We start from the raw sequence: 113,102 nt of genomic DNA on the forward strand, positions 1-113,102 counted from the left end.
GGCGGGTTGGTACCCACCCACGGGGCAGCCGTGCCGTCATTGGCAATCACGGTGATACTGGACCCATGTTGCAAAAGCCCCAGGACCCGCGTACCGCGGGCTACGTGAACGGCCGCTTTGGCTGATCGACCTCGCCAGGGGTTCGGGACCCTGGAGCTGGTGCTCGTGGGCGTCGCGCTGTGCGTGATGGTCGCCCTCGGGATCTTCGCCGCGTCCGCGATCACCCAGAGCGCGTCGTCCGGCGGCACGCCGACGCCTGCGGCCTCGCCGGCGGCGCTCGCGCTCGAGCCGGTGAAGCCGGACGCCGTGGCGCCCGCACCGGTCGCGGCCGGGGATCAGGTGGCCCAGCAGTGGGTGCGTGACCTCTCCACCCGCACCGGGATCAGCGAGACCGCGATGCGGGCGTACGCCTCGGCGGTCCTGCGGATCGGCCAGGAGCAGCCCGCCTGCCGGCTGGGGTGGTCGACGCTGGCTGCGATCGGAGGGATCGAGTCGGGGCACGGCACCGAGGGTGGCGCCTACCTGCTGCCGGACGGCCGGACGTCCCAGCCGATCCTCGGCCCCGCGCTCGACGGCACCAACGGCTTCGCGGCGATTCGTTCCACCGCGGAGTCGGTGCCGTGGCACGGCGACCTCGCGTGGGACCACGCGGTCGGCCCGATGCAGTTCATCCCGTCGACGTGGGAGCGCTGGGAGTCCGACGGCAACAAGGACGGCGTCAACGACCCGAGCAACATCTTCGACGCCGCCTACGCGGCCGGGCGGTACCTGTGCACCACGGGCGACCTCAGCACCGGCACGGGCTGGTCGCAGGCGGTCTTCTCCTACAACCACTCCGAGGACTACGTGCGCAGCGTCCTGGCCTTCGCCAACGACTACGCGACCCGAGGTCAGCGCGAGTAGGTGCCGTGGATGATCGCGCGGCCGAGGGTCTTGAACGCCAGGTTGAAGCTGACCACCGCGGGGGACGCCGAGGAGTCGACGCCGAGCGTCTTCTCGCCGACGGCGTGCACCACGAAGAAGTAGCGGTGGACCTGGTCGCCCGGCGGGGGAGCGGCACCGGTGAAGTCCAGTCCACCCATGTCGTTGGCGACGTGGAACGCGCCGCCCGGCAGGCTTTCGTCCGAGGCGCCGGCCCCGGCGGCCAGCTCGGTGACGTCGGCCGGGATGTCGACGGCGACCCAGTGCCAGAAGCCGGACGGCGTCGGGGCGTCGGGGTCGAAGCACGTCACGACATATGACTGGGTGCCCTCGGGAGCACCGTTCCACGACAGCTGGGGCGAGGTGTTGCCCTTGTCGCCCACCTGGTCGTCCTTGAGCGGAGCGCCGTCGGTGACGTCGTCGCTGGTGACGGTGAAGCCGGCGACAGCGGGGAGCAGCGAGTACGGATCGGGTGTGACGGGTCGGTCCAGAGTCATGGGCCCTACGCTAGCGGCGTGGCTCAGATCGTACGACTCGACGGCATCGAGGATCCGCGGCTTCGCGACTACACCGATCTGCGGGACGTCCAGCTGCGGCTGCGGCTGGAGTCCGAGCGCGGGTTGTTCCTCGCCGAGGGCGAGAAGGTCGTGCGGCGCGCGGTGGAGTCCGGGCACCGCCCCCGGTCGTTCCTGATGTCGCCACGCTGGCTGGACGGTCTGGCCGACATCCTCGACACCACGGACGCCCCGTGCTTCGTGCTGGACGATGCGGCGATCGAGCGGCTGACCGGCTTCCACGTGCACCGTGGCGCGCTGGCCGCGCTGGAGCGCCCCGACCTGCCCACGCCCCAGCAGGTGCTGGCGGACGCCCGCCGCGTCGTCGTGGTCGAGGACCTGGCCGATCACACCAACGTCGGTGCGATCTTCCGCAGCGTCGCGGCGCTGGGCTTCGACGCGGTGCTGCTGTCGCCGCGGTGCGCCGATCCGCTGTACCGGCGGGCGATCAAGGTGTCGATGGGATCGGTCTTCTGGCTGCCGTACTCGCGGGTCGACGACTGGTACTCCGCTCCGGACCTGCTGCGCGAGGCCGGGTACACGACCTACGCCATGACGCTGGCCGAGGACTCCGTGCCGATCGACCAGGTGCCGCACGACGTCGAGCGTCTGGCCGTGATCGTCGGGTCAGAGGGGCACGGGCTGAGCGCTCACTGGGAGCAGGCGGCCGATCGGCGCATCACGATCCCGATGGCGGCCGAGATCGACTCGCTCAACGTGGCGTCGTCGGTGGCGGTGGCGTGCTGGGAGCTGCGGCGTCGTTAGTCGTGCCTCCGCTGATCTGCGCCGAGACGCCCAGGATCGCGCTGAGGTAGGTGGCGGTCGTGGCACGGTCCGGCGTGTACGGCAGCGGGCTCGCGCAGTCGTTGCGCTGCCTGAGCAGATCGTCGAGGGCGGGCTTGTCGGCGGCCGGGACCAGCTCGTGCTTGACCAGGATGCGGATCAGCTCGCTGCCGTGGACGAGCCGCATGAGCTCGTCGACGCCCAGCGACGCGCGACGCGGGGAGATCCGCAGCGCGGAGAAGTCGTCGTCGGCCAGCTGCGCGAAAGCCAGGGCCACGAAGCTGTTCCACGCTGCCACGTGCGCCGGGCGGGGGAGCTCGGCGGCCAGGCAGCGGCGGGCCTGCTCGAACTCGTCGACCGCCCGCTGCATCAGGTCGCTGACGTCGTGCAGGACCTCGCGCCGGGACCGGACCGGGGCCGCAGCCGGCGCCGGTGCGGTCAGCGAGATGCCGGCACGCTCGCACAGCGCGGTGAAGGTCGCCACGACGGCAGCGGCGTCCGCTTCGCCGTCGGTGTCGTCGGCACGAGCCAGCAGGTCCGTCTGCGGGACGGGGCCGGCGTCGGTCAGCTCGACCAGGGGCGCGTAGGCCTCCCGCACGATCTGCTGCAGGGTGTCGGCCGGCTGCTCGGCGTCACGGTAGGCGATCCAGGCGTCGGTGGGGCGCCCGTCGGCATCGATCAGCCCGAGGCCCTCGAGGAAGACCACGGCCTCGTCGGCGGCCGACGGGGTGAACCCGTTGGCCACCAGGTGGGTCGCCACGAGCGTGCCCGGTGTCGTCGACTTCAGCACGAGGTCGAGGAGGCGAGACATGTCCTTGACGTCGTGGACGTACGGCAGTGCAGCCATCGGTGTGCCTCCGCTTTTCCCTGTCGCATCACGATATCGGCCGCGGGGTCATCCCCGCGCGCCGTCCAGCCCTTGCCTGCTGGAACTAGTCCTCGTCGACGAGGATCGTGACCGGCCAGTCGGCGGGGTAGTGGTCCGCCAGCTCGGCGTGCTGCTTGTTGAGCTTCTTGCGTGCGCGCTCGGGGACGCGGTCGCCGAACACCGTGCCGAACAGGTGATCGGTCTCGTGCTGCAGGCACCGGGCGAGCAGGCCGGTCCCGACGAACTCGACCGGTTCGCCGTTCTCGTCGAAGCCGGTGACACGCGCGTAGTCGGGGCGGGCGCACTCGGTGAAGGCGCCGGGGAGGGACAGGCAGCCCTCGTCGGCCTCCTCCAGATGACGGTCCTTGCCCTCGGGAAGCGTCAGGACGGGATTGCAGACGACGCCGGTGACCTGGACGTCATCGTCATCGGGGCAGTCGAAGACGAAGACCTTCAGGTCGACGCCGACCTGGTTGGCCGCCAGCCCGACTCCGCGGGCGGCGTACATCGTGGCGACCATGTCGGCCACCAGCGTGCGCAGCTCGTCGTCGAACTCCGTGACGTCACGCAGCTCGTGGTGCATCACGGGGGTGCCCCACCGCGTGATGGGGCGGACGGAGCCGTCGCCCGGAAGGGGGCGGGACTGTGAAGCGGTGGTGGGCACGCCGGATCTCCTCGGTTCAGAATCGGTTCAAGGTTATCGACCGGGTCGGCGGCGCGTTGCCCTGGTGTCCGCGAACACCGAGGATTAGCATGGTCGGAGGGTGCAACTCTCAGTTACACTCGTTGTCGGGTCGGCGTCGACCCATCCGGACCTAGGAGATCCTGTGGCCACTCGTCGCGATCCCATGGGGATGGGGTTGGCTGTCCTCAACCGCATCGCCAGCTCATCGGCGTTGGACAGGCTCGGGCTGCGCAAGCCAGCCGAGCGCGCGGTCTACGAGGGCGCGAAGGGCGGTTTCCGGGTCGCGGGCGCCACCAGCCGCGCGTTCCGGTCCGTGGCCGGCGGCGGCAGCCCGCAACGCCTCGCGCGCACGGCCGACAGCGGCGTGTTCGACCTGGAGCCCACCGAGGACCAGGCGATGATCGTCGGCGTCGTCAAGGAGTTCGCCGCAGAGGTGCTGCGTCCCGGTGCCGCGGAGGCGGAGGCGTCCAATGACACCCCCAAGGAGGTGCTGGCCCAGACCGGCGAGTTCGGCCTCACCCTGCTCAACATCCCCGAGAGCCTCGGCGGGCTGTCGGAGGACCGTTCGGCGGTCACCGGGGCTCTCGTCGCCGAGGCGCTCGCCGAGGGCGACATGGGGCAGGCCGTCGCGTGCCTGGCGCCGGCCGCGGTCGCGACGGCGATCTCGCTGTGGGGCTCGGCAGCCCAGCAGCAGACCTACCTGCCGGCGTTCGGGGGCGATGACGTGCCGCCGTCGGCCTTGGCCATCGCCGAGCCGCGCGTCCTGTTCGATCCCTTCGAGCTGCACACCACTGCGGTCGGCAACGCCGACGGCTATGTGCTCAACGGGGTCAAGTCCGGCGTCGTCCGTGGCCACGAGGCCGAGTTGTTCGTCGTGGCCGTCGACCTGCAGGGACGAGGACCCACCCTGGTGCTGGTCGAGTCCAGCACCCCCGGAGTCGCAATCGAGGCCGACCCCAGCATGGGTCTGCGGGCCGCCGGGCTGACCCGGCTGGTCCTGCAGGACGTCCAGGTGCGCGCCGACGCGATCCTTGGTGAGGGCGCCGCCGACGACTACCGCGAGTGCATCCGCCTCTCGCGCCTGGCGTGGGCGAGCCTGGCCCTGGGCACCGGTCGCGCCGTGCTCGACTACGTGTCGGACTACGTCAAGACGCGTTCGGCCTTCGGCGAGCCCATCGCCCACCGCCAGGCCGTCGCGTTCATGGTCGCCAACATCGCGATCGAGCTGGAGGGCATGCGCCTGGTGACCCTCAAGGCCGCATCACGTGCCGAGCAGGGGCTCGACTTCTCCCGCGAGGTCGCCCTCGCACGCCGGCTGGCAGGGGAGTACGGGATGAAGATCGGCACCGACGGAGTCCAGCTGCTCGGTGGCCACGGCTTCGTCAAGGAGCACCCGGTGGAACGGTGGTACCGCGATCTGCGGGCCGTCGGCCTGATGGAAGGAGCAGTCCTCATCTGAGGGCGGACATCCCATGATCAACCTCGAGACTCCTCGCAAGTTCCGCCCGTTCGTCAAGCAGGCCCACCAGGTCGCCCAGGAGTTCCTGCGCGCCAACTCGCGCAAGTACGACCTCGCCGAGCATGCCTACCCCCAGGAGCTGGACCTGCTCGCCTCGCTCGTCGACGGGATGGCCGACTCCGGCCAGGGACAGGGTGCTGGTGCCGCGGGTGTCCGCCGCAAGGACGATGACGCCGGCTCCGGCAAGATCCGCAACGGCACCAACATGGCGTCGGTGCTGTCGGTCATCGAGATGTGCTGGGCCGATGTGGGCCTGCTGCTGTCGATGCCGCGTCAAGGGCTCGGCAACTCCGCGATCGCCTCGGTCGCCAACGACGAGCAGCTCGAGCGCTTCAAGGGCACCTGGGCGGCCATGGCGATCACCGAGCCGAGCTTCGGCTCGGACTCCGCGGCGATCACCACGACGGCGGTCAAGGACGGCGACGCGTACGTCCTGAACGGGGAGAAGATCTTCGTGACCTCCGGCGAGCGCGCCGACTCGGTCGTCGTGTGGGCGACCTTGGACAAGTCGCTCGGCCGGGCGGCGATCAAGTCCTTCCTGGTGCCCAAGAGCCTGCCCGGCATCCGGGTGGAGCGACTCGAGCACAAGCTGGGCATCCGCTCGTCCGACACCGCCGTGATCGTGCTCGACAACTGCCGGGTGCCCGCGGAGAACCTGCTGGGCAACCCCGAGATCGACACCAAACAGGGCTTCGCCGGCGCGATGGCGACGTTCGACAACACGCGGCCGCTGGTCGCCGGCATGGCAGTCGGCTGCGCCCGCGCGGCGCTGGAGGACACCCGCAGGCTGCTCGAGGAGGCCGGTGTGGTCATCGACTACGACCGTCCCGCCCAGGCGCAGTCCTATGCCGCGGCGACGTTCATCACGATGGAGGCCGACTGGGAGGCAGCGCTGCTGCTGACGCTCGAGGCGGCCTGGCTGGCCGACAACCGCCGGCCGAACTCGATGCAGGCGTCGATGGCCAAGGCGAAGGCCGGCCGGGTCGGCAACGAGATCACCCTGCGCTGCGTCGAGCTGGCCGGGACCCTCGGGTACAGCGAGCACGAGCTCGTCGAGAAGTGGTCGCGGGACTCCAAGATCCTGGACATCTTCGAGGGGACGCAGCAGATCCAGCAGCTCATCGTGGCGCGCCGTCTGCTCGATCTGACCTCGTCCGAGCTGCGCTGAGACCGGGCGGCTCGGGCCGTTCTATAAGATCCACCCATGACGAATCAACTCCCGGCCGGCGTCGACGTGGATTTCGAGCTGACCAGGTTCGTCCGGCGGGTACGCAGCCGGTCCTTGCGCAACCTCGCCACCATCCACCCCAAGCTCGACTACGGGACGTTCACCTTCCTGCTGGCGATCGTTGACGCCGAGGACGGGATCCGCGGCTCGGAGCTCGCCGACCAGATCGGCGTCCACAAGTCGACCGCCAGCCGTGCGGTCGCCACGTTGGAACGCCTCGGCCTGGTCTCCCGCGTCCCCGATCCGGACGACGGACGGGCCCAGCTGCTCGTCGCCCAGCCCGTCGCGCACGAGCGGGTGGGGGAGTACCGCCGATCCAGCCACGAGATCCTGCAGTCGCTGGTCGACGACTGGTCACCCGACGAGATCGCCTCCTTCGCGCGGAGCCTGTCCCGGCTCAACGAACGGGCGGAGAAGGAGCTCTGAGGATCTACCACCTCGCGCTGGCCGGCGCGTGGCGCGAAGCCCTGAGGACTGGGACGTACACGGCGTCCACCCTCGGACTCGACCTCGCCGACGTGGGCTTCATCCACTGCGCGCAGGCCCAGCAGCTCGCCGGGGTGCACGAGCGGTTCTACGCGGATGTGGCCGACCAGCTGCTGCTGCTCGAGATCGACACCGACCGCCTGACTGTCCCGTGGCGGCTCGACGACGTCCCGGGCCAGCCCGACCCGTTCCCGCACGTCTACGGCCCGCTGGACGTCGCCGCCGTCGTGTCCGCCGAGCCGTTCAGAGGGTCAGCATCGTCTTGATGGCCGTGCGCTCGTCCATCGCCCGGTAGCCGTCGGCGACCCGGTCGAGCGGCAGCGTCAGGTCGAAGACGCTGCCCGGGGTGATCGTGCCGGCCAGCACATCGGGCAGCAGCTGCTCGATGTAGTGGCGGACCGGCGCGACGCCACCGGCCAGGCCGATGTTGCGGCCGAACATCGCCGGGACGTTGATCTGCACGTCGTGCGGGACGCCGACATAGCCGATGCGGCCACCGGGACGTGCGGAGAACATCGCCTGCTTCATGCTGTCGCCCGTGCCGACGCACTCCAGGACGAAGTCGGCGCCGATGCCGTCGAGGATCTCGCGCACGGCGGCGGCCCCCTCCGTGCCCCGCTCGGCGACGATCTCGTCGGCGCCGAACTGTCGGGCGAGGCGCTGACGGTCCTCGTGGCGGGACATCGCGACGATGCGGGCGGCGCCGAGCCGCTTCGCCGCCAGGACCGCACTGAGACCGACTGCGCCGTCACCCACGACGGCCACGGTGCTGCCCGGGGTGACACCGGCCGATACGGCGGCGTGGTGCCCGGTCGGGAAGACGTCCGAGAGGGTCAGCAGCTGGGCCACCATCTCCTGGCTCGGCTGGGAGGGAGTGGCCACCAGGGTGCCGTCGGCCCAGGGGACCCGGACCAGCTCACCCTGGCCGCCGTCGACGGCGTGCCCCTGCTTGTCGTCGCGGCCCCAGATGCCGCCGTTGACGCAGGACGTGTGCACGCCGCGCTCGCAGAGCAGGCAGGTGTTGTCGGAGAACGTGAACGGGGCGATGACGAAGTCGCCCGGCGTCAGGGTCGAGACGCTGCTGCCGACCTGCTCGACGATGCCGACGAACTCGTGGCCGATGCGGACGGGCTCGTCGACCGGGTTGATGCCCCGGTAGGGCCAGAGATCGGAACCGCAGATGCAGGAGGCGACGACGCGCACGACGGCGTCGGTGTCGAGCTGCAGCTGGGGAGCGTCGACCTCGTCGAGGCGGATGTCACGGGACGTGTGGAGGACGGTGGCACGCATCTGGCCATTCTCGCAGTGGGACCGTGTGGAAGGATCGAGGACATGACTGACAAGCCTGAAATCGACTTCATCGAGGGCCCCGCGCCCACCGAGCTCACGATCACCGACCTCATCGTCGGCGATGGCCCCGAGGCCGTCCCCGGCGGACTCGTCGACGTCCACTACGTCGGCGTCGAGTTCGACACCGGCGAGCAGTTCGACTCCTCCTGGGACCGCGGCCAGTCGGCCAAGTTCCCGCTGCCGCAGCTGATCGCCGCATGGCAGCAGGGCATCCCGGGCATGAAGGTCGGCGGTCGCCGCCAGCTCATCTGCCCGCCGGAGCTCGCGTACGGCCCGGCCGGCGGCGGACACCGCCTCTCGGGCAAGACGCTCGTCTTCGTGATCGACCTGCTCGGCGTCTGACCCACCGCCTCCCGGGGCGCCGCGGTTTACCACGGTCCCTCCGCAAACGTCGTCCGCCCAAGGGAGATTTCCCCGGGGCGGACGACGTTTGCGTTGGGCGGACGCCCGCCGGCGACGGTTTGCCGAGGGACCGTGGTAAACCGTCGCGGACGGGCGGAGAGGCTAGAGCGCGTCGACCAGGGCCGTGACGCGCTTGACCGAGACCGGGAAGGCCGTGCGCAGGTTCTGGGCCAGCAGGCTCAGGCGCAGCTCCTCCAGCGCCCACCGGACGTGCTGGACGTCCGGCGAGAGCCTCGCCCACACGCTCAGGTCGGCGGTCCGCGCATGGAACCGGGCCTCCAGGTCCTGTGCCGCGAGCAGATCGTCGGTCAGCGGCGCGTCCAGGCGGCGGCGGGCAGCCTGCAGGTACAGCGGCAGGCGGCGCAGCTGGTCGACGCCCGCATCGCGGATGAACCCGGGGTAGATCAGCCACGACAGCTGCACCCGGACGTCCTCGCCGGCCTCCGTGCTGGGCAGGGGAGTCAGCTCACCGAGCGCCCGCAGGGTCGCCAGGACGCTCTGGACGGCTCGCTCGGTCTCGTCGTAGGCCTCGGCGCGCACGGTGTCGTGCAGGAGCGAGAAGGTGACCTCGTCCCACACCGGTCCGCCGTGACGAACGACCAGGGCCTCCAGCGCGGCCAGCCAGCACTCCTCGATGACCGCCGCGGCGTCCTTGTGCGGGCCCGTGGACAGCAGCAGCTTGGCGTGCAGGTCCAGGGACCGGCCGAGCTGCGTCACGGGCGTGGCCAGTGAGAACGAGAGCAGGCGTGCCTGCCCCTTGATCATCGCGACCTTCTGCTCGACCGCGCTGTCCAGGATCCGCAGCGCCACCGAGGTGCCCTCGTCCACCAGCGCCGGGTAGCCGGTGACCTGTCCGGCGGTGATCGCCGGCTCGATCGTCCCGACGTCCCAGCTGCGCAGCCCGGCGCGCTCCTCCTGGCGCGCGACCTTCGTCAGGTCGGCGCGGATGTGGCTGGACAGCTCGGCGCGCAGCGCGGCGAGGTCCTTGCCGCGCGCGAGCTCCGTGGTGCCGTCCATGACACGGAACGTCACCCGAAGGTGCGGCGGCAGCGAGTCGAAGTCGAAGTCCGACGGCGACACGACGGTTCCGTTGAGCAGACGCATCTGGCGCGCGAGCTCCTCGCTGAGGTCGGACGCATCAGGGTCCATCGCCTCGACCAGGCGCGGGGCGAACTGGCTGGCGGGGACGAACTCGCGCCGCAGGCGCTTGGGCAGCGACCGGATGAGCTCGGTGACCAGCTCGACGCGGTGGCCCGGGACGTGCCAGTCGAAGGCGCGGTCGTCGACCGTCATGAGCCGGTCGACCGGGAGGTCGACGGTCACGCCGTCGTCCTGCATGCCCGGCTCGAAGGCGTACGTCAGCGGATACGACTCGCCGTCGGAGTGCCACTCACGGGGGAACTCCTCCTCGGCGCCGTCGGTGTCGTTGCTGAGCATCGCGGGGTCGAAGGTCAGCAGGTCGGGCTGGTCGCGCTGGGCCTTCTTCCACCACGAGTCGAAGTGGCGGGTCGAGACGACGTCAGCGGGGATGCGCTGGTCGTAGAACGCGTACAGCGTCTCGTCGTCGACCCGCAGGTCGCGCCGGCGCAGCCGCTCCTCGAGCTCCTCGACGCCGGCGATCATCTTCTGGTTCGCGGCGAAGAACTTGTGGTGCGTGCGCCACTCGCCCTGGACGAGCGCGTGCCGGATGAACAGATCGCGCGACGTGATCGGGTCGATGCGGCCGAACTGCACCAGGCGGTCGGCGATCAGCGGGATGCCGAACAGCAGCACCTTCTCGCGCGCCATGACGGCACCGCGGCGGGTCGACCAGTGCGGCTCGCTGTAGACGTGGTTGACGAGGTGCTCGCCGGCGGCCTCGACCCACTCGGGCTGGATCTTGGCGGCGGTCCGTCCCCACAGCCGGCTGGTCTCGACCAGCTCACCGACCATGACCATGCGAGGCGGCTTCTTGGCCAGCGCGGAGCCGGGGAAGATCATGAACTTGGCCTGCCGCGCGCCGAGGTACTCCCGCCCGTCGGCGTCCTTGAGCCCGATGTGCGACAGCAGGCCCGACAGCAGCGCCTGGTGGATGCGGTCGGGGTCCGCGCCGATCGCGCCGGGCTTGAGACCCATGTCCTTGGCGGTGCGGCGCAGCTGGGAGTGGACGTCCTGCCACTCGCGGATGCGCAGCCAGTGCAGGAACTCGTCACGGCACAGTCGCCGGAACGCCGAGCTGGACAGCTCGTCGCGCATCTCGCGGATGTACTTCCACAACGTCAGGTACGACAGGAAGTCCGACGTCGGGTCGCGGAACCGGCGATGCTTCTCGTCGGCGGCCTGCTGGTGCTCCAGCGGTCGCTCACGGGGGTCCTGGATCGACATCGCGGACACGATGACCAGGACGTCGGCCAGGCAGCCGAGCTTGTCGGCGGCCAGCAGCATCCGGGCGAGCCGTGGATCGGTCGGCAGCGTCGACATGCGCCGGCCGATCTTGGTCAGCCTGTTGCCGCCCGCCGTCGACGTGTCGAGCGCGTTGAGCTCGTACAGCAGGTTCATGCCGTCGCTGACCGCGCGGGAGTCCGGCGGGTCGAGGAATGGGAAGTCCTTGATGCTGCCCAGGTCGAGCGAGGCCATCTGCAGCAGGACCGAGGCCAGGTTGGTGCGCTGGATCTCCGGGTCGGTGAACTCCGGGCGGCTGTCGTGGTCCTCCTCGGAGTACAGCCGGATGCAGATGCCGTCCGCGACGCGACCACACCGGCCGGCGCGCTGGGCGGCGCTGGCCTGGGAGATCGGCTCGATGGGCAGACGCTGGACCTTCAGGCGCTGGCTGAACCGGGAGATGCGGGCGAAGCCCGGGTCGATGACGTACCGGATGCCCGGCACCGTCAAGGACGTCTCGGCGACGTTGGTGGCCAGGACGATGCGGCGTCCCGGGTGGCTGCTGAAGATCTTCTGCTGGTCGGCGGCCGCGAGGCGTCCGTACAGCGGCAGGATCTCGGTGCGCGGGTACTTCTGGCCGGCGAGGAACTCCGCCGCGTCGCGGATCTCACGCTCGCCGGACAGGAAGACCAGGATGTCGCCCTCGCTGGGCAGCTCGGCCACGGCCTCGGCGATGGCCTCGAGCTCGTTGTCGGCATCGGACTCCAGGAGCGGTCGGTACCGGATCTCGACGGGGAACGTGCGGCCGCTGACCTCGATGACGGGGGCGTCGAACATCTCCGCGAAACGCTCGACGTCGATCGTCGCGGAGGTGATGACGACCTTGAGGTCGGGACGCCGGGGGAGCAGCTGCTTGAGGTAGCCCAGCAGGAAGTCGATCGACAGTGACCGCTCGTGGGCCTCGTCGATGATGATCGTGTCGTAGCGCGACAGGCGCCGGTCGCGCTGCAGCTCGGCCAGCAGCAGACCGTCGGTGACCAGGCGGATCGCGGTGGCCTCGCTGGTCTGGTCGTCGAAGCGCACGGCGTAGCCGACTTCCGCGCCGAGGTCGACCTCGCACTCGTCGGCGATGCGTTTGGCGACCGAGCGTGCGGCGATGCGACGGGGTTGGGTGTGGGCGATCGCGCGACGTCCCAGCTCGTAGGCGATCTTCGGCAGCTGGGTGGTCTTGCCGGATCCGGTCTCGCCGGCCACGACGACGACCTGGTGGTCGCGCATGGCGGCGGCGATGTCGTCGTGCCGGTCCGTGATCGGGAGGGCACTGTCAAAGGCGATCTTCACTTCAGGCCAAGACTATCGGCGAGCAGCAAGTAGCCGACGAAGGCCACGATGTCGATCAGTGCGTGGGCGATGACCAGCGGCATGACCCGGCCCGTCCGGTGGAACCAGTAGCCGAACACCAGGCCCATGACGAAGTTGCCGATGCCGGGGCCGATGCCTTGGTAGAGGTGGTAGCTGCCGCGCAGCGCCGCCGCCGCGACGATCGCCGCCGTCGTGCCCCAGCGCAGCTGGCGCAGGCGGGTCATCAGGTAGCCGATGACCACGACCTCCTCCAGCACGGCGTTCTTGATCGCCGCGAGGATGAGCATCGCGCCGGTCCACCAGTAGGTCAGGTCGGGTGCCGGGATGATCTCGGTCGTGATGCCCAGGGCGCGGCCCAGGAAGTAGAAGCCGAGGCCGGGGATGCCGATCAGCGCGGCGAGCGCGGTGCCCGAGGCGAGATCGAACCAGGGCCGCGTGGCGTCCAGGCCGAGCCGCCGGGTCACCCGTTCCTTGACCGGGTCCAGCGACAGCAGGTACAGGACCAGAGCGACTGGCACCAAGGCGAAGCCGATGCCCAGCACCTGGTAGATGAAGTCGAAGACCTCACGGTTGTCCTGCGTGGAGTTCAGCGAGGCGGTCTGGTCGCGCAGGCCGCCCGGCAGCGTGGCCTTGCGGATCAGGTTGACCAGTGCGTAGACCCCGGATGCGCCGAGGGACAGGCCGATGACGATCCAGATCTCGATCTTCAGCCGGCGATCGGACACGGTCAGAGGTCGTTCGTGCTGAACGTGTCGCAGCCGTTGATGGTGCCGCCGTCGTAGCCGGCCATGAACCACTTGCGGCGGGACTCGCTGGACCCGTGCGTCCAGGTCTCCTGGTTGACGCGTCCGCCGCCCAGCTCCTTCTGGATGTGGTCGTCGCCCACTGCCGACGCCGCCGACAGGGCCGAGTCGATGTCCTGCTGGGTCAACGGCTTGAGCAAGGTGTTGCCCTCGGCGTCCTGGGTCGTGGAGGCGTGGTGCGCCCACACGCCGGCCAGGCAGTCGGCCATCAGCTCGATGCGTACGCCGCCGCTGGTCGGGCCGGTCCGGCCGTCCTGGCCCTTCGCGAGCAGGCCGAGGATGTTCTCGACGTGGTGCCCGTATTCGTGGGCGACGACGTACTCCTGCGCGAGCGCGCCGTCGTCGGCGCCGTACTTCGAGCTCAGCTCGTCGAAGAAGCTCGCGTCGATGTAGACCCGCTCGTCGCTGGGGCAGTAGAACGGGCCGGTCTGGTTGGACGCCGTCCCGCAGGGCGACTGCGTCGCGCCGGAGTAGATGACGGTCTTGGCGGCGCGGTACTGACGGCTCACATCGGCCGGCAGGGCGTCGTTCCAGTAGTCCTGGACGCTGTTGACGGTGCCGATGATGCGGCAGGTGTCGTCCCGGTTGGCGTCGGCGCCGGTCTTGCACTGGTCGAAGGACGTGGCCGACTCGGTGCCGCCGGTCTGCACCTGGCTGGTGTCGTACGGGTTGGCGGTGCTGCCGCCGAGGATCGACGGGTCCACGCCCAGGAACACCGCGACCAGCGTGATGACGAGGCCGCCGATGCCGCCGCCGATCGCGAGCCCCCCGCGGGAGCCGCCACCGGTCACCTGGCTGGTGTCCAGCCGGGACCCTTCGTTGAAGCTCATCGACCTGCCCCGCTGCGTGCGCTCATGACGAGTCATCCTACGCAGCGCCGCATGCAGCGCATCAGCACGAAAGCGCCGTTAGGGTCGTCGTGTGACCTCGACGAACGCCGGTACCAGCTTCGCCATGCCCGATGCCCTGTCGGCGGGTGATGCCGCGCGACTGCGCGGGTTGCGCCGCATGCGGGCGCTGGCGCTCTCGCTCCTGATCCTGGCGGCGATCATCTACGTGCTGACCCGTGAGCACGACACCGGGTGGCTCGGGTACGTCAACGCCGGGTCGGAGGCCGCCATGGTCGGCGCGATCGCCGACTGGTTCGCGGTGACGGCGCTGTTCCGGCATCCGCTGGGCCTGCCCATCCCGCACACCGCGATCATCCCCAACCGCAAGGAGACGCTGGGCGAGAGCCTGCAGGAGTTCGTCGCGGACAACTTCTTGAAGGAGGACGTGATCCGCGAGCGCATCGCGTCCGCGGGTGTCAGCCGGCGTGCTGGGGAGTGGGTCGTCAACCGGCACCATGCCGACCGCCTGGTCGCCGAGGGATCGCGGATCCTCGCCGACGCCCTGGGGCACGTACGCGAGAGCGATGTCGCCGCGGTCATCCAGGAGGCGCTGATCCCACGGCTGCAGGACGAGGAGCTCAGCCCCGTCGTCGGTCAGCTGCTGGAGGAGGTGCTGCGCGACGACGCGCACCGCGGCCTGGTGGACCTCGCGGTCGACGAGCTGAGCCGCTGGCTGTCCCACAACGAGGCCGAGGTCGCCGCGCTCATCGAGAACCGCGCGCCGTCGTGGACACCCCAGTGGGTGGACAAGCGGGTCGCCACGTGGGTGCACGAGCAGGTCGTGGAGTGGGTCGCGGACATCGGCCGCACCCCCGACCACAGCGCCCGTCTGGCGCTCGACAGCTGGCTGCGCGACCTGGCCGACGACCTGCAGCACGATCCGGACACGATGGAGCGTTTCGAGCGGCTCAAGGTGCGGATGCTGTCGCAGTCGCGCATCACCACGACGTCCGTGCACCTGTGGGAGGCGCTGCGCCGGGCGCTGATCGGGTCGCTGGGCGACGAGAGCGGTCTGCTGCGTACCCGGGCCACCGAGGAGCTCGAACGCCTCGGGCACCGCCTGATCGAGGACGAGACGCTCAGCGCCCGCGTCGACCAGTCGATCTCGAACATCGCCGCCTACGCGGTCAACAACTACGGCAGCGAGGTCGCCACGATCATCTCGGCGACGGTCAACCGGTGGGACGGCAAGGAGACCGCGGATCGCATCGAGCTGCACGTCGGGCGAGACCTGCAGTTCATCCGCATCAACGGCACGGTCGTCGGTGGTCTGGCCGGCATCGTCATCCACGCGATCTCGACCGTTCTGTAAGACGCGCACTTGGTCCCTTGCGCGGGGCCTGATGCCGGGCGTAGAACTGACCGAAGGTTCTTCCTTCGGGAAGACGGGGACGGTTTCAGGATCAGGCCCATGGCCGGCGGCGCGAGCCAATGGGAGCCTCCGGTGATGCGGCAGGTGGGCCTGGCGAAGGACCGCACCCGAGCGAGCACATCACGCTCGGTCACAGGGAGGCCCCGGGAATCTAGGTCCCGGGGCCTCGCCTGCATTGTCCCGCATCGCCCCGGTGTGACAAGAGGGAACATGGACATCGCCGCGCTGCAATCGCAACGATCTCCGCTCAGGGTTGATGGGTCGTGGCCCACCGGTGGAGCCCGGTGTTCGGACACCGGGGAGACCTTTGCTAAAGTTCAGTGCTGCACCGCGCTTGATCAGAGCGCATGTCCGGGTGGCGGAATGGTAGACGCGCTAGCTTGAGGTGCTAGTGCCCTGTTAGGGGCGTGGGGGTTCAAGTCCCCCCTCGGACACGGAACATATTCAGAGGGTGGTTCTCCGGTAATTCGGGGTGCCACCCTCTTTCCGGTCCAATGCTGCCCTGGCTTTGACGGATGCCGAAGGGCCCAAGTTCGTGTCGCTCGCTCCTGAGATCTCGGCCGTCGTATGCCAGTGGGAATCGCTCCGCGCTCCGAACCCGCGCAAATGAAATGATGAAGAGAATCTGGGTGGTCCCGTCCGCTGCGACGTGCTCGTACTTTTTGGGCGATGAACACGTGCATCGGCACGATTGGTTCATGCGCTTGGGTACGGGACCAGACGTGCTCGTCGTCGGCTGCGCGACGGTGCGTTAGCTCCCAGCCCAAACTTGGGTTTTCGGGGTCGAGTAGCGGCCTGGCACGTTCGCACATGCCCCACGGGTAGTAGTCGGGGTATTTGTCATTGCGGAGGATGGCCTCGATAGGTGTGGGTGATGGGTTTGGCCAGTCGTCTCACTGCACGCTGTCGTCGTGTGTCTCGGTGAGGGCCAGGAGTTCCTCGCGTACTCGCGCCAGATGGTCAGCAGTCAGGTAGGCGCAGTTCATCGCGGCGACCAGACCTTCGGCCGCATACCGGATGGCTAAAGCCCGTCCGATGGGTAGGCCGTCGGCTTCGAACGCGGCTGTCCAGGCTTGGGCATCTGCGGCCTGCGCCGCATTGTGGGAGGCAGTGGCAATGTGGGTTCCCAGTACTGCATACAGGCCAGTGGGACTAGCGGCGTGAGTCAGGTATTCGCTGTCTCCGGTGAAGGCGCGCACGTAGGCGCGGGTGAACTTGCCGGGGCGGTTCTCAGTGATGTCGATCTGGGCTCGCACCTCTTCCCACGTGCGCATCACGGTGTGCTCGAACACCGCTTCGATCAGGATGTCCCGGGTCCTGAAGTGGTGCAGCAAGCCGCTCTTGGTGACTCCTGCGAGGGTGGCGATCTCGGCGAGGCTGACGCCAGCGCCTTGTTGTTCGATCGCCTGCTCGGCGGCTTCGAGGATCATCCGGCGAGTACGCTCGCGGTCACGCACCAACGTTCGCTCGGGCTGGGTCATTGGACACCTCCTTGACTGGGTGTGAGGGAATCACGCGCCACGCGACAACCGCTGCCACGAGCAGCAGGGCGGCTGCGACGAATGACGTTGACTGCATGGCCGAGGCGAACGCGTCCTGCGCGGCGGTGATGGCTGCACCGTTTTCGACGGCGGCTATGGCCGAGGCCAGTGAGTCGTCGAGTGCCTCGGCGTCGGTCGAACTCAGGCCGTCGGGTAGTTCAAGTCGCGATCGGTACATCGCCATCTGGATGGATCCCAGGACAGCGATGCCCAGCGCCCCGCCGAGTTCAAAGGCCGTCTCGGCTACGGCGGCCGCAGCACCGGAGCGCTCCTTTGGCACGGCACTGACCACCGCGTCTGTCGACAGAGTCATCGCGATGCCGATGCCGAGACCGACGACGGCCAACGAGACACCCAGCCCCCAGAATGACGCCCACAGTGTGGTTGCGCCGATACCGGCCAGGCCGAGTGCGCCTAGGCCGAGTCCGATCCCTATGGAGCGGCCGGCGCCGAATCGGGCGGCCATGAACCCGATCACGGCAATCACGGCCATCGAGGCGAGGGTCGCCGGAAGTTCAAAGAGTCCGGCCTTCAGCGGGCCGAGGCCGCGCACCATCTGTAGGTATTGGGAGAAGAAGAACAGTAGGCCGAGGAAAGCGAAGATCGACAAGGCGTTGGCGGCTACTGCACCGGAGAAGGCAGGGACCCGGAACAGTGAGATGTCCAGCAGCGGAGTGGTGAGGGTCTTTTGGCGGCGCGCGAACGCCCATCCAGCTACGAGGCCGACGACTGCGGCGAGCACGACCGTGGAGTCGAGTCCGTTGCCGATCCAGTGTTTGATGGCGTACACGGCCGGCACGATCGTCATGATCGAGAGAACGGAAGACAATAGATCGATCCGTTGATTATCGGCGCCGCGGGACTCGGGCAGCAGGAACCATCCGGCGATCAATACCAGGGCCATGATTGGCACGTTGATCAGGAACACTGAACCCCACCAGAAGCGCTCCAGCAGTAGCCCACCCACCAAGGGGCCGAGGGCAGCGCCTGCTGTGGCGCCTACTGACCACAGGGCGATCGCACGGGTCCGCTGAGCGGGGTCCGTGAAGAGATTGCGGATGACCGACAGGGTGGAGGGCATCAGTGTGGCTCCTGCGACGCCGAGCAGGGCGCGGGCTGCAATCAACGTTTCGGCGTTGTGTGCAAAGGCAGCCAAGATCGATGCGGTACCGAAGGCTGCGCTACCGATCAGCAGGAGGCGCTTGCGGCCGATTCGGTCGGCGACGTTGCCCATCGTGATCAGCAGTCCTGCGAGCACGAATGCGTAGATGTCGCCGATCCACAGCACCTGGTTTGCCGTGGGGGACAGGTCCTCGATCAGTGATGGGACGGCCAGGTAGAGCACCGTGCCGTCGATGGCGAGCAGCATGACTACAAGGACAAGTACTCCGAGCGCCAGCCATTCGCGGGGGCCAGCCAGACGGGGGGCGGATTGCTGACTACTCATGGGCGAGACATTAACAGACCAGATGGCTTGTAAAGCCAACCGTCTGGTCTTTATTCGAGATCAGAACCCCTCACTTTGGCGTCCCTAGGACCCGACGGACGATCCCCGAGGCGCGGGCCGTGATGCTCTTTGAAGCGCTCTGCTGCATGCCCACGCGGATCCATCGTGTGCCAGTCGTTCTCACCGTCCATGCCCCTGGTGGTTATGGGTGGCGGGCCCCAAGCGCAACGGCTTCAGCGGGCGGAGAGTCGTCGGGCCGGGTGGCAACCATCAGACCGATGCGACCTCGTTGAACGGGTCGGTCGTGCTGGTTGACGAGCACGAGTGACCGGTCCAAGATCCCCGCGTCTCCACGGCTGGTCAGACGGGTGCCGATGATCTCCAGCTCGCAGCGGACGGTATCGCCGGCCACGATCGGGGCCACGAAGCGCCAATCGTCGACGCCGAGCAGCGCAATCGAGCACGTCTCGAAGATGCCCAAGCGAGAGAGCAGACCCAGGGCCACAGATGTCCCGAGGATCCCGTGCGCGATCGGCACGCCGAATCGGCCGCTGGCGGCGTGGACGGCATCTGTGTGGACGGGGTTGGTGTCCCAGCTCCACGCAGCGAAGCTACCGATGTCGGCCTCGGTGATGGTGCGACCCTGCGTGATGAATCGTTGCCCCACTTCGAAGTCTTCGAACCACCATGGTCGTGTCATGTGAGAACTCCTGGTTGATGCGCTGGGTGACATGGATTGCTGATTGACATGGGCGAACGTGGATCCCAGTGTCCGCCGATTGGCGGGAACGGTCCGCCGTCATGCGGGTAGAGGTGGAGGCCGCCTGAGTGAAGCATGAGATGGCGCGCTGGTGATGCGAGGACTGCGTGTATCCATCTCACGAACAAGGATCATGCGATGACTGGGCTGACCGAGACCGTTGAAACCACGCACGGAAGGATCCAGGGGACGTTCGAAAGCAACGGCGTGCGGGTGTTTCGAGGGGTTCCCTACGGAGCAGACACCGGGGGTGCGAATCGCTTCTTGCCGCCGAAGAGCCCAGAGCCCTGGACCGGGGTGCGCGAGGCAACAACGTTCGGGCCGGCATGCCCAACGGACCCGAGCGCGGCTGCGGACGGTAGTCAGCTGGGTCTCGATCTGTTCAACGAGGCGGCCCAGGAAATCCTCGACGAGGACTGTCTCACCCTCAACGTGTGGACACCCAGTACAACAGACGACGCTCGTAGACCGGTCATGGTCTGGTTCCATGGAGGAGCGTTCGCGATCGGGAGCGGACACGACGCCCCCTATCACGGATATGCGATTGCCCGCCGCGATGATGCGGTCGTCGTCTCCATCACGCATCGGTTGAACATCTTCGGGCACCTTTACCTTGGTGACGCATTCGGCGATGAATATCGAAGCTCCGGTAACGTCGGGATGTTGGATCTGGCCGCGGGGCTTGCATGGGTCCGTGACAACATCGCGGCCTTCGGTGGCGACCCGCAAAACGTGACAATTTTCGGATCGTCGGGAGGCGGCGCCAAGATCGCGTTCTCCATGGCGATGCCGGCTTTCGACGGCCTGTACCGCAGGGCCATCATTCAAAGCGGCCACGACCTGTGGAAGCACAACAGTCCTGAAGCGGCGAAGGGGTTCTCCCAGCTCGTGCTGGACCAGTTGGGTATCGCCACGGGAGAAGCTCACAAGTTGCGAGAGCTGTCGACTGATGACCTCACCGCAGCCTGCACGGTGGCCGCCAGGGCGATGGTGAGAGACCCAGCTGCTGGCGCCACGCCGTCTGTGAATTGGGACTGGTTCTGTCCCGTCATTGATGGGGTCGACATTCCGCAGCATCCGCAAGCGGCTATCGCGTCGGGGTCGAGGAGCGACGTCGATCTGATGATCGGTAGTGCCAGGTTCGACCATTGGAACGGCCTGGCCGAAATCGATCACGGTCTGGGCCACCCGCGTACCTTCGGAACGATGACCGACGACGACTTGAGGGAGGCGCTTCGGCCCGCGATCGGAGAGTCGACGAACACGATCGTGGACGTTTACCGAGCAGAGAACCCGTTCGTGCCGGCCTCCATTCTCTACGCCACGATCGTCACCGACCGCGACTGGCGTGTGCCGTCCATCCGGCTGGCCGAGGCCAAGATCGCGGGCGGCGGTTCTGCCCCACGGGTCTACTTCGACAAGACCGCGCAGGTACCAGAGATCATCTTCGACAACTTGCCGCGGGTTGGTGCGGCGCCTGGCCTGCTGTCTCAGGTAGGGCCAGCCTGGGCAGGGTTCGTGCGGGCCGGAGATCCGAACCACGACGACATGCCGAACTGGCCGCGCTACTCGCTCGAAGACCGCTCGACGATGGTGCTCGATTTCGAAACGCTGGTGGAAGATGATCCGCACGGAACTGAGCGGACCGTCTGGATCGGGATTCGTTAGCGCGTTGGATGCCCTTGCCACCTCACCGTGTCGATGATGTGGCCAGGGCGAGCCGGTCATAGTGTTCGATCGACCGGCTTCACTGCCGGTCAATGATGGGAAGCACGAGCCTCGACGGATGCGACGGGCCGTGGAGCACCGAGTTGTCGGCAACGATGGCCTCCGCCGCGGACTCCGCGGCGATATGCCCTCCCGTGTTGGTGTTGCGGTCGTAGCGCGGGAAGTTGCTCCCAGCGATCTCCACACGAATCTGGTGACCAGGGAGAAACACGTTGCTGGTGCATCCGACCTCAACGGTGATCTCGTAGGTCTCGCCCGGAGTAGCCAGGGATGGGCTCTCCAACGAGTCTCGATAGCGCAAACGGAGCATGCCCTCCGTCAAGAGGATCGCCCTGCCATCGGGATATACGTCAACAAGCTTTGCGTGGAAGTCCGTGTCACGTGCTGACGTCTGGACGTGCAGGCGGATCTCGACCGCACCGGTCACCTCAATCGGGTCGTCCAGCGGACTCGTCGAATAGCACAGCACGTCGCCTCGCTGCTCGATCTCGGCCTGATTGGCCGGGCCGGTTGGCTGGTACTCCCCGGAGTGGAAAAGACTCCGGCCGCCCCGCGTCAGAACCGGATCTTGGGGATCGCAGACGAACATGTCGATCCCGTCTGCCGCAGGATCTGCGGAGGAGAGCTTTCCGTCGCCGTTGACCGAACGTGCCCCGGAGGTGCTGGACAGAAAATAGTCAACGTACTTCGTGTCAGGAAGGGGCCACGACAGCTCGTCGCGCCATTCGTTGATGCCCATCACGAACAACTTCACTGGCGCGACGCCATCCAGCGAATCCTTCTTCTCACGAAGCCAACGATCGTAGAAGGCGACGAATGTCGTCGAGAGATCCATCATTGAGGCGTCTCCCCGATGGGTGAATGAACGATCGGGATACCGGCCCTCTGTGTATCCGTGATGCCACGGACCAACGACGAGTCGGCTCCCGCCACGCACGTCTTCAGATGCTCCCGATTCCCTCAAGCGCTGGAAAGCGCCGAGGTCGACATTGCAGAACAGGTCGTACCATCCGGTGATGATCAGCGCGGGCACCTGGATCTGGTCGATGCGATCGGCAGCTCCGTGGTTTTGCCAGTAGTCGTCGCGAGCGGGATGATCGGCCCATGCTGCCCACCACGGCGACTCTTGGAAGGCGGGCGCGTCGCGCCAGGGCATGCTCTCAAGTGATTCCTTTGGTTCGGCCACCTCGGACACGAGGTTCTCGACTCGAGCCTCGAGTGCGGGCCGCTCTGCGTCTGGCGCGCTGGTCAAGCTCCGCGCCACTAGTGCCGCCGTCTGCGCTGCCGTCCACATGTGGGCGGTGTTCAACGAGAACCCTCCACCGGCGGAGTACCACCCACCTTTGTAGCGGTCTGCCGATGAGGTGACGGGCGCGATGGCGCGTAGTCCTTCGGCACCTTCGTACGCGGCGTCCCACTGGACGAATCCGTCAAACGAGCTGCCGAACATTCCGGTCGACCCGTCCGACCAGTCTTGACGAGTGACCCAATCGATGGTGTCCGGGCCGTCAGTCCGGTCGTTCAGCGATGGCACGAACTCGCCCTCGGAGTCGCCTGTTCCGCGGAGGTCTTGATGAATGACCGCATATCCGGCGTCCAGCAGCCGGAAGATAGAAGGCGTCAGCGGTTCAGAAAAGTTGATCAACAGTCGGCGGTCGTACGGCGTGCGGTGGATGAGGGTCGGAAATCGACCTTCTTCACGGGGCAACCACACCTCGGTGGCGAGGCGCACGCCGTCGCGCATGGGGACCTGTTCGGTCCAGCGGGGTGAAACGACCCGTTTGCCGTGTGCCATGTCCATCAAGCCGACCTTTCGTTGGCTGGAAACTGTGCTGATCGAGGCGATCTACTGGGGCGCGCGAAGCGCTGGGAACTGGTCGTCTCGCCACTCGAGTGCGCCAGCCCCCGCGGTCTCAGCCAATGTCTCCTCGCGCCCGCGAAGCTCAACCCGCCGAATCTTTCCGGAGATGGTCTTCGGCAGCTCGAAGAACTCGACGCGACGGACCCGCAGGTATGGCGGGAGCTTCTCACGCGCGTGCTTCAGGATCTCGAAGGCCGTCTGCTCATTCGGTTCGAAGCCGGCGGCCAGGGCGATGTACGCCTTGGGCACGGCGAGCCGGACGGCATCCGGTGCCGGGACAACTGCGGCCTCGGCGACGGCCGGGTGCTCGATCAGCACGCTCTCGAGTTCGAAGGGGCTGACCTTGTAGTCCGAGGACTTGAAGACGTCGTCGGTGCGGCCCACGTAGGTGATGTAGCCGTCCTCGTCCATAACTGCGATGTCGCCAGTGTGGTAGACGCCCCCCGCCATGGCAGCTGCATTGCGCTCGGGGTCGCCGAGGTAACCGGTCATCAGGGAGAGGGGGCGCCCTCCTGCATCTTCAAGGTCGAGGCAGATCTCTCCTTCTCGGCCCGCCTCGACCACTCGCTCGCCGGACGTCGGGTCGATCAGCACAACGGGAACTCCCGGCAGCGGCTGACCCATCGAACCCGGCTTCAGGACGGCGCCGGGCAGGTTGCCAATCGCCGCGGTCATCTCTGTCTGACCGAATCCATCGCGAAGTACGAGACCCCAAGCGCGCTGAACCTGCGAAATGACCTCTGGATTCAGCGGCTCGCCCGCGCCGATGATCTCGCGGAGCGCTGCGGGGCGGTCTCCGAGATCTGCACCGATCAGCATCCGCCACACGGTGGGCGGCGCGCAGAAGGTCGACACCTCACTGCCGCGTAGCTGGGCAACCAGCGCGGCTGCATCGAAGCGCTCGTAGTTGAAGATGAAGATCGTGGCCTCGGCGATCCACGGCGCAAAGAAGCACGACCATGCGTGCTTCGCCCAGCCGGGGGAGGAGATGTTCAGGTGGACGTCTCCCGGGCGAAGGCCGAGCCAGTACATCGTGGTCAGGTGACCGACCGGGTAGGAGATCTGGGTGTGCTCGACCAGCTTAGGACGGCTCGTAGTGCCTGAGGTGAAGTAGAGCAGCAGTCGATCATCTGGCGCCGTCCCGGGATGATCCAGCGGCATATCGTCAAAGACGTAGCTGTCGTGCAGATTCAGCCAACCGTCGCTTGCCCCGACCGCGATGCGAGTCAATGTGGCATTGGTGCCATCGAATTTCGCGATATCCGCGACGTTGCAGATGACGTGCTTCGCCTCGCCCCGCTCAACTCGGTCGACCAGCTCGCTCGTACCGGCGGCGGTCGTGGTCGGCATGATGACAGCGCCGAGCTTCATGACGGCCAACATCGATTCCCACAGCTCCACCTGATTGCCGAGCATCAGGATGACGGAGTCACCGCGGCGTACGCCGTGCACCGACAGCCACCGCGCCAGCGCATTGGACCGTCGCCGCATCTGATCGAATGAGACCTCCAGTCGTGACGAATCCTCCTCGACGATGATCAGGGCGGCCCGGTCGTTCCCCTCGGCAATGCGGTCGAACCAGTCGACGGCCCAGTTGAAGCGGGGACCGACGGACGGCCAGGCGAACTCGTCCGCAGCACGCTGGTGTTGGCCCGCCAGCTCGACCAGCTGGTCACGGGCAGCGCGATAGTTCTGAAAGTTGATCGACATGGCTCACAGTTTTGAGTGCTGCGTCACATCCAGGCACCCCCAAATGGGGGAATCTCGCTGATCGACGAGTAGACCAGCTGAGCGTGCTGCGTGGACGGCTGCGCCGCGGCTGCCAGCATTCAGCTTCTGCATAGCGGACCGCACATATGACTTGATCGTCTCGGGCCCGAGACCGAGTTCGGCGGCGATCATCACGTTGGTCGCGCCCGTACTGACGAGCTGGAGGGTCTGGAGCTCACGGGCCGAAAGAACCGCGGTGCGGGCCTGTGTCTTCGGATGCTGCACGGTGGCCAAGGAGTCGTAGACGCGAGAGAGTCGGCGATGCAACGTCGGGTCGGTAGTGGTCTGAAGAATGTCTGCCAGTTCGGAGAGTGCCTTCTGTAGATCTCGCTGTCCGCGAGGGGCTGCCGGTTGCGGACCGCTCTGTGCATCGCGTTCGAGCAGGGAGGCCACAGCCTGAGCGGCCCGGATGGAACGATCGCTGATCGAGTGGCCGTCACGCACGGCGCCGTAGATGACGGCTTCGACGGTGCCCTCGATGACGATGGGCACCGCCAGGATCGACGTGAGCTGCTCGATCCCGACCACGGTGGGGTCGAACTGGTGAGTGATGGTGTCGGCGGATGCGTAATCGCGGACGAGCTCGAGCTTCCGGGAGGCAAGAACGGCGCCCCCGAGGCCGTGCCCTTCAGGAACGATCAGCTGGCTCAGTGAGTGCCCGTAGGTTCCCATCAGTCGACCGATCGTGAGTTCGCGACGCCGTCCGCAGTCGCGCACGGTTCCGCCGAAGACTACGGGGAGGCCGCTTGCTTGACGCAGGCGCTGAAGGCGCTCGGGCAACAGGGATTCCACACGTCCTGCGGGCGTGTGTGCCTGGTGCATCGTGCGTTCCTCCATCGATTAGTCGTGACTCTTATCAACGGTGATTCCTCAGATCCGATCGCACCACCCGCCGGACGGCGGGCAGGTGCCGCCGCCAGGCGGGTAGAACCCTCTAGCCGGGGCCTGTTGCATAGGCAGGCGGGTTAGACGTGTGCAAGTAGCGTCCTCAAATCAGCAGGAAAGGCTTCCCATCATGATCAGGTTCGACGGACAAGTAGCGATCGTCACCGGAGCGGGACGAGGAATGGGGCGCGTGACAGCGATGTCCCTGGCCGCTCGCGGCGCCAAGGTGGTGGTGAACGATTTCGGCGGCGACTGGTCGGCCATCGGGGAAGGTACGTCTGAGGTCGCTGAAGCAGTGGCTGAGGAGATTCGCGCCAGTGGCGGCGAGGCCATCTCCGACGGGAACAGCGTCGGCACGGGGGATGCTGCGACCGCGATCGTCAACAAGGCGATCGAAACATGGGGCCGCGTGGACGTGCTCGTCAACAACGCCGGCGGAACTGTCGTCGGCGACGTCCACGAGTTCGAGGACGACGAGATCATGGGCGTCCTCGGGTCGAACTTGCTCGGTCCCTACATGTTGACCCGTCGTTGCTGGCCGCACTTTCAGTCGCAGAAGTACGGACGCGTCGTCAACGTTCTGTCCTCGGGCATGCTCGGTCAGGCACAGACCGTCCCTTACGCAGCCGGCAAGGCGGGTCTGTTCGGATTGACGACGGGCAGTGCCGTCGACGGACGCGACCACAACATCCTGGTGAACGGCATTCTCCCCTTTGGCCGCTCCCGTCTCACGGATGCCGATGATCCCGCCGCCGCTCGGTGGGCCGCCACCTACTTCAAGCCCGAGCTGGTGGCCGAGGCGACTACGTATCTCGCCAGCGGTACGAACACCGCGGTCACGGGGCAGTTCTTCAGCGTCGGGGCGGGGCGGGTCGCGAAGGTCGCCTTTTACAACGCAGAGGGCTTCCATCACCCAGAGCTGACTGCGGAGATCCTCGGGGAGAACATCGAAGCTGCGCAGGAGATGTCTGACGCGGTCATGGTGGAGTCCTCATGGGATGACAACAGGCGCTTTCTCACAGTTGCACCGTGGACAGGCGGTACGCAGAACGGCTGGGAACAGTCTGATGTCACGCGTGCGCGTCTCGAAGCGGAAACGGCAACCCAGTAGGCAATACGAGCGCGCCACCCGCCGTCCGGCGGGTTGCCGCCGCCGCTGGGCGGGTGGTTGATACACGCTCAAACCGAGACCCTTGAAGCACCGACACATCTCTAGACCGATCGGAAGACGCTGGTGGTCTCTCAGCTTCAACGGCACTTACCGGAACAGTCGTCGACGGCACCCGAGGAGCACGTTAGTTCTCCTCCTCCGCCTTTCGACATCGAATGTGCCGCGGCGCTCGAGGTGGTCCAGTCGCCGCACCTGTTTGCCGAGCCGCTGACGCTCGACAAGATCGCCCACGTCAGGCAACACGACGCCGACAGCCATCCGTCGAACACGGTGCTGGAATGTCAGGGTCGATATCGGATCCACGAGCAGCTGGCCCCCGGGGTGTCGAGCGACCCCGATGTTCCGATGCTCGTCTGTGAGCGCACCTCCAGTCCGGTGCCGACGCCAGTCATGTACTTCATTCACGGCGGAGGGATGATCGTCGGCACCCGGCGCTCGGAGCTGGATGTGATGATCGCCCTGGCAGATCAGGCAGGCGCGGCACTGGTGTCCGTCGAGTACCGGCTCGCGCCCGAGCATCCGGACCCCGCTCCGATCAACGACTGTTGGGCCGGGCTCCACTGGCTCGTCGACAACGCACATGAGTTCAACATCGACCCGGGTCGAATCGTTCTCTATGGTGCAAGTGCCGGCGGAGGTCTTGCCGCCGGGCTCGCCTTGATGTGCCGCGATCGTCAGGGTCCGGAGCTGATCGGGCAGATGCTCGTGTGCCCGATGCTGGACGAGGGCAACGACTCCACCTCGGCCATCCAGTTCTCGGGTCGTGGTGCCTGGTATCGCGAGACCAACGAGATGGCGTGGTCCGCACTGTTGGGAGATCGCCGACGGACCGCCAGCGTGTCGCACTATGCCTCGCCAGCCTACGCACAAGACCTGGCCGATCTACCGCCCGCGTTCATCGACGTCGGGTCGGCTGAAGTTTTCCGCGACGAGGCCGTCGCCTACGCATCTCGACTCTGGGCATCTGGAGGTCGCGCTGAGCTGCACGTATGGCCGGGTGGCTTCCACGGCTATGACTTCGTCGCACCCTCGGCGTCCATATCTCGGGCCACAGTGCACGCGCGAGTTGATTGGCTACATCGACTTCTCAGCCAGTTTTGACCAAGCAGACCTATCAGCACGAGCGACAGACGCTCGGGCACAGCACAGAAAGTGAGTGACACCATGGGAAAACTCGACGGCGCCGTCGCCATCATCACGGGTGGAGCCAGAGGTATGGGGGCGGAACACGTCCGTGGCCTGGTCGCTGAGGGCGCGAAGGTAGTCGTGGCGGACATCCTCGAGCAGGAGGGCCGCGACCTCGCGACGGAGATCGGCGCGAATGCGCTCTTCGTGAAGCTCGATGTGACGAGTGATGAATCGTGGCAGGCCGCAGTTCGTGAGGCGGAGGCACACTTCGGTCCGATCACGATCCTGATCAACAACGCCGGAATCGCCCAGGAAAAGCCGTGGCTCGAGACGACGACGGCCGAGTGGCAGCGCGTGATCGACATCAATCTCACCGGAGCATTCATCGGAATGCGTGAAGTCGTGCCGTCGATGCAGCGGTCGGGCGTCGACGCGGTCATCATCAATGTGTCTTCGGTATCCGGACTGCTCGGTGTCGCAGGGGAGCCAGCCTATGCCGCCTCCAAATGGGGTATGCGCGCCCTGACCAAGGTGGGGGCGCTCGAGTTCGCAGGGTCCGGCATCCGTGTGCTCTCGGTGCACCCAGGGTTCATCGAAACGCCTATGACCGCAGGCGCACCATCCGAGTACTACGACTCCCAACCCATACCCCGTATGGGCCAGTCGGCTGAGGTCACCTCGATGATCGTCTTCTTGGCTGCCGAAGCCACCTTCAGCACAGGCTCTGAGTTCGTTGTCGATGGCGGTGTCGCCCTCGGTGCCCGTTCGACGACGTAGTAGATCGACAGATGAGAGTGCTGATGATGGGACCACCCGGATCCGGGAAGGGGACCCAAGCCATTACGTTGGCCGAGGCGCTGGACGCGCCACACATCTCGACGGGAGATCTGTTTCGGGCGCATGTGCGAGATCAGACCGAACTGGGAAAGATCGTGCAGCTCCACCTCGACCAGGGGTCGTACGTACCGGATGAATTGACCAACGAGATGGTTCGCGAACGACTGGCGCGGCCAGACGCGCAGACCTCCTTCGTCCTGGATGGCTATCCCAGGACCGTCGAGCAGGTCGCCGAGCTCGATCATCTTCTGGCAGCAGATGGTGCCGGGCTGGACGTAGTCGTCGAGCTGACGGTGGATCGAGATGAACTTATCCAGCGTCTGTTGGCTCGAGCCAGGCTGAGTGGTCGTACCGACGACACGGCAGAGGTCATCGAGAGTCGGTTGAATCTCTACTCTCGCGAGACCGCGCCACTGATCGAGGTGTACGAGCAGCGGGATCTGTTGCGCAGGATCGACGGCGTCGGCGATATCGTCGAAATCTCGGGTCGGCTCCAAGCTGCGTTGCTCGAAGTCCACGTCAGCGCTGTGTAAACCAGGTATCCATCATGGGCAAGAAGGGGGTATGCCAGATGACGGATTTTACTCAGGAGTCCGACATACCTCGGCCTCCGTTCGATGCAGACTGCGAGTCTGCCCTCGAAGCCTTGAGCCTCTGGTTTCCCCAACCGTTGACGCTGGAAAGTCTTGCTTTGATGCGTCGCCAAATCGGCGACTGGACTTCGACCGACGCCGAGCTCGAACGGGGTGGGGCGTATCGGGTCGACGAGCTCGTCGCGCCTAGCTGGCATGGCGGACCCGATATGGGCGTCACGGTGTGCATGCCAACCGTTCGAACGGGTCCGGTGCCGGTGCTCTACAACATCCACGGCGGCGGCATGGTGATGGGGGACCGTCGGACCGGACTCGGCGTCACGCTCGACTTCGCGGCACCGGCCGGGCTGGCTGTGGTGTCGATCGAGTACCGGCTGGCACCAGAGCACCCGCATCCCATCCCTGTCGAGGACTGCTACGCAGGGCTGGAGTGGCTTGTAGCTCATGCGGATCAGCTTGGTGTGGATCCTGACAGGATCATCCTCTACGGGAGCAGCGCCGGCGGTGGCCTGGCCGCCGGTGTCGCGCTGATGAGCCGGGACAGGGGAGGCCCCCGACTGTTGGGTCAGGTTCTGTCGTGCCCCATGTTGGATCATCGAAACGACTCCAGCTCCAGCCAGCAGTTCGCGCGCCATGGAACGTGGACCCGCGCGTCGAATGAGATGGCGTGGACAGCGCTGCTAGGCGAAGGGCACCGCGACGTGGAGGCGTCGATATATGCGTCGCCTAGTCGAGCAGCTGACTTGGGCGGTCTTCCGCCGGCATTCATCGATGCGGGGTCCGCAGAAGTCTTCCGAGACGAGGCGACGGCGTTTGCCAGTCGCATCTGGGCGGCTGGCGGCAGCGCCGAACTGCACATCTGGGCGGGCGGATTCCACGGATTCGATGCGGACGTGCCGAATGCGCCGATTTCTCTGGACGCCGTCGACGCTCGTAATGCCTGGATCAGACGTCTGCTTCAAGCAGGGTGACCCGCGAGCTCGGCCTCAGGAAGCCACGCCTGGTGACAACGCCGGCCCACTCAAGGAACTGACCGACTGGTCGGCGGGCTGCTCTGCTGCCGCGTACGGGCCCAGCTGTCTAGCGTTGTGGAGAAGGCGCCGGACCATGAGGGCGGATGACAGTCGAAGGTGACCTGCCACTTCACGAAGCGACCAGCCCAACATCCTCTCCGCATGGGAGATGCGCTCCTGAAGCGTCGAGTGGTGGACCGTTAGTCCGGCAGCTGCTGCGCGGAGACTGCCGTGACACGCGAACGCTTCCAACGTTGCAAGCATCCACGGGGCCGTCGCGGCGGCAGCTTCGAGAGCGGCGATGTCTGGCATTGATGGGGGAGTGTCACCGATGGATCGGGCGAGCAGGATCAGGGAACCGAGCTCGTCGGCGTGAACCAGGCGAGGGCCGGGATCTGCCGCCGTGCCCTCCGCCGTGAAGCAGGCTGCCATCCGGGCTAGCTCGACGGTCTGTGGGAGATCGAGAGCCCTGACTGCTGGGCCGAAACCTCCACGTTGAGTGTCTCGGTCCGCTGGCCGCGGGTGCCAGCCGAGCGGCGCAGCAGCAGGGTGCATAACGTTCAGGTCATCGTCATAGGACGCAAAAACGTTGCACAGGGTCTCGGTGCCGATACCCAGCTGGTGGGCCGCTGCGGCTCGATCCTGCTGCGAGTACGTGGCGTCGAGCAAGACCTCGACGAGCGCCGGATCTTCGCGCTTCGGTCCCGTGCGACTACGCGTGCGATCCAAAACCGCACGTGCCGCGAGCGCACCTCTTTCCAGGACGATCATCTGCACCGGAGGTGCGGGCGTTGGTACGGCAAGCCACATCATGACGCCCTCAGTGACGGTCACTTTCAGCCAGTCGTCATCGGGCGATTCGTAGGGGACTCGAGCGCCGTCGGGCTGGATCAGAATCCGCGATCCACGCTCGACATCTTCCAGACCAGCGCGATGATTCGAGAGGGTCGCCGCGCCTCGCACAACGCTTTCGAGCCCCGCGCGGTTCTCGACCAAAGCGTCGAAGTAGGAAATGACGCGGAGTGCGGCGCCGGCATCGGGGTCTAACGCTTCGAGGCGGCCAGCGAGGATGAGCATCGCACCATCTTAGTGTGACCTCAGTCATGCTCCGGCCTTCGCCCCAACCTTTCCGACAGCCGATCGAGGAATTGTTCGACCCGAGAGCACTCCCCGCCGCGTGGCGGGTAAGTGCCGCCGTCGGGCGGGTACTCGCGTCCGGCTGTGACCCGGATCATAGCCATGGACAAGTGGCTGTAACCGGAAGTGGGGCGGGACGAAGCATGAGTGCCAAGGCAGACGAAGGCGAGCTGCGAATGCCCTCAGTGGCGCGTGGAAATGCCGAGGTCGGTCCGCCGCCGCCATTCGACGCAGAGTGCGTTTCGGCTCTGACGATGGTTCTGGAGATGTATCCCGAGCCCGCGACCGCCGAAAAGCTCCCGCGCATGCGGCAGGCAGCCACCGACAGCGATCCGACTGATGAATCGTTGGAGTGTGGGGGTGCGTTCCGGGTCGAGGAACTGTCGGCACCCGGTCTCAACGGCGCCCCGGACGTTCCGGTGCTGATCTGCACCCCAACTGCCGCAACTCACCGCACGGCCGCCATCTATTACGTGCACGGCGGCGGGATGGTGTGCGGAAATCTCCGCTCTGAGCTCGACTACATGATGGGCACCGCCGAGCGCGAGGGCCTAGCCATCGTCGCTGTCGGCTATCGGGTCGCACCCGAACACCCCGACCCGGCACCCGTGGAGGATTGCTACGCCGGGTTGCTGTGGTTGTTTGCGCAAGCCGAGCGCTTCAATATCGACGCGGAGCGCATCCTCATCGTAGGAATGAGTGCAGGCGGTGGACTTGCCGCCGGCGTGGCGTTGATGGCCCGCGACCGCAACGGTCCAAACCTGATCGGCCAGATGCTGCACAGCCCCATGCTGGACGAGCGTAATGACACCGTCTCGAGTCTTCAGTTCCAGGCTCACGGTTCCTGGACCCGCGAGTCGAACGAGTTCGGCTGGTCTGCTCTGCTCGGCGATCGGCGCCGAAGCGAGTACGTCTCTGCCTATGCGTCGCCGTCACGTGCGGAGACCCTTTCGGGTCTGCCGCCGACCTTCGTCGACGTCGGTTCCGCTGAGGTGTTCCGCGACGAGTCGGTGGACTACGCCAGCCGTCTCTGGGCTGCGGGAGGAATCGCGGAGCTGCACGTCTGGCCCGGCGGATACCACGGCTACGAAGCATTCGCTCCGACCGCAGCGATTTCGCGAGGAGCGCTGGGAGCGCGAAGTGAGTGGCTTCACCGACTTCTGAACTAGCAACCTGCCAGGTGCACATATTGCGCCTGACGTCGAGCAGTACAACCCATGCCCGGGGCACGGGCACTTTCAAGATGTGAAAAATCAGTTGGAGGAATGATGACCGCACAACAGGTTCCATCAGGGGCCGAAGCAAGTGCTGAAGCAAGCGTAGGAACGAAGTACGTGGTGATGACGGTGTCCGCCACGCTGGGCGTGCTTTCCGGGCTTCTATCGGTCATCCTCATCCCACTTCTGCCTGCCTTGCAGACCGAGTTCAAGCTGACGGCCAGCGAAGTCAGCTGGCTCTTCACGCTTCCCATCCTTGTTGCCGGCGGCTCGTCCCTCGTCGTTCCCCGATTGGCGGATCTCATCGGCGATCGCCGCGCGAACGTGGTGACGATGAGTTTCCTCACCGTCGGTTGCTTGATTGCTGGGTTGTTCAAGTCGTTCCCCATGCTCCTGGTCGCTATGTTCTTCATCGGCATCGGCTCGACGGTGTACTTCCTTGGTTTCGCGCTGCTGCGCAGGCATCTGCCGGGTGACAATGCCATCAGAACCGCCGCAGCGATCGTCACTATTGCGACTGGTACCGGCATGACCGCAGGACTCGTGCTTGGCGGTCTACTCACCGAGAAGGTCGACGTCTCGGTCAGCACCATGTACCTCATTCTCGGAGTGTGCGCGGCGCTTGCGACGGTGGCTGCCCACGTCGTGATCCCGCCCGACGAGGGCACGTCCGAGGGATCTCTCGGAATTGCGAGCGTTGCGCTCGGCGTCACCTGGATTGGTGCACTCCTGTTTGGGATGGCGCAAGGCCAGTCGTGGGGTTGGACGGATTGGCGCGTCCTTTCACTGGTCATCGGCGGTCTTGTTCTGGCCGTCATCTGGGTCAGGATCGAACGCCAGTCCGCAACGCCCATCTTCGATGTCGAGACTCTGCAGAACCCCGACATGCGCCGCGCGATGCTTGGTCTTCTCGGATTCGGGCTGGCGAACGTCCCGTTGATGCTCGTCACCCCCTACGTCGCACAGCTGCCCAAGGACATGGGCGGGCTGGGTTTGACCGCTCTGGGCACAGGGCTGCTGCTCGTCCCGTGGAGCATCGCGTACTTGATCGGCGGCGCAGCGGTTGGTCTCATCAAGGTCGGCCCCTATGCGCTGGCCGTGACTGGATTCATCGTCATGGCTCTCTCGTTCACCTCCATGGCTCTGTTTCATGGCTCCATCTGGCAACTGGTCACCGGAGTAGCTGTCTATGGTTTCGCGAGTGCTGTGGCTTCGGCTTCCTGCTACGCAATCGGTCAGGGCGCGGTGCCGGAGCGGCTTGCTGGAATGGCGACGACGATGCTCGGTACCACCCAGGTCGTCGCGAGCTCCATTGCGGGCCCGATCATCGGCGTAATTCTCGCGGCACGCGACGTGCCCGGGATTCCCGGAGTTCCGGCATCCAGCCAATTCACGATCGCGTACCTGATTGCAGCTGCGCTTTCTGTCGCCGCCGCGGTGGCCTGCATGAAGCGGAGCCCTGTCCGGCAGTCGGCCGGTCGCACCGTCTGATGCGTTGACCGGGTGGGTGTCGGCGGGTTTCGAACCCGCCCACACCCTCCCCGGTCCCTTCCTAAAAGCCGAGCAGAATGTGACTTAGGAGTTCGTATGAATAGCCACGGAACAAGGACGCTCGACGAGCCGAGCGCAGGCGCGAAGTTCCCGCCTCCGCCTCCGTTCGATGCGGAGTCCGCTGTCGTTCTCCCGGATGTCATCGAGGCATGGCCCCAGCCGATGGGGCCAGAGGGAATTCCCGCCTTGAGAGTCATGATGGAGAGCTTCGATGCGACGAATGAGATTCTCGAACGTAACGGTGACTACCGTGTCGAGGAGCGCCTTGCGCCCGGTCTGAATGGCGATCCAGACATCCCACTCATCCTTTGTATCCCGACAGCGGCCACCGGTCCCGTCCCGGTTCTCTACAACATGCATGGCGGTGGTCAGGTCTCAGGCACTCATCGGAATGGACTGAGCGCCTCACTTGATCTCGCTGCGCCGCACGGGCTTGCTGTCGTGTCGGTGGACTACCGTCTGGCGCCTGAACATCCTGACCCGGCACCAGTGAACGACTCGTATGCGGGCCTCCTGTGGTTGTCGAAGCATGCGGACGAATTCGGCCTCGACGCAGATCGAATCGTCGTGTTCGGCTCCAGTGGCGGGGGCGGTTTGGCCGCAGGAATTACCCTGATGAGCCGGGATCGTGGCGGACCGGTGATTCTGGCCCAGATGCTCCAGTGCCCCATGTTGGACGATCGGCTGTCGACGATATCCAGCCATCAGCTGACAGAAGCTGGCAACCTCACTCGCGGCTCGGTGGAGACCTGCTGGAACGCTCTCGTCGGTAGCGCGAGAGGTAGCGAGAACGTTTCGCCGTACGCCGCTCCCGCACGCGTTGCTGATCTCTCCGGTCTGCCACCCACATACATCGACGTCGGCTCGGCTGACCCTTTGCGCGATGAGTCGGTCGCCTACGCCAGCACGATCTGGCAATCGGGCGGTATCGCCGAGCTGCACGTGTGGCCCGGGATGTATCACGGATCTGAATTCGAGATACCGACGGCTGCGCTCTCAATTGCCGCGATCAATGCTCGCGAGAACTGGCTGCGCAGGATCCTGAATTGACCGCCAGGCACCGGACTGTCGCAGCGTCAAGCTGATATGAGTGGGCTACGGCAGCCTGTTGGGTATGGCTTGTGATTGTGTAGCCCTCAGACGTCCGCGCACGCGGCGGACGAGCTCGACGAGCTCGCCAATCGCGCTGAGGATCTCGGAGCTATGCCGGACGGGGCTCCTCGTCGCCGACGAGAAGTGTACGAGGATGTCAGCCTTCTCCACGGCGGTCTACGGCAAGTTGAACCCTATGATTAGTGACCGTGTCCCCCCTCGGACACCCAAGAAAAAGTGGCTCTGAACTGCGGAAACGCGGTCGGGGCCACTTTGCATTTTCCTCTGTCCGCCTCCTACGGCGAAGAGGGCTCGTTCCGCTCGGGCGCCGACATCACGAGCCCCGAGTTGCTGGCTCGAGTGAGCGGCTGTCGGCCAGTCTGGCTCGGGCCTGCTTGGCTACTCGTCGCCCTTGATAAAGCTGCAGTCGACTGATCCGGCGCGCTCTTCGGCGGCCACGATGATGCCGTCGCGGCGGATCTCGCACGAGATCACCGTGGTGCGGGTCGACGTCTTCACTCCGATTCCGATGACCGTCGCGTTCGACTCGAAAGTGATGGTGTCGCCCGAGTCCCACGCCGCGCTCATGCGATCGGCGCCTTTCCTGACGACCACGTTGACGGTTTCCGGCGAGTCGACCGTGAGCGTGTAGGTCGCGGACGGGGCCAGGGGTCCCGTGAGGAGGAGCACCGCGGCGATGGTGGCGGCGGGAGCGATCATGGCCAGCACGGACATCACGAATGCGATGACGCGGCCGGGGCGAGCGCCCGGGAATCCTCGCCCCCTGATCGCGAGAACGAGCGCGACCGCACCGAGTACCACGGGCACGATCAGCACGGCCATGCGCGACCAAGACAGGAGCATCCCCATCGCGAAAAACGCGAGAGCGGCAACCGAGAGCCGCACACTCGCCACACGCAGCCCCGACACCGCGAGCATTGGACCTTCGAGCATCGGCTTCCCCCGTTAGAGACGCGACGAGCATAGGCGAGTCATGCACATCGACCCGCGGGGGTCTCTGTCCTGTGGGCGACGAGCGGCCACAGCGTCCAGCTGCCCAACCAAGGGGCTGGGGCGATCAATGTGGCTGATCGGCTCAGCGCGGGCGATCGCGCGGCGGTGGACGGAATCGGGTCCGTCGACCTCATTGGCCCGGCCGATGAGGCGCTCGCCACGGCGGGCGCGGCGACCGCGATGCCAGAGATCTCACCGTCGCCTCCTGCAATTTCAGGGTCCCGTCCGAGGGGGCCAAGAGGGCACGTCGGGGTCAGTTCAAGGTTGAACGCGATGGCGGCAGGGGAGCGGTCGACACTCCGGACGTGCATGTCGGTGCTGATGTCCAGCCGGGCGCCACCGGGCGCCCGCCTGAACCACTGTTTCGTCAGGTTGGCGTCAAGCGCACGGGGTAATACTGCTCGAACGCGTGGTCCGGAGGCCCTTATGAAGACGATGTCCGATCGCGGCACAGCACGGGCAGCGTCGATCAGTTCCCCCAATGTGGTTTCTCCGTTCGGGGAGAGCCAGTCGCAGCGGAAGCCGCCTCGTGAGTTGCCGTCGGTGCATCTCTACACGCCGTCTGCTGACCCGTCCGGGATGGGCGTCCACATGCTCTGCTTGGCAGAGGAATACGCGCGGCAAGGGCGGCGTGTGACGCTGATGTACTGGGCCAATGCCAACGCGGAGCGCCTGTTTGCGCCAGCTGGGGAGAACGGTGTGCGGTTGGCTCGGATTCCGCATCCTCGTGATCCTCAGTTTGCTGCACGCATCGCCGATGACTTGCGTGACAACCCCAGCGACGTCTTTCATCTGCACGTAGGCACTGGGCGCGAGAACTGGGACGGTGCCCGGGCGGCCTCGTTGAGCGGAGTGCCGGCGATCGTGCAGACGCTTCATCTGCCGTGGTTGATCCGCGATCATCGCAAGCGCGGCGCCGTGCATGCTTCGCTTGAGCCGGTGGACCGCGTCATCACGGTCTCCCGCTGGCAGCGCGCCAGCTACGAGAAGATGGGCGTCGCTCCACAGCGCATGGTGACCGTGCCGAACGGCGTCCACCCCCGTACTTGGGCGCCGGGCCGGTCCGCTGCCCGCCGCGAGCTCGGCCTCGGTCCCGATCAGCCAGTGGTGATCACTGTGGGACGGCTTACGGTGATGAAGGGTCATCGCTATCTGGTCGACGCGGTGCCGCTCCTCCTGCGGCGCTTTCCTGACCTGGTCGTCGTGATCGTCGGAGAGGGCCACTTGCGCAGTGCTCTGGAGGAACAAGCCGAGCGGCTTGGGGTGGCTCACGCGGTGCGGTTCGTCGGACACCGGGCCGACGCGCGAGGTCTGCTGGACGCGGCCGACGTGTTCGTGCTGCCGTCGCGCCACGAAGGCATGCCCCTCGCCGCACTCGAGGCCATGGACGCGGGCCTGCCCGTCGTGGGGACACGGGTCATCGGCACGTCCGAAGCGGTGGCCGACGGCATCTCCGGACGCCTCGTCCCGCCCGGACGTCCGGCAGCTCTTGCCGTGGCCCTCGACGAGCTCCTCAGCGAGCCGGCGCTTCGTCGGCGGATGGCAGCAGCAGGTCGGCAGCGCTTTGAGGAACTGTTTACCGCGGATCGGATGGCACGGCGCACAGCCGAGGTGTACGACGACGTGCTTGCTCGCTCCGCGGCAGCGGTGGCCCGCTGATGCGCCGACTGCGCTTGGGATGTGTCGGCACGGGCTTCATCGCGGGCAAGCACCTCGCGGCGCTGTCGTCCTTCGAGGACGTCGACGTGGTGGCAGTCGCCGATAATGTCGAGGAGCGCGCAGCAGCGGCGGCCTCTGCCCACGATGCCCGGTGCTACACCGACGGTGTGGACCTGGTGGAGTCCGAGGATCTCGACGCCGTCTGGTTCTGTGTGCCACCCTTCGCGCACGGCCGCCTCGAGGAGGCGGCCGTGCGACATGAACTGCCCTTCTTCGTCGAGAAGCCGCTCGCTCACGATCTCATCACGGCCGAGCGCATCGCGGGCCTCGTCAAGAGCGCCGGCCTGCTCACGGCCGTCGGTTATCACTGGCGCTACCTCGACCTGGTGAAGAAGGTCCAAGCGTTCGTCCAGGACCGGCCGCCGCTGCTCCTCACTGGGCACTGGCTCGACAGCACTCCGCCCGTGCCTTGGTGGGTGCGCCGAGGTCAGTCGGGTGGTCAGCTGGTCGAGCAAACGACGCACGTGTTGGACCTGGCTCGTCTGCTGGTCGGCGAGGTGACCGATCTGCGAAGCGTGCACGTGCAGGCAACTGGAGTAGACGGCGGTCAGGACGGCGAAGAACTCGTCCCGCTCGCTTCGGCGATCTCGCTGCGCTTCGACTCCGGGGCGGTCGGAAGTGTGTCGTCCGCTCGGGTGCTGCCAGCGCGCCATCGCGTGGGGTTGCAGCTGGTGGGCGAGGGGTACGCCCTGGATCTCACCGAGCGAGCGATTGTCGACCACGAGCTGACTGTCACCACCGCGACCGGCACAGTGTCAGAGCGATGCGCTCAGGATCCGATCGCGGCCGAGGACCGTGCATTTCTCGACGCCGTGGCAGGTCGGGGTGACGATGTGCGCAGCTCGTACGCCGAGGCGTTGCGCACGCACTCGCTGGCCTGCGCGGCCGAACGACCGTCTGAGAACGAGGAGCCGAACGGTGCCTGAGCCCATCATGTGCCGATCGCTTGGCGTCGCAGGCCCGATGCAGCCTGGCCTCTTCGACCTGGAGGTCCCAGAGCTCGAGGACGGCGCAGTCCGCGTCGCCACCCGCTGGAGCGGCGTGTCGGCCGGCACCGAGTTGGCGTACGTCAAGGGCACCGATCCCGGTTTCACCTCCTTCCGCGATCAAGATCTCGGAGTCTTCGTGTCGGGTCGGGCCTCGCGTGCCTTCCCGGTGAGGGCCATGGGCTACATGGAGGTCGGCGAGGTAGTCGAGAGCAGGCGCGACGACATGGCCATCGGCATGCTCGTCGCTGCCGCATACGGTCACCGCTCCGAGCACGTGCTGACCACCTCCGACGTCGTCGTGCCCGTGCCGGACGACATCGACCCGCTGCTGGGCATCTACCTCGCACAGATGGGACCGATCTGCGCCAACGGCCTGCTGCACGTCGCTGCCGAGTTCGCCCCGGGTCAAGAGATCCGGCTGGGCGACGGCGTCCGCGGGCGCAACGTCCTCGTCACCGGTGCCGGTGTCGTCGGGCTGCTAAGCGCACTCCTGGCACAGCTGCACGGGGCTACCGACGTCGTCATCGCCGACCCCGATCCACAGCGCCTGGCCGTGGCCGAGAACCTCGGGCTCGAGACCATCGACACCACCACGACCGAGGTGTGGCACCGGTGCAAGGACCGTTGGCGTCACGGCCCCGGAGACCGGGGCGCCGACCTGGTGCTCCAATGCCGTGGAAAGAGTGTCGTGCTGCACGAGGCCCTGCAGTGCCTGCGACCCCAAGGCACCGTATTTGACCTGGCGTTCTACCAGGGCGGCGCACCAGACCTGCGACTCGGCGAAGAGTTCCACCACAACGGACTCACGATCCGCTGTGCCCAGATCGGGCGCGTGCCGCGCGGTCTCGCGGACGCTTGGGACCGTCAACGCCTCGCCGCCGAGACCGTGGCTCTCCTGCGCGCCCGTGGCGACAACATGCGTGCCCATCTCGTCACCGACGTCGTCCCCGTGCTCGAGGCGCCCGACGCCCTAGTCGCCCTGGCCCGCCGAGAACGGTCGACCACCCAGATGGTGCTTGACTTCAGTCTTCAGTCTTGAGTCTTGAGTGGAGACAGCCTCGCCGTGCCTGATGCGGTGAAAATTGGTGACCACAGTGTGCCTCTCAGGTGCCTTTTCGTCGCGCGAAGACCAGACCGGCGACCTCCACGGCTCCTGCCTGACGCAGCGCGCGCGCCATCTCGCGCAGCGTGAACCCTTCGGAGTACGCATCGTCGATGACCAGGACCCGCCTGCCCTCGACGCGGCTCGGATCGGGCACCTGGAGCGCGTCGCGCAACTCTCCTTCGGCGATCACGCGACGATCGTCGACACCGATGCCGAGAAATCGTCCGGTGGGTCGCACCTTCGCGATCAGGTCCGTCGCGAACGGCCAGCTCGGGTCGATCCGCTGGGCGGCATCCTGGATCAGCTGTAGGTAGTCCCACAAACGTCGGGCCTGCGGCCCGATGTACAGGGCGGTCGTGGTGAGATGGTCGAACCGCTCCAGTTCGGCACGACGATCTTGGAGGTAGTCCACCAGCATGCGGCCCAGCTGCTCCGCGAGCTCCTTTTCCTCGCCGTACTTGAAGCGGTAGATCAAGTCCCAGGTCTCATCAGCGCTCTCCGAGACCGTGTACAACCGCGAGAACGCTCGGTCGGGCAGGCGACACACCGTGTTAGGACACGCGCCGTCGACCAAAGCCTCACAACAGACCGTGCACAGGCCGTCGAGCGGCGCCTGCGGCTGACCGGAGCTCGTCACTCGCGCCACGCTACACAGTTCTGAAGATTCTACGATTCGATCTGCAGTGCTGCGACGGTGGCGTGCTCGTGAGTGTGGTGCACGCCCGGGTCGTTGGTGGATGTGAGCTGGTCACCCCCGGTGGGCTCGGGCGGCGAGGCGGGCCAGGTCGACGCGGTTCGCGGTGCCGGTCTTGTGCAGCAGATGAGAGATGTGCGAGCTGACGGTCTTCTCGCTGATCATCAGGTCTCGGGCTATCTCGCCGTACGTACGCCCCGCGACGACGTGGGCCAAGATCTCCCGCTCGCGGGTCGTGAGGCCAAGCAGGCTGGGAGTCTCGTGTGGCGGCGCCGGACCGTCGGTCGATCCCACCGCACCGGTGCGGATCCGCGCAGTCGTCGCGAGGGACTGCAGTTCACGCTGAAGGGGCACGGCGGCCAGGTCCTCGGCGAGCGACAGCCCGCGCCGAAGATGGGCCGCGGCGGCCGCGCGATGATGGCGATCGTGCAGCAGCAGTGACTCCGCCGCACGCACGTCCAGCGTGCTCTGATCAGCCCAGTGCAGATCGTCCACGGCCAGGACGACCGCACGGTCGCGGGCGAGATCGTCCAACCAGGTGTCGAAGACAATCGGAGCGTTCGCGGGGGAGTCGGCCGAATCCATGGCCGGTGGCATGGGGATGCCGTCGTGTCGTGCGTCCCGCAACGCGCTCCGGATGGCGAGGAAAGGTACCGACAACGACGCAAGCGGTAGGCACGCTCCCGCCAGGACGAGGACGGACGAGGTCGACGCCGCCTTCGAGCATGCCCGCTGCACCAGTGCGGTCTTGCCCACACCGGCATCACCGGCGATCAACAGTGTGCCCGCGCGGCCGGTGCCGGCCCGCTCGAGGAGCGCAGCAAGCACGGCCAGCTCCTCGGGACGACCCACAAGAGCGGGCTCGAACGCGTCGAGACGCGAGCCCATCGGACCAGTCTTGCACCGATATCACAGCGCAAGAAGCCGCATATCAGGGTTTTGTGGCCGATGTCTGAGGGTTTGTTCCCGATGTGGCGCAGGCCGATGCGGAGCCACCGTGAAGTCATGAACATCTTCATTCGAAAAGCGATCGTCCCCATCTCCGTCATCGTCGTCGCTACGGCAGGAACCCTGCCTGCGGCGGCGCGACCTGACGCCGGTGTCCCATTGCGAGCACCGGCCACGTCATCAGTGCAGGATTCCCTGCACTGTCCGCTCGAGCGAGTCGGTACCCAGTTCGTGCGCTGCGACAATCTCACCGGCGCCGGTGTGCCTGCGCACGAGTGGGTCCCGGAATACCGATCGGCCGCAAACGATGCCCCTTGAGCCCACCCCCCGTTCGTCGACGCGGCGCAGGCCCCGGGGCAGCTGCCCGTGAGTTGGGATGCCAATGGGCTCACGGGCTTGTTGATGACACTGGGCCCACGACAGCCGGGTCACGAGTGTTCGAGGAACCGCCGGTCATGACGTCCTTGGCCGCCTACGATGTGCAGGTGCCTGTCGTGAGAATCGCCGACATTGTCGGCAGGTTGGTGGATTCGAGCATCGCCCGGCCGGTTCGCAGGTGGGCTCCCGTTCGTGGAGACTTCGGTTTCGGTGAACGATGCTGAGGTTCTGGAACATCATCCGTCCCGGCAAGGATCGGCCGACTCGTTCCGCGCTCGCAATCGGCCTCGTGTTCGCCGTAGTGATCGGACTCACCTCATATTGGGACTTCCGGCAGTCGGCCGATGGCCCGCGGGAGATGGCCACAGTTGTCGAGCGGCAGAAGGTCGGGCCTTCGGGCTGCCCTTCTGGCGGCCGCGGCAGATATGACCCGAAATGGGATGTCACCTGGCGGTCCGAGACACCGCCGCCTGGTCTGCCTGCCGAGTTCACCGAAGCGGCAGTCTGCAACTCGAACGAGGTCGGCGAGAGGGTCGAGATCATCCGGGTGATCGAGGCAGGTCGAACCAAGGTCTACCAAGACGTTGTCCACTCAGGACGGGAGTCGATGGAGATCGCGCTCTTGACGTTCGTGTTCGTTGGGATCTTGTTCGGCCTACCCCTCTGCTGGCTCGCGTTCGGGGTGGCTCGATGGTGGCGAAAGTTCCGAACCGATCGCGTTCGGCCAGTTAGACAGCGGCTCGATGCCTAGGCGCCCCTCGTTCTCTTGTCGGTCGTAGTCGCCTCCGCCGTTCGCGGGTTGCTGCTGCCGCCTTTCCGTTAGGTTGTCACGGTGCCCAGCGCTGGAGTCGTTGCCCTCAACCATGTCGGCGTGAGCGTTGCCGATCTTGACCGCGCCCGGACGTTCTGGGTGGACGGCCTGGGGGCCGCCGACCACGGAAGCTTCGCCTGGCCCGTGGGGACGGGCCCGGCCGACGAGTCGCTCGCGACGAAGGACACGGCAGCTGCGGTGATGCTGCTGCGCACCGACACGGCGTTCCTCGAGCTCTTCGCCTTCAGCTCGCCGACACCTGCGGCCAGGCCGGCAGCGAGCCCGGGCGTGGCCGCGCTGGCCTGGGCGGTGCCGGACGTCGCGGCGGTCCGCGCGCAGCTGGGGCTCGGCGATGACGAACCGGTCCGTTGCCCCGATGGGACGCCGGTCGAGCTGCGCGCGGCGGACGGCGGCCCGACGGGCCTGATCGGGGTGACGGTCCGGGTGGATGACCCCGCGAATCACCCCCTGCCGACGGTTCCAGGCCCCGTGCCGGTGACCGTGGTCGGCGGCGCGGACGCGCAGGCCGCGCGCCCGGTCGACCTGGGCGTCAACCATCTGTGCCTGGATGTCGCCGGGATCGCCGAGGTGCGGTCCGGTCTCGACCGGGTGCGCTGGCACCACGACGTCACCGAGTCCAGCGGCGGCATCGCCGCGGTCTGCTACGGCACGACGTCCGACGGAGTGCTCGTCGAGCTCTTGGAGAGTCGCAGCCCGGACGCTTTCTTGGCACGCTGCCGTCTCACACACCCCGGTCCATGAACTAGATTCCCTCTTCAGGCTGGCGGTGGGGCGGTGTGCCGGATCAGGAAGTCGAGCTGGTCTGCGATGACGGTCTCGAACAGTGGGCCGACGTAGGGGTCGAAGTGGCCGCCGTCGTAGATCTTGACCGTGGAGTGCGGGATCCTGGCTGCTGCTGCCTCTGCGACAGGCCGGGGTGTGATCGCGTCGTGGGCGACGATCTGGACCAGGGCGGGGCATCGGACCCGGGCGGCCCAGCGCCCGGGCGAGTACGCGCCGATGCTCAGTGCGATGCGGGCCGCCACCGTCTGGGGGTAGGCGCCCTCGCTCAGGCCCGACTCGTGGAGCAGCCTCAGCATGCCGGGATGGGCGTCCGGCGTCGTCATCATCCCGGGACGTCCGGGAAGGTTGACGCTGTCGACGAGGACGGGGTCGCGGCCCAGCCAGGAACCCACCTGATCGCGCAGGGCGGGCACCGCGACCTTCAGTGCCGCCTTCAGACCGGTCGACCTGACCGCGGCGGGCCCGCTGACGTGGGGGACCTGCGCGATGATCGCGGCCAGTGGTTCGCCCTGTCCGGCGATCGTGATGACGTGGCCGCCGGCAAATGACGTCCCCCAGGCCACGACCTTCTGCGAGTCCACCCCATCCAGGGTGCGGGCGTAGTTCAGAGCGGCACGCCAGTCCTGGTGCTGCATCCGGACACTCAGCACCTGTCGTGGCTCGCCCTCGCTGTCACCGAAGCCGCGGTAGTCGAACACCACCACGACGAAGCCCGCTGCGGCGAACCGTTCGGCGTAGGCGTACAGCCGCAAGGCGCGCACCGCGCCGAATCCGTGCGCCATGACCACCACAGGTCGCCGGCCCGCGCAATCGGAGGTCGGGCGGTAGACGCGGGCGGCGCAGCGGGTGCCGTGGGCGTCGAACCACTCCTCGGAGAACGTGAACGTGCCGGTGGCTGCTTCGGCCATTGCCGACTCCTTCGGTCGTACGCGCCCAGCCATGGTTCTTGGACGTCGATCGAGAAGGTACTGGCTGTCTTGATCGACGTGCAAGATGGAGTGACGCATGCCTCGAAACCGACGACGCCGCCATCGAGGTCCTGGGACACGAGAACCTCCGGGATGGAGTGGGCCTTTCGGCAAGCCACCCCTCACCCGGAGGTTCTCCCTCACATCAAGCAGGTCGCGTCACCGACGTCCTGGCTGAGTACAACTGGGTGCGCTTCAGGGCACCAGAATGAGCCGGATGGGGTCGCCGACTTTGCGCTGGAGCTGGCTCACCGCCTCGGCCGCCTCCGCAAGCGGGATGTGGGCAGTGATGGACGGGGCGAGGTCGAGACGGCCCCCGGAGCTCAGTGCAATGAGCTGCTCAACGCTCCCGTCGCTGGATCCGTAGTGTCCCCGAAGCTGATTGCCCTTGACGCTGAATCCGATCCCATCAGGAACGGTGAGCGGATGGGGAGTTAGACCAACGAGCACCAGAACGCCGCTGAGGCCGAGCAGCGCCGCGGCCTGCTCGCGCACCGCGGGCACTCCGGCGAAGTCGAAGGCAAGATCCAGGCCACGGCCGCCAGTGGCGGCCCTCACCTCCTCGGCCACCGATGGGCTGCTCGGGTCGAGTGCCAGGTCTGCGCCGAACGACAAGGCCCGTTCGCGCGCGCTCGGCACGGGATCCAGGGCGATGATCGGGTATGCACCGGCCATCCGGCAGATCCGCACGCCATGCGCACCCAGCCCGCCGATGCCCCAGATACCGACCGCTTGGCCGGGCCGCAGCTGGCCAGTGTCAACGATCGCGGAGTAGGGGGTAGAGACTGCGTCAGGAATGATGGCGGCCTGGTCGAACGGAAGGTTGTCCGGAATTGCGATCAGGGTGTCAGCTCTGGCGATCGTGAACTCTGCCCAACCCCCGTCATAGTCAACCCCGCGAGTCCGCACCTCCGGGCATGGTTTCCGCTGCAAGCACGCGGGACACAGACCACATGCCTGCCCGGCCTGCAGCGCCACCCTTGTCCCGACGGTCCACCCGGTGACGCCCGGTCCGATCTCCTCGATCACCCCTGCCGTCTCGTGGCCCAGCGTCACCGCGTCGCTCTTGTTGAACGGTGGCGTCAGGCTGCCGTCGATCAGATGGATGTCGGACAGGCAGACGCCCGAAGCCTTCACTGCCACCAGCACTTCGCCGGGCCCGGGCCGGGGGACCGGCACCTCCTCGACGGCGAACCGCCGAGGGTTGAGGGTCAGCCTCCCGGCCAGCATCGTCCGTGGGCTCTCCTCGGGGGTGCTGATTGGCTCGTCGCGTTGTTCCATTGACATAGGAGCTCCTCCGTCCTTTCGGGTGACACGTCGGTGCCGCGGTTGCAGTGCCGACAGTGCATCGTGCTGTTCCACGGCCTCGGTGGATCCTCCTGATGTGAGGACGTGGTCACTCACTACGAAGGCCGAAGGCCTTGGGGATCTCGCCGGCAGCGTCATCGGGCACGGCGACCTCAGCGACGTCCCGGATCTCCGGGTGGGACAGACGCAGGGCCTCGAGCTCGACCGGCGCGACCTGGAGCCCATTCTACTTGCCGAGTTCCTTGAGCCAATCGGCGATGAACATCGTCCGTGCTCGTCGACCCGCGCGTCCCTTCACGTCAATGGCACGGGTATGAAGCTAGTGACATCCCCCCATGTGAGCCGGTGACGTGACCGAAAGATCTCGCAGGCCCGATCTGTTGTCATCTGGGGTGTGACTGCGGTCTGGTCAGGGCAGCGGAAAGTCCCTGAGATGGCGCCGGGAGGTGATGTCCAGCTTGCGGAAGATGTTCCGGAGGTGGGCGTCGATCGTGCGGGGGCTGAGGAACAGCTGCGCCGCCACCTCCCGTGAGGTCGCGCCGGTCGCCACGAGCCTGGCGATCTGCGCTTCCTGGGCGGTGAGGGCGTCGGTGGGCTGAGCGGTCCGCTTGCGGGGATGCTCGCCAGTGGCGCGCAGCTCGCGGGCAGCGCGCGCGGCGAATGCCTCCGCACCCATGGCGGACAGCAGGTCATGGGCGGTGCGGAGCTGTTCGCGGGCGTCCTGCCGTCGGCCCTGGCGGCGCAACCACTCGCCGTAGACAAGGTGCGCGCGGGCGAGATGGGTGGCCATCCGGCAGCGGCCAAGTCGTTCGATCGCCTCGCGGTAGTGGACCTCCGCGTCAGGACCAACGGTGGTCAGCGCCCGTGCGCGTGCGGCAAGCCCCAACCCGAACTCCGTCCCACTGGCGCGGGCCCGGGAGCTGAGCTCCTCCACCGCGCCGGCCGCCTGCTCCGGGTCACCGGCACGGGATGCCGCTTCGACGAGCTCGGGCACCGCACTGCTGGAGTGTGGGAAGTCATCGTGCTCCCACGGTGGCGTGGCCGAGGCGAGAGCTGCGGGGTAATTGCCCAATCCGTTGTGCAGGTAGGCCATGGAGACCTCACTCGAGCCGAGCGTCGTGCCCTCACCCCGCCGGGTCGCATCCGCCACGATCGCCACGCTGAGGGCCGTGGCCTCGGATTGCCGTCCGCGCCAGGCAGCCAGGATGAACCTGGCGTTCGGCAGCGGAGGAGCACCGGTCGCCCGCGAGATCTCGTCAACCTCCGAGAGGAGCTCGGCGGCACGTGAGAGCTCGCCGGTGAGCACCAGGACGACCGACATGGCATTCAGCGCAGCGGGAAGTGTGGACAGTGCCCCTGTCTCGCGGGCGTTCCGGACGGCGCCGCTGGCCAGGGTGAAGAACGACTCGTCGTCCCACAGCATCACCGAGACGTGGCACGCCAGCCACAGCCAGCGGCCGTTGTCCTCCTCAGGTGGGGCGTCGTCCTGGCACAGCGCCTCGAGTGCCAGCCGCAGCGTGGGAACGCTCGCCTCGTACCCGCGGGTGAACCGCGTGGTCAGTCCGTCCAGCAGCAGATCGACCGCCCGGGGCGGCGTCGGCGGGGGAGGCGCTTCCTGGGCTGCTGCTTCGGCCACCTCCCGCATTCCGCGGCCCCGAGAGAGGCGACCGGCGTGGAAGGACGCCTCGAACGCCTGCACGTAGGCCTCGCGCGCCAATGCCCCGTCCAGCGGACCCAGCGTCCTGGCGGCGTCGAGAAGCATCGTGGCCCCCTCGCTCCCGCGCGTGGAGTGGAACGCGATCTGGGCGCGGAGCAGCTCGAGCTTGGCGCATTGCAGGGCGTCCAGCGGCCCGGCCGCGGCGTTGGCCAACAGCTCCAGAGCGGCGTCGGAGGCGCCGGCGCCGTGGCTGGCGTACGCGGCTTCGAGCGTCCGCGTTGCCCGGGCGGAGGGATCGGGCGTCAGCTCCGCCGCGCGCTCCAGGAACGCGGCTGCTGCGGCCAGGCCGCCGCGCGCTCGGACCCGACCCGCCGAGCGCGCCAGCTCAGCGGCAGCCTCCTCGTCGGTTCCCAGCACGGATCTCGCCCGGTGCCACGCTCGCCGGTCAGGGTCCCGCTGGGCGTCGGTGGCGGCAGCCAGTGCGGCGTGGGCGCGACGCTGGTCCGGCGGTGTGGCCGCGTGGTAGACCGCCGAGCGGGCCAACGGATGGCGGAACCACACCCGATCGCCGATCTCCAGCAACCCGCTGGCCTCTGCGGGCGCAGCCGACTCGGGGCCGATGCCGAGCTCAGCCGCTGCGCGCCACAACAGCGCCGCCTCGCCGGTGGGCTCTGCTGCGGCGACCACCAGCAGCAGTCGGGTCTCGGCCGGCAGGTGGGCGGAACGACGGCGGAAGCTGTCCTCGATGCGGCTTGGCACGCTCGCCGCCTCCGGCACCTCGAATCCACCGGCCAGCAGCGCGGCAGACGCACCGCGAGGCAGCTCCAGGAGCGCCAAGGGGTTGCCGCGCGCCTCCGCGATGATCCGGTTGCAGACCCCTTCGTCCAACGGCGTGCCGACCGCGGTGGCCAGAAGCTGCCGTGCGTCGGAGTCACCGAGGCCGTCCAGCCTCATCTCGGGAAGGCCTGCGAGCGGATCGTCGCCCGCCACGGAGTCGCGCCGCGCGAACAGCAGAACCACCCGCTCGGCGGACACCCGCCGTGCCACGAACGCCAAGACCTGCGCAGACGCCTCGTCCAGCCACTGCACATCGTCGACCAGACACAGCACCGGCCCGTCCTCGGCGACCCCGGCCAGCAGGTGGAGAACGGCCAGACCCAGGAGGAGTCCTTCCGGCGCGGGGCCGCTGCGCTGCCCGAACGCCACGCCCAAGGCCGCTTGCTGGGGGACCGGCAGCTCGCCCGCGCGGTCCAGCAGCGGCGCACACAGCTGATGCAGGCCCGCGAACGCGAACTGCGTCTCCGCCTCAACTCCGACGGAGGTCTCCACCCGGAACCCACAGGAGGACGCGGCGTCGCGGGCATGTTCCAGGATCGCGCTCTTGCCGATGCCCGCCTCGCCGCGCACGACGAGCACCCCGCTGCACCCCGCTGCGCTCCGCTTGCGCGTCACTGAGCAGCCGCTCGATCGCCTCGCGCTCCGCAGGTCGACCTAACAGAGCCACCGGGCACGCTCCCGTCTCGTGACGTGCGGACTAGGCGATTATCACCTACGCGAGCCGCCTGCCGCTGCGTTTCGCCACAAGAAGGGGGTGGGCAACCGGCGACGAACCGAGGTTTTCACCGACGCGAGAGCGGGGCCACCTGGGCGAACCTGATGACACAGCACCGGGACCCGCCGGTGCGGAGGCAAGGAGCCCACCATGTCCGCCGATCACGTCATCGAGGTCGAACGTCTCAGCGTCACCTATGGGGACTTCGTCGCCGTTCGGGACCTGTCCTTCCATGTGAAGCGGGGTGAGCTCTACGCATTGCTCGGATCGAACGGAGCCGGCAAGACGTCCACCCTGGAGGTCGTCGAAGGTCACCGCCCGGTCACATCGGGCGCGGTGCGGGTGTTCGGGGAGAGCCCGCAGAACCGGAGCGCGGTACGTCCGCGCATGGGAATGATGCTGCAGGAGAGCGGGTTCGCTCGCGATCTGACGGTTCGGGACTCCGTCGGTCTGGTCGGCGCGCTGAGCGGAAGGCGCGACGACGTCGACCGGGCGCTCGGGTTGGCCGGCTTGACTCGCAAGCGGGACACCCGGGTCTCCCAGCTCTCCGGCGGCGAGAAGCGTCGCCTGGACTTCGCCACCGCCGTGTTCGGGGCGCCGGAGCTCATCATCCTGGACGAGCCCACGGCAGGCCTGGACATCCAGTCCCGGGATGCGCTCTGGGCCTCCGTGGACCAGCTTCGTGACAAGGGATCCACGGTCGTGCTGACCACCCACTACCTGGAGGAGGCGCAGCAGCGCGCCGACCGCGTCGGGCTCATGCACCGAGGCACCCTCCGGCGAGAGGGCACCGTCGAGGAGCTGACACAAACCCTGCCGTCGAAGATCAGCTTCGCGCTGGATCCGGGTGACCCCGAACCGCCGGTCGTCGGTGCCCGCAACGGTGCCTTCCACGTCGAGACCTTCGACCTGCAGGGTGACCTTCACCGACTCCTGGACTGGGCGCAGCGGGCCGGCGTGGAGCTGCAGCAGCTGGAAGCCGGACCAACCCGCCTCGACGACGTCTTCCGCACCCTCGACGCCGCCGCCTGAGCACTCCGACCCACGAAGGACCACCGCCATGATCGAGATTGCCCGTACCGAACTGATCCAGATCTTCCGCAACAGGCTGGTCCTGGTGACCGGATTGATCATCCCGGTCGCCTTCAGCGTGTACGTCGTCTACCAGCGTGAGACCTTCCTCGACCTGGGAAGCCTCGGCTACGTCGCGGCGATCATGATGTTCGTCGTGATGGCCCTCGGGCTCTACACCACCGCGGTGACCACGCTGGCCTCCCGCCGGCAGGACCTCTTTCTCAAGCGGCTGCGGTCCACCGCTGCGAGTGACGTGAACATCCTGGCCGGGCTCCTCGCCCCGCTGACGGTCGTGGCCCTCCTGCAGGTCGGCGCGATGCTGGCCGTGCTCGGCGTGGTCGCCACCAGCCCGGTTCACACCTGGCTGCTCGTGGTGGCCGTCCTGGCCACCACGTCGATGATGGTCGCTCTTGCGCTGGCCACCGCGGGGCTCACGAATTCGCCCGAGCACGCCCAGGTGACCACGCTGCCGGTCACTCTCGCGGTGATTGCGGTAGCGAGCTGGGTCGGGATCACCGGTACCGAGAACCTCGCCCAGCTCAAACGCCTGTTGCCGGGAGGATCGGCCACCGAGCTGGTCATCAATGCATGGGAGGGCGGTGTCCCTCTCGACCAGTCCCTGTTGCTCCTTATCCCGACCGTGGGCTGGGTCGCTGCCGCCGTCGCGCTGGCCACGCGGTTCTTCCAGTGGGAGCCACGCCGATGAGGCCGAGGCCGCTGCTGGGCGGGCGCTACGAGATGGGTGACGTCATCGGTCGTGGCGGGATGGCGGTGGTCCATGCGGGTCGCGACGTCCGCTCGGGCCGCCCGGTCGCGATCAAGATGCTCCACCGGCACCTCGCCAAGGACCCCCTGTTCCGATCCAGGTTCCGGCGCGAGGCGCAGACGATGGTCGGCCTGTGCCATCCCGCCATCGTCTGCATCTTCGACACGGGAACCGACGTGATCGAGGACGGCCCGCACGGAACCGTGCGCGTCCCGTTCATCGTCATGGAGCATGTCGACGGGCAGTCCCTGCGCGACGTGTTGCGACTCGGAGAGCTCACGCTGGCCAACGCGGTCCAGTATCAGCTCGGGGTGCTTTCGGCACTTGAGTTCAGCCACGGAGCCGGCGTCGTCCACTGCGACATCAAACCGGCCAACGTGATGATCACGTCCGAAGGGGCCGTCAAGCTCGTGGACTTCGGGATCGCGCGCGCCAGCGGTGACCTGTCATCGACGATCACCCAGGCACAGGCCGTGCTGGGAACGCCGTCGTACCTCTCACCGGAGCAGGCGCTCGGCGAGACGGCGGACATCAGCAGCGACATCTACTCCGCGGGCTGCCTGCTCTACGAGCTGCTGACCGGACGGCCTCCCTTCGTCGGTGACCCGATCTCGGTCGCCTACCAACACGTCCATGAGCAACCTGCGCCGGCCAGCACCGATGTCGGCCGGCTAGACGCCGTGCTCGCCACAGCTCTCGCCAAGTCCCGGACCGATCGGTTCCCGAGCGCGCGGGCCTTCAGCGAAGCCCTTGGGTCCGCGGCCGAAGGCATCGTCCGCGGACCACGCACCGCACCAGCCATGAGCGGCCACACCGAGGTGGCTGCAGCCGACTGCTGACCGACAGCAGATCAACGAGAGAGGAAACGATCATGGGACTCATCACTGTTGGAGACGAGAGCGGCACGCCGGTCGAGCTCTACTACGAGGACCAGGGCGGGGGACAACCCGTGGTCCTCATCCACGGCTACCCGCTGAGCGGGCACAGCTGGGAGCGCCAGACGCGCGCGCTGCTCTCTGCCGGATACCGCGTCATCACCTACGATCGTCGCGGCTTCGGCCAGTCCTCGAAGGTCGGCACCGGTTACGACTACGACACGTTCGCCGCAGACCTGGATGTCCTGCTGCGGACGCTCGACCTGAACGACGTCATCCTCGTCGGCTTCTCGATGGGTACCGGTGAGCTGGCCCGTTACGTCTCGACGTACGGGCCCGAGCGGGTGGCGCGGCTTGCCTTCCTCGCCTCGCTGGAGCCCTTCCTCCTCGGCGGTGACGACAACCCCGAGGGCGTGCCGCAGAAGGTCTTCGACGGGATCGAGGCCGCGGCGAAGGCTGACCGCTACGCCTGGTTCACCCAGTTCTTCTCCGACTTCTACAACCTCGACGAGAACCTCGGCACCCGGATCAGCCAGGATGCGGTGACCGCCAGCTGGAATGTCGCGATCTCCAGCGCTCCCGTCGCGGCCCACGCCGTCGTTCCGTCCTGGCTCGAGGACTTCCGGGCCGACATCGAGGCGGTCCGTGCGAGCGGCAAGCCGGTCTTGATCCTGCACGGCACCGCGGACAACATCCTGCCGATCGATGCGACGGCGCGTCGGTTCCGGCAGCTTCTCCCGGACGCCCGGTACCTCGAGATCGAGGGTGCGCCGCACGGGCTGCTCTGGACGCACGCCGGGGACGTGAACGACGCGCTGCTCTCCTTCTCGGCTGACCGATGAACGCCGTCGAGAACATCGTGACGGCCCACCTGGACACCTGGAACGCCACTGACCGAGCACAGCGGGCTCATCGATGCGCCGTGACCACCTCGACCATCCCAAGGACGCACGCATGACAGACATCCAGGTTCTCCCGGATCCGTCCCGCCTGCGCTACCAGGCGAGCATCGACGGTGAGGTCGCAGGCTTTGTCGAGTACATCCTGACCGATGAGCTGATCGTCTTCACCCACACCGAGGTCCACCCACGGTTCGAGGGCAGGGGCGTCGGCTCGGCGATCGCCCGGTTCGCGCTGGACGACGTCCGTGCCACCGGAAGTCGCAAGGTGATGCCCCTGTGCCCGTTCATCAAGGGCTGGATCGGTCGGCACCGCGAGTACGTGCCCATCGTGTACGGCGTCCCTGAGCCGGCGAAGGACAACAGATGATCACGACACTCAAGGACAAGCGCGGTGCGACCATGACGGTCGAGCTGGAGATCGACGACCCGGTCAGCTCGTACAGGGTGAGGCCAGAGGGCGAGCGGGCTGTGGGCCGCGCTGACTTCGTTGACCCGCCCGGGACCGGCCGTGATCGGATCTTCTTCCACACCGAGGTGGACGACGAGTTCGGTGGACGGGGTCTGGCGGGGTTGCTGGTCCGGGCGGCGCTCGACGACAGCATCCGCAGCAAGGTCACCGTCGTGCCGGTGTGTCCGGTCTTCGCGCGGTACCTGACGGCGCACGGCAGCGAGTTCACCGCGAGGGGCGGAGTGTTCCGCCGACCGACCCCTGCCGACATCGCCGTGGTCACCCGGGCCGTACGAGGCCAGGCATGACGGAGGAGGCCCGATGCGACCCATCATTCCGGACTACCTGACCGATGCGCTTGCTGATGTCGAGCCGGACGTCTCGGGAGAGCTGGCGGCATACATCCCCGAGCTCGCGGGAGCAGACCCTGATCGCCTCGGTGCCGTCTTCGCCACCCTGGACGGCACGATCTACGGCGCCGGTGACATCGACCACGAGTTCACGATCCAATCGATCTCCAAACCGTTCACGTACGCGCTGGCGCTGGCTGATCGCGGTTTCCACCCGGTGCTCGACAAGGTCGGCGTCGAGCCGTCGGGGGAGGCCTTCAACCAGATCTCCCTCGAACACGGGAGTGGGCGCCCGCTCAATCCGATGATCAACGCCGGCGCGATCACCGCGCACTCCCTGGCCGGCCCGCAAGGGCTGGATCCGGCGGGGCGGGTCGAGCGGGTGATCGACGGCTTGTCCGCGTTCGCCGGCCGACGGCTGGCGATCGACGAGGCGGTGTGTGCGTCCGAGATGGGGCACGCGCACCGCAACCTTGCCATCGCGCACATGCTCCGCAGCTACGACATCCTCACCGAGGACCCCACTGCCGTCGTCGAGGGGTACGTCCGTCAGTGCTCCGTGCTCGTCACCGCGCGGGACCTGGGCGTCATGGCCGCAACGCTTGCCAACGGCGGGGTGAATCCGCTGTCGGGTGAGCAGGTGATCCCTCGACCGGTCGTGCGTCAGGTGCTCAGCGTCATGGCCACCTGCGGAATGTACGACGCTGCGGGGGACTGGGCGACACACGTCGGCATTCCGGCGAAGAGCGGAGTGGCCGGCGGGCTCATCGGGGCGCTGCCCGGGCAGATCGGCATCGCCACGTTCTCACCACGGCTGGACGCGCACGGCAACAGCGTGCGGGGGGTGTCCTTGTTCGAGCAGTTCTCGTCCGATGCGGGCCTGCACGTGATGGAGGTGCCGGAGTCCGCGCCCTCGGTCGTGCGATCGAACCGCGTCGATGGCGACCGATCGGACGCTGTCCGGGTGATCCAGCTGCAAGGGGGAATCCGCTTTGCCGGCGCCGAACGAATCGTCCGTGAAGCTGCCGGCAACGTGTTCCCCGAGACCAAGGTGGCCCTGGATCTCAGGATGGTCTACTCGATCGACGACGTGGCACGACGCATGCTGCTCGAGGTCACGCGTCGGCTCACCCTGGACGGCCACGACGTCTACCTGGTGGACCCGGAATCGATCCTGCCGGATCCCGATCCCGGCGATGGTGGCCGAGTCACCGTTGTCGAGGACCTTCACCACGTTGTTCGCAACGTCCTCGCTACCTCGCAGGCCATGAGCGGTCCTGCCGAACGGAGAGTTCCGACATGAGCAACCTCGAGCAGCACCCCGATGAAGAGGTCATCATCACCGCGGTCGCGGATCGTCCTGAGATCCTCGAGCCGAGAGAGGTGCCTCTGGGTGGTCAGCGAGCGTTGATGGTCCGGCGCACCCTGCCGCAACGGGCACGCAGCCTCATCGGAGCCTGGTGCTTCGCCGACTCGTTCGGACCGACGCAGGCACCCGCCGCGCGGACCATGGACACCCGTCCGCATCCGCACACCGGGCTGCAGACGGTCAGCTGGCTCTACGCCGGCAAGCTCGAGCACCGCGACTCCGTGGGCAGCCTTGCCCACATCGTTCCCGGCCAGGTGAACCTGATGACGGCTGGGCGGGGCATCCAGCACTCGGAGGTCTCGACCGAGGACGCCCGCTCCCTGCACGGTGTGCAGCTGTGGGTCGCCCTGCCGGAGGCCAGCCGATGGACGGAACCACTGTTCGAGCACTACGTGCCGAGTCCGGTTCTGCATGGTGACGCCACAGTGCGCGTCTTCCTGGGCGAGCTCCTCGGACAGTCGGTTCCCTTGACGACGTTCAGTCCTCTCGTGGCGGCGCAGGTCGACGTGCCTGCTGGCGGCGAGGTGCGCCTCCCGGTCAACCCTGCCTTCGAGCACGGTCTGCTCGTTGACGCTGGTAGACCGGTGCTGAACGGGGTCGAGGCCGGTGCCGACCAGCTCTGCTACGTCCCGCCGGGGTCTGCAGAGCTCGTCGTTCGCGCTGGTGACGCCGCGGTGCGCGCGCTGCTCATCGGCGGGGAACCACTGGGCGAGCAGATCGTCATGTGGTGGAACTTCGTCGGCCGGAGTCACGACGAGATCGTCAGCTTCCGTCAGGAGTGGCAGTCCGAGGTCATCGGAGAGGCCGACCCGGAGGGCCGGTTCGGCGTCGTCAGTGGGTATGACGGTGACCCTCTGCCTGCACCCGTTCTTCCGAATGCACGGCTCCAGCCCCGTCACTGACAGGAGGTGTCATCGGCTCGGTCGAAGAACATCGGCACGGACGACGCCTCGGGGGTCAGGAACTGCATCCGCGACACGAGCGAGTCGGGGAGAGGCTCCGGAGGTACCGAGTAGCTGGTGCCATCGGCAGTGCTGCGCGCATACAGAGCGAAGCTCGACGAGCTGTCGGCGTTGAATCCGCCGTAGGTCTGCAGGGCTCGAGCGACCATCCTCTGAGCGGGCGTCAGGGCCAGCGCGGGGTCGTCGACGTCGATCGCCGGGTCGAGCCGCATACGGGTGCCCTCGGGAACACCGTCCAGCTCCGACCCGTCGGATCGCGTCCCCGGGTAGACGAACGTGGGCGCATTGTTCGGCATGGCGTACCGCAGGGCATGGTCGATGACACCTGCATCCATGTCTTGCGGGGTGATCATCCCGGCCAGGTATGACGTCTCACCACCCGAGTGGGCCGGGCCCGCGATGTGGTTGCCGGACCCGGTCGCGACGTTGTAGCTGGCCGACGCGATCGCTGTCATCGCGTCCCTGTCGAACGACTGGAACTCGTACAGGCAACCGGTCGCGTCGTCGATGATCGCGATGTGGCCGTCGGAGTCGGCGGTGGGCGACCACCACGACTGCCACGGGATCGTGAGGGACGTGCCGTTGTTGGTGATGGCGACATCGGTGGTCGGGGTGCCGGCGGGGGCGTTGTAGACCGTGGTCGTCCAGTCCGTCGAGTTCATCGAGACGCCGTCGACAGCAGCATCGAGCTGGGCGACCCACCCCGCGCTTCGCGGATCCACCGTCGCGGTGGCGGGCAACGGGGTGTTCCATATCGAGTCTGCCGCGAAGTAGTTGCCAGTCCCGGCGTTCGTGCCGAGCGACTCCCGGGCGGCCACGAATCCGTAGTTGGCGTCGCCCGTCGTGCTGAAGTAGGCCGCGCGGACGGTGTGGTGGCCTGCGGTCACGAATCTGGTGGACCGTTGCGTGGTCCACGACTCGGCCGTCCAGCTGTCGTCCACCAAGGTCCCGTCGAGCCAGGCACGGGCCCCGACATTGCCAAGCGTCGACGACAGTGCGTAGGTATCGGACGTCGGGAAGTTGATCGTCCCCTCGAAGTCGACGGAGAAGTTGTCCGCGTCGACGCCGGGTGCCGGCGAGCCGGTGAATGACCCGCCGGGAGCGTTCTCGCACCGCGTCAGCGCAGGGGCTCCTTCGAGCGAGGTGTTGTTGTAGTACCGCGCGCGGTACTGGTTGACACCGCACGCATCGGAGATCACGACAGAGTCGATGGAGACGCTGCGGTCGCAGGTCCGGTCGGCGAAGTCGTTGTCGTAGGTGAACGTCAGCTGGTGGCTGCCCGGTGTCGTGGTCGCGCCGACATTGAACTCGGTGAACTCGGTGGAGGTGACTTCGATCGCCCCCAGCGTCGTCCCGTCCAGCCGTGCGGTCAGGACCGGGGCGCCCTGGCAGAGCAACGCCCGCGCACGAACCGTGACCGAGGTCGTGGTCGTGGTCGTGACGGGCATCGCAAGGTCGCCCGGGCTCCACAGCATGATGCTTGCCCCGCTGGTCGCGGTCGGGTCCGCGAAGGTCATTCCGGCGCTGGCGGGCGAGGACGTCATGGCAGTCGAGGCGATCGCGGTGTCCACGGATGCCGAGGACGGCACCAGCATCGAGCCTGCGATCGTCGCTGTGGCCAGAGCGACGAGCATCGCGGTCCGGCGCCTGCGGACCACCCGACTGCGCAACGACATCTTTGACCCTCCCAGGCTGTGGGGAGAGCGTGACAGCGGGCGGCGGTGTTGTAAAGGAACCACCGACACGCAGCCGCCGGGCCCCGAGCCGGTGGTATGTCGTCCCGTTGTGAGGTACTGGGGTATGCGCATCTTCTTCACCGGCGGCAGCGGCAAGGCCGGCAAGCACGTGGTCGCCCACCTCGCCGAGCAGGGCCACCAGGTCACCAACATCGATCTCGTCGCCCTGGGTCACCCCGGGGTCGCCGATCTCCGCGTGGACCTCACCGACGCCGGTGAGACCTACTCGGCCCTCGCCGGGCTGGCGACCCTCGAGGAGCTGGACCTGCCCGAGAAGCCCACGTACGACGCGGTCGTGCACTTCGCGGCGGTGCCACGGATCGGGCTGACGTCGGACACCGCGACGTACGCGGCGAACGTCCTCAGCACCTACAACGTGCTGGAGGCCGCGACCCGGCTGGGAGTGAACAAGATCGTGTTCGCCTCCTCGGAGACGACGTACGGGATCTGCTTCGCCCAAGGCGACCGTCGTCCGGACTACGTGCCCATCGACGAGGAGCACCCCACGGTCCCGGAGGACGCCTACGCGATGTCGAAGGTCGCCGGGGAGGTCACGGCGCGGTCGTTCCAGGCACGCACCGGCACGGACATCTACGGCCTGCGGATCAACAACGTCATCGAGCCGCACGAGTACGCCGAGATCTTTCCGGCGTTCCTCCACGACCCGGCACTGCGACGGCGCAACGTGTTCGCCTACATCGACGCTCGCGACCTCGGGCAGATGGTGCAGCGATGCCTGGAGACGGACGGCCTGGGCTACGAGGTCTTCAACGTCGCCAACGCGGACATGTCCGTGGCCGCGACGACGGGGGAGATCCTCGACCGCTTCTACGACGGCGTGCCGGTGCGACGCGAGATGGGGCGGGACGAGACCTTCTACGCGATCGACAAGGCCCGCGACCTGCTGGGGTTCGAGCCGCATCACTCCTGGCGCGACGTGCTCGCCGACCCCGCCACGGTCGGCTGACCTCAGCGCTTCGGGCGGGGTATCGGACATGCATGAAGTTCACATCGACCCGACGTCCTTGGAACGGCTGGCGCGTCTGCTGGACCCGGAGCGTGCCGAACGCCTCGAGGGCAGCGCGGCCATTGCACGGCGCATCCTGGACGGACGGGTCGTGTGGAACGTGAGCGCAACGGCGTCCGGCGGCGGCGTCGCCGAGATGCTCACGACGCTGCTGGCGTACACGCGTGGAGCGGGCGTCGAGACCCGCTGGCTGGTCCTGGACGGGAATCCTGGATTCTTCCGGATCACCAAGCGGCTGCACAACGTCCTGCACGGTTTGCCCGGTGACGGTGGCCCGCTGGGCGACGCCGAGCGGGCCGAGTACGAGTCGGTCCTCGCCGACAATCTCCAGCCGCTGAGGTCGCTGGTGCGGGCCGGTGACATCGTGCTGCTGCACGACCCGCAGGCCGCCGGTCTCGCGGCGGGGCTTCGGGCGTTGGGTGCCCATGTCGTGTGGCGCTGTCACATCGGCCGCGACACACCGACCGAGCTCACCGACCTCGGCTGGAGCTTTCTGGAGCCCTATGTCGACGCTGCCCAGGCCACGATCTTCTCGCGCGAGGCCTACGCCCCTCCGTGGCTGGACCGGCGACGAGCACGGATCATCCCGCCGTCGCTCGACCCGTTCAGCACCAAGAACGTCGATCTGCCGCCGGCGGACGTCGATGCGGTGCTCCGCCACGCCGGCCTGGTGTCCCGTCCGGCTGCGCGCGGCAGCCTGGCCTTCGACCGGCGTGACGGCACCACCGGCACGGTGCGGGCTCACCGCCACCTGTTCGCGGCGGGCGACCAGGTGCCTGCCGACGCGCGTGTGGTGCTCCAGGTCAGCCGGTGGGACCGGCTCAAGGACATGGCGGGGGTGATGACCGCCTTCGCCGCCGGCCTCCCCGGGCTGCCGAGCGACGCGCACCTGATGTTGGTGGGTCCTGAGGCGTCTGGGGTCAGCGACGATCCCGAAGGGGCCGAGGTGCTCGCGGAGTGTGTCGCCCTCTGGACGAAGCAGCCGCTCGACGTTCGAGAACGTGTGCACCTGGTGGTGCTGCCGATGGATGACGTGGGCGAGAACGCACACCTCGTCAACGCGTTGCAGCGCCACGCCTCGGTCGTCGTGCAGAAGAGCCTCGTCGAGGGTTTCGGGCTCACGGTCACCGAGGCGATGTGGAAGAACCGTCCGGTGGTGGCGTCCGCCGTCGGGGGGATCCGCGACCAGATCGCCGACGGGGAGGATGGCCTGCTGCTGGCCGACCCGGGCGACCTGGGCGGCTTCGTGCATCTGATCGCGACGGTGCTGGACGACGATCACCTCGCTCAGCGCCTGGGTGAGGCCGCCGGCAGGACGGTGCGCGACCGGTATCTCGGCGACCGCAACCTCATCCAGTACGTGGACCTGTTCAGCGAGCTGCTGGGGGAGTAGGCGCCGCCCGTGACGGACCTGCGCCCTGACCGCCGGTCAGCGGGGGACGTGGCGGACGAGATCGAGCGCGAAACGGACGTACTGCGCGGCGACCTCCTCGGGCGTCGACGGGCCCGGCGTACGGAACCACTGGGCGAGCGCGGTGCACATCGTGACGACCGCACGCGCCGCCTCGTGGGGCAGGTCGGTCGCGAACTCGCCGGACAGCACGCCGGCCTCGACCTCGGCGTCCACCATCCGCTGCTGCTCGACCCTGGTCGCGGCCAGGCGACGGTGATTGGCGGGTCCGAGGCTGCGCATCTCTGATGCCCCGACGAACGCCAGCTCGCGGCGGTGCGTGTGATAGAGCGCGAGGCACTCCACCAGCAGGGCGAACCGCTCCGCCGGGGTCGACCCTTCGGCGCGTGCCGCCTCCGACCGGGAGAGCAGGTCGGACATCGTCAGGTCCAGCAGCGCCACGAGCATCTCCTGCTTGCTCGCGTGGTGGTGGTACAGCCCGGGCACGGAGAGCCCGGCACGCTCGGCGATCGTCCGCATCGAGGCCCCGTGATAGCCGAACTCGACGAACGCCGACAAGGCACCGGCGAGGGCCGGATCGAGCTGCAGGGGTGCGAACACCCTCCAGTCCGCCCGGGCAGCACCCGCAGAGGGCCTCGGTTGCTCGGAGACGTCCTCGGCGGTTGAGAAGATCCGGTGGACGGGCACGTCGAGCTCATCGGCGATGCGGGCGATGCGCTCGCTCGAGACGCCCGTCTTTCCGTTCTCGATCGCACTGAGGGTGGCCGGGCTGATCGCGAGGGCATCCGCCAGGCCCCGCAGCGTTCGCCCTCGTGACGCGCGGATCTCCCGGACGGCACGCCCCAAGGCCGTGCGATGCTCCTCGGACGGTGGACTCACGGCTGACAGATCCTCTGGTGCTGGGGGCGGCTGCGGAGCCGAGGCGATGTTCGGGATATCTGAACATAACAGGGTCCCGGGGTGGGTTCCACCATCAGTTGACACCACTGGTGACCTGGCGCAGTATGACTCGTGTCACATCAAAACCGAGTGTTCGTTCGGCCAGGAAGGTCGGCGCCGGCATCAGCCCGCTGCCCTGCCCGTCCGCTCACCGTCTGATCTGCGTCCAGGAGGACACATGACCGAATCGACCGTTCCCGCCCTCGGTGAGCTGCTCAAGGACGCGCCCTCCAACTGGGGCAAGTGGGGTGCGGACGACGAAGTCGGCGCCCTCAACTACCTGGGCCCCGAGCAGGCCATCGCGGCCGCTGGTCTGATCCGCTCCGGCAAGGTGTTCACCCTCCAGCGGCTGATCGGCGACCCGAAGGGCGATCCGGTGTGGCCCGGACGGACGCCGGCCGAGCGCACACAGATCCTCGACGAGTCGAGCTGGGACGGCGACGACGCGCCCGCGTTCCCCGGTGGGCTCCACTACGCCGACGACAAGATCAACGCCTTCCTGCAGGGATCGACCCAGTACGACGCCCTCGGCCACGTGTGGCACGACGGCCAGCTCTACAACGGCTACGACGCGCGCACGACCGTCGGCGGCCTCGACAAGGCCAGCGTCGAGCCGATCGCGCAGCGTGGCGTCGTCGGCCGCGCCGTGCTGCTGGACATGGCGCGTTTCCGCGGCAAGGACACCCTGGAGTCCGCCGAGACCTACACGCACGAGGACCTGATCGCCTGTGCCGAGGCGCAAGGTGTCGAGCTGCGCAAGCGCGACATCCTGCTGATCCGCACCAACTACCTGCAGCTGTTCTTCGACCTCGGCGACAAGTTCTACGAGGGCTTCTGCGAGCCGGGCCTCGTCTACAGCCCCGAGCTCGTCGAGTGGTTCCAGGAGATGGAGATTCCCAACCTGGTGACCGACACCATCGCCAACGAGGTCACCACGGACCCCAACAACGGTGTGGCGCTGGTGCTCCACAATGCCCTGATGCGCAACCTCGGCATCGCGTTCACGGAGATCGCCGACCTCGAGCAGCTCGCGGAGGACTGCGCAGCCGACGGCGTGTACGAGATGTTCTACGCCGCGGCGCCGCTCAAGGTCGCACTGGGCAGCGGCTCTCCGGTCAACCCGGTCGCCATCAAGTAGGGCCGCATGAGCGTCTACGACGAACGACCGTGGCTGGAGCTCTACGGTGACCAGCCGGCCGACATGGAGCCGGAGCACAGCGACGCCCTCACGATGTTCCGGGCGGGGCTGGAGGCCGACCCCGACGGCGACGCGATCCGCTACTTCGACGGGGTGATCACCCGGCGGGAGCTCGACACGGCCAGCGACGCGCTGGCCAGCGGGCTCCTCGCGCGCGGATTTGCCGAAGGCGACCGTCTCGCGGTGTATCTGCAGAACGTCCCGCAGTTCGTCACCTGCATGCTCGCCGCATGGAAGGCCGGCGGTGTCATGGTCTCGATCAACCCCATGAGCCGGACGCGTGAGCTCTCGTACCTGCTGAAGGACTCCGGCGCGACGGTGCTGGTCTGCCTCGAGACCCTGTACGACGAGGTCGCCCGTGACGTCGTCCCCGAGACGGACGTGAAGCTCGTGCTGACCACGAGCGAGCTCGAGCACCAGACCCGCAACGACGAACGGTTGTTCGCCGGTCTCGAACGTCAGCGGCACGAGGGCACGACCGATCTTGCGGGGCTCATCGACGAGCACAGGGGCCAGGTGCCGCCCGCGGTGACGCTGGCACCGGACGACGTGGCGTTCCTGACCTACACGTCCGGCACGACGGGTGTCCCGAAGGGCGCCATGAACACGCACCGCAATGTCGTGTTCACGGCGGCGATCTACCGCGACTGCGCGCGATTCGCCCCCGGTGGGTCAGTCTTCGGCATCGCCCCGTTGTTCCACATCACCGGCCTGATCGGGCACATCGCGGTGAGCTTCGCCGCACCGATGCCGCTCGTCCTGGCGTACCGCTTCGAGCCGGGCGTCGTGCTGGACGCGCTGCTGGAGCACCGGCCGACCTACACGATCGGCGCGATCACCGCGTTCAACGCCCTGTTCAATGCGCCCGACTTCACGCTGGACCACTTCGCGTCGTTCACGTCGATCTACTCCGGTGGTGCGGCGATCTCGCCCACGGCGGAGAAGGCGTTCCGCCAGGCCACGGGGCACCAGGTGCACAACGCCTACGGCCTGACCGAGACGACCAGCCCCATGACGCTCACCCCGTTCGGCGCCCCCTCGCCGGTGGACCCGACCTCCGGTGCGCTGTCGGTCGGCGTGCCGGTGCCGAGCACGATCGTCCGCATCCAGGACGACCAGGGCGTCGACCTGCCGCTCGGCGAGGTCGGCGAGATCGTCGCCGACGGGCCCCAGGTCGTCGCGGGCTACTGGGGCAAGCCCGAGGAGACTGCGGCCAACCTGCCCGGCGGTGCCCTGCGCAGCGGGGACGTAGGGTTCATGAACCCCGATGGCTGGGTGTTCATCGTGGATCGCAAGAAGGACATGATCAACGCCTCGGGCTACAAGGTGTGGCCGCGTGAGGTCGAGGACGTCCTGGCCGAGCACCCCGCCGTGCGCGAGTCGGCCGTCGTCGGTGTCCCCGACGAGAAGCGCGGCGAGACGGTCAAGGCGTTCGTGAGCCTGAAGGCCGGCACCTCGGTGACGACCGAGGAGCTCATCGCCCACTGCAAGGAGCGGATGGCCGCCTACAAGTACCCGCGGCAGGTCGTGATCATCGACGAGCTGCCCAAGACGGTCACCGGCAAGATCCTGCGTCGCGAGCTGCGCGACTGAGCCGCCGGTCGTCCGAGCCCCCCCCATCCCATCCGCTCGACGAAAGGGCTCGACCATGCGCGCTGCACTGCTCACCGACTACCGCCAGGACTTCTCGGTCGAGACCGTGCCCGACCCGCTCATCACCGATCCGAACGACGTCATCGTGCGGGTCGGGGCGGCCGGCTTCTGTCGCACCGACATCCACCTGTGGGACGGCCAGTTCGATGCCATGCAGAAGGGAGCCGGCGTCGACCTGCCCTTCGTCTGCGGCCACGAGTCGGCCGGCTGGGTCCAGGAGGTCGGTGCGGGCGTCACGCACGTCGCCGTCGGTGACGCCGTGCTGCTGCACCCCTTGGCGACCTGCGGCTACTGCAAGGCGTGTCGCGCGGGGGACGACATGCACTGCACGGCCGGCGTGTTCCCCGGTGTCCTGGCGCCGGGCGGGTTCGCCGAGTACGTCAAGACCAATGCCCGGGCGATCGTGCCCCTGACCGGCGGGCTCACCCCGGTGCAGGTCGCGCCGCTCGGCGACGCGGGGCTGACCGCGTACCGGGCGGTCCGCAAGGCGCTCCCGCTCGCGGTGCCCGGGACTCGTACTGTCGTGCTCGGCGCCGGCGGGCTGGGCCACATCGGCATCCAGGCGCTGCGCGCGCTGTCGCAGACCGAGATCATCGTGGTCGACCGCAACACCGAGGCCTTGGAGCACGCCAGGGGATGGGGCGCCGACCACCTGGTACTGGCCAAGGACGACCGCTCCCACGTCGCCGAGGTCCTGGAGCTGACGCACGGCGCGGGGGCAGAGGTCGTCATCGACTACGTCGGTGAGGGCGGCGCCCAGCAGGACGGTGTCGAGCTGCTCGGCGCCAACGGAGTCGACTTCCTCGTGGGATACGGGGGCACGCTCGAGGTGGAGATCCTCGGGCAGGCGCTGTTCCCCGAGACCAGCTTCGTGGGCAACATCTGCGGCAACTACAACGAGCTCGTCGAGCTCGTGGCGCTTGCCGCCCGTGGTGTCGTGAAGCTGACCACGACGACCTTCCCGCTCGAAGGCGTCAACGACGCCCTCCACGCCCTCGACGAGGGGCGACTCATCGGGCGCGGCATCCTGGTCCCGAACGAGAGCTGACGCCGGGGCGTCCTCAGATCGTCAAGTCGCCGACGGGGAGCACAGGCTCGCGGCCGAGCTCCGTCCGGGCGATCGAGCGGACGTGCACCTCGTCGGGCCCGTCGAACAGACGCATGGCGCGGTGCCATCCGTACATCGCGGCCAGCGGCGTGACATCGGTGACGCCGGCACCACCGTGCACCTGGATGGCGCGGTCGATGACGTTCGTGACGGCGCGGGGCACGGCGACCTTCGCCATCGCGACGAGGTCCTTGGCCGCCTTGTTCCCCTCGGTGTCGATGACATGGCTGGCCTGCAGGCAGATCAGGCGAGCTTGGTCCAGCTCGATCCGTGACTCGGCGATCTGCTGCTGCACGACCCCCTGCTCGGCCAACGGGCGCCCGAAGGCGACTCGCTCACTGGCGCGCTTGACCATCAGGGCGACCGCCCGCTCGCCGGCACCCAGGGCCCGCATGCAGTGGTGGATCCGCCCGGGGCCGAGGCGTGCCTGTGCGGCCGCGAAACCACCGCCCTCCTCGCCGATCACGTTGTCGACCGGCACACGGACCCCGTCGAAGCTCACGATGGCGTGGCCGTGCTGGTCGTGGTGCCCGAACACGGGGAGGTCGCGCTCGATGGTCACGCCGGGTGCGTCGGCCGGCACGATGACCATCGACTGCTGGCGGTGCTTCGCCGCGTCCGGATCGGTCTTGCCCATCACGATCAGCACCGAGCAGCGCGGGTCCATGGCGCCGGATGTCCACCACTTGCGCCCCGTGATGACGTAGTCGGTGCCATCGCGCACGATCCGGGTCGCGATGTTGGTGGCGTCGCTGCTGGCCACGGCCGGCTCGGTCATCGCGAACGCCGAGCGGATGTCCCCGGCGAGCAGGGGAGCCAGCCACCGGTCCTTCTGCTCCGGGGTGCCGAGCAGGTGCAGCAGCTCCATGTTGCCGGTGTCGGGCGCCTGGCAGTTGATCGCCTCGGGAGCCAGGTCGTTGCTCCAGCCCGACAGCTCGGCGATCGACGCGTACTCCAGCTGGGTCAGCCCCGACTCCGAGGGGAGGAACAGGTTCCACAGTCCCGCGGCCTTGGCCGTGCGCTTGAGCTCCTCGATGACGGGAGGCACCTCGTGGGAGCCGGGGTGCGCCCGTCGGTGCTCCGTGTACGTGGCCTCGGCCGGCAGCACGTGGTCGCGCATGAAGTCGATCATCCGGGCCCGCAGGTCGTCGGCCAGGGCGGACGCCCGGGGCAGGGAGTGGTCGGTGCGAGATGACGGCATGGTGCTCCTGAACTCGGCCGAGCGATCGCTCGGGTTTGGTTCTCACCCTGCCTGAGTGGTCGGTCATCCGCAAGGGACGGGCCCTGGCGGCTGGTCCGCGGCCGTCGGCCCTGACACCGGCAGCGCGGACGAGGCCAGCATCGCGACCTCTTCGCGTCGGAGGCCGGGCACCCGCCGCGTGCCGGCGTCGGGGATGCCCGCGTCCTGTGGCGTGACGAGCCCTCGGCGGGCCCGCAGGTACTCGCCCAAGGGGTTCGTCGTGGGGTCCATGGGCCCACCGTAGAACGTTCGAGGCCATGTGAGGAGGTCCTGTCGGGGCCAGGACCGCCAGGGCGCTGGTTGCTCCTGCACCACGTGCCTAGCGTCGTGTGTCCACGCGGCACTACCGAGAGGAACTTTCATGACCGTCACGCTGATCACCGGGGCCAACAAGGGCATCGGGCTGGAGACTGCGCGCCAGCTCGCGGCACTGGGGCACACCGTCTACGTCGGCGCACGCGACACCGAACGGGGGGAGAAGGCGGCCGCAGACATCGGGGCGCGGTTCGTGCAGCTCGACGTCACGGACGATGCGTCCGTCGCCGCCGCTGTGTCGAGGATCGAGGCGGAGGAGGGCCGGCTGGACGTCCTCGTCAACAATGCGGGGATCATCGGCACCGAGGTCGACGGCCCGACCGCACTGCGGGTGTTCGACACCAACGTCGTGGGCATCGTGCGCGTGACCGAAGCGGCCCTGCCGCTGCTGCGGGCGTCCGACCATGCCGTGGTCGTGATCGTGTCCAGCAGCATGGGGTCGTTCTGGGCCGTCACCAACCCGGACCGCCCGGAGTACTCCGTCGATTCCCCGCTGTATGCCGCGTCGAAATCGGCCGCGACCATGCTGACCGTGCAGTACGCCAAGTCCGAGCCGACGATCAAGTTCAACGCCCTGGAGCCCGGCTACACCGATACCGACCTGACCGCCGCGATGGGAGGCGGACGCCCCGTCGAGGTGAGCGCCAGGACCGTCGTCGAGCTGGCCACGATCGGCGCCGACGGACCGACCGGCACGCTTCGTGACGAGACCGGCATCCTGCCCTGGTGAGCCGTTCAGCGTGCCAGTACCCGGGACGTCCTGAGGAGGTCCTGTCGGACCCCCGGCTCGACAGGGCACTGGTCGCTCCCGCACCCCGTGCCTAACGTCATGAGGTGCCGGGGTCGTGAGATCTCGCGTCGTTCTCCTGCTTCCCGGAGGCTCCCATGACCGTTGTCCGACCGATCGGCGCACGATGACTCGTCCACCCGGTGCAGTGCTGCATCACATCGTCGACCACCCCCGCCGCGCCCTCGTCGTCCTGTTCGTGTTCGTGGTGGCGGCCGCTGCCATCGGCGGACCGGTCGCAGGAGCGCTCAGCTCCTCGGGAGGGTTCGCGCCCACCGACGCCGACTCCGTGCGGGCCACGCAACGTCTGGAGTCGGCGACAGGTCGCGCCCCCGCACCCGGCCTCGCCGTCCTCGTCGACGGTGCTGATGAGGGTCAGGTCGAGGACGTCAGCAGCCGCCTTGCAGATCTTGACGGCGTCGCCGAGGTGACCCCGGGCGGCGCCGCGAGGGACGGCTCCAGCCGGCTGGTCCTGGGCACGCTCGCGGCCGGAGCCGCGGACGAGGACGTGGCCAGGGAGGTGCTCGACGAGTTCGCGGACGACGAGGGGGTCACGGTCGGGGGGCGGGCGGTGGCAAATCTGCAGATCACCGAGTCCGTCGGCAAGGACCTGGGACGCGCCGAGCTGCTCGCCATGCCCCTGCTCGTGGTGCTGTCGTTGATCCTGTTCGGCGGACGCGCCGCACTGATCCCCGTAGTCGTGGGCACGACGACGGTGCTCGGCACGTTCCTGGCGCTCGCCGGTGTCAATCAGCTCTATGGCTTGAGCGTCTTCGCCCTCAACCTGGTCATCGGGCTCGGGCTGGGCCTCGCGATCGACTACACGCTGTTCCTCCTCGCCCGCTACCGCGAGGAGCTCGCCCTGCAGGGCCCGACGGTCGGGGCGATCCTTGTGACGATGCGGGTCGCCGGACGTACCGTCGCCTTCTCCGCAGCCACGGTCGCCACGGCTCTCGCGACGCTGACGGTGTTCCCGATGAACTTCCTCAAGTCGATGGGCATCGCCGGGGCGATCGTGGCGCTCGTCGCCGCCACGGCCTCGCTGCTCGTCACGCCGGTGTTCTTCAGCCTGATGGGAGCCCACCTGGCTCGGCGCTCACGGGGCGCCGCAGCGGCGGAGGGACGCTGGTACCGGTTCTCGCACGCCGTCATGCGGCGTCCTGGGCGCATCGCCGCAGCCACCGCCGTCGTGATGCTGGTGCTGGCCGCCCCCAGCCTGCGCGCCGAGTGGACACCGATCGACGAGACCGTCGTCCCGACCGACCAGAGCGCGCGAGTGGTGTCCGAGCGCCTCGGTGCGGAGTACGCGGACACCGGCACGACGCCCATCACGGTCGCGATCAGGGCCGACGGGCAACCCCAGGTGGCCCAGTACGCGAGCGCGGCCGCGGCCGTGCGCGGCGTCCAGGGTGTCGGCGAGCCGCTCCTGCTCGGGGACGGCACGTGGCAGGTGGACCTCCCGGTCGAGGGCCGACCTGCGGGGCCTGACGCCCAACGAGCGGTCGCCGACCTGCGCGCTCTCCAGGTCGACGGCGTCGACGCGCTGGTCACCGGGCCGGCCGCGGCCTTCGTCGACCAGCAGTCCGCCATCGGCGACACCCTGCCGCTGGCAGGTGGCCTCATGGTGCTGCTGACCCTCATCGTGCTGTGGCTGATGACCGGCTCGGTCGTCCTGCCGGTCAAGGCCGTCATCATGAACACCCTGACCGTCGGCGTGGCGCTCGGCGCGCTGACGTTCGTCTACCAGGACGGCCGCTTGACCGGCCTGCTCAACTACACCCCCAACGGCGGTGTCGAGCCGACCGACTTCCTCGTGGCCGCCGCCCTGGTGTTCGCGCTCTCGACCGACTACGGCGTGTTCCTGCTGGGCCGCATCAAGGAGGAGCGGGAGACCGGTCTGTCCGAGACCGAGGCGGTCGCGACCGGGCTGGCCAGGACCGGCGCCGTCGTCACTGCCGCCGCGTTGCTCCTCGCGGTGGCCATCGGCGCGTTCAGCACCAGCTCCATCTCCTTCATCCAGCAGATCGGCGTCGCCACCGCGGTCGGCGTCCTGGTGGACGCGTTCATCGTCCGATCGCTGCTCGTGCCGTCGTTGATGGGTCTGCTCGGAGCCTGGAACTGGTGGTCTCCGGCGTGGCTCCGCCGGATCCACGACCGCATCACGGGCCGCCAGGACGCACTCCCGGCCCGTCCGACTGAAGAAGGTGTCTCCTCATGAGCCAGCCGTCCGACGTGGACGGAGCCACGCGTTCTCGGACCGCACCGCGGCGCGCTTCGTCCCACCCGATAACCTCACCGGTGCCCACTTAACCTGTCGAGAGGTTCCTGTACTCATGGAGAATGTGTTCACCGCCGGCGGTCACGACGACCTGTCAGCCGCCCTGGTCGGTGTGGCACTGGCACTGATCGTGATCGGCGTCGCCACTGCCCTGTACCTGTTCAACCAGGGCAAGTCGCGCGCCGCGGGCGCGGTCGTCGCGGTCGCGTTCGCCGCCGCAGTGGCGTCGTTCATCTGCTCCACCGACGCGGTGCTGGTCGACTCCGATGAGCGGGTCGACGCCTTCGTGACCGAGGTCAACAACACGTACGGCCTGCCCCTGACGCACGCCGACGGTGAGGCCGCCTACCGTGCCTACCGGTCCGGCGACGGGACGTTCGAGGTCGACGTCCAGGGCACCGAGTACGTGCTGAAGGTCAAGGACAAGGGCGACAAGCTGGTCCTGCTGGTGCTCGGCGGCGAGCCGACCAACTGAGCTCGGTCACAACTGCTGCTGCGAGGGCGGGATCCCACGGGATCCCGCCCTCGTGCTGTCTCACAGTCCCCGAGAGGTTCGTGCACCGGGCTCGTGCGCCCTTGACGGGCGTGTCACCGGGACAGGAGAACCCTGATCGTGGATCATGGTGCGTCGGCCGGGGACGTGACCTGCAGGGGGAAGCTTGAGTCAGGGCTCGGGATCACGCACGCCGCGTGTCCTTCGGCTGCGTCCGCTCGTGCGACGGGCCGGACTGCCGGGCATCATCACCGGGGCGGTCTCCCTCCTGCTGATCATCGCGATGGTCGTTCTGATCGGGCGCGTCCTGCAGCCGCAGCTCGACGACCTGCGCACCGGCCAACGCGCCATGCGAGATGCGCACGACGCCATGCTCGACCAGGAGACGGGCGTGCGGGGGTACCTCGCCAGCGGCAACGTCGACCTCCTTGCGCCCTACACATCGGGCTTTCGGCGTAGCGCCGAGCTCGAGAAGGTGCTGGTGGCGTCCCTGAGCGAGCGACCCGATCTCGTCGATCGAGCCATGGATGTCATCACGGCTCAACACGCGTGGCAGAGCAGGTGGGCCGTTCCCGCGGTGGATCCGGGGAGCGGGGCCGTGGCCGGCCGGGGCGACGGACGACTGGGCGCCGCCGAGCTCTCGGACTACCTCCAACAGGGCAAGGAGCTGTTCGACGACTACCGTGCGGCCGACGTGGGGCTGCAGACCGCGGTCCGGGCGGACGTCGCGCGGGTGGAGCGCCGGATCGCCACGACCCTTCTGGCCGCCGGCGGCGTCCTGATGCTGCTCGGCGTCGTGTCGCTGGGCATGCTGGTCCGCCTGAGCCGCCGGCTGCAGCGCCTGGTCGTGGCGCCGGTGCTGGAGATGACCGAGGACGTCGACCGCGTGCGGCAGGGCCACCTCGACATCGAGGGGAGGTCCGTCCCGGAGGTCTTCGAGCTGGCGGGGCTGGCGGCGGGCGTCTCGGCGATGACCCATTCGCTCGCGGAGCGACACGCAGCGGCCGAGGCGCGCGAGCAGGAGCTGCGTGTCCGCAGCACACGGCTGGAGCACGTCCTCGAGCTCAGTCGCGACCTCACCGAGTCGCTCAGCCTGCGGTACACCACGATGCGGCTGGTCAAGTCGGTCTGCGAGCTGACGAAGGCCGACCAGGCCGAGCTGTGGCTGCGCGGCCAGGACGTCGAGGAGCTCGTGCTGATCGCTCGCTCCCACGAGGACGCTCCCGTGGAGGGCACGTCCCGGCGCGCGGGCCCCGCCGCCATCGAGATCGGCGTCGGAGCCATCGGCCGGGCCGCCCGGTACGGACGGGCGCTGCCGCTGGACGAGTCGGCGAACGCCGTGGACGACCAGACCAGGGAAGTCGCCATCCCGATGGTCGTCGGCGCCCGGGTGGTCGCAGTCATCGCGATCCGCTCGGCCTCCGGCCCCCTGGACCTGTCGCTGATCGACGGCCTGCTGCTGCAGGGCGCCTCGGCCATCCAGGCCGCGCAGCTGCATGCCGAGGTCGAGGAGATCTCGCACAAGGACGCGCTGACCGGCCTGGCCAACCGGCGACGGTTCGACACCGACCTGGCCGCCGAGGTGGAACGCGCGCACCGCTACGACCGGCCGCTCGTGCTGATCATGCTGGATCTTGACCATTTCAAACGCATCAACGACGTCTACGGCCACCAGCGCGGTGACGAGGTGCTGCAGGACGTCGCCGCGGTGCTGACGAGCGATCTGCGCGACATCGACACCGCCTACCGCTACGGCGGCGAGGAGCTCTGCGTGCTGATGCCCGAGTCCACCGCCGAACAGGGCGCGAAGGCCGCCGAACGCATCCGGGAGCGCATCGCGGGGCGATTCACCTGGGCGACGATGTCGCCGGTCACCATCTCGGCCGGCGTGGCGCAGCTGGGCACCGACAGCACGCCCGCCACCCTCGTCGGTGTGGCCGACCAGGCGCTCTACGCCGCCAAGCGCGGCGGTCGGGACCGGGTCGTCATCGCGGAGTGAGGGCCCCGCTCAGCCACGGGTGGCTGAGCGGGGCCCATGTCTGCATGATGCGCGCTGGATCAGCGCGAGCAGCGCGGCCGACTGATCTTGATGGTGTAGGTGGCGGTCGTGTCGGGCAGCGTGATCTTGGCCCGCGCGGTCAGCTTGCCCGAGTGCTTCTTGAGCGCCTTGCGCGAGGTGAATCGCACGAACGGGGCCGAGCTGTCGCGGCCCAGGAACTTGTTGCCGACCTTGAAGTCGGTCCGCACGACCGGGCCGCCCTTGGTCAGCACGCGCAGCCGCACCTTCGAGCCGCGGCACACGGCCTCACCACGCACGTCCTTGACGATGCGGGTGTTGCGCTCGGCTGCGGCCCGGCGCGCTGCCGCGGTGACGGTGGGGGCCACGGCCTGCATGCCCAACGCGGTGGGGTGGAACGGGATCGCGCCGTCAGCGCTGGCCGGCACGAGGCCCTCGATCCAGCGCTGGCCGGGAGCCGCGCACGCGGTGTGGTCCATGCTGCCGGGCGTCGCGCGCAGATCGGCGAAAGTGGCACCGGCCGCACGCGCCGAGTCGCGCAGGACATTGCTCATGTGGTCGACGAGGCCCTGGATGTAGTCGGCGTCGGATGACGTCAGGGGCTGGACCAGCGGGCAGCCGGCCGGCGGGATGTACAGGCCGTAGCCGACCACGACGACCGCGGCGCGGGGCGCCTTCTTCTTGATCGCGGCGAGGGCCGTGGCGAGCTCGGCGCGGGTCGCCTCGATCTTGTTGTGGACGGTCTGGCCGTCCCGCTCCTTGCACCCGGGGGCGACCACGCTGATGCACCCGCTGACGGTGCTGACGATGCCGACGTCGTTCGCGCCGATGGGTCCGACGGTCACCAGCGTCGTGTTCTTGTCGACCGCGTCGATCTGCGGCGGCTCGGAGCCCTGGGGCGTGGTGATGTTGTCGATCGTCGCGCTCGAGCAGGTGGCGTCGGTGAACTTGCGGGCACCGATCGCGGCGGCGGTCTGGGTGGCGAAGTTCTTCTCGCTGCGGAAGCAGGGGCTGCCGCCGGGACGCTGCGGCAGCAGGATCGGTCCGGCGGCGACCGAGTCACCCATCGCGACGTACCGCTCGCCCCCGGGGCCGTTGTCGTACACGTCGATGGCTGCATTCGCGGCGGTCGTCGTCATCGTCATCGTCATGGCCAGCGCCGTCACGGCGAGCCCAGCAGTCATCGGTCGTCTCATCGTCATCTCCCACATCCGCAGGTAACACCGTGTTACCTCCGGGTATGAAAGTCCACGAAGGGCCCGAAGTCAATGACTCGTAGTGAACCACGTCACATCGTGGTGCGTGGTGTGAGGCTGACGCCGAGCACCTGACCGATCTCGGCCAGGGTGAACCGCACCAGTTGCACCAGCGCCTGCCCTTCTCGATCACGGGATGAGGCCAGGTCGCGCGTGCCCCACGGGCCGTTCCTGCTTGGCGGGGCAGCGCTGGGACTGTTCGTCGGACAGCCTCTCTGGGACGAATACCTGCGGCTGTTCGGACTGACCTGACCCGATGAAAACCCCCGATCCGGGGTGATTCGTCTCATGCCCGCACGGGCCGAACTCCGAAAATCTCCCGCTCATGGGGTGACGGAACACACAGCTCAACGCCGTTTTTGCCTGCCATCGCAGGCTTCTGGCTTGAGTGACCGCATTAGTGTCGACTAGGTCAGTGTCAACCGATTGTTGCGGAGTTTCACGATCATCTCGAAAAACAGCCCCCGAAAGCACACCACGTTCACGGTGGCGACCGACAACGGGTCAGGTCACCGCACGTCGAAGTTCAGGCGCAACCTGCTGACGAAGGTCAGGCTCTCGCCCGCCATGTTGGGCGTCGTCGCGGTGACCGCCGCCGGCCTCGGTTCGCTCTCGACACATGATCCGGAGGTCGCGGGCGACACCCTGATCACGCAGGCCTATGAGGCCGCTCAGACGGAAGGCGTGCAGACCGCTGCACCGAGCACACCGACCGCATCGCCCGAGGCTTCGGTCGATGTGAGCCGCAGCTACGACCGCCCCCCGATGGAGGAGGCGACTGCTGAGCTGATCGAGCAGCGCACTGCCGCGCTCGAGGCGAAGGAGCAGGCCATCGCAGCACAAGCGGCGGCCGTCCAGCAGGAGCAGGAACGTCAGGCGCAGGAGCAGGCACGCCAGGCCCAGGAGCAGGCACGCCAGGCCCAGGCACGTCAGGAACGTCGGGCCAAGAGGGCCGAGCAGCGCCGCATCCGGCAGGCGGAGAAGCGTCGCAACGGGTGGGTCAAGCCCGTCTCGGGATACACGCTGACGGCCCGTTTCGGCCAGCAGAGCTCGCTGTGGTCCAGCGGCGCGCACACCGGGCTGGACTTCGCCGGGCCCTCGGGCTCAAAGCTCGTCTCCATGACGGCAGGAAGGGTCACGGCGGCCGGTTACGCAGGCGCCTATGGCAACCGCACGGTCATCACCATGGCCGACGGCACGGAGATCTGGTACTGCCACCAGAGCCGGATCGTGGCCAACGTGGGCGAGAAGGTCTCCCCGGGCGAGCTGATCGGTTACACCGGCTCGACCGGCAACGTCACCGGTCCGCACCTGCACCTGGAGGTCAGGCCGGGCGGCGGCGGACCCGTCGATCCCGCAGCGATGATGCGCAAGCACGGCATCAACCCCTGACGGGTCACCCGGGCGCGCAGGACGGTGCTCCCGCCCGCGCCCGGGCGGTCGTCACCGGCCCGATGGGTCGGCCGGTCCTGGGGAAGATCTGCCGGTGGCGGTCCGTGCGGGCCACGGCCCGTACGTCGGCCAGCACGCAGGTGCCGTCGTCGAACAGGAACTGCACCTCGGCGTGGGCTCCGGGCACGACCCCCTTGGGGAGGACGAACCCGCCGGCGTCGGACGCCGCCCCGACCCGTGCCCGCTGACCGGCGGGCACAGGCAGCGCCCACGGCGTCCCGTTCACGGCGAGCGGGGATCGATCCACCTGCACGAGGACACCCATGAGGGCAACCTCGACATCCGTGCGGTTCTCCACGGAGGCACCCAGCGCGGCTGAGCCGTCCCGGTTGACCACCAGCAGAGGGCTGGTCACCTGCACGGAGGGGTCGTCGACCGCCACGTCGACGGCCGAGCGGAGCGTGCCCGCGCGGGCGTCGACACGCGCCAGGTCGGCGGACGAGTCGCCCCCATCGACCAGGACGAGCCCGGCGGCGCCGACGAGCACGACGCCGACCACAGCAGCAAGGCCGAGCAGGATGTACTTCACGACCGCACCCACTTCGCAGGAGAGCTGGCAGCGTAGCGCCCGATGGCCGGCCTAGTGGTGGAAACCGGACCGCTGACCCTCGGTCGGCATCGGTCCCGTGAGGGCCTCAAGATACGTCACCTCCTCGCGCAGGTCGGCGAGGAATGCCGATGCGGTCTGGGGGTGCTCGACCATGTTCTTGTCGGCGGACTCGATGAACAGGCCGCCGGCGATGATCGGATTGAGCTCGACGCCCTTCGGCCCCTCACTGTCGTGTGCGGCTCGGCGTGTGTTCGTGACCATGGTCGCCCCTGTCGCTTGGTGCCCCGAGAACCTGGAACCCTCTCAGCCTATGAGCGGCGCGCTCACGGGTCGCGGGGCCGAAAGTCACCCATCACGTCGTTGCCGGGCTGGACGATGCCATAGCTGGACTCCGGAAAGGGATGCCATGCGCCGGCGAAGTCGCCCACGGGCTCGGACACCACGACGCGGGTCTCCTCGGACAGGCCGACGAACGCCGGGTTGTCGGGGTAGAGGAGGCGCAGGGTGGCCATCTCCGCGCTGACGTACAGCGTCCGGCTCTGGTGCTCGCTGGAGTAGCGGAACGACCACAGGCTCTCGCCGTCGGAGGTCGCCACGGTCATCTGCACGGGGTGCTCCACTCCGTGCCGGCGTCCGGTCGCCTCGACGAAGCCCACCATCCGTTCGACCGCCGTCACCGGATCGTCCGTGAGGCCGAAGGTCATCGCGAGGTGGAACATCACCTCGGAGTCGGTCGATCCCTCCATGGCGGGGTAGAGCGCCGGGTCGACGGCCAGGGTGAGGTCGCGCTTGAGCAGTGCGAAGTCGCGGATCGCCCCGTTGTGCATCCACAGCCAGCGGTCGTGCCGGAAGGGGTGGCAGTTGGTCTGCTGGACCGGTGAGCCGGTGCTGGCACGCAGGTGGGCGAAGAACAGGCCGGACGACGTCGACCGGGCGAGCTCGCGCAGGTTCTGGTCGTTCCACGCCGGTTCGATGCCGCGGAACAGGACCGGCACGTTGGGACCACGTGTGTCGGGCATGTCGCGCGTGGTCGTGTCCAGGCCGTACCAACCCACCCCGAAGCCGTCCCCGTTGGTGGCCTCGGCCCCCATCTGGGCGTGCAGGCTCTGGTCGATCAGGGAGGGCGATGGTCGGTAGAGCAGCTCTTCGAGCAGGATCGGACTACCTGAGTACGCCAGCCAACGACACATCATGTGCTCCTGTCATCCCGGGGCCGCCACCCGCAGTGTCACGCACATCGTCGTCGCACACACCGGACGAACGGCCCGTCAATCCTGCGCCCGGCCGAGCCTGGTGTGGGTTCGCAGCAACGACGCCACGACGACAGCGGTGAAGACGATGAGCGCGCTGACCACGGCACGGGCCGCCTGTCCCGTCGCGTGGACGTCCCCGAAGCCCACGGTGGCCATCGTGCTCACCGTGAAGTAGAGAGCGTCGATGCGCGTCCGGAGCCCGGAGATCTGCCCAGGGGCGAACAGCTCCATCAGGTAGAAGGTCATGGCGAACGCCACGACGACGAGCATCAGCATCATGGCCACTGCGCGGTCGCTGCGCCGCGTCGTGCCGTCACGCACGGCCCGGAGCTCGAGCACCATCATGTGGGCCAGCAGGATGAGCCCGGCGAACGTCAGGACCAGGCTGATCCCGATCACGGCGGGCGAGCTGTCCCACGTCACCGGCACGGCGAAGTAGACGAGCAGCAGGGCTACGGCCGTCCAACCTGGCCTGGCCCACGCCATCGCGTACCTCCTCTGGCGATCCGGAGACGCCGTGATGCCAGCGTACGTCCGGGTCGGAGGTCTCGGCGACGCCGACGACCGGGCGAAAGCGGCCCCGACTCTCGTAGAGTGCTGGCATGAGCACCAGCGGCGCCGCACCGATCACCGTCGGGGTCGACGACTCCCAGCACGCGGCCCTGGTCTTCGCCGCCGAGGAGGCCCGGATCCAGGGCTGCGCCGTGCGGGTGGTGCACGGCTTCATCGTGCCGCCGAGTCCACCGCAGGCCATGAGCGCGGCCTACGGCGTCGACATCGAGGGGTCATTTCGTGAGAGCGGTCGCGAGGTGCTGGCGGACGCCGTCCAGTACCTGACCTCCCGGTACGGGGACGTCACGGTCGAGCAGGTGCTCGAGCGCGGCCCGGCGTCGAGGGTCCTGATCGACGCCTCGGCGACATCACGACTCCTGGTGCTCGGCCAGGACGACGCGACACCGTGGTACTCCCGGCTGTTTCGCAGCCGGGTGTCGCGCGATCTGACCGTCGACGCGCTCTGCCCCGTGGTCGTGGTGCCCGACACCTGGAGCACCCGGACTCCCGCTGACGGAGTCACGCTGCTGCTCGACCAGCGATCCTCCGCGACGGGTGCGGTGCGGTTCGCGTTCGAGCACGCGTCCCGCCACGACGGCACGCTGCACGCCGTGCACGTGGGGGACACCGGCACCCGGGAAGGGCCAGACATGCGAACGCTGGTCGACTCCTGGTGCGCCAGGTACCCCGATGTGCAGGTGGCCACGAGCGTGGTCCCGGGTGCGCCGGACCCCTCGACGGTGACGTCGTTCGCGCGCACCGGGCTGCTGGTCCTCGGCCGTCCGCGCGAGCATCTCCTGCCCGGCCTGCCCGACAAGTCACTCGCCCGCGCGGTTCTCGAGCACGCCGGGTGCCCGGTGGCCGTCGTGCCGGACGACCACGACGTCTGAGGCCTGCCCATCGTCGGGATGCCCGTCCGTCCGGGAGCCGCTACGGTTCGGGGCACCGTACCGACCGTCGAGGGGACAACAACACCGTGCGTCGAGCTGTGCTGAGCGGGACTGTCGTGTTCATGATGCTGGCGTCGGCCGCATGCGGTGGTGACGACTCGTCGCCTGCGGGGAAGCTGACACCGACGCAGCCCTCGGCGTCGCCAGCCCCGGACGAGTTCGACCCGGATGACGTGGCGGGCATCGTCGGGGATACACCCACCGATGTCCGGTGGGACGTGCCGCAGGTTCCGGCGTCGTGGAAGTCGCTGCCGGTCGGCGCCGGTGAGCGACAGTGGCAGGTGGGAAGCGCCTGCGTCGTCACCTTGTCCCAGCCGGCCGGCCTGGGCACGGCGACCGAACCGACCCAGGACCAGGTGCTCGAGGAGTACGCCCGGCGCGTGGGCCAGGCCATCGGCCAGAAGCTCGACGTCACTGCCCGCACCAGCTCCATGTTCCCCTTGCGCACTGGCAACAGCGCGGTCACCGCGACGACGAAGGTGTCCCACGCGACGCTCACCGGTGGCGACGGTGTCGGTGGTGAGGTCTACGCCTATCGCAGTGGCGACTTCGCGCTCACGCTGACCACCGTCTGCGGCAAGGGTGCTTTCGACGAGACGAATGCATCCGCATTCCAGCCGTTCATCAGCGGGCTCGGCGTGGAGGCCGACTACTGAGCCGATCGGGACCGGGCCTCTGCCAGGCCGTGAAGGAGCTCGCGGTCGCTCACCAGCATCTCGGCCACGTCACGCAGGTGCTGATCGGACTCCTGGGAGAAACGTCTCAGCACCGAGAATGCATGATCGGCGTCGAGGCTGAATCGTCCCATGATCAGTCCCTGCGCCTGGCCGATGAGCGTGCGTGTCTCCAAGGCCTGCCGCAGCCCGCGCTCCCGGGTGGCGGCGGCGCCCATCACCGCTGCACTCTGGTCCGCCAAGATGCTTGCGAGCTCGGCATCCTCCGCCGAGAAGGCGTTCGGCGCCGAGCTGTACAGGTTGAGCGAACCGATCCGCGGACCGAGGCCGTGGAGCTCGGCAGACAGGATGCTCTTGAGCCCGAGCTGGGCGACGGCCGGCCCCCACCGAGGCCACCGTTCGTCCTCGCCGACCAGGCCCGACATCACGACGCGGGCGTGCCGCGTGGTGTCGACGCAGGGCCCCTCCTCGAGCTCGTACTGCATCAGGTCCGCGTCAACCACCATCGGATCGGTCGCGCCGATGGTCTCCAGACGTCCCCCGGCCTTGAGCAGGGTGATCGCGCCGGACCCGGCGCCCAGCGTCTCGACCGCGTACACGATGAGCTGCTCAGCGGTGTCGTCGAAGTCCTCGGCGGCGGTGAGTGCTGTGGCGAACTCCGCAAAACTGTCGGTGAAGTTGTTCATCCAGGCCTCCGGGCCGTGCGCGGGGGGCGCGGTTCCAGCACGCCGTTCCAGCCGATACTAGGTCATAAATCGCGTTGACGATCGGACCAATGTCCCGCCCCAGGTCCCAGCCGCCTGCCCAACACGCCGGCCCGCGGTGCCACCCACGGGTGCATCCCCGGCCCGGCCGTGGGGCGGCCCGAGGCGCCCGCGGCGCCTGTGGGTCAGGCCGGCGCCGACAGGCGGTCGGCGCCCGATGGGAGACGCTCGTCGGGGCATGCGGCCAGGACCCGCCGCATCGCATCGCGCTCGGCGGCTGTCACCCACAGCCGGTACTCGGCCTTGATCGCGACCTGACGGGCGACGTAGGCGCAGCGTGAGGACTTCAGCGGCGGGAGCCAGGTCGCGGCGTCCCCATCGCTCTTGGCCGAGTTGGTGGTCTCGTCGGTCGCCACCAGCTCGAGGAAGTCGTTGGCGAACTGCTCGCGGCGATCCGCGGTCCACTGCTGCGCGCCCTTCTGCCACGCATCGCTCAGCGCGACGACATGGTCGATCGGCACCTGGCGTGACGTGACGCTTCCGCGGGTGAAGGCGACGCTGCGTCCCGAGTACGGAGACACCAGGACGCCGCTCTGGACGACGCAGTCGCGGGTGCCCGGCTTGAGCGAGATGGCGGACAGGTCCCGGCGCAGGACGTCATTGCGCTGGTCGCAGCCGTTGCGGTCCAGATCGCGCCACGGCCGGCCGAACTGCTCGCGGGAGTACCCCGTCCTCGGTGCCCGGCCCTTCACCGCCAGCTGCGCGAGGGCCTCGGAGGCGAGGGCACCGGTCCCCGGTGCGCCGGCCACGTCCGGGGCTGAGGTCGCCGGCAGGTCCGACGGAGCCGCCTGCGACGCGTCCTCGCGGTCGATCCAGGAGTACCAGCCGAGGATGACCGCGGCGAGGACGACCGCCAGGAGGGCGACCGGTCGGGGAGTGCGTGGCATGGCTTCTTTCGGGGGTCGACGCGGGCGGTCGGCCAGTCTGGCACGGCCGCGTCCGGCGGCGGCACCTGGCTCGCGGGCGCCCGGTGTTGGCGTCGGTCACTACAGGATCTCGCCGGTCTCCTCCCATGACCGGGAGCCACACTTCGCCGATCGTGCATCCGGCAACGGGTTCGGGGCCGAAGTAGTGGTGATGGCCGGACTCGCCGGCCAACCTGGGAGGAAGTCTCATGAAACGAGCTCTGGCAGTGGCCGCGGTCGCACTGATGACCGCTACAGGTCTGGTCGCCACGACCACGACATCGGCCTCGGCGCACGGCACCCATCACTCGCGCTCCCACTCGAGTGACCACCGCTCGCACTCGGGGGCGGGGTACACGAAGGTCGTGGTCGCTCCCGCGGTCTACAACCTGGTCACCTCGGCCGGCATCACACCTGCCCCGCTCGCCGGTGCCACCGCGGCCCCCTTCAAGGGCACGCTCGCGGCCCGGTTCCCGATCACCGCGTACCGGCTGCGCGGGCTGCAGATCCGGCACAGTGGCGGGATCAGCCTGACCGCGGGGGCCGCCACGATCTCGCTGTCCAACTTCAACATCGACCTGGGACGGGGCCGGGTCAGTGGTGTCGTCGCCGGCTCGCCCGGGGACGTCGGTCGGGTCGACCTGTTCAAGATCAGGGGAACCGACCGCGCCGACCTCGGACTGGTCCGGCTGACCCTGACCAGCACGGCTGCCGGCGCGCTGAACGCCACCTTCGGCGTCAACGCGTTCGCCGAGAACGCGACGTTCGGGTACGCCACACCGCGGCCGTTCGCACGGCGCTAGCGGCCGAGGGGTCGTAGGGCCCCTGGAAGGTGACGAAGGGCCGTCGTCGGGACGCGTCATGCCAAGCAGGCTGGATGGCCGACGCGACTTCTGCGAAGGAGACGACGATGGACGACGGAGTCACCTCCACCCCGACGACGGCCCAGCGCCTCGGAGCCGAGGCGCTGGGCACGTTCTGGCTCGTGCTCGGCGGGTGCGGCACGGCGGTGCTGGCCGGTGACGAGGTCGGTGCCCTGGGCATCGCCTTCGCCTTCGGCCTGGCCGTGCTCACCGGTGCATACGCCTTCGGTCCGGTGTCCGGCGGACACTTCAACCCGGCGGTGTCGGTCGGCTTGGCGACGGCCGGCAGGTTCTCGTGGCGGGACGTGCCCGGATATGCAGCCGCGCAGGTGGTCGGCGCCAGCGTCGCCGGAGTACTGCTCCTGGTGATCGCCGAGGGCCAGCCGGGCTTCGACGCCGTGGAGAGCGGCTTCGCATCCAATGGCTACGGCGACCGCTCGCCGGGTGGTTACGGGCTCGGTGCGGTGCTGCTGACCGAGGTGTTGCTGACCGCATTCTTCCTGTTCGTGATCCTCGGGGTCTCGGCACGACGGGCCGCCGTGGGATTCTCCGGCCTCGCGATCGGGTTGGCGCTGACCCTCATCCACCTGATCAGCATCCCGGTCAGCAACACCTCGGTGAACCCGGCCCGCTCGCTGGGCGTCGCGTGGTTCGCCGGCGCCGATGCGCTGGCGCAGGTCTGGTTGTTCATCGTGGCGCCCCTGGTCGGTGCGGCCATCGCCGGCGCGGCCCACGCCACCTTGCTGGGCGACGAGCCGGAATGAGGGGCACAGTAGGCACGTGCCGCCCTCCGAGAAGCTGTCCTGGTTCCTGACTGCGGCGGAGCGCGGCAACCCCCGCACCCGCATCGACGCGGATCACCCGGGTGACCAGGCGTGGACCACGGGCAACGTCGTCCGTCCTCTCGTGCACGGCCGGACCTACTTCGCCGAGCTGTTCGAGCGCATCGAGGCGACCCGCGCGGGGGACCTCATCTACTTCACCGACTGGCAGGGCGATGCCGACGAACGGCTCACCGGCGAGCCCGGCAGCGAGGTCGTCGAGGTGCTGGGGCGAGCGGACGAGCGGGGCGTGGACGTGCGCGGCCTGGTGTGGCGATCACATTCCGAGGCGCTCGGATTCTCCTCCGGCGAGAACCGCCGACTCGGCAAGGAGCTGCAGGACCGCGGGGCCGAGGCCCTGCTGGACATGCGCGTGCGGATGGGTGGCTCGCACCACCAGAAGATGGTGGTCATCCGGCACCGCGACGACGCCAGCCGCGACATCGCGTACGTCGGCGGCATCGACCTGTGCCACTCGCGCCGCGACGACGCCGACCACGCAGGTGATCCCCAGGCGCTGCAGCTGGCCGCCGAGTACGGCTCGACCCCACCGTGGCACGACCTCCAGGCCGCGATCTCCGGGCCCGCGGTCCGCGACGTCGAGACGGTGTTCCGCGAGCGCTGGCAGGACCCGACGCCGCTGAGCCGCAGCCCGATCAACCTGCTCGCGGACGTGGTGCGGCGCCTCGACCGCAGCCCCGATCCGCTGCCCGAGCAGCAGCCCGCCCCGCCGGCGGTGGAGGGTGGCACCCATGCCGTCCAGCTGCTGAGGACGTACCCCGACCTGCGCCTGGGCCGGGACTACGACTTCGCCCACGGCGGTGAGCGCAGTGTCGCCCGCGGCTACAGCAAGGCCATCGGAAACGCCCGCCGCCTGGTCTACGTCGAGGACCAGTACCTGTGGGGCACCCGCATCGGTGACGTGTTCACCCGCGCCCTGCACGACAACCCGGACCTGCACGTCATCGTCGTCGTGCCGATGCACCCCGACAAGGAGGGGTTCAACCGGACCGCACAGCTGCTCGGCCGGCGCCGGGCGATGCTCGAGATGTTGGGAGCCGCCCCCGACCGGGTCGCCGTCTACGGCATCGAGAACCATGCGGGGACTCCGGTGTACGTCCACGCCAAGACCTGCATCGTCGACGACACGTGGGCCACGATCGGCTCGGACAACTTCAACCGGCGCTCGTGGACGCACGACTCCGAGCTGTCCGCCGCCGTCGTCGACCTGGCCGAGGAGGGATCGTTCGCGCAGTACCTGCGCCTGACGCTGGCCGCCGAGCACCTCGACCGCGACGACGTGCGCGACTGCGCCGATCCGTCGGTCATGTTCGAGACGTACGCGCGTGTCGCAGCCGATCTCGACCGCTGGCACGCGAGCGGACGAGTGGGCGTCCGGCCGGCCGGACGTCTCCGCCGCCTGGAGCCGCCCCGGCTCGGTCCGGTCCAGCGTCTCCTCGCGGCGATCCCGTACCGGGTGGTGCACGATCCTGACGGACGGCCGCGGCCCATCCGCGGCACCGATCGGTTCTGACGGGGCGCGACGGGTTCTCACAAACGTCCGCGACACCCTCGCGCGGCGGCTGCATCGTCCCGCCGGGTGTGATTCACTCCACAGACACGCGTCGTGCGCGTCCCGGACGCCTTGGGACGCCATCGTGTGCCCGTCCCACCCCGGGGACGAGAACGGGAGAATGCAGTGAAGCGAACTGTCCGAAGCGCCGCCCTCATCATCTCCGCCGTGGCGGTCAGCCTCGGTGCTGCCGCCTGCGGCGGACCGCCGGACAAGGACTCCGGCAGCGACACCAAGGCGTCCAGCGCGACGTCGGCGAAGGACCTCGGCGGCATGGACGCGCTGGTCAAGGCCGCCAAGAAGGAGGGCCAGCTCAACGTCATCGCCCTGCCGCCCACCTGGGCCAACTACGGCAAGATCATCGACGCGTTCGAGGACAAGTACGACATCAAGATCAACTCCGCGCAGCCCGATGCGGCCAGCCAGGACGAGATCAACGCCGCCAACACGCTCAAGGGCACCAAGCGCGCCCCCGACGTGTTCGACCTGGGCCAGTCCGTCGCCCTGGCCAACACCTCGATGTTCGCGCCCTACAAGGTGGCGACGTTCGACTCGATCCCCGAGGAGTTCAAGGACCCCGACGGCACCTGGGTCAACGACTACGGCGGATTCATGTCGATCGGCTTCGACACCACGAAGGTTCCCGAGGTCACGGGTATCGACGACCTGCTCGGCTCGGAGTTCAAGGGCAAGGTCGCGCTCAACGGTGACCCGACGCAGGCCGGCGCCGCCTTCAGCGGGGTCGTGATGGCGTCGATCGCCAACGGCGGATCGGCCGACGACATCGCCCCGGGTGTCAGCTACTTCGAGAAGCTCAAGAAGGCCGGCAACTTCCTGCCGGTCGACCCGACCCCGGCCACGATCGAGTCGGGGCAGACGCCCGTCGTGATCGACTGGGACTACACGAATGCCGCCGAGACGGCCAAGCTGCCGTCCTGGAAGGTCGTCGTGCCCGAGGGCGCGGCCGTCGGCGGCTACTACTACCAGGCGATCAACAAGGACGCCCCCCACCCGGCGGCCGCCCGCCTGTGGCAGGAGTTCCTGTACTCCGACGAGGGACAGAACCTCTACCTGGGCGGTGGCGCACGCCCCGTGCGTGCCGATGCGATGAAGGCCGACGGCACCCTGGACGAGGCGCTCTACGCCAAGCTGCCCGAGGTGCAGGGCGACCCGGTCCTGCTGACCGAGGAGCAGACCAAGACGGCGGCCGACTACCTCTCGAAGAACTGGTCCAAGGTTGCCGGCTGATCGATCGACGGTGAGCCGAAGAGTCCGGCGCCTGGCCCCCGCACTGGGCCTGGTGCCGTTCTTCGGCTACCTGACGATCTTCCTGCTGATCCCCACGGGGGCCGTCGTGGTCGGGGCGTTCGTCGAGCAGGACCGGGCCAGCCTGTCCAACATCCGCGCTCTCGGCGACGAGGTCGTGCTGCGCACGCTGTGGCACAGCGTCGTGCTGTCGGCCGAGAGCGCCGTCGTCGGGGCGGTGCTGGGCGGCCTGTTGGCCTATGCGGTGGTCACCGGCCGGCCCGATGGCCTGCTGCGCCGATCGGTGACCAGCGCCTGCGGGGTGCTGGCCCAGTTCGGCGGCGTCACGCTCGCCTTCGCCTTCATCGCGACCCTCGGCTTCTCCGGCGTCGTCACCGAGGCCGGACGCGATCTGCTGGGCATCGACCTGTTCGGCAGCGGCTGGTTGTTCGGGCTCAAGGGCCTGACGCTGGTCTACACCTACTTCCAGATCCCCCTGATGGTGATCGTCTTCCTGCCCTCGCTGGACGGCATGCGCGTCCAGTGGCGTGAGGCGGCCGAGAGCCTGGGCGCGTCGACGTGGCAGTTCTGGCGGTACATCGCCGGGCCGCTGCTGCTGCCCGCCTTCCTCGGCTCGACGCTGCTGCTGTTCGCCAACGCCTTCGCGGCCTACGCCACGGCAGCGGCGCTGGTCAGCCAGGGAAGCCCGATCCTGCCGCTGCTGATCCGCAACGCCCTGACCAGCGAGATCGTGCTGGGCCAGAGCCACCTGGCCTTCGCGCTGGCACTCGACATGATCGTCGTGGTCGTCATCGTGATGACGCTGTACGCCTTGCTCCTGCGCCGGACGTCGAGGTGGCTGCGATGAGCACCGCACGCGTCCGCGCCCGCCGGCGGCTGCAGGCGTTCCGCATCGCCGTCTTCGCGGTGCTGGGCCTGTTCTTCCTGATCCCGCTCGGTTCGATGGCGGCCTACAGCGTGCGGGTGCCCGGCGGCGGCCGGACGCTGGAGTTCTGGAAGCAGCTGGGCCAGGACCCCGACCTGCGCAGCGCGATCGTGACCTCGCTCGAGCTCGCATTCCTCACCGTCGTGCTGATGCTGGTGCTGCTGGTCCCGACGATGATCTGGGTGCGGCTGCGGGTGCCACAGATGTCGCGGATCGTGGAGTTCCTGTGCCTGCTGCCCCTGACGATTCCCGCGATCGTGCTGGTCGTCGGGCTCAAGGGCGTCTACGCGTGGGTGACCTACTTCTTCGGCGACACCAGCCTGACGCTGACCTTCGCCTATGTCGTGCTGGTGCTGCCGTACGCGTACCGGGCCATCGACGCCGGGCTCGCCTCGATCGACGTGGTCACCTTGTCCGAGGCCGCCCGCAGCCTGGGGGCGAGCTGGTTCACCGTGATCACCCGCGTCATCGTGCCCAACATCGGCGCGGCGCTGCTGTCCGCGGCCTTCGTGTCGGTGGCCCTCGTGCTGGGCGAGTTCACGCTGGCGTCACTGCTGAACTACACGAATCTGCAGGTGGTCATCAACCTGCTGGGCAAGAGCGACAGCCAGACGTCCGTGGCGGCCTCGCTGGCCTCGCTGGTGTTCGCCTTCCTGCTGCTGATCGCGTTGTCGTTCGTCGGACGTCGCCGCGGCGCGCGCCGCGCGAGCCGCGATCTCGTGCCGGCGCCGCAACCATCCATGACGCAACCATCCAAGAAACGGGGCTGACCCATGACCGCGACGACAGAGGCTGCACGGGCGGGCCTGGAGATCCGGTTGGAGGACCTGCGCCGAAGCTTCGGGGGCGTGACAGCGCTGGACGGAATGTCCCTGTCCCTGGCGCCCGGCGAGCTGGTCGCGCTGCTGGGACCGTCCGGCTGCGGAAAGACCACGGCCCTGCGGATCGTGGCCGGGCTCGACGAGCCCGATGCGGGCCGGGTCGTCGTGGGTGACCGCGACGTCACGGACGTCCCCGCCAGCAAGCGCGACATGGGCATGGTGTTCCAGGCCTACAGCCTGTTCCCGCACATGACGGCGCAGCAGAACGTGGAGTTCGGGCTCAAGCTGCGTGGCCACGACGGCCGCAGGCGGCGGGCCCGCGCCACCGAGGTGCTGGAGCTCGTCGGCCTGTCGGCCCACAAGGACAAGTACGCCAGCCAGATGTCCGGCGGGCAGCAGCAGCGTGTCGCGCTGGCCCGTGCCCTGGCGATCGAGCCGTCGGTCCTGCTGCTGGACGAGCCGCTGTCGGCGCTGGACGCCAAGGTGCGCGCCCAGCTGCGGGACGAGATCCGCCGGGTCCAGCTGGAGGTCGGCACCACGACGTTGTTCGTGACCCACGACCAGGAGGAGGCCCTGGCGATCGCCGATCGGGTCGGGGTCATGAACCAGGGCCGGCTCGAGCAGCTGGATGCGCCCGAGGTCCTCTACTCACGACCCGCCAGCGCATTCGTGGCGTCCTTCGTGGGCCTGATGAACCGGGTCCCGTGCCAGGTGCGCGACGGACGGGCCGAGGTGCTGGGCCGGCGGGTGAGCACCCTCGCCGGCTCGATCGACAGCGGCAGCGGTGTCGCGCTGGTCCGGCCGGAGCAGCTGACGATCATCGACCAGCCGGGCGGCAGCCCGGGCGCCGTCGTGCACCTGAGCTTCCTCGGCTCGTACTCGCGCATCACGGTCCGACGTCCCGACGGGACCGAGCTGCTCGTGCAGGTTCCGGCATCGACCGCTCCGACGCTGCGGGTGGGCAGCACCGTCTCGGTGAGCCTGCTGGCCACGGACGTGCTGGTGTCCGCCGCCGATGTCTGACGACGTCGGCGACCCGCCCGCGACCTCTGCGAGCCTAGGGAGCATGGTCCTCGCGCTAGGGGTCGCTCTCCTCTGAGAGCCGGGTCGCGGTCCCGCATACGTTCGAGGTCCTGCTCACTGCACAGGGGGATCAACGATGTCTGTGGCGCGTGGTGGCGACATGGGGCCTCAGGGAACTGCGCTGAGCTGCATGGTGTCGGCTGCACCGGCCGGACCCGGACTGGATGCCCTCCTTGACGGCAAGCTCTCAGTGCCCGGACGTCGTCCCGGCCTCGTGACCCGGGCGGCGCTGGCGGACACGGCGTGGGACACCGAGGCAGCCACTGTCGGCGTCACCGCGCCGGCAGGCTACGGGAAGTCGACGCTGTTGATCGAACGGGCCCACGTCGAGCGTCGGAAGGTCGGGTGGATCTCGCTCGACGCGATCGACGACCATCCGAGCACGCTGCTCTTCTTGCTCGCGTCGGCATTCGAGCGAGCGGTTCCGGGGCAGAGCGGTCTCGCCGCCGCCATCAGCGGCATGGGCGCCGCCACGCTGCGGTGTGGCGCCCCGCGTCTCGCGGCGGCGTTCCGACAGGCCCCGGCCCCGTTCGTCCTCCTGATCGATGACCTGCACGAGGTCACGTCGTCCGACTGCCATGACGTCTTGGGTGACGTGCTGGGAGCGGTACCTCCGGGCTGTCAGGTGGTGACGGCCAGCCGGCACGAGCAACCGCATCTTGCTCGCCTGCGCGTGGCAGGAGGCGTGGTCGAGCTCGCAGCCCGGGATCTCACCCTCGACGCGGCTGCGGCCGTGCGGATCTTCGCCACGGCCGGGGTCGCGATCGATCTGCCCCGCGCACATGAGGTGGTCGAACGGACCGAGGGCTGGCCGGCAGGGCTTCAGCTGGCGGCTCTCGTCGCGGGTGAGGAGGAGGACGGTGCGCCGGGTGTGACCGGGACGGACCGCTACGTCTCGGACTACTTGGAGCGCGAGGTCTTCCGGCGGCTCGAGCCGGCCGAGCAACGATTCCTACGCCGCACCGCCGTTCTCGACGAGCTGCACGGCCCGCTGTGCGATGTCGTCCTGGGGGAGCCGGACACCCAGGACCGCCTGCGAAACCTAGAGGCGGCGAGTGCCTTCCTCGTGCCGTTGGACCGGCGCAGGGAGTGGTACCGCTGCCACACCCTCTTCCGTGAGTTCCTGCTCGGTGAGCTTCGTCGGCACGAACCTGCGCTGATCGAGAAGCTGAACCTGCGGGCTGCGGACTGGTTCGAGTCCCACGACGCACCGGCTGCGGCGGTGGAGCACCTCCTGGCCACACACGAGCAGCGCAGGTGCACCGAGCTGGTCACCGAGCTCGTGCAGTCCGAGTACGGGAGTGGACACGCATCGACAGTCCAACGGTGGATGAAGACGCTCGGCGACTCCGCGATCGAGGCGTACCCGCCACTGGCGGTCCTGGCGGGGTGGGTCGCTGCGTGGGAGGGCGGGACCGTCGAGGCGCTGCGGTGGGCGGCGGTGGCGGACGACGCCTTCGATTCCTTGGCGAGGACCGACCGGAGGGCGTCCTTCGCAGCCTCCCGATCGGTGCTGCGGGCCATGATGTGTGCCGGGGGTCACGAACAGATGGTGGCCGACGCCGAGCTCGCCACAGGGGACGAGGAGTGGGGAGCGTGGCGCCCATCCGCCCTCTGCGTCCTCGCGGAGGCCCGCCTGCTCGCCGGCGAGCAGGCTCGAGCCGAGATGCTGTTCGAGGACGCGTCGCGGGTCGGGCTCGCGATGGGCGACTCGGTCCCGGTCGCCCTCAGCGAGTCGGGCCTGGCCCTCATCGCGATGGATGATGGTCGCTGGGACGAGGCATCCGCGCACGTCGAGCTTGCGCTGAGCACGATCGAACAGCACCACCTGAATGACTGTGCGATCAGTCTGATGCCCTGTGCGGTCGCGGCTCGACTCGCCGTGCACCGGGGGGACCTGACGCAGGCCGACCTCCAGATCGCGCGCGGCATGAGGGTCAGGTCGGCGTCCACGTTCGTGTTCCCGTGCCTCGCGACGAGGGGTCGACTCCAGCTCGCCCGGGCGTGCTGGACCCGCGGTGACCACGAGGGCGCCAGGGTTCTTCTGCGGGAGATCGACGATGTCCTCCGACGCCGTCCGGGGCTGGGAACGCTGGTCGGGGAGATCGCCGCGTTCCGTGAGATGACGACGTCGGCGACGCCCGGGGCCGCGCCCCGTGGGGCGGCTCTGACCCCGGCCGAGCTGCGCGTCCTTCCGTATCTCCAGACTCATTTGCGGATCGCCGACATCGCTCAACGCCTCCACGTGTCTCGTAACACCGTCGCGACCGAGGTCTCAGCGGTGTATCGCAAGCTCGGCGTCACCTCGCGAGGCGAGGCAGTCAGTCAGGCGACGCTGCTGGGCCTGTTGGGAGGGTGACCCCCGGCGGCCACATCGACAGTGGGTCGGTCAGCCTCGACCGACCCACTGTCGATGTGCTCCCATCAGTGGTGGAAGGCGGTTCCCTCCTCGGCCGTCAGCGACTCCTTGGGTCCGTGCTTGTCGAGCATCGCCAGCGACCGGCGGTAGTCATCGAGCAGCAGCGAGGCCATGTCCCGGCTGAAGTCGTGACGCACCAGGATGCGCTGGATGGCCAGGTCCTCCCGATCGGGGGGCAACGTGTAGGCGGGAACCTGCCAACCGCGAGTGCGTAGCCGATCGGCCAGGTCGAACAGGTTGAATCCGTGGTCGATGCCCTCCTTGAGCTTCCAGGTGAGTCCCGGGATGCCGCCGCGGCCGTCGTAGATCATCTCGAACGGACCCATCTGGGCGATCTCGTCGGCGAGGTACCGCGCCGTCTCGTAACCCGCTTGGTGGATCTTGCGGTAGCCCTCACGGCCCAGCCGCAGGAAGTTGTAGTACTGCGCGACGATCTGCCCGCCGGGGCGCGAGAAGTTCAGCGCGAACACGGCCATGTCGCCGCCGAGATAGTTGACGTGGAAGACCAGGTCGTCCGGCAGCTCCTTGGCATCTCGCCACACGACCCACCCCACGCCCAGCGGCGCCAGGCCGAACTTGTGCCCCGAGGCGTTGATCGACTTCACGCGCGGCAGGCGGAAGTCCCAGACCAGGTCCGGCTCGACGAAGGGGGCGATGAATCCGCCGCTTGCCCCGTCGACATGCATCGGGACGTCGAGGCCGGTGTCCTCCTGGAGCTTGTCCAGCGCCGCTGCGACGTCTGCCACGGGCTCGTACTGGCAGGTGAACGTGACACCCAGCGTCGGGACGACGCCGATCGTGTTCTCGTCGACGCGCTTGAGCACTTCCTCGGGGTTCATGAGCAGACGGTCTCCCTCCATCGGGATCTCGCGGTGCTCGATGTCCCAGTAGCGGGTGAACTTGTGCCAGCAGATCTGGACCGGGCCGGTGACCAGATTGGGCCGGTCGGTGGACTTGCCCTCGGCACGTCGGCGCTCGCGCCACTTCCACAACAGGGCCATCCCGCCGAGCATCGCCGCCTCGCTCGACCCGGTGGTGGAGGTGCCCATCGTGTCTTCTGCTTCGGGGCTGTTCCAGAGGTCGGCAAGCATGTGTACGCACCGGGCCTCGAGCTCGGCGGTCTGGGGATATTCGTCCTTGTCGATCATGTTCTTGTCGACCGACAATGCCATCAGCTCGTCGATCTCGGGCTCGACCCACGTCTGGCAGAACGTCGCCAGGTTCTGGCGCGAGTTCCCGTCGAGCATCAGCTCATCGTGCACGACCTGATAGACGTGCCGCGCCACGTGCTCGTCCGCGGGGAACCGGTACTTGGGCATCGGGACCGACAGGTCAGTCGAGGCGAAGACATCGTCCTCAAGAGCTCCGCGGATCGAATTCTTGTTGTGCAGCATGGATGTTGCTCCTCGAGTCAGCGCATGGATGCGCGGTTGGTTGGGTGCGGTGGCGGTTGGTGCTCGTCTGGCTATGAGGTCGGGATGGTGTCGTCCGTTTCCAGCTCACCGAGCACGTTGCGCAGCGAGCCGGCCTTGTCCGGGCAGTAGGTGGCGACCACCGCGATGTCATAGGCGACGACGCTGGGGTCGAGCCTGACTCGGCGCAGGTTTAGGGAGTTGCTGCCGAACTGGGACAGCGACAACTTGTGCTGAAGCTCGTCCACGTTCTTGCAGCTCACCCCGCCGTCGGTGCCGTAGAGAGCCGTGGCGGTTTCCTGGTCGACCGGGGGGAGCTCGAGCCGGGCAAGCTTGGCGTTGAGCTCGTCGGCGAGCCGTTCGGCTCGGGCGCTGCCGGGGTCGCTCGCTGTCCCCGCAGGCGTGCACGCGGAGAGCCCGATACCCAGTGCCGCCGCCACCATCACCGTGCGCAGCCAGGTCATATGAGTGGGAGCTGATCGTTTGGCGGTCATCGGACTCACGCCTCCTGTGACGGGTTGTCGGAATGGGTGGTGTCCGGGGAGGAGGCGATCTTCCACTCCGGTTTGCGCAGCTTGTACAAGACGAATGGCCAGATGCCGAGCAGGACGATGCCGACCACCAGGATCAGGATGTACAAGCCCTGGGGAGTCGAGTCCGAGTTCCCGGAGGGTTCGACGAAGCCGAGGAGGAAGGCGGCGGCGCTGCCGAGGAAGCCGACCCACCCGACCACCGGCATCGCCGGTGTACGGAAACCGCGAGGTACGTCGGGGTGGGTGCGCCGCAGCTTCATGGCGGCCAAGAACATGACCATGTACATCAGCAGGTAGAGCTGCACGGCCATCGCGGTCAGGATCCAGAAGACCGACTGCACGGAAGGCAGGATCGCGAACAGCACAGCCATCACGGTCACGATCAGGCCCTGGACCATCATGATCGGGACCTGCATGCCTCGGCTGTTGGTGCCCTGCAGTCGGGGCGGGAGATAGCCCTCCTTGCCGACCATGAGGAGTCCACGGCTCGGGCCGGGGATCCAGTTGACCACGGAGGCGAGGATCCCGATGACGATCAACAGGGCCATCACCGTGGTTGCCCAGGAAATCCCGAGATGACCGAAGAAGACGTCGAACGCCTGGAGCACGCCCTGGGTCAGGTTGATGCTGGATCCCGGCACCGCCACGGAGATGGCGAGCGTGGGCAGGATGAAGACGAACAGGATGAGGACGACCGACAGGACGATCGCCTTCGGGAACTCGGCGCTGGGCTTGCGCATCTCCGTCACGTGCACGGCGTTCATCTCCATGCCGGCGTACGAGAGGAAGTTGCTGACGATGAGCACGATGCTGGCGAGGCCCGTGAACTTGGGGAACCAGTTCGCGTCATCGACCGACTGCAGGTGCGAGGTGCCGCCGTCCTGCCAGAAGATGACCGCGAAGATGATGAGCGCCGCGGCGGGCACGATCGTCCCGGCCAGGAATCCCCAGGTGCTGACCTTCGCGAAGGTGTCGACCCCGCGGGTCGCGATCAGGGTCGAGAACCAGTACACGACGAGGATGACCAGACCCGTGAAGAGGCCGGAGTTGGCGAGCTTCGGGTCGAACACGTACGCGAGTGCGGAGGCGAAGAACGCCAGCTGCGCCGGATACCACGCGACGTTCTGCATCCACTGCTGCCAGATGGCGAAGAATCCGAGCCTGTCGCCGAAGGCCTCCTTCACCCAGACGAAGACGCCGCCCTTCCAGCCACTGGCCAGCTCGGCTGCCACGAGGGCGACCGGCACCATGAACAAGATGGCGGGCAGGACGTACAGGAAGATCGATGCCCAGCCATAGGGGGCCATGGCGGGCAGCCCACGCACGCTTGCCACTGCCGTGGCGATGAGAACCGCCATCGAGGTCCAGCTGATGAACGTGCGGCCTGATGCAGATCTGTCAGAAGCAGGGGGATGAGCGTCTTTGCGCGTAGCCATCTCGGTACCTTCCGCTGGGGGGCCTTGGCTAACGACGCTATGGGCCTCGCGGCCGGCGCTCATCACTCACAACGGGTGATCCCTCCGGCCGGGCGTCGACCCTGGCGGGGAAAAGGACCGACGGATCATGAAGCAGGGGGACCTTCGGCTCCGCCAGAGGTGCCGTTGTTCCCTCCGAGCCCGTCCCAGGTGTCTGAGGATGCGACGTCACTGAAGGACGTTCACCGCCCGGGCGATGACACAGGTACGGACGCCCGCTGATCGGTAGGGTGGCCTGAAGGCGAGGAGACGGCAATGACAGTTCTGGTCACCGGCGGTGCACGATCGGGCAAGTCTCTGCACGCCGAGTCCCTGCTGGTCGCCGAGCCCCACGTCACCTACATCGCGCCGAGGCCCACCATCGAGCTCGACGACGAGCGGGCCGCGCAGGCCGCCGTCCAGCAGGCGCGACGGCCGTCGCACTGGACCACGCTCGAGTCCGCGGATCTCGCGAGCGCCGTCCGACAGGCCGAGGGCGCCGTGCTGATCGACTGCCTCGCGAGCTGGCTGGGCGCGACGCTCAGCGAGCTGGACGGGTGGGAGAGCCTGCGTGAGGACTGGGAACCGGTGCTGTTCGAGCGACTCGACGACGCACTCGCGGCCATCGCACAGCACCACGCTCCAGTGGTCGTGGTGACCAACGAGGCCGGGATGGGCGTGGTGCCCGATCAGCGGGCCGGTCGGCTGTTCCGGGACCTGCTGGGCGCCGTCAACCAGCACGTCGCCGCGGAGTGCGACGAGGTGGCGCTGGTCGTGGCCGGACGGGTCCTCTCGCTGTGACGCCTGGACGTCAGCGGTCGATCATCTTCTGCATGGCCTCGGGATAGCGATCGCCCTGCACCTGCACGGAGCGCGATGCCACGTCGAGCTCCGTGAGATCGTCGGGCGTCAGCTCGACCTCGGTCGCGGCCAGGTTCTCGTCCAGTCGCGACAGCCGCCTGGTGCCGGGAATCGGGACGATCCAGGGCTGCTGCGCCAACAGCCAGGCCAGGGCGATCTGGCCGGTCGTGACGCCCTTGCGCTCCGCGACGGCCGTGATGCGCTCGACCAGGGCGAGATTGGCCTTGAGCGCCTTCGCCTCGAACCGCGGCAGGCCGGCGCGGATGTCGCCCTCGCCGAAGGTGGTGGTGGCGTCGACCTGGCCGGTCAGGAACCCTCGGCCGAGCGGGCTGAACGGCATGAAACCGATGCCGAGCTCGGCCAGCACCGGGAGGATCCGGTCCTCGGGCTCGCGCCAGAACAGGGAGTACTCGCTCTGCAGCGCCGTGACCGGTTGGACGGCATGCGCCCGGCGGATGTTGTCGACGCCCGCCTCGGACAGCCCGAAGTGGCGGACCTTGCCGGCAGTGATGAGCTCGCTGACCGTCCCGGCGACGTCCTCGATGGGAACGGCCGGATCGACCCGGTGCTGGTACAGCAGGTCGATCGTGTCGACCCTGAGGCGTCGAAGGGAGCCCTCGACGGCGGCCCGGATGCTCTCAGGCCGGCTGCTCACCGCCGTCTGCCTGCCGTCGGCGTCGAAGGAGAAGCCGAACTTCGTGGCGATCGCGACCCGGTCGCGCACCGGCGCGAGGGCCTCGCCGACCAGCTCCTCGTTGTGGAACGGGCCGTAGACCTCGGCGGTGTCGAACAGGGTGACGCCACGGTCGACCGCAGCCCGGAGGAAGGTGATCATCTCGTCGCGGGGCGGACGGGGGCCGAAGCTCTGGCTCATGCCCATGCAGCCCAGGCCGAGCGCCGAGACCTGCAAGCCGTTGGTGGTTCCCAGGGTGCGCGTGTGCATGATCCGAGTGTGGCAGAGACCACGGGTGCGGCGGGGGTGTTGCCCAGCGGCCAGGCGCGTGGGGCAGGATCAGCGGCATGTACGTCAAGATCTGTGGCCTGCGGGAAGCCGTGCACGTCGACGTCGCGGTCGACGCAGGGGCGAGCGCCGTGGGTGTCGTGATGAACCGCACCAGCTCGCGCCGCGCCACCGACGACGAGGCCGCCGCGGTGGTCGACGCCGCCGGAGGTCGGGTGGACACGGTGCTGGTGGTCAATGACATGCCCGCTGCGGACGCCGCTGTGACCGCCCGACGGCTCGGCTTCGACATCCTGCAGCTGCACGGCTCGGCGTACGGCCCGGCCGAGTTCGCGGCCGCGCTCGCCGTCATGCCCCGGGTCTGGCGCGCCACCTCGCTGACTACTGCGACGTCCCTGGACGTCGGGGCGCTGGGGGAGGAGCTGCTGCTGCTCGACTCGCCGCGGCCCGGCTCGGGCGAGCGGTGGGACTCCTCGGTCCTCGCGACCGGTGCTCCGGTGGGGCAGTGGCTGCTGGCTGGGGGACTGGCCCCGGACAACGTCGCCGATGCGGTTCGTTCGGTCCGGCCGTGGGGTGTGGACGTCTCCAGTGGTGTCGAGTCGGCCCCGGGCCGCAAGGACGCCGCCCTGGTCTCCGCGTTCGTGCGGGCCGCGCTCACCGCGTGACGTCGCGGGCGTCCGCGCGCTGAGACACGTCCGCCCCGCTGGCTCCGCAGAGCTACTGTCGGCCTCGTGACGACACATGCGCAGTTGATCTCCGCCACCGCTCTGCACGGCCTCCTCGGCGACCCCGATCTCCGGATCGTCGACGCCACGGTGCACCTGACCTTCGACGAGAACGGGGCGCATGCCGAGTCCGGCGCGGACACATTCGCCGCGGGGCACATCCCCGGCGCGATCTTCGTGGACCAGATCGCCGAGCTCAGCAATCCGGCGGGCGAGGCGCCCTTCGAGGCCGTGGACTCCTCGGCCTTTGCAGACGTCATCGGCGCGCACGGGATCGGCGACGGTTCGCGCGTCGTCGTCTACGACACGGCCAACGGCATCTGGGCCACCCGGCTGTGGTGGCAGTTCCGGCTGGAGGGACACGATGTCGAGGTGCTCGACGGTGGTCTGGCCGCTTGGCAGGCCGCCGGATTCGTCACCACGACCGAACCGACGCTCCTCGAGCCGGCGGCGTTCACGGCCAGCCGGCGCGCAGGCGCGATCGTCTCGACCGAGGACGTCGAGGCGGCGACGAGCGACCCGTCGGTGCTGCTGGTCAATGCCTTGGATCCCGACTCGTTCGCCCAGGGTCACATCCCCGGCAGCGTCAACGTCCCCTTCGGCTCGCTGGTCAAGCCCGATGGGACGTTGAAGGACCTCACCGAGCTGCGTGAGATCTTCGGCGCCGCCGGAGCGCTGGACGCGGACGTCACGCCCATCGCCTATTGCGGGGGCGGCATCGCCGCGACCGCGGTGACCTTCGCGCTCGCCTCACTGGGTCGCGACGACGCCGCCGTCTACGACGGATCGATGAATGCCTGGACGGCAGATCCGAACCGCCAGCTCGAGACGCCGTAAGGGTCACGCCCCTGTTCGTCAGTCCTGCCTGCGCTCCTGCTTCTTGGCCTCGGTCAGGTCGCTGAGGATCTCGGCGTCTGAGCGAGCCGCCTCGGCAGACTCCTTGGCCGCCCGCGCCTCGTCCAGCTCGGCCTTCGCCTCGCGGCGGGCCGCTGCCTTCTTGGCCTCGGCGGCTGCGGCGACCCGCTTCTTGCGCTGATCGACGGTCTCGGTGCGCTTGGCCGCCTTCTTGTCCGCCGTCGCCTTCTTGGCAGCGGCGGTCTTCTTGGCAGCGGCGGCGGCCTGCTGCTTGCCCCGCTTCTCGGCCTGCTCGGCCTCCTTCAGACCCGAGGACACGCGCCGCGCCGCGGCCTCACGCTTCTGGGCCGCCTCCTGGCGACCCGTCTCGGCCACGAGACGCGCCGCCTCTCGTTGCGCCTCGGCCTGTTCCTCGTACCGGGCGGCCTTGACGAGCTTGTCGGAACGCTCGATGCGGTCGGTGCCGCGCGTGACGAGGCCGTCGTTGCGCAGCAGCGCACCCGCGACCCGGTCGGCGTTGCCGATCGTCCGGTCGAGTGCCTGCCGGGGCAGGGACTCCTCGGGCAGGCGGCCGGACAGGCGGCGGTCGATCGTCGTGAGCGGCAACCTGGCCAGCTCGTACGGAAGGGCGATGAGGGTGCTGATCATGGTCATCCTTGGCTCCTGGTCTGCTCGCGCAGCTGCGCGGCGTGCTGCTCGGCGGCGGCGGCCTCACGCTCGAGGCGCGCCCGGTCGGCAGCGGCCTGCTGCTCGGTGGTGGCCGCATCGGCCGACAACGCCTGGGCGTCGTCGAGGCGCGACTCGGCCAGGTTCTCGGCGCGCTGCTCGGCGGCACGACGATCGACGGCTTCCTGCTGGGCGGCGGCTCGTTCGGCCGCCTCCCGCTCCTGTGCCTGCTCCCGATTGACCGCACGCTGGGCCAGATCGGCCTCGTCGTGCGCGGCCTCCTTCTCGGCAGCCGCCTCGTGACTGGTCTCGCGGAGCTCGTCGGCGGCGGCGTGGCGCTTGGCGTCGGCCAGCGCCTCGTCGGCGACCGCAGCCTTGCGGTGCTGCGCCTCGGCCTGCTGGAGCTGGCCCTCCTCCACGAGATCGTCCTTGCCGGTCACGGCCCCGGCAACTTCCTTGGCCTTGCCCGCGACGCTGTCGAACAGGCCCCCGCGGGCGTCTGCTGCTTTGTCTGCTTTGTCATGGCTCATGCAGACAGGTTGCCCCGTATGGCCGGTCCGAGACAGCTCACATATGTGACATGGGCCTCATTCGGCCCGGAATTGCAAGGCCTCAGCCGACGGGGGTGATGGACACCGCCTCGTGCACGGGGACCGGGTTGTCCCGGGTGGCGCGGCACGTGAGCTGGACGGGAGCGGTCCCGGACTCGGTCCGGACACGCACCGCCCACTGCCGGTCGCCGGTGGCGAACACCGCGTCCGTGACCCCATCGGCGATGCGCCGCGACACGAGACGCACCGCGTCGTGGCCGGCGAGCCCCAGCTGGCGCCGCAGGGCGATCTCCGCGAACTGCACAGGCATCGCGAACGACGACCGTCCCCGCAGGTGGTCGAGCTCGAGTTCACCGGCGGCGTGCGCGTCGACCACCGCCAGCGCCGAGGTCTCGTCGAGGCGCCCGTAGTACAGGCCGTGGGGGAGCACCAGCATGTTGCCGGCGAAGCGGTCGCCACCGATGTGGGAGACCTCCCACGTCTCCTCGGGTCGGGCGGCGGACAGTGCTGCGGCCACCGGACGGCCGCGCTCGGCGCAGCACGCATCGTGCCGCCCGTGTGTGCACACGCACAGCAACGCCCCCTCGTACGGCGCGAGGCCCAGCGAGGTGCCGGCGGCCAGAGCGGCCAGGTCGAGGTCGAGCAGCTCGTGCGGATCGCGCAGCACCGTCGTCTGCGCCCAGGGCCGCAGCGGGTGGGCGAACGCCGCGAACACCCGCATCCCGTCCGGGTGGGTGCTGCGGTCCGGACGGCGCACCAGCAGCGGTCGGACGCGGGCGGCGGCTGCCTTCGCGGCAAGGGCGTCACCGAGGCCATCGGGCAGGCGGGCGTCCCGCAGCCCGTTCACACCCCACGGCCCGGGGTGCTCGACGAGGAGGAAGGCACGCACGTTCGTCGCCGTGCCGGGCACGGGATCCTCGCGCAGCGTGCTGGCCGTCGCGCACCGGAAGGTCGCGTCGCGGGAGGTCACCGGACGACCTCGAGGAGCCCTTCTCGGACGAGACGACGGCACAGCACCAAGCGACTCTGCGGGTCCAGGAGACCGGCCAGGTCACCGGGGACGAGCTCGGTGCGGGCGCGCAGATCCTCCAGGGCGGGCCGCAGCCAGCCCGGCACGTCGATGCTCCGGTCGCCGAGCAGCACGTCGAGACGGTCACCACGCGCGATCAGCACGCACGGATGGCCCGGCCGGCGCCGAAGCCGCGTCTGGTCGTCGATGCTCTCCAGCGTCAGGACGTCATGCAGCCCACCGGCGAGACGAGGGCTCCGGCTGGTCAGGAACCGGCGCACCTCGGCCTCGACCGCCGCGGAGGTGTCGATCTGACCGATGTGTGCGGCCAGCGCCCCGAGCCGGCGGCCGAGCTCGTCGGTCAGCGCGGACGGGTCCTCGAGGTATCCGGCCGGCAGGTGCTCGTCGGGCACCGAGGCCACGACCCCGGCCAGGGTCCGCTCGAGCAGTCCACGCCAGGTCAGCTGGTTGATGCCGACCGTCACGTGCAGCGAGACGGTGTCCTGGGCGCGCGCCGCGTGGGGGGTACCGGTTGGCAGGTACATCGAGACTCCCGGCTCGAGCAGGATGTCCTCGGCCCCCTCGGTGCCGTGCACCTCCCACTGCTTGGAGCCGGCAGTCTGGAAGACGAAGACGTCGTGCGAGTCCGAGTGCACCGCGAATCCCTGCGCTCCCGGAGGGGTCAGGTAGGCATTGGCCTGGCACGGGTGCCCGAGCTCGACCTCGAGCTCGGCGATCAGCCGGGTGATGGGCGGCCAGTAGCGGTGCAGCCCCTGCAGGACGATCGTCGCGCCGCCGGCGAACAGCGCCAGCGCCTTGCGGGAGTCGACCAGCCCGCTCAGGGGCTTGCCGGCGAGGGTCGCGCCGCGCGTGTAGCTGGACTCGGGCAGCACGGCGCCGTCCTGCGCGATCCGGATCGAGGGGGTCCGGATCGCCGATGACGTCAGCAGCGTGTCGACGTCGTCGAGCGACAGCAGACCGGTCAGATCACCCGGATCGGCACGGTGCAGGTGCACGTGCGACGCCCAGACCTTCGAGACGAAGGTCTGGGCGTCACCACTGAGCAGGTCGAGCGCTGGGGCGGGCACGGTCAGGATGCGTCGCCGTCCGTGCCATCGCCGTCGGTCCCGTCGGAGTCCGTGCCGTCGGAGTCGGTGCCGTCACCGTCGGTGGTGTCCGTGGCGTCGCCGTCCGTTCCGTCGGAGTCGGTGCCGTCAGCATCATGGCCGGGCAGTGAGGTCCCGGCGGGCGAGCTGGTCGTGGCCATGTCCTCGTCGTTCAGCGGCTCGTCTGGCGTGGTCGTCATGCGTCCTCCTGGTGTGAAGTGGCAGCCGCCCGGCGGGAACGACCTGCGTACAGTCTGGCGTCAGGCCGGCGGCTCGACAAGGCGAACGATCAGTCGTCGTCGGTTCCGCGGCCCGCTGTCTTGCGCAGCTCCCGGCCGTCGGCCACGTCCGCGTCGTGCTTCTTCTGCGCCTTCTCGATGTTGCGGGTGTCGCGCGGCGGCAGCTGGATGGTCTCCTCGGCCTTGATGCCCGCCTGAAGCTGCCGCCCCCGTTCGAGCTCGGCGTCCAGCTCGGCGCCGAACAGGAGCGCCAGATTGGTCAGCCACAGCCACAGCAGGAACACGATGACGCCCGCCAGCGAGCCGTAGGTCTTGTCGTAGCTGGAGAACATCGCAACGTACAGGCCGAAGAGGGCCGAGGCGATGATCCACACGACGATCGCGAACACGGCGCCCACGCTGATCCAGCGGAACTTGGGCTGCTTCACATTGGGGGTCGCGTAGTACAGGACGGCCACGATCACCACGACGACCAGCAGCAGCACGGGCCACTTGGCGATGTCCCACACCATGATCGCCGTCGACCCGAGCCCGATCTGGTCGCCGACCGCCTTGGCGACGGGCCCGGTCAGCACCAGGGCGCTGGCCGCGACGGCCACCAGGATCAGGCAGAACAGGGTGATGACCAGCTGCAGCGGGCGCAGCTTCCAGATCGGCCTGCCCTCGGGGATCTCGTAGACGCGGTTCATCGCGCGTCCGAACGCGCCGACGTAGCCCGAGGCCGACCAGATGGCGCCGACCAGGCCGACGACCAGCGCGATGCCCGCGCTCTGGGAGTTCGTGAGCCGCTCGATCGTCGGCCGCAGCGTGTCCACCGCGTCCGACGGCCCGATCTGGTCGACGATCTTGAGCAACGAGTCGACCGTCGACTGGCCCTGGCCGAACACGCCGAGCAGCGACACCAGGGCCACGATCGCCGGGAACAGGGCCAGCACCGAGTAGTAGGTGAGCGCGGCAGCCAGATCGGTGCACTGATCCTTCGAGAACTCCCGGATCGTCTTCTTGAACACGTACAGCCACGAGCGCTTGTGCAGATCGGCGGGCGAGTCCGGCTTGCGGTCATCCTCGGGATCGGCGGCATGACGACTGCTGTCGACGTCGCGTGTCTCATCAGTCACGGTCGTACCTGCCGCTGGGGGTGGTGGTCGTTCGGAATCATGGAGTCCTCTGCGAATGTGTGTGTCCTCTGTGGTTACCCGCGCACCCGGGCCGGAAACCCGCCTTCCCCCGGAGCACGTGGGAACTTCCGCGCGCTCGCAGCGGCCTTCGACGCGCGTCGCTCGGATGTCGTCGAGCCCGACCTGGCCTTGATCGACCTCGGTGATGCTGTTGAGTCCGCGACGACGCGCCGGGCTCTGCGCTCGCTCGCGCGCGCCAACCAGATGGTGGCGATCATCGCGACCGACGCGGTCTCCGAGCCGGACGAGTCCCTCGACGACGTCACGCGCCCTGAGTCCCGTACCGCGGGGTCATAGGGCCCTACTTGGCTGTCTCGGGGCGGGCGAGTGTTCTGGGTGTGGCAACCGTCGGGGGAGTTCCCCGATCGGTCCGTCGGAGCAGAAAGCCGGAGACCTCCATGAACCTCACCCCACGCGAGATCGACAAGCTGTACGTCTACCAGGTCGCGGCCCTGGCGCGCATGCGTCGGGACCGCGGAACCAAGCTCAACCTCAGCGAGGCGCAGGCGCTGGTCAGCGAGGCAACCCTCGAGGGCGCGCGCGACGGCAAGTCCGTCGCCGAGTGCATGGAGCTGGGCAAGACGATCGTGACCGAGACCGATTGCATGAACGGGGTGCGTGAGCGTCTCAGCCTCCTGCAGGTCGAGGCGACCTTCCCCGACGGCAGCAAGCTCGTCTCGTGCCACGACCCGATCGGCGTCTGACATGACCTGTGCCGAAGGGCCCATCGCCACCGTGGTGCTGGTGGGGGGCCACGAGAGCTCCTGCGGCACCGCGCTGCCGGCACTGACCGCCCACGCCGGCCCCGCCATGGTGACGCCGGTCGGTGGACCTCTCCAGCACGTCGTGACACGTCTCCTGGACGCGAGCGCGGGGCCGGTGGTGGTCGTGCCGATGACCTTCGGCCGCGATCGCCGGATGGTGGCCGACACCGCCAACACCCTGCGTTGGCTGTCGATCGACGACGCGCCCCGTGTCGCGCTGGCGCAGCCGTTCGGCACGATCGACCACCTCACCGGGTGGCTGCGACGCGCTGCAACGCAGATCCGTGACGCCACGCCGGACGCGGCCGTGCTGCTGACGGCAGACGCCTCAGATCCCTTCGACGACGCCGAGCTGTACCGGATCGCGCACCTCGTGCGAACCTTCGGCGCCGGCAACGAGATCGACGTGGGGATCGTCGACAACCGGGGCAGGACCCCGGCCATCCAGCGGCTCCAGCGGCTCGGCTTCGACGACATCGTCATGGTGCCGGCGGGGTTCAACCGCCATCTCGGCGCCGGCTGGCTGGTCGACGGCACGCCGCAGGTGCGCTTCCACGGGCCGATCATGTCCGATGGCGCCGTCGCGGACGTCGTCCGGCAGCGTCTGGATGCCGCCTTGCACAAACTCGCGCACGGCGACACGGGCATCGCGGCCGGGCTGGACGCCGATCACGGGAACGGCTACGCCCACTCGCACGGCACCGGCGAGGCCGCCGACCGCCACGAGCACCACGAGCACCACGAGCACCAAGAACACCACGACAACTCGTTCATCGACGCGCACTGACGTCGAAGGGACAGGGTGGCTCGCACTTTCACTTCGTTGAGGTGAACAAGCGACGCCGTTCGAGCGGGAGATGGCGTACGGCGTCCACCTGGACCTTCCGCCGGCGGCGGTGACCGCCTACGCCGGAACCCGGCACCTCATCGGGTTCAACGACCTGGTCAACGGCGGCCTCGAGCCCGCGGGCACCGTCAGCGTGCATCGGCCCGTCCGCGCGCGAGCCTGAGCGCCGGACAGGGCCCATGGTCCATCCGGGGGAGGCCGCTGTCCCGTGGGGCACGGCCACCCGCGCGGCCTACGGTCGAATCTCGACCGAGACATCTTTGGGGGGAGCGAGCATGGACGACCTCCTCGACCGCGCGCCCCGGCAGCGCCGGTCATGGCGACCGCGTGCCGCACTCGTCGTGCTGGCAGGCGCGGTCGTGCTGGTCCCGGACCACGCAAGCAGGGACCAGCCTGTGGCCGGATCGGCCATCTGCCCGTCGAGCACCGTGCAGGTGGGGGCCCTGCAGGGCACGCCCGGGATCGCCGGGCCCCGCACGAACCTGTCGCCGGTGCCGGACAAGGGGACAGGCCCCGCCGATCTCACGGCCTGGCGCCAGCTGGCCAAGTTCTTGTGGGGCGGACCGGTGACCTGGTCCCCGGCCGCGGCGTCACACGTGTCGGCCCCGTCGCCGCCCAGCACGCGCTGACCAGGGCATCGTCGTGCTGGTCCTACAGCGAGTCGCCGAGCCACACCCCTGCTGCCGCCAGAGCCACGCACAGGACCAGCATCACGATGCCGCTGACGAAGGCATGGCCGTAGGCGCGCTTCTCGATCAGCTGGACAGTCTCATAGCTGGCAGTGCTGAAGGTCGTGTAGCCCCCCAGCAGACCGGTGCCGATGACGATGCTGGCGTCCGTTGCCTGGAGGTGCTCGAAGGTCAGCCCGGTGAGGAAACCCAGCACCAAGGATCCTAAGGCATTGATGATGGTCGTGGTCCACTGGAAGCCGTGCGTGATGCGGGGTCGCAGGTAGCCGTCCACCGCGTACCGGGTGCCGGCCCCCACTCCGCCCATCACCGTCAGCAGGACGAAGTTGAGCGGGGTCACGAGGTGCGCCCGGGGTGTGCCGGATCGCCGGGGGACCGTCGTGACGTCCCCGCGAGGATGCCGAGCCACGTGGCGCAGGCACCCAGCAGCACGGTGCCCAGTGCGTAGGCGACCGTGGACCAGACGCGACCATCGCGCAGCAGGACTGCCGAGTCGGTCGCCAACGAGCTGTAGGTCGTGAACCCGCCGCAGAAGCCGGTGCCGAGCAGGAGCTTGAGATCCTTCGCCTGCAGGGTGCCCAGGCGCGTCACGGCCTGGTAGAGGAATCCGAGCAGGAACGCACCCACGACGTTGATGACGGCCATCGACACCGGGACCTTGTCCAGCTCCGGGATCACGAGCGAGACCGCCTGGCCGCCGGCCGCGCCTGCCGCGCCACCGACGGCAACCAGCGCCAGCGGACCCCACCCCAGGTGCGGGCCGGGCCCGGCGGGTGGGTGCTCCGGTGGGTGCGCCATGCGCCGACCATATCGGCACGGCGATGTCCCGGCCGGGACCCCAAGACCCCCTCCGGTCGGGCAGGGCCGTGATCCAACCACGCGGGGCCGCTTGGCCTTGGCGTTCCTTTCCCCGCGCGACCTACGTTCGAGGTGCACGTCTCGAGGTGGGAGATCTTCGTGAAGGTTGTTCTCGGCGGAGATGGATTCTGCGGTTGCCCCAGGGCGGCGCACCTGTCACGTGGCCGCCCACAACCGGCACGTCCTGCTGAGGGGTCACTCGATGACCGGCGCGGTCGTCCTGTCCGTTTGGGCTGTTCAGCTCGACCTGGCGCGCTCGCCGTCGTTCTCCGGTCTGCGCTGGCACCCGGTGCTGGCGATGGGGATCGGCCCGCCGCGCTCGTGGCGATCCCGGTGAACCTTCTGCTGCGACGACCGGGCCGCTCCGGGCACGCCGCCCGATCGACCCGCTCAGTGAGCTCAGCTGGCAAGCCCTCCGTCGGCCGCGGACACCGTCGCGTGCGACTTCGTGGCCCGGAGCAGGCCCGGATCGTAGGTGCCCGAGGGCGTCACGATCGTTCCCGAGGTACCGGCGAGGATCTCGACGGTGTGATCCAGGGCGCCAATGGCGGCCGCCCCGCCCGTGAGCTCCACGAACCGGCACACCGCCTCGACCTTGGGTCCCATCGACCCGGCCGGAAGATCGAGCCCGCGCAGCCCGGCGGGCGTCGCGCGCAGGATGGGTTCCTGGGTGGGCTGCCCGAAGTCCTTCATGACCTGCGGCACGTCGGTCGCGACAATCAGGAAGTCGGCGTCCAGCGCCTCGGCCAGCACCGAGCTGGTGAGGTCCTTGTCGACGACCGCCTCGACGCCCCGCAGGCGTCCCTCCTCGTCGCGGATGACCGGCACGCCGCCGCCTCCGGCGCACACCACGACGGCATCGCTTTGCAGCAGCCGCCGGATGAGGCGGGTCTCCACGACCCGCTGCGGACGCGGCGAGCCGACGACCCGCCGCCAGCCGGAGGTGCCGTCGGCCTTGACCACCCAGCCGCGCTCGGCCGCGACCTTCTTGGCCTGCTCCTCGGTGTACACCTCGCCGACGAACTTGGTGGGGTTGTCGAAGGCGGGGTCGCCCGCCTCGACCAGCGTCTGGTTGATCACCGCGGCGACTTGTCGACCCGGCAGCTCGTTCTGCATCGCCTGCAGCAGCCAGTAACCGATCATGCCCTGGGTCTGTGCGCCCAGGACGTCGAAGGGATAAGGAGTCGTCAGGTTCGGGTCGGACGCCGACTGCAGTGCCAGGACGCCGACCTGCGGGCCGTTGCCGTGCGTCACGATCAGCTCGTGCTGCGCGCTGAGCGGAGCCAGGGCGGCGACCGCGCGCCGCACGTTCTCCTCCTGGATCGCGGCGTCCGGCTTCTGCCCACGTTGCAGCAGGGCATTGCCGCCCAGGGCCACCATGATGCGCATGTCAGCTGCCCAACGTCGCGACGAGGATCGCCTTGATGGTGTGCATCCGGTTCTCGGCCTGGTCGAACACGATCGAGGCGGGGGACTCGAACACCTCGTCGGTGACCTCGAGCGCCTCCATGCCGGTCTTCTGGTAGAGGTCCTCACCGACCTTGGTGTACCGGTCGTGGAAGGCCGGCAGGCAGTGCATGAACTTGACGTTCGGATTGCCCGTGGCCTTCATCGCGGCCGCGTTGACCTGGTAGTCCTTGAGCTGCTGGATGCGGGACTCCCACGCCTCGACGGGCTCGCCCATCGACACCCAGACGTCGGTGTACAGGAAGTCGGCCCCGGCCACGCCTTCCTTGACGTCCGCGGTGTGCAGGATGCGCGCACCGGTCTGGTCCGCGATGGCCTTGGCCTGGTCGATGATCTCGGAGTGGTTCCACAGCTCCTCGGGCCCGACGATGCGCACGTCCATGCCCATCATCGCCCCGCTCACCAGCAGCGAGTTGGCCATGTTGTTGCGCGCGTCGCCCAGGTAGGCGAAGGCGATCTCGCCGTCGTGCTTGGGGGAGTTCTCGCGCATCGTCAGCATGTCGCACAGCATCTGCGTGGGGTGCCAGTCATCGGTCAGGCCATTCCACACCGGGACGCCCGCGTACCTGGCCAGGACCTCCACATTCTCCTGCGCTGCGCCGCGGTACTCGATGCCGTCGAACATCCGCCCCAGCACCCGTGCGGTGTCCGCCATCGACTCCTTGTGCCCGATCTGCGAGCCCTGCGGGTCCAGGTAGGTCACGTGGGCGCCCTGGTCGTGGGCCGCGACCTCGAACGAGCACCGGGTGCGCGTGGAGGTCTTCTCGAAGATCAGCGCGATGTTCTTTCCCGTCAGGCGGGGTCGCTCGGCGCCGGTGTACTTGGCCAGCTTCAGCTCCGCCGCGAGGTCGATCAGGAACTTCCACTCCTTGGGGGTGAAGTCCAGCTCCTTGAGAAAGCTGCGGTTGCGCAGGTTGAACGCCATGATCAGATTCCTTCACGCTCGATGGGGCACGACATGCATCGCGGACCGCCGCGGCCGCGTCCGAGCTCATTGCCCTGGATCGTCACGACCTCGATGCCCTTCTTGCGCAGGTACGTGTTGGTGGTGACATTGCGCTCGTAGGCGACCACGACACCGGGGGACAGGGCCAGCGCGTTGCAGCCGTCGTCCCACTGCTCGCGCTCGGCGGCGTGCACGTCCTGGACCGCGGTGAGCACCCGGATGGAGTCCAGCCCCAGCGCGGACGCGATCGCGTCGTGCATCTTCTCCGGTGCGTTGGCGGTGACCTTGAGACCGGCCTCGCTGTCACCGGGCTCCACGGTGTACGACGGCAGCATCCCCATGCCGACGTACTTGGTGAAGGTGTGGTCGTCGACCATCGTCATGACGGTGTCCAGGTGCATGAAGGCGCGCTGCTGCGGCATCGAGATCGCCACGACCTTCGTCGCAGTGCCGGCCTTGAACAGCCGGCGGGCCAGGCGTTCGACGCCCTGCGGGGTCGTGCGCTCACTCATGCCGATCAGGACGACACCGCGCCCCAGGACCAGGATGTCGCCGCCCTCGGTCGTGGCATCGGCCGCCGTGCCGTCGGCCCAGACGCTGAACTTGGAATCCGTGAACGTCGGGTGCCAGCGGTAGATGGCCTGGTAGTGGATCGTCTCGCGAGCACGTGCCCGCTTGCGCATCGTGTTGACCGAGACGCCACCGTAGATCCACGCCGAGGTGTCCCGGGTGAACAGGTGGTTCGGCAGCGGCGGCAGCAGCAGGTCGTCCAGCTCGAGGGCCTGCAGCACCAGCGACGACGGCTCGTCGGTCAGCTCGAGCAGCTCACGCTTGGTCATGCCGCCGATCAGGTGCGTGACCAGGGTCGCGTCGTCGAGTCCGTCGAACACCGGCATGAGCGCGGCGACCGCGAGTGGCCCGTACACCCGCTCGTCCAGCGTCTGCTCCAGCACGAACTTGCGGGCCTCCGGCAACGCGACCGTCTCGCGCAGCAGCTGGTCGAGCAGGTGCACCGTGACCCCCGCATCGCGCAGCGTGTCCGCGAACGCGTCGTGCTCCTGCTTGGCCTTCTTGACCCACAGGACGTCGTCGAACAGGTATTCGTCGTGATTGCTGGGGGTGAGCCGCTTCAGCTCCAGGTTCGGGCGATGCAAGATCACCTGACGCAGCTGGCCAACTTCAGAATCCACATGCAGGTCCATGTTTGTGCCCTCTCGTTTGCATACCAGACTTCCGGCTGCACGGGATCGGTTGGAGGGCCGAAGGTCCCCGCCTCGCGGGCGCAAAGCCTCATCCAGCGCGGGCGCTGTCGCTGCTTGCCTGAGTCTGCAGCCGATCGTCGGCAGGAGAGAGGACCACGTCATGGACTCCACCCCCAAGCACGCCTCTGAACCGTCTGAACCGTCGGACGCACAGTCGTCGGACGTCCCGAACGACCAGAGCACGGAACCCGACACCGGCAAGACGATCCGGTTCCCGAGCGCCTTCACGGTGCTGTTCGCCGTGACGGTGGCGGTCTGGATCCTGGCCTTCTTCATCCCGACCGGCTCCTACAGGACCGAGGACGGGCGTCCCGTCCCCGGCAGCTATGCGCACACCGATGCCGACCTGTCGTTCGGCGACCGACTCCTCCAGCTGTTCCTCGCGCCGGTCAACGGTCTCTACGGCATCCTGAACGGCGACGGCTTCATCGGCCCCAACGAGTCCGGCGAGCTGTACGGAGCCGCCGGCGTGTTCTTGTTCGTCATCGCGATCGGCATCTTCATCACGATGGCCATGAGCACCGGCGCGATCGACAACGGCGTGGCCCGCATCGCGCAGAGGATGAGCACGCGCGGGTCGCTGCTGATCGCGGTGCTGATGGTGCTGTTCTCGATCGGTGGCACCGCCGAGGGCATGGCCGAGGAGACCCTGGGGTTCTACGGCCTGGTCGTCCCGCTGATCCTGGCCCTGGGCTACGACCGGTTGGTCGCGGCCTCGATCATCCTGGTCGGGGCCGGCGTGGGGGTGCTGGCCTCGACGGTCAACCCGTTCGCGACCGGGGTCGCCTCCGATGCGGCGGACATCTCGATCGGTGACGGCATCGTCCTGCGCTTCGTCATGTACATCCTCCTGGTGCCCATCGGCATCTGGTGGGTGCTGCGATACGCCCGCAAGGTCAAGGCCGATCCGTCGAACTCGATGGTCGGGCCCGCCGAGGGAGATGAGGAGCTGTCGTCCCAGGGCCTGGGTGACGTCGCCGCGTTGACCGGTCGGGAGAAGACCGTGCTGAGCGTCGTCGGATTGACGTTCGTGTTCATGATCTTCGCGATCGTGCCGTGGGCCCAGATCATCAACGGCCCGAACGCGGACAGCTACTCCTGGCAGCTGGACTGGTACTTCCCGGAGCTGGCCGCGCTGTTCATCGCGATGTCGATCGTCGTCGGACTGATCGGCGGACTGGGGGAGAAGGGGCTGACGGACACCCTGGTGAGCGGCGCCGGCGACTTCATCGGTGTCGGCCTGATCATCGTCCTGGCCCGCGGCGTCACGGTGATCATGAACAACTCGCAGATCACCGACACGATCCTGCACTCCATGGAGAACCTCGTCAACGACACCTCGTCCGGCGTCTTCGGGGGAGTGATGCTGCTGATCAACCTGCCACTGGCCTTCCTGGTGCCGTCGTCCTCCGGTCACGCTGCGCTCGCGATGCCGATCCTGGCGCCGCTGGCGGACTTCGCCAACGTCCCACGCGCCACGGTCGTCACCGCCTACCAGTCGGCGTCCGGTCTGGTGAACCTGATCACGCCGACGTCGGCGGTCGTCATGGGCGGTCTGGCGCTGGCCAAGGTCCGCTACGACATCTACCTGCGGATGGTCCTGCCGCTGGTCGGGATCCTGCTGGTGGCGAGCCTGATCTTCGTGGTCATCGGCTCGCTGTGACGCTCGCGGTCGGGCCGTGCGGCAGGTGCCGTGCGGCCCGAGTTCGTCACGCCACGTCGCGCCGAGCGGCCTGACGCGCCACCCGGTCGTCCAGCAGCCGCCGGGCGATCTGCTCGCACAGTGCGACGGGCTGCTCGGTGCGACGGGCGGAGCGCAGCACGAGTCGGTCTGCCTGGAACACCAGGCGCATGACCTGTCCCGGCACGAGGACCCCGGCGAACTCGGCGGCCAGACGACTGGCCAGCTCGACAACGCCGCGGTGATGAGTCATGGCGTCCATCACGGCTCCCTTCACAGCGGGTGGACGATCAACTGTCCGCGGTACCGGGCCCGCTGCGTAGTGACAAATGGCCTTGAGATCGTGGGGCCTCTGCCGGACCGCGGCGCCGCCAGCCGTCCGGCGGTGGCCCCGCAGGACCATGGACTCTGGGGTCTGTCACGGCGTCTCGGTGGACTGTCAGGATGGCCCTTGGCGCAGCGCAGGACGACGCGCAGACCTTCCACGACCTGACCGCCCACGAGACGGTGCTCCAGCTGGGCACTGATCACCTCACGGGGCTCAGCGGCCAGGAGGCCGAGCGCCGGCTCGGGGTCCAAGGCCCCAACAGCCTGCCGGCGGAGCGCGGCGAGGGCCCGGTCCGTCGATTTGCGCGCCAGCTGAACAGTCCGCTGATCTACGTGCTGATCGCCTCGGGGATCATCACGCTGCTGCTGGGGGAGAAGGTCGACAGCACGGTCATCTTCGCGGTCGTGCTGGTCAACGCCGTCGTCGGATTCGTCCAGGAGTCGAAGGCCGAATCCGCACTCGAGGCGCTGCGCTCGATGGTCCACACCGACGCCACGGTGATCCGCGACGGCGTCCAGCGCAGCATCCCGTCCGAGGAGATCGTCCCGGGCGATCTGGTGCTCCTCGAGGCCGGTGACCGGGTGCCGGCCGATCTGCGGCTGATCGAGGAGAACCAGCTCAGGACCGACGAGTCGGCACTGACGGGGGAGTCGCTGCCGGTCGAGAAGAACCACCACCTGCTCGCTGCCGGCGCGGTGATCGCCGACCGGGTCAACATGGGCTACTCCGGCACCCTGGTGACCAACGGGTCCGGGCGCGGCATCGCCGTCGCGACCGGCACGCACACCGAGATCGGCAAGATCCACGGCCTGGTCGGCAGTGCCGACGCGGTGGAGACCCCCCTGACCCGCAAGCTGTCGAAGTTCAGCATGCAGCTGACGATCCTCATCCTGGGTCTGGCGGTCCTTGCCTTCATCGTCGGGGTGGCTCGCGGCGAATCGGCATCCGACATGTTCGTCGCGGTCGTGGCGCTGGCTGTCGGTGCCATCCCCGAGGGACTGCCGGCCGCCGTCGCGATCACCCTGGCCATCGGCGTCTCACGGATGGCGCAGCGGCGCGCGGTCATCCGCCGTCTGCCGGTCGTGGAGACGCTGGGCAGTGCGACGGTGATCTGCTCGGACAAGACCGGCACGCTGACCGAGAACCGCATGACCGTCCAGGGCATCTGGACTGCCGACGGCACGCTCGCGCAGATCGGTGACGGGGTCGACTCGCTCGGGCCCGACCCGACCGGCGCCGCCCGCTGCTGCCTCGTGGTGGGGGCCAACTGCAACGATGCATGGCTGGGTGAGGCCGGCGAGACGCTGGGCGATCCCACAGAGACGGCGATGCTGGTCGTGGCGCAGCAGCACGGCGTCATACCGCGAGGGCTCGAACGGGTGGCAGCGCTGCCGTTCAGCTCCGAGCGCCAGTACATGGCCACGGTCCACGTCGATCCGAGCACAGGGGGCCAGCTCCTGATGGTCAAGGGAGCCGTCGAGCGGGTGCTGGAGGTCAGCGCCTGGCAGATGACCGCCTCGGGAACGACCGAGGCGATCGACCCGACAGCCGTGCACGAAGCGGCCGAGGACCTTGCCCGCCAGGGCATGCGGGTGCTCGCCACGGCCGTGCAGCGCGATCCCGACGACGACGTGATCGACCGCCTGATGGCCGGAGACGCGGGCGGGATGATCTTCACCGGCCTCCAGGCGATGATCGACCCCCCGCGGTCGACGGCCGCCGACGCGGTCGCGTCCTGCCATGCTGCGGGCCTGTCGGTGAAGATGATCACCGGTGACCACGCCACGACAGCCGCGGCGATCGCCCGGCGCATCGGGATCCTGCCCCCGTCCGAGGACGGCGGCGTCCTGGTCGGCAACGAGCTGGAGCGCATCGACGACACCGACCTGCCTGATGCGGCCGAGCGGACGTCGGTGTTCGCCCGGGTCACCCCGGACCAGAAGCTGCGCCTCGTCCGGGCGCTGCAGTCGCGCGATCATGTCGTCGCGATGACCGGTGACGGCGTCAACGACGCCCCTGCCCTCAAGCAGGCCGACATCGGCGTCGCGATGGGGGTCGTCGGCACCGAGGCGGCCAAGGACGCGGCCGACATGGTGCTGACCGACGACGACTTCGCCACGATCGAGGCTGCCGTCGAGGAGGGCCGCGGCGTCTTCGACAACCTGACCAAGTTCATCGTCTGGACCCTCCCGACCAACCTGGGTGAGGGGCTGGTCATCCTGGTGGCGATCCTGCTCGCGGCGGAGCTGCCGATCCTGCCCACCCAGATCCTGTGGATCAACATGACGACCGCGGTCGCCCTCGGTCTGACGCTGGCGTGGGAGCCGAAGGAACCCGGGATCATGGAGCGTCCGCCACGCAACCCCCACGACC

109 protein-coding genes and 1 tRNA gene (1 of these 110 cut by a window edge) are annotated in these 113,102 nt (G+C 68.3%); 63 read left to right on the forward strand and 47 right to left on the reverse strand.

Translation table 11 applies throughout. The features are described from left to right. The first annotated feature begins 117 nt into the window (after nt 1-117). Complete coding sequence (locus NQV15_RS08655) at nt 118-903, forward strand: lytic transglycosylase domain-containing protein (RefSeq protein ID WP_232399420.1); 786 nt, start codon at nt 118-120, stop codon at nt 901-903. Here NQV15_RS08655 and NQV15_RS08660 read toward each other — a convergent pair. Continuing rightward, complete coding sequence (locus NQV15_RS08660) at nt 891-1,418, reverse strand: YbhB/YbcL family Raf kinase inhibitor-like protein (protein ID WP_232399421.1); 528 nt, start codon at nt 1,416-1,418, stop codon at nt 891-893. The genes NQV15_RS08655 and NQV15_RS08660 overlap by 13 nt on opposite strands. An 18-nt stretch (nt 1,419-1,436) precedes the next feature. Between NQV15_RS08660 and NQV15_RS08665 the strand changes: the two genes are divergently transcribed. Continuing rightward, nucleotides 1,437-2,240: a TrmH family RNA methyltransferase gene (locus NQV15_RS08665; protein ID WP_232399422.1), complete on the forward strand. Its 804-nt coding sequence runs from the start codon at nt 1,437-1,439 to the stop codon at nt 2,238-2,240. Here the strand turns inward: NQV15_RS08665 and NQV15_RS08670 are convergent. Together NQV15_RS08670 and def are read right to left on the reverse strand one after the other, a co-directional pair. After that, entirely contained in the window at nt 2,188-3,105 is a 918-nt protein-coding gene (locus NQV15_RS08670) for a DUF5343 domain-containing protein (RefSeq protein WP_232399423.1), read from the reverse strand. The genes NQV15_RS08665 and NQV15_RS08670 overlap by 53 nt on opposite strands. Nucleotides 3,106-3,190: 85 nt before the next feature. Beyond that, on the reverse strand, nt 3,191-3,790 hold the full coding sequence (def, locus tag NQV15_RS08675) for a peptide deformylase (protein ID WP_257125111.1): 600 nt from the start codon (nt 3,788-3,790) through the stop codon (nt 3,191-3,193). Nucleotides 3,791-3,953: 163 nt separating this feature from the next. Between def and NQV15_RS08680 the strand changes: the two genes are divergently transcribed. Genes NQV15_RS08680 through NQV15_RS08695 form a run of 4 tightly spaced genes read left to right on the forward strand, consistent with a single transcriptional unit; the run spans nt 3,954 to nt 7,310 of the window. Continuing rightward, entirely contained in the window at nt 3,954-5,270 is a 1,317-nt protein-coding gene (locus tag NQV15_RS08680; protein WP_232399424.1) for an acyl-CoA dehydrogenase family protein, read from the forward strand. Between the two features lie 13 nt (nt 5,271-5,283). After that, nucleotides 5,284-6,498 (forward strand): acyl-CoA dehydrogenase family protein, encoded by a 1,215-nt coding sequence (locus NQV15_RS08685; protein WP_232399425.1) that lies wholly within the window; start codon nt 5,284-5,286, stop codon nt 6,496-6,498. 36 nt (nt 6,499-6,534) lie between these two features. Continuing rightward, the gene (locus NQV15_RS08690; protein WP_232399426.1) at nt 6,535-6,984 is read left to right on the forward strand and encodes a MarR family winged helix-turn-helix transcriptional regulator; all 450 of its coding nucleotides are present in this window, start codon (nt 6,535-6,537) and stop codon (nt 6,982-6,984) included. 17 nt (nt 6,985-7,001) lie between these two features. Next, a complete protein-coding gene (locus NQV15_RS08695; protein ID WP_255669930.1) occupies nt 7,002-7,310 on the forward strand; it encodes a DUF952 domain-containing protein in 309 nt (102 codons plus the stop codon). On the opposite strand, the gene NQV15_RS08700 is transcribed toward NQV15_RS08695, so the two are convergent. Beyond that, nucleotides 7,288-8,334 carry a zinc-dependent alcohol dehydrogenase family protein gene (locus tag NQV15_RS08700; protein WP_232399427.1) on the reverse strand — a complete coding sequence of 349 codons (1,047 nt, stop codon included), beginning with the start codon at nt 8,332-8,334 and terminating at the stop codon, nt 7,288-7,290. The genes NQV15_RS08695 and NQV15_RS08700 overlap by 23 nt on opposite strands. 42 nt (nt 8,335-8,376) lie before the next feature. On the opposite strand from NQV15_RS08700, the gene NQV15_RS08705 reads away from it, so the two are divergent. Continuing rightward, the gene (locus NQV15_RS08705) at nt 8,377-8,736 is read left to right on the forward strand and encodes an FKBP-type peptidyl-prolyl cis-trans isomerase (RefSeq protein ID WP_232399428.1); all 360 of its coding nucleotides are present in this window, start codon (nt 8,377-8,379) and stop codon (nt 8,734-8,736) included. Between the two features lie 162 nt (nt 8,737-8,898). Here the strand turns inward: NQV15_RS08705 and hrpA are convergent, their stop codons facing one another. The 3 genes from hrpA to ypfJ are packed head-to-tail and all read right to left on the reverse strand — an operon-like array spanning nt 8,899 to nt 14,152. Continuing rightward, complete coding sequence (hrpA, locus tag NQV15_RS08710) at nt 8,899-12,498, reverse strand: ATP-dependent RNA helicase HrpA (protein WP_232399429.1); 3,600 nt, start codon at nt 12,496-12,498, stop codon at nt 8,899-8,901. Then, nucleotides 12,495-13,244 (reverse strand): CPBP family intramembrane glutamic endopeptidase, encoded by a 750-nt coding sequence (locus tag NQV15_RS08715; RefSeq protein ID WP_232399430.1) that lies wholly within the window; start codon nt 13,242-13,244, stop codon nt 12,495-12,497. Before NQV15_RS08715 ends, hrpA begins: the two co-directional genes overlap by 4 nt. 2 nt (nt 13,245-13,246) lie before the next feature. Beyond that, a complete protein-coding gene (gene ypfJ / locus NQV15_RS08720) occupies nt 13,247-14,152 on the reverse strand; it encodes a KPN_02809 family neutral zinc metallopeptidase (RefSeq protein ID WP_232399431.1) in 906 nt (301 codons plus the stop codon). A gap of 91 nt (nt 14,153-14,243) precedes the next feature. Between ypfJ and NQV15_RS08725 the strand changes: the two genes are divergently transcribed. Continuing rightward, nucleotides 14,244-15,524, forward strand: a complete 1,281-nt coding sequence (locus NQV15_RS08725; RefSeq protein WP_232399432.1) for a DUF445 domain-containing protein — start codon at nt 14,244-14,246, stop codon at nt 15,522-15,524. Nucleotides 15,525-15,933: 409 nt separating this feature from the next. Beyond that, nucleotides 15,934-16,018 (forward strand) — tRNA-Leu (locus NQV15_RS08730). A 459-nt stretch (nt 16,019-16,477) separates the two neighbouring features. Here NQV15_RS08730 and NQV15_RS08735 read toward each other — a convergent pair. The 3 genes from NQV15_RS08735 to NQV15_RS08745 form a co-directional block, all read right to left on the reverse strand. After that, nucleotides 16,478-17,065, reverse strand: coding sequence for a TetR/AcrR family transcriptional regulator (locus NQV15_RS08735; RefSeq protein WP_232399433.1), 588 nt, complete (start codon nt 17,063-17,065; stop codon nt 16,478-16,480). Further along, the gene (locus tag NQV15_RS08740) at nt 17,034-18,572 is read right to left on the reverse strand and encodes an MFS transporter (protein ID WP_369413852.1); all 1,539 of its coding nucleotides are present in this window, start codon (nt 18,570-18,572) and stop codon (nt 17,034-17,036) included. The genes NQV15_RS08735 and NQV15_RS08740 overlap by 32 nt, the downstream gene beginning before the upstream one ends. A 202-nt stretch (nt 18,573-18,774) precedes the next feature. Next, nucleotides 18,775-19,272, reverse strand: coding sequence for a MaoC/PaaZ C-terminal domain-containing protein (locus tag NQV15_RS08745; RefSeq protein ID WP_232399435.1), 498 nt, complete (start codon nt 19,270-19,272; stop codon nt 18,775-18,777). A gap of 198 nt (nt 19,273-19,470) precedes the next feature. On the opposite strand from NQV15_RS08745, the gene NQV15_RS08750 reads away from it, so the two are divergent. Continuing rightward, the gene (locus NQV15_RS08750) at nt 19,471-21,000 is read left to right on the forward strand and encodes a carboxylesterase/lipase family protein (protein WP_232399436.1); all 1,530 of its coding nucleotides are present in this window, start codon (nt 19,471-19,473) and stop codon (nt 20,998-21,000) included. Between the two features lie 79 nt (nt 21,001-21,079). Here the strand turns inward: NQV15_RS08750 and NQV15_RS08755 are convergent, their stop codons facing one another. From NQV15_RS08755 to NQV15_RS08765, 3 genes are read right to left on the reverse strand one after another with little or no spacing between them, the layout of a single operon-like run. After that, nucleotides 21,080-22,861 carry a CocE/NonD family hydrolase gene (locus tag NQV15_RS08755; RefSeq protein ID WP_257125112.1) on the reverse strand — a complete coding sequence of 594 codons (1,782 nt, stop codon included), beginning with the start codon at nt 22,859-22,861 and terminating at the stop codon, nt 21,080-21,082. Between the two features lie 45 nt (nt 22,862-22,906). Continuing rightward, nucleotides 22,907-24,631, reverse strand: a complete 1,725-nt coding sequence (locus tag NQV15_RS08760) for an AMP-binding protein (protein WP_232399438.1) — start codon at nt 24,629-24,631, stop codon at nt 22,907-22,909. 3 nt (nt 24,632-24,634) lie between these two features. Next, on the reverse strand, nt 24,635-25,528 hold the full coding sequence (locus NQV15_RS08765; protein ID WP_232399439.1) for a helix-turn-helix transcriptional regulator: 894 nt from the start codon (nt 25,526-25,528) through the stop codon (nt 24,635-24,637). 178 nt (nt 25,529-25,706) lie between these two features. On the opposite strand from NQV15_RS08765, the gene NQV15_RS08770 reads away from it, so the two are divergent. From NQV15_RS08770 to NQV15_RS08790, 5 genes are all read left to right on the forward strand, one after another. Then, nucleotides 25,707-26,687, forward strand: coding sequence for an SDR family NAD(P)-dependent oxidoreductase (locus tag NQV15_RS08770; protein WP_232399440.1), 981 nt, complete (start codon nt 25,707-25,709; stop codon nt 26,685-26,687). 234 nt (nt 26,688-26,921) lie between these two features. Further along, nucleotides 26,922-27,848, forward strand: a complete 927-nt coding sequence (locus tag NQV15_RS08775) for an alpha/beta hydrolase (protein ID WP_257125113.1) — start codon at nt 26,922-26,924, stop codon at nt 27,846-27,848. A 51-nt stretch (nt 27,849-27,899) separates the two neighbouring features. Next, nucleotides 27,900-28,652: an SDR family NAD(P)-dependent oxidoreductase gene (locus NQV15_RS08780; protein ID WP_232399442.1), complete on the forward strand. Its 753-nt coding sequence runs from the start codon at nt 27,900-27,902 to the stop codon at nt 28,650-28,652. 11 nt (nt 28,653-28,663) lie between these two features. After that, nucleotides 28,664-29,245 (forward strand): adenylate kinase, encoded by a 582-nt coding sequence (locus NQV15_RS08785; RefSeq protein ID WP_232399443.1) that lies wholly within the window; start codon nt 28,664-28,666, stop codon nt 29,243-29,245. 14 nt (nt 29,246-29,259) lie between these two features. Continuing rightward, entirely contained in the window at nt 29,260-30,276 is a 1,017-nt protein-coding gene (locus NQV15_RS08790) for an alpha/beta hydrolase (RefSeq protein WP_232399444.1), read from the forward strand. Between the two features lie 15 nt (nt 30,277-30,291). Here NQV15_RS08790 and NQV15_RS08795 read toward each other — a convergent pair whose 3' ends face one another. Further along, on the reverse strand, nt 30,292-31,395 hold the full coding sequence (locus NQV15_RS08795; protein ID WP_232399445.1) for a helix-turn-helix domain-containing protein: 1,104 nt from the start codon (nt 31,393-31,395) through the stop codon (nt 30,292-30,294). A gap of 203 nt (nt 31,396-31,598) precedes the next feature. Between NQV15_RS08795 and NQV15_RS08800 the strand changes: the two genes are divergently transcribed. The 3 genes from NQV15_RS08800 to NQV15_RS08810 all read left to right on the forward strand — a co-directional run bounded on the left by NQV15_RS08800 (nt 31,599) and on the right by NQV15_RS08810 (nt 35,273). Next, nucleotides 31,599-32,624: an alpha/beta hydrolase gene (locus NQV15_RS08800; RefSeq protein ID WP_232399446.1), complete on the forward strand. Its 1,026-nt coding sequence runs from the start codon at nt 31,599-31,601 to the stop codon at nt 32,622-32,624. Nucleotides 32,625-32,723: 99 nt separating this feature from the next. Further along, the gene (locus tag NQV15_RS08805; RefSeq protein WP_232399447.1) at nt 32,724-34,163 is read left to right on the forward strand and encodes an MFS transporter; all 1,440 of its coding nucleotides are present in this window, start codon (nt 32,724-32,726) and stop codon (nt 34,161-34,163) included. Between the two features lie 96 nt (nt 34,164-34,259). Further along, nucleotides 34,260-35,273 carry an alpha/beta hydrolase gene (locus NQV15_RS08810; protein WP_232399448.1) on the forward strand — a complete coding sequence of 338 codons (1,014 nt, stop codon included), beginning with the start codon at nt 34,260-34,262 and terminating at the stop codon, nt 35,271-35,273. Nucleotides 35,274-35,714: 441 nt separating this feature from the next. Here NQV15_RS08810 and NQV15_RS08815 read toward each other — a convergent pair whose 3' ends face one another. Then, a complete protein-coding gene (locus NQV15_RS08815; RefSeq protein WP_232399449.1) occupies nt 35,715-36,269 on the reverse strand; it encodes a hypothetical protein in 555 nt (184 codons plus the stop codon). 486 nt (nt 36,270-36,755) lie between these two features. Here NQV15_RS08815 and NQV15_RS08820 point away from each other — a divergent pair, with 486 nt between their 5' ends. Genes NQV15_RS08820 through NQV15_RS08830 form a run of 3 tightly spaced genes read left to right on the forward strand, consistent with a single transcriptional unit; the run spans nt 36,756 to nt 40,076 of the window. Beyond that, nucleotides 36,756-37,988: a glycosyltransferase family 4 protein gene (locus NQV15_RS08820; protein ID WP_232399450.1), complete on the forward strand. Its 1,233-nt coding sequence runs from the start codon at nt 36,756-36,758 to the stop codon at nt 37,986-37,988. After that, nucleotides 37,988-38,974, forward strand: a complete 987-nt coding sequence (locus NQV15_RS08825; protein ID WP_232399451.1) for a Gfo/Idh/MocA family protein — start codon at nt 37,988-37,990, stop codon at nt 38,972-38,974. The genes NQV15_RS08820 and NQV15_RS08825 overlap by 1 nt, the downstream gene beginning before the upstream one ends. After that, complete coding sequence (locus tag NQV15_RS08830) at nt 38,967-40,076, forward strand: zinc-binding dehydrogenase (protein ID WP_232399452.1); 1,110 nt, start codon at nt 38,967-38,969, stop codon at nt 40,074-40,076. The genes NQV15_RS08825 and NQV15_RS08830 overlap by 8 nt, the downstream gene beginning before the upstream one ends. Nucleotides 40,077-40,140: 64 nt before the next feature. On the opposite strand, the gene NQV15_RS08835 is transcribed toward NQV15_RS08830, so the two are convergent. Continuing rightward, on the reverse strand, nt 40,141-40,779 hold the full coding sequence (locus NQV15_RS08835; RefSeq protein WP_257125114.1) for a ComF family protein: 639 nt from the start codon (nt 40,777-40,779) through the stop codon (nt 40,141-40,143). A 111-nt stretch (nt 40,780-40,890) separates the two neighbouring features. Beyond that, complete coding sequence (locus NQV15_RS08840) at nt 40,891-41,724, reverse strand: LuxR family transcriptional regulator (protein ID WP_232399454.1); 834 nt, start codon at nt 41,722-41,724, stop codon at nt 40,891-40,893. 117 nt (nt 41,725-41,841) lie between these two features. Here NQV15_RS08840 and NQV15_RS08845 point away from each other — a divergent pair, with 117 nt between their 5' ends. The 3 genes from NQV15_RS08845 (at nt 41,842) to NQV15_RS08855 (ending at nt 43,735) form a co-directional block, all read left to right on the forward strand. Continuing rightward, nucleotides 41,842-42,102 (forward strand): hypothetical protein, encoded by a 261-nt coding sequence (locus tag NQV15_RS08845; protein WP_232399455.1) that lies wholly within the window; start codon nt 41,842-41,844, stop codon nt 42,100-42,102. A gap of 277 nt (nt 42,103-42,379) precedes the next feature. Beyond that, complete coding sequence (locus tag NQV15_RS08850; RefSeq protein ID WP_232399456.1) at nt 42,380-42,913, forward strand: hypothetical protein; 534 nt, start codon at nt 42,380-42,382, stop codon at nt 42,911-42,913. Nucleotides 42,914-42,994: 81 nt separating this feature from the next. Beyond that, nucleotides 42,995-43,735, forward strand: a complete 741-nt coding sequence (locus NQV15_RS08855) for a VOC family protein (RefSeq protein WP_369413854.1) — start codon at nt 42,995-42,997, stop codon at nt 43,733-43,735. A gap of 14 nt (nt 43,736-43,749) precedes the next feature. Here NQV15_RS08855 and NQV15_RS08860 read toward each other — a convergent pair whose 3' ends face one another. From NQV15_RS08860 to NQV15_RS08870, 3 genes are all read right to left on the reverse strand, one after another. Further along, nucleotides 43,750-44,685: an alpha/beta hydrolase gene (locus NQV15_RS08860; RefSeq protein ID WP_232399458.1), complete on the reverse strand. Its 936-nt coding sequence runs from the start codon at nt 44,683-44,685 to the stop codon at nt 43,750-43,752. 255 nt (nt 44,686-44,940) lie between these two features. Continuing rightward, entirely contained in the window at nt 44,941-46,026 is a 1,086-nt protein-coding gene (locus NQV15_RS08865; protein WP_232399459.1) for a zinc-binding dehydrogenase, read from the reverse strand. Between the two features lie 436 nt (nt 46,027-46,462). Further along, nucleotides 46,463-49,162, reverse strand: coding sequence for a LuxR C-terminal-related transcriptional regulator (locus tag NQV15_RS08870; protein WP_232399460.1), 2,700 nt, complete (start codon nt 49,160-49,162; stop codon nt 46,463-46,465). 250 nt (nt 49,163-49,412) lie between these two features. Here NQV15_RS08870 and NQV15_RS08875 point away from each other — a divergent pair, with 250 nt between their 5' ends. The 8 genes from NQV15_RS08875 to NQV15_RS08910 all read left to right on the forward strand — a co-directional run bounded on the left by NQV15_RS08875 (nt 49,413) and on the right by NQV15_RS08910 (nt 55,948). Continuing rightward, a complete protein-coding gene (locus NQV15_RS08875) occupies nt 49,413-50,294 on the forward strand; it encodes an ABC transporter ATP-binding protein (RefSeq protein ID WP_232399461.1) in 882 nt (293 codons plus the stop codon). Nucleotides 50,295-50,322: 28 nt separating this feature from the next. Further along, on the forward strand, nt 50,323-51,042 hold the full coding sequence (locus NQV15_RS08880) for an ABC transporter permease (protein ID WP_232399462.1): 720 nt from the start codon (nt 50,323-50,325) through the stop codon (nt 51,040-51,042). After that, entirely contained in the window at nt 51,039-51,941 is a 903-nt protein-coding gene (locus NQV15_RS08885) for a protein kinase domain-containing protein (protein ID WP_232399463.1), read from the forward strand. Before NQV15_RS08880 ends, NQV15_RS08885 begins: the two co-directional genes overlap by 4 nt. A 32-nt stretch (nt 51,942-51,973) precedes the next feature. Then, nucleotides 51,974-52,819, forward strand: coding sequence for an alpha/beta fold hydrolase (locus NQV15_RS08890; protein ID WP_232399464.1), 846 nt, complete (start codon nt 51,974-51,976; stop codon nt 52,817-52,819). A 112-nt stretch (nt 52,820-52,931) separates the two neighbouring features. Next, nucleotides 52,932-53,246 carry a GNAT family N-acetyltransferase gene (locus NQV15_RS08895; RefSeq protein ID WP_232399465.1) on the forward strand — a complete coding sequence of 105 codons (315 nt, stop codon included), beginning with the start codon at nt 52,932-52,934 and terminating at the stop codon, nt 53,244-53,246. After that, nucleotides 53,243-53,635: a GNAT family N-acetyltransferase gene (locus NQV15_RS08900; protein WP_232399466.1), complete on the forward strand. Its 393-nt coding sequence runs from the start codon at nt 53,243-53,245 to the stop codon at nt 53,633-53,635. The genes NQV15_RS08895 and NQV15_RS08900 overlap by 4 nt, the downstream gene beginning before the upstream one ends. Nucleotides 53,636-53,648: 13 nt before the next feature. Continuing rightward, entirely contained in the window at nt 53,649-54,980 is a 1,332-nt protein-coding gene (locus tag NQV15_RS08905; RefSeq protein ID WP_232399467.1) for a glutaminase, read from the forward strand. Further along, entirely contained in the window at nt 54,977-55,948 is a 972-nt protein-coding gene (locus NQV15_RS08910; RefSeq protein WP_232399468.1) for a pirin family protein, read from the forward strand. The genes NQV15_RS08905 and NQV15_RS08910 overlap by 4 nt, the downstream gene beginning before the upstream one ends. On the opposite strand, the gene NQV15_RS08915 is transcribed toward NQV15_RS08910, so the two are convergent. Further along, nucleotides 55,942-57,483 carry a carbohydrate-binding domain-containing protein gene (locus tag NQV15_RS08915; RefSeq protein WP_257125115.1) on the reverse strand — a complete coding sequence of 514 codons (1,542 nt, stop codon included), beginning with the start codon at nt 57,481-57,483 and terminating at the stop codon, nt 55,942-55,944. The genes NQV15_RS08910 and NQV15_RS08915 overlap by 7 nt on opposite strands. Here NQV15_RS08915 and NQV15_RS08920 point away from each other — a divergent pair. Both NQV15_RS08920 and NQV15_RS08925 read left to right on the forward strand, forming a co-directional pair. Further along, the gene (locus NQV15_RS08920) at nt 57,482-58,711 is read left to right on the forward strand and encodes an NAD-dependent epimerase/dehydratase family protein (RefSeq protein WP_257125116.1); all 1,230 of its coding nucleotides are present in this window, start codon (nt 57,482-57,484) and stop codon (nt 58,709-58,711) included. The genes NQV15_RS08915 and NQV15_RS08920 overlap by 2 nt on opposite strands. 28 nt (nt 58,712-58,739) lie before the next feature. Further along, on the forward strand, nt 58,740-60,164 hold the full coding sequence (locus tag NQV15_RS08925; protein ID WP_232399471.1) for a glycosyltransferase: 1,425 nt from the start codon (nt 58,740-58,742) through the stop codon (nt 60,162-60,164). A gap of 36 nt (nt 60,165-60,200) precedes the next feature. Here NQV15_RS08925 and NQV15_RS08930 read toward each other — a convergent pair whose 3' ends face one another. Continuing rightward, nucleotides 60,201-61,061, reverse strand: a complete 861-nt coding sequence (locus NQV15_RS08930) for a TetR family transcriptional regulator (protein WP_232399472.1) — start codon at nt 61,059-61,061, stop codon at nt 60,201-60,203. 238 nt (nt 61,062-61,299) lie between these two features. On the opposite strand from NQV15_RS08930, the gene NQV15_RS08935 reads away from it, so the two are divergent. From NQV15_RS08935 to NQV15_RS08945, 3 genes are read left to right on the forward strand one after another with little or no spacing between them, the layout of a single operon-like run. After that, complete coding sequence (locus NQV15_RS08935; RefSeq protein WP_232399473.1) at nt 61,300-62,259, forward strand: cyclase family protein; 960 nt, start codon at nt 61,300-61,302, stop codon at nt 62,257-62,259. Nucleotides 62,260-62,265: 6 nt separating this feature from the next. Then, nucleotides 62,266-63,912 carry an AMP-binding protein gene (locus NQV15_RS08940; RefSeq protein WP_232399474.1) on the forward strand — a complete coding sequence of 549 codons (1,647 nt, stop codon included), beginning with the start codon at nt 62,266-62,268 and terminating at the stop codon, nt 63,910-63,912. A gap of 55 nt (nt 63,913-63,967) precedes the next feature. Continuing rightward, the gene (locus NQV15_RS08945; protein ID WP_232399475.1) at nt 63,968-65,020 is read left to right on the forward strand and encodes an NAD(P)-dependent alcohol dehydrogenase; all 1,053 of its coding nucleotides are present in this window, start codon (nt 63,968-63,970) and stop codon (nt 65,018-65,020) included. A gap of 13 nt (nt 65,021-65,033) precedes the next feature. On the opposite strand, the gene NQV15_RS08950 is transcribed toward NQV15_RS08945, so the two are convergent. Together NQV15_RS08950 and NQV15_RS08955 are read right to left on the reverse strand one after the other, a co-directional pair. Continuing rightward, entirely contained in the window at nt 65,034-66,281 is a 1,248-nt protein-coding gene (locus NQV15_RS08950) for an acyl-CoA dehydrogenase family protein (RefSeq protein WP_232399476.1), read from the reverse strand. Nucleotides 66,282-66,344: 63 nt separating this feature from the next. Further along, nucleotides 66,345-66,551, reverse strand: a complete 207-nt coding sequence (locus NQV15_RS08955) for a hypothetical protein (RefSeq protein ID WP_306459371.1) — start codon at nt 66,549-66,551, stop codon at nt 66,345-66,347. Nucleotides 66,552-66,681: 130 nt separating this feature from the next. On the opposite strand from NQV15_RS08955, the gene NQV15_RS08960 reads away from it, so the two are divergent. The 4 genes from NQV15_RS08960 to NQV15_RS08975 all read left to right on the forward strand — a co-directional run bounded on the left by NQV15_RS08960 (nt 66,682) and on the right by NQV15_RS08975 (nt 72,192). Next, the gene (locus NQV15_RS08960; protein WP_232399477.1) at nt 66,682-67,365 is read left to right on the forward strand and encodes an SDR family NAD(P)-dependent oxidoreductase; all 684 of its coding nucleotides are present in this window, start codon (nt 66,682-66,684) and stop codon (nt 67,363-67,365) included. A 184-nt stretch (nt 67,366-67,549) separates the two neighbouring features. Continuing rightward, nucleotides 67,550-69,640, forward strand: a complete 2,091-nt coding sequence (locus NQV15_RS08965) for an MMPL family transporter (protein WP_257125117.1) — start codon at nt 67,550-67,552, stop codon at nt 69,638-69,640. Nucleotides 69,641-69,755: 115 nt separating this feature from the next. After that, nucleotides 69,756-70,175: a hypothetical protein gene (locus NQV15_RS08970; protein ID WP_232399479.1), complete on the forward strand. Its 420-nt coding sequence runs from the start codon at nt 69,756-69,758 to the stop codon at nt 70,173-70,175. Nucleotides 70,176-70,413: 238 nt separating this feature from the next. After that, a complete protein-coding gene (locus NQV15_RS08975; RefSeq protein WP_232399480.1) occupies nt 70,414-72,192 on the forward strand; it encodes a sensor domain-containing diguanylate cyclase in 1,779 nt (592 codons plus the stop codon). A 59-nt stretch (nt 72,193-72,251) separates the two neighbouring features. Here the strand turns inward: NQV15_RS08975 and NQV15_RS08980 are convergent, their stop codons facing one another. After that, on the reverse strand, nt 72,252-73,394 hold the full coding sequence (locus NQV15_RS08980) for an SGNH/GDSL hydrolase family protein (RefSeq protein WP_232399481.1): 1,143 nt from the start codon (nt 73,392-73,394) through the stop codon (nt 72,252-72,254). Between the two features lie 558 nt (nt 73,395-73,952). Here NQV15_RS08980 and NQV15_RS08985 point away from each other — a divergent pair. Then, on the forward strand, nt 73,953-74,858 hold the full coding sequence (locus NQV15_RS08985) for a M23 family metallopeptidase (RefSeq protein WP_232399482.1): 906 nt from the start codon (nt 73,953-73,955) through the stop codon (nt 74,856-74,858). A gap of 4 nt (nt 74,859-74,862) precedes the next feature. Here NQV15_RS08985 and NQV15_RS08990 read toward each other — a convergent pair whose 3' ends face one another. The 4 genes from NQV15_RS08990 to NQV15_RS09005 form a co-directional block, all read right to left on the reverse strand. Beyond that, complete coding sequence (locus NQV15_RS08990; protein WP_232399483.1) at nt 74,863-75,447, reverse strand: hypothetical protein; 585 nt, start codon at nt 75,445-75,447, stop codon at nt 74,863-74,865. A gap of 51 nt (nt 75,448-75,498) precedes the next feature. Continuing rightward, the gene (locus NQV15_RS08995; protein WP_232399484.1) at nt 75,499-75,729 is read right to left on the reverse strand and encodes a hypothetical protein; all 231 of its coding nucleotides are present in this window, start codon (nt 75,727-75,729) and stop codon (nt 75,499-75,501) included. Nucleotides 75,730-75,791: 62 nt separating this feature from the next. Next, entirely contained in the window at nt 75,792-76,658 is an 867-nt protein-coding gene (locus NQV15_RS09000) for a class II glutamine amidotransferase (RefSeq protein WP_232399485.1), read from the reverse strand. A 78-nt stretch (nt 76,659-76,736) separates the two neighbouring features. Further along, nucleotides 76,737-77,207 carry an ion channel gene (locus tag NQV15_RS09005; protein WP_232399486.1) on the reverse strand — a complete coding sequence of 157 codons (471 nt, stop codon included), beginning with the start codon at nt 77,205-77,207 and terminating at the stop codon, nt 76,737-76,739. A gap of 116 nt (nt 77,208-77,323) precedes the next feature. On the opposite strand from NQV15_RS09005, the gene NQV15_RS09010 reads away from it, so the two are divergent. Beyond that, nucleotides 77,324-78,163: a universal stress protein gene (locus tag NQV15_RS09010; protein WP_232399487.1), complete on the forward strand. Its 840-nt coding sequence runs from the start codon at nt 77,324-77,326 to the stop codon at nt 78,161-78,163. 86 nt (nt 78,164-78,249) lie between these two features. Beyond that, nucleotides 78,250-78,879 carry a hypothetical protein gene (locus NQV15_RS09015; RefSeq protein WP_232399488.1) on the forward strand — a complete coding sequence of 210 codons (630 nt, stop codon included), beginning with the start codon at nt 78,250-78,252 and terminating at the stop codon, nt 78,877-78,879. Here NQV15_RS09015 and NQV15_RS09020 read toward each other — a convergent pair. Together NQV15_RS09020 and NQV15_RS09025 are read right to left on the reverse strand one after the other, a co-directional pair. Next, a complete protein-coding gene (locus tag NQV15_RS09020; RefSeq protein WP_232399489.1) occupies nt 78,873-79,583 on the reverse strand; it encodes a GAF and ANTAR domain-containing protein in 711 nt (236 codons plus the stop codon). The genes NQV15_RS09015 and NQV15_RS09020 overlap by 7 nt on opposite strands. Nucleotides 79,584-79,786: 203 nt before the next feature. Next, entirely contained in the window at nt 79,787-80,548 is a 762-nt protein-coding gene (locus NQV15_RS09025) for an HNH endonuclease family protein (protein ID WP_232399490.1), read from the reverse strand. Between the two features lie 227 nt (nt 80,549-80,775). Here NQV15_RS09025 and NQV15_RS09030 point away from each other — a divergent pair, with 227 nt between their 5' ends. The 8 genes from NQV15_RS09030 to NQV15_RS09065 all read left to right on the forward strand — a co-directional run bounded on the left by NQV15_RS09030 (nt 80,776) and on the right by NQV15_RS09065 (nt 90,277). Then, nucleotides 80,776-81,369, forward strand: coding sequence for a hypothetical protein (locus NQV15_RS09030; protein ID WP_232399491.1), 594 nt, complete (start codon nt 80,776-80,778; stop codon nt 81,367-81,369). Between the two features lie 107 nt (nt 81,370-81,476). After that, a complete protein-coding gene (gene aqpZ, locus NQV15_RS09035; RefSeq protein WP_232399492.1) occupies nt 81,477-82,193 on the forward strand; it encodes an aquaporin Z in 717 nt (238 codons plus the stop codon). Between the two features lie 16 nt (nt 82,194-82,209). Continuing rightward, nucleotides 82,210-83,784 carry a phospholipase D family protein gene (locus NQV15_RS09040; protein WP_232399493.1) on the forward strand — a complete coding sequence of 525 codons (1,575 nt, stop codon included), beginning with the start codon at nt 82,210-82,212 and terminating at the stop codon, nt 83,782-83,784. Between the two features lie 165 nt (nt 83,785-83,949). After that, nucleotides 83,950-85,071 (forward strand): ABC transporter substrate-binding protein, encoded by a 1,122-nt coding sequence (locus NQV15_RS09045; RefSeq protein WP_232399494.1) that lies wholly within the window; start codon nt 83,950-83,952, stop codon nt 85,069-85,071. 10 nt (nt 85,072-85,081) lie between these two features. Then, nucleotides 85,082-85,936 carry an ABC transporter permease gene (locus NQV15_RS09050; RefSeq protein WP_232399495.1) on the forward strand — a complete coding sequence of 285 codons (855 nt, stop codon included), beginning with the start codon at nt 85,082-85,084 and terminating at the stop codon, nt 85,934-85,936. Next, nucleotides 85,933-86,784, forward strand: coding sequence for an ABC transporter permease (locus NQV15_RS09055; RefSeq protein ID WP_232399496.1), 852 nt, complete (start codon nt 85,933-85,935; stop codon nt 86,782-86,784). The genes NQV15_RS09050 and NQV15_RS09055 overlap by 4 nt, the downstream gene beginning before the upstream one ends. Nucleotides 86,785-86,787: 3 nt before the next feature. Further along, nucleotides 86,788-87,858 carry an ABC transporter ATP-binding protein gene (locus NQV15_RS09060; protein ID WP_232399497.1) on the forward strand — a complete coding sequence of 357 codons (1,071 nt, stop codon included), beginning with the start codon at nt 86,788-86,790 and terminating at the stop codon, nt 87,856-87,858. A gap of 190 nt (nt 87,859-88,048) precedes the next feature. Next, nucleotides 88,049-90,277: a helix-turn-helix transcriptional regulator gene (locus NQV15_RS09065; protein ID WP_232399498.1), complete on the forward strand. Its 2,229-nt coding sequence runs from the start codon at nt 88,049-88,051 to the stop codon at nt 90,275-90,277. Nucleotides 90,278-90,342: 65 nt separating this feature from the next. On the opposite strand, the gene NQV15_RS09070 is transcribed toward NQV15_RS09065, so the two are convergent. From NQV15_RS09070 to NQV15_RS09080, 3 genes are all read right to left on the reverse strand, one after another. Beyond that, the gene (locus tag NQV15_RS09070; RefSeq protein ID WP_232399499.1) at nt 90,343-91,731 is read right to left on the reverse strand and encodes a glutamate decarboxylase; all 1,389 of its coding nucleotides are present in this window, start codon (nt 91,729-91,731) and stop codon (nt 90,343-90,345) included. Between the two features lie 71 nt (nt 91,732-91,802). Continuing rightward, nucleotides 91,803-92,213 (reverse strand): hypothetical protein, encoded by a 411-nt coding sequence (locus NQV15_RS09075; protein WP_232399500.1) that lies wholly within the window; start codon nt 92,211-92,213, stop codon nt 91,803-91,805. A gap of 35 nt (nt 92,214-92,248) precedes the next feature. After that, the gene (locus NQV15_RS09080; protein WP_306459372.1) at nt 92,249-93,781 is read right to left on the reverse strand and encodes an APC family permease; all 1,533 of its coding nucleotides are present in this window, start codon (nt 93,779-93,781) and stop codon (nt 92,249-92,251) included. Between the two features lie 231 nt (nt 93,782-94,012). On the opposite strand from NQV15_RS09080, the gene NQV15_RS09085 reads away from it, so the two are divergent. Beyond that, nucleotides 94,013-94,537: a bifunctional adenosylcobinamide kinase/adenosylcobinamide-phosphate guanylyltransferase gene (locus tag NQV15_RS09085; RefSeq protein WP_232399502.1), complete on the forward strand. Its 525-nt coding sequence runs from the start codon at nt 94,013-94,015 to the stop codon at nt 94,535-94,537. Between the two features lie 10 nt (nt 94,538-94,547). On the opposite strand, the gene NQV15_RS09090 is transcribed toward NQV15_RS09085, so the two are convergent. Next, nucleotides 94,548-95,540 (reverse strand): aldo/keto reductase, encoded by a 993-nt coding sequence (locus NQV15_RS09090; RefSeq protein WP_232399503.1) that lies wholly within the window; start codon nt 95,538-95,540, stop codon nt 94,548-94,550. Between the two features lie 77 nt (nt 95,541-95,617). On the opposite strand from NQV15_RS09090, the gene NQV15_RS09095 reads away from it, so the two are divergent. Next, nucleotides 95,618-96,223 carry a phosphoribosylanthranilate isomerase gene (locus NQV15_RS09095; RefSeq protein WP_232399504.1) on the forward strand — a complete coding sequence of 202 codons (606 nt, stop codon included), beginning with the start codon at nt 95,618-95,620 and terminating at the stop codon, nt 96,221-96,223. Between the two features lie 66 nt (nt 96,224-96,289). Next, nucleotides 96,290-97,120: a sulfurtransferase gene (locus NQV15_RS09100; RefSeq protein ID WP_232399505.1), complete on the forward strand. Its 831-nt coding sequence runs from the start codon at nt 96,290-96,292 to the stop codon at nt 97,118-97,120. A gap of 18 nt (nt 97,121-97,138) precedes the next feature. On the opposite strand, the gene NQV15_RS09105 is transcribed toward NQV15_RS09100, so the two are convergent. The 6 genes from NQV15_RS09105 to NQV15_RS09130 all read right to left on the reverse strand — a co-directional run bounded on the left by NQV15_RS09105 (nt 97,139) and on the right by NQV15_RS09130 (nt 101,827). Then, nucleotides 97,139-97,786, reverse strand: a complete 648-nt coding sequence (locus tag NQV15_RS09105; RefSeq protein ID WP_232399506.1) for a hypothetical protein — start codon at nt 97,784-97,786, stop codon at nt 97,139-97,141. Between the two features lie 2 nt (nt 97,787-97,788). Continuing rightward, complete coding sequence (locus NQV15_RS09110) at nt 97,789-98,334, reverse strand: hypothetical protein (RefSeq protein ID WP_232399507.1); 546 nt, start codon at nt 98,332-98,334, stop codon at nt 97,789-97,791. 82 nt (nt 98,335-98,416) lie between these two features. Further along, nucleotides 98,417-99,325, reverse strand: coding sequence for a sucrase ferredoxin (locus NQV15_RS09115; RefSeq protein ID WP_232399508.1), 909 nt, complete (start codon nt 99,323-99,325; stop codon nt 98,417-98,419). Continuing rightward, on the reverse strand, nt 99,322-100,452 hold the full coding sequence (locus NQV15_RS09120; RefSeq protein WP_232399509.1) for a cupin domain-containing protein: 1,131 nt from the start codon (nt 100,450-100,452) through the stop codon (nt 99,322-99,324). The genes NQV15_RS09115 and NQV15_RS09120 overlap by 4 nt, the downstream gene beginning before the upstream one ends. Before the next feature lie 2 nt (nt 100,453-100,454). Further along, nucleotides 100,455-100,670 carry a hypothetical protein gene (locus tag NQV15_RS09125; RefSeq protein WP_232399510.1) on the reverse strand — a complete coding sequence of 72 codons (216 nt, stop codon included), beginning with the start codon at nt 100,668-100,670 and terminating at the stop codon, nt 100,455-100,457. Nucleotides 100,671-100,759: 89 nt separating this feature from the next. Then, nucleotides 100,760-101,827: a YihY/virulence factor BrkB family protein gene (locus NQV15_RS09130; protein ID WP_232399511.1), complete on the reverse strand. Its 1,068-nt coding sequence runs from the start codon at nt 101,825-101,827 to the stop codon at nt 100,760-100,762. Between the two features lie 57 nt (nt 101,828-101,884). Between NQV15_RS09130 and NQV15_RS09135 the strand changes: the two genes are divergently transcribed. From NQV15_RS09135 to NQV15_RS09155, 5 genes are all read left to right on the forward strand, one after another. Then, on the forward strand, nt 101,885-102,184 hold the full coding sequence (locus NQV15_RS09135) for a hypothetical protein (RefSeq protein ID WP_232399512.1): 300 nt from the start codon (nt 101,885-101,887) through the stop codon (nt 102,182-102,184). 101 nt (nt 102,185-102,285) lie between these two features. Then, a complete protein-coding gene (locus NQV15_RS09140) occupies nt 102,286-102,591 on the forward strand; it encodes an urease subunit gamma (RefSeq protein WP_232399513.1) in 306 nt (101 codons plus the stop codon). A 1-nt stretch (nt 102,592) separates the two neighbouring features. Beyond that, on the forward strand, nt 102,593-103,438 hold the full coding sequence (locus NQV15_RS09145) for a hypothetical protein (RefSeq protein ID WP_232399514.1): 846 nt from the start codon (nt 102,593-102,595) through the stop codon (nt 103,436-103,438). Nucleotides 103,439-103,508: 70 nt separating this feature from the next. Then, nucleotides 103,509-103,661, forward strand: a complete 153-nt coding sequence (locus NQV15_RS09150; protein ID WP_232399515.1) for an urease subunit beta — start codon at nt 103,509-103,511, stop codon at nt 103,659-103,661. Nucleotides 103,662-103,773: 112 nt separating this feature from the next. Further along, nucleotides 103,774-104,127, forward strand: a complete 354-nt coding sequence (locus NQV15_RS09155; RefSeq protein ID WP_232399516.1) for a hypothetical protein — start codon at nt 103,774-103,776, stop codon at nt 104,125-104,127. A gap of 22 nt (nt 104,128-104,149) precedes the next feature. Here NQV15_RS09155 and NQV15_RS09160 read toward each other — a convergent pair whose 3' ends face one another. Beyond that, the gene (locus NQV15_RS09160) at nt 104,150-104,527 is read right to left on the reverse strand and encodes a fluoride efflux transporter FluC (RefSeq protein ID WP_232399517.1); all 378 of its coding nucleotides are present in this window, start codon (nt 104,525-104,527) and stop codon (nt 104,150-104,152) included. After that, on the reverse strand, nt 104,524-104,985 hold the full coding sequence (locus NQV15_RS09165) for a fluoride efflux transporter FluC (RefSeq protein WP_232399518.1): 462 nt from the start codon (nt 104,983-104,985) through the stop codon (nt 104,524-104,526). The genes NQV15_RS09160 and NQV15_RS09165 overlap by 4 nt, the downstream gene beginning before the upstream one ends. 220 nt (nt 104,986-105,205) lie before the next feature. Between NQV15_RS09165 and NQV15_RS09170 the strand changes: the two genes are divergently transcribed. Further along, the gene (locus NQV15_RS09170) at nt 105,206-105,382 is read left to right on the forward strand and encodes a hypothetical protein (RefSeq protein ID WP_232399519.1); all 177 of its coding nucleotides are present in this window, start codon (nt 105,206-105,208) and stop codon (nt 105,380-105,382) included. A gap of 62 nt (nt 105,383-105,444) precedes the next feature. On the opposite strand, the gene arcC is transcribed toward NQV15_RS09170, so the two are convergent. Genes arcC through NQV15_RS09185 form a run of 3 tightly spaced genes read right to left on the reverse strand, consistent with a single transcriptional unit; the run spans nt 105,445 to nt 108,822 of the window. Continuing rightward, nucleotides 105,445-106,434: a carbamate kinase gene (gene arcC, locus NQV15_RS09175; protein WP_232399520.1), complete on the reverse strand. Its 990-nt coding sequence runs from the start codon at nt 106,432-106,434 to the stop codon at nt 105,445-105,447. A 1-nt stretch (nt 106,435) separates the two neighbouring features. Beyond that, nucleotides 106,436-107,437, reverse strand: coding sequence for an ornithine carbamoyltransferase (gene argF, locus NQV15_RS09180; protein ID WP_232399521.1), 1,002 nt, complete (start codon nt 107,435-107,437; stop codon nt 106,436-106,438). Between the two features lie 2 nt (nt 107,438-107,439). Further along, nucleotides 107,440-108,822, reverse strand: a complete 1,383-nt coding sequence (locus tag NQV15_RS09185) for an arginine deiminase (protein ID WP_369413856.1) — start codon at nt 108,820-108,822, stop codon at nt 107,440-107,442. Between NQV15_RS09185 and NQV15_RS09190 the strand changes: the two genes are divergently transcribed. Continuing rightward, nucleotides 108,821-110,383, forward strand: a complete 1,563-nt coding sequence (locus NQV15_RS09190; protein ID WP_232399523.1) for a YfcC family protein — start codon at nt 108,821-108,823, stop codon at nt 110,381-110,383. The genes NQV15_RS09185 and NQV15_RS09190 overlap by 2 nt on opposite strands. A 46-nt stretch (nt 110,384-110,429) precedes the next feature. Here NQV15_RS09190 and NQV15_RS09195 read toward each other — a convergent pair whose 3' ends face one another. Beyond that, nucleotides 110,430-110,663 (reverse strand): hypothetical protein, encoded by a 234-nt coding sequence (locus NQV15_RS09195; RefSeq protein ID WP_257125034.1) that lies wholly within the window; start codon nt 110,661-110,663, stop codon nt 110,430-110,432. A 182-nt stretch (nt 110,664-110,845) separates the two neighbouring features. Here NQV15_RS09195 and NQV15_RS09200 point away from each other — a divergent pair, with 182 nt between their 5' ends. Next, on the forward strand, nt 110,846-113,102 hold the 5' portion of the coding sequence (locus NQV15_RS09200) for an HAD-IC family P-type ATPase (protein WP_232399525.1). The gene runs 425 nt beyond the window's last position; only the first 2,257 of its 2,682 coding nucleotides appear in the window; it begins with the start codon at nt 110,846-110,848; its stop codon lies beyond the right edge, outside the window.

Source organism: Aeromicrobium wangtongii (assembly GCF_024584515.1).
Classification (GTDB): Bacteria; Actinomycetota; Actinomycetes; order Propionibacteriales; family Nocardioidaceae; genus Aeromicrobium; species Aeromicrobium wangtongii.

Coding starts and splice junctions, on each gene's coding strand:
- NQV15_RS09110 (WP_232399507.1), bottom strand. CDS start 98,334: ATGAGCCATGACAAAGCAGACAAAGCAGCAGACGCCCGCGGGGGCCTG.
- NQV15_RS08810 (WP_232399448.1), top strand. CDS start 34,260: ATGAATAGCCACGGAACAAGGACGCTCGACGAGCCGAGCGCAGGCGCG.
- NQV15_RS08765 (WP_232399439.1), bottom strand. CDS start 25,528: ATGGAGGAACGCACGATGCACCAGGCACACACGCCCGCAGGACGTGTG.
- NQV15_RS08850 (WP_232399456.1), top strand. CDS start 42,380: ATGCTGAGGTTCTGGAACATCATCCGTCCCGGCAAGGATCGGCCGACT.
- NQV15_RS09030 (WP_232399491.1), top strand. CDS start 80,776: ATGAAACGAGCTCTGGCAGTGGCCGCGGTCGCACTGATGACCGCTACA.
- NQV15_RS08925 (WP_232399471.1), top strand. CDS start 58,740: ATGCATGAAGTTCACATCGACCCGACGTCCTTGGAACGGCTGGCGCGT.
- NQV15_RS08880 (WP_232399462.1), top strand. CDS start 50,323: ATGATCGAGATTGCCCGTACCGAACTGATCCAGATCTTCCGCAACAGG.
- NQV15_RS08745 (WP_232399435.1), bottom strand. CDS start 19,272: ATGACACGACCATGGTGGTTCGAAGACTTCGAAGTGGGGCAACGATTC.
- NQV15_RS08750 (WP_232399436.1), top strand. CDS start 19,471: ATGACTGGGCTGACCGAGACCGTTGAAACCACGCACGGAAGGATCCAG.
- NQV15_RS09060 (WP_232399497.1), top strand. CDS start 86,788: ATGACCGCGACGACAGAGGCTGCACGGGCGGGCCTGGAGATCCGGTTG.
- NQV15_RS08795 (WP_232399445.1), bottom strand. CDS start 31,395: ATGCTCATCCTCGCTGGCCGCCTCGAAGCGTTAGACCCCGATGCCGGC.
- NQV15_RS08965 (WP_257125117.1), top strand. CDS start 67,550: ATGACTCGTCCACCCGGTGCAGTGCTGCATCACATCGTCGACCACCCC.
- NQV15_RS08910 (WP_232399468.1), top strand. CDS start 54,977: ATGAGCAACCTCGAGCAGCACCCCGATGAAGAGGTCATCATCACCGCG.
- arcC (WP_232399520.1), bottom strand. CDS start 106,434: ATGCGCATCATGGTGGCCCTGGGCGGCAATGCCCTGCTGCAACGTGGG.
- argF (WP_232399521.1), bottom strand. CDS start 107,437: ATGGCGTTCAACCTGCGCAACCGCAGCTTTCTCAAGGAGCTGGACTTC.
- NQV15_RS08875 (WP_232399461.1), top strand. CDS start 49,413: ATGTCCGCCGATCACGTCATCGAGGTCGAACGTCTCAGCGTCACCTAT.
- NQV15_RS09095 (WP_232399504.1), top strand. CDS start 95,618: ATGTACGTCAAGATCTGTGGCCTGCGGGAAGCCGTGCACGTCGACGTC.
- NQV15_RS09090 (WP_232399503.1), bottom strand. CDS start 95,540: ATGCACACGCGCACCCTGGGAACCACCAACGGCTTGCAGGTCTCGGCG.
- NQV15_RS09185 (WP_369413856.1), bottom strand. CDS start 108,822: ATGACGTGGTCCTCTCTCCTGCCGACGATCGGCTGCAGACTCAGGCAA.
- NQV15_RS08940 (WP_232399474.1), top strand. CDS start 62,266: ATGAGCGTCTACGACGAACGACCGTGGCTGGAGCTCTACGGTGACCAG.
- NQV15_RS08860 (WP_232399458.1), bottom strand. CDS start 44,685: ATGGCCGAAGCAGCCACCGGCACGTTCACGTTCTCCGAGGAGTGGTTC.
- NQV15_RS09055 (WP_232399496.1), top strand. CDS start 85,933: ATGAGCACCGCACGCGTCCGCGCCCGCCGGCGGCTGCAGGCGTTCCGC.
- NQV15_RS09025 (WP_232399490.1), bottom strand. CDS start 80,548: ATGCCACGCACTCCCCGACCGGTCGCCCTCCTGGCGGTCGTCCTCGCC.
- NQV15_RS09105 (WP_232399506.1), bottom strand. CDS start 97,786: ATGATCAGCACCCTCATCGCCCTTCCGTACGAGCTGGCCAGGTTGCCG.
- NQV15_RS08895 (WP_232399465.1), top strand. CDS start 52,932: ATGACAGACATCCAGGTTCTCCCGGATCCGTCCCGCCTGCGCTACCAG.
- NQV15_RS09010 (WP_232399487.1), top strand. CDS start 77,324: ATGAGCACCAGCGGCGCCGCACCGATCACCGTCGGGGTCGACGACTCC.
- NQV15_RS08900 (WP_232399466.1), top strand. CDS start 53,243: ATGATCACGACACTCAAGGACAAGCGCGGTGCGACCATGACGGTCGAG.
- NQV15_RS08800 (WP_232399446.1), top strand. CDS start 31,599: ATGAGTGCCAAGGCAGACGAAGGCGAGCTGCGAATGCCCTCAGTGGCG.
- NQV15_RS08845 (WP_232399455.1), top strand. CDS start 41,842: ATGAACATCTTCATTCGAAAAGCGATCGTCCCCATCTCCGTCATCGTC.
- ypfJ (WP_232399431.1), bottom strand. CDS start 14,152: ATGAGCTTCAACGAAGGGTCCCGGCTGGACACCAGCCAGGTGACCGGT.
- NQV15_RS09165 (WP_232399518.1), bottom strand. CDS start 104,985: ATGGCGCACCCACCGGAGCACCCACCCGCCGGGCCCGGCCCGCACCTG.
- NQV15_RS08950 (WP_232399476.1), bottom strand. CDS start 66,281: ATGCCGTCATCTCGCACCGACCACTCCCTGCCCCGGGCGTCCGCCCTG.
- NQV15_RS09085 (WP_232399502.1), top strand. CDS start 94,013: ATGACAGTTCTGGTCACCGGCGGTGCACGATCGGGCAAGTCTCTGCAC.
- NQV15_RS08735 (WP_232399433.1), bottom strand. CDS start 17,065: ATGACCCAGCCCGAGCGAACGTTGGTGCGTGACCGCGAGCGTACTCGC.
- NQV15_RS09075 (WP_232399500.1), bottom strand. CDS start 92,213: ATGACCTGGCTGCGCACGGTGATGGTGGCGGCGGCACTGGGTATCGGG.
- NQV15_RS09080 (WP_306459372.1), bottom strand. CDS start 93,781: ATGAGCGCCGGCCGCGAGGCCCATAGCGTCGTTAGCCAAGGCCCCCCA.
- NQV15_RS08820 (WP_232399450.1), top strand. CDS start 36,756: ATGAAGACGATGTCCGATCGCGGCACAGCACGGGCAGCGTCGATCAGT.
- NQV15_RS08905 (WP_232399467.1), top strand. CDS start 53,649: ATGCGACCCATCATTCCGGACTACCTGACCGATGCGCTTGCTGATGTC.
- NQV15_RS09065 (WP_232399498.1), top strand. CDS start 88,049: ATGGTGTCGGCTGCACCGGCCGGACCCGGACTGGATGCCCTCCTTGAC.
- NQV15_RS08995 (WP_232399484.1), bottom strand. CDS start 75,729: ATGGTCACGAACACACGCCGAGCCGCACACGACAGTGAGGGGCCGAAG.
- NQV15_RS08705 (WP_232399428.1), top strand. CDS start 8,377: ATGACTGACAAGCCTGAAATCGACTTCATCGAGGGCCCCGCGCCCACC.
- NQV15_RS09020 (WP_232399489.1), bottom strand. CDS start 79,583: ATGAACAACTTCACCGACAGTTTTGCGGAGTTCGCCACAGCACTCACC.
- NQV15_RS08980 (WP_232399481.1), bottom strand. CDS start 73,394: ATGACTGCTGGGCTCGCCGTGACGGCGCTGGCCATGACGATGACGATG.
- NQV15_RS09155 (WP_232399516.1), top strand. CDS start 103,774: ATGGACGACCTCCTCGACCGCGCGCCCCGGCAGCGCCGGTCATGGCGA.
- NQV15_RS08920 (WP_257125116.1), top strand. CDS start 57,482: ATGATGCTTGCCCCGCTGGTCGCGGTCGGGTCCGCGAAGGTCATTCCG.
- NQV15_RS09195 (WP_257125034.1), bottom strand. CDS start 110,663: ATGGACGCCATGACTCATCACCGCGGCGTTGTCGAGCTGGCCAGTCGT.
- NQV15_RS08670 (WP_232399423.1), bottom strand. CDS start 3,105: ATGGCTGCACTGCCGTACGTCCACGACGTCAAGGACATGTCTCGCCTC.
- NQV15_RS08885 (WP_232399463.1), top strand. CDS start 51,039: ATGAGGCCGAGGCCGCTGCTGGGCGGGCGCTACGAGATGGGTGACGTC.
- NQV15_RS09000 (WP_232399485.1), bottom strand. CDS start 76,658: ATGTGTCGTTGGCTGGCGTACTCAGGTAGTCCGATCCTGCTCGAAGAG.
- NQV15_RS08945 (WP_232399475.1), top strand. CDS start 63,968: ATGCGCGCTGCACTGCTCACCGACTACCGCCAGGACTTCTCGGTCGAG.
- NQV15_RS08970 (WP_232399479.1), top strand. CDS start 69,756: ATGGAGAATGTGTTCACCGCCGGCGGTCACGACGACCTGTCAGCCGCC.
- NQV15_RS09145 (WP_232399514.1), top strand. CDS start 102,593: ATGACCTGTGCCGAAGGGCCCATCGCCACCGTGGTGCTGGTGGGGGGC.
- NQV15_RS08690 (WP_232399426.1), top strand. CDS start 6,535: ATGACGAATCAACTCCCGGCCGGCGTCGACGTGGATTTCGAGCTGACC.
- NQV15_RS08660 (WP_232399421.1), bottom strand. CDS start 1,418: ATGACTCTGGACCGACCCGTCACACCCGATCCGTACTCGCTGCTCCCC.
- NQV15_RS08700 (WP_232399427.1), bottom strand. CDS start 8,334: ATGCGTGCCACCGTCCTCCACACGTCCCGTGACATCCGCCTCGACGAG.
- NQV15_RS09140 (WP_232399513.1), top strand. CDS start 102,286: ATGAACCTCACCCCACGCGAGATCGACAAGCTGTACGTCTACCAGGTC.
- NQV15_RS08805 (WP_232399447.1), top strand. CDS start 32,724: ATGACCGCACAACAGGTTCCATCAGGGGCCGAAGCAAGTGCTGAAGCA.
- NQV15_RS08740 (WP_369413852.1), bottom strand. CDS start 18,572: ATGAGTAGTCAGCAATCCGCCCCCCGTCTGGCTGGCCCCCGCGAATGG.
- NQV15_RS09070 (WP_232399499.1), bottom strand. CDS start 91,731: ATGCTGCACAACAAGAATTCGATCCGCGGAGCTCTTGAGGACGATGTC.
- NQV15_RS09150 (WP_232399515.1), top strand. CDS start 103,509: ATGGCGTACGGCGTCCACCTGGACCTTCCGCCGGCGGCGGTGACCGCC.
- NQV15_RS08915 (WP_257125115.1), bottom strand. CDS start 57,483: ATGCTGTGGAGCCCGGGCGACCTTGCGATGCCCGTCACGACCACGACC.
- NQV15_RS08840 (WP_232399454.1), bottom strand. CDS start 41,724: ATGGGCTCGCGTCTCGACGCGTTCGAGCCCGCTCTTGTGGGTCGTCCC.
- NQV15_RS08685 (WP_232399425.1), top strand. CDS start 5,284: ATGATCAACCTCGAGACTCCTCGCAAGTTCCGCCCGTTCGTCAAGCAG.
- NQV15_RS08785 (WP_232399443.1), top strand. CDS start 28,664: ATGAGAGTGCTGATGATGGGACCACCCGGATCCGGGAAGGGGACCCAA.
- NQV15_RS08960 (WP_232399477.1), top strand. CDS start 66,682: ATGACCGTCACGCTGATCACCGGGGCCAACAAGGGCATCGGGCTGGAG.
- NQV15_RS08935 (WP_232399473.1), top strand. CDS start 61,300: ATGACCGAATCGACCGTTCCCGCCCTCGGTGAGCTGCTCAAGGACGCG.
- NQV15_RS08755 (WP_257125112.1), bottom strand. CDS start 22,861: ATGGACATGGCACACGGCAAACGGGTCGTTTCACCCCGCTGGACCGAA.
- NQV15_RS08825 (WP_232399451.1), top strand. CDS start 37,988: ATGCGCCGACTGCGCTTGGGATGTGTCGGCACGGGCTTCATCGCGGGC.
- NQV15_RS08865 (WP_232399459.1), bottom strand. CDS start 46,026: ATGGAACAACGCGACGAGCCAATCAGCACCCCCGAGGAGAGCCCACGG.
- NQV15_RS08890 (WP_232399464.1), top strand. CDS start 51,974: ATGGGACTCATCACTGTTGGAGACGAGAGCGGCACGCCGGTCGAGCTC.
- NQV15_RS08790 (WP_232399444.1), top strand. CDS start 29,260: ATGGGCAAGAAGGGGGTATGCCAGATGACGGATTTTACTCAGGAGTCC.
- NQV15_RS08955 (WP_306459371.1), bottom strand. CDS start 66,551: ATGGACCCCACGACGAACCCCTTGGGCGAGTACCTGCGGGCCCGCCGA.
- NQV15_RS08770 (WP_232399440.1), top strand. CDS start 25,707: ATGATCAGGTTCGACGGACAAGTAGCGATCGTCACCGGAGCGGGACGA.
- aqpZ (WP_232399492.1), top strand. CDS start 81,477: ATGGACGACGGAGTCACCTCCACCCCGACGACGGCCCAGCGCCTCGGA.
- NQV15_RS09190 (WP_232399523.1), top strand. CDS start 108,821: ATGGACTCCACCCCCAAGCACGCCTCTGAACCGTCTGAACCGTCGGAC.
- NQV15_RS08815 (WP_232399449.1), bottom strand. CDS start 36,269: ATGCTCGAAGGTCCAATGCTCGCGGTGTCGGGGCTGCGTGTGGCGAGT.
- NQV15_RS09125 (WP_232399510.1), bottom strand. CDS start 100,670: ATGACGACCACGCCAGACGAGCCGCTGAACGACGAGGACATGGCCACG.
- NQV15_RS08760 (WP_232399438.1), bottom strand. CDS start 24,631: ATGTCGATCAACTTTCAGAACTATCGCGCTGCCCGTGACCAGCTGGTC.
- NQV15_RS09005 (WP_232399486.1), bottom strand. CDS start 77,207: ATGGCGTGGGCCAGGCCAGGTTGGACGGCCGTAGCCCTGCTGCTCGTC.